General features: G+C 41.6%; 99 protein-coding genes (2 of these 99 cut by a window edge). 37 read left to right on the top strand and 62 right to left on the bottom strand.

What is annotated here, in order from left to right:
* Positions 1–676, bottom strand: the 5' end (the start) of a protein-coding gene (locus MHO82_RS09540) for a DNA internalization-related competence protein ComEC/Rec2 (protein ID WP_239183704.1). 1,619 nt of this gene lie to the left of the window's left edge; the window shows 676 of its 2,295 coding nt (coding positions 1–676); its start codon is at positions 674–676; its stop codon lies off the left edge, out of view.
* Positions 677–680: 4 nt separating this feature from the next.
* Between MHO82_RS09540 and MHO82_RS09535 the strand changes: the two genes are divergently transcribed.
* Complete coding sequence (locus MHO82_RS09535; RefSeq protein WP_239183703.1) at positions 681–1,190, top strand: DUF2062 domain-containing protein; 510 nt, start codon at positions 681–683, stop codon at positions 1,188–1,190.
* Positions 1,191–1,378: 188 nt separating this feature from the next.
* Here the strand turns inward: MHO82_RS09535 and lolE are convergent, their stop codons facing one another.
* Genes lolE through lolC form a run of 3 tightly spaced genes read right to left on the bottom strand, consistent with a single transcriptional unit; the run spans position 1,379 to position 4,540 of the window.
* Positions 1,379–2,623 (bottom strand): lipoprotein-releasing ABC transporter permease subunit LolE, encoded by a 1,245-nt coding sequence (gene lolE / locus MHO82_RS09530; RefSeq protein WP_239183701.1) that lies wholly within the window; start codon positions 2,621–2,623, stop codon positions 1,379–1,381.
* Positions 2,623–3,342, bottom strand: coding sequence for a lipoprotein-releasing ABC transporter ATP-binding protein LolD (gene lolD, locus MHO82_RS09525; RefSeq protein ID WP_239183699.1), 720 nt, complete (start codon positions 3,340–3,342; stop codon positions 2,623–2,625). Before lolD ends, lolE begins: the two co-directional genes overlap by 1 nt.
* On the bottom strand, positions 3,335–4,540 hold the full coding sequence (lolC, locus tag MHO82_RS09520; RefSeq protein ID WP_239183698.1) for a lipoprotein-releasing ABC transporter permease subunit LolC: 1,206 nt from the start codon (positions 4,538–4,540) through the stop codon (positions 3,335–3,337). Before lolC ends, lolD begins: the two co-directional genes overlap by 8 nt.
* A gap of 178 nt (positions 4,541–4,718) precedes the next feature.
* Between lolC and MHO82_RS09515 the strand changes: the two genes are divergently transcribed.
* The 4 genes from MHO82_RS09515 to MHO82_RS09500 all read left to right on the top strand — a co-directional run bounded on the left by MHO82_RS09515 (position 4,719) and on the right by MHO82_RS09500 (position 10,316).
* Positions 4,719–5,288, top strand: coding sequence for a PilZ domain-containing protein (locus MHO82_RS09515; RefSeq protein ID WP_239183697.1), 570 nt, complete (start codon positions 4,719–4,721; stop codon positions 5,286–5,288).
* Positions 5,289–5,306: 18 nt separating this feature from the next.
* Positions 5,307–8,771, top strand: a complete 3,465-nt coding sequence (mfd, locus tag MHO82_RS09510; RefSeq protein WP_239183695.1) for a transcription-repair coupling factor — start codon at positions 5,307–5,309, stop codon at positions 8,769–8,771.
* 61 nt (positions 8,772–8,832) lie between these two features.
* Positions 8,833–9,651 (top strand): peptidoglycan binding protein CsiV, encoded by an 819-nt coding sequence (locus MHO82_RS09505; protein WP_239183694.1) that lies wholly within the window; start codon positions 8,833–8,835, stop codon positions 9,649–9,651.
* 68 nt (positions 9,652–9,719) lie between these two features.
* Entirely contained in the window at positions 9,720–10,316 is a 597-nt protein-coding gene (locus MHO82_RS09500; RefSeq protein ID WP_239183692.1) for a GNAT family protein, read from the top strand.
* A gap of 143 nt (positions 10,317–10,459) precedes the next feature.
* On the opposite strand, the gene MHO82_RS09495 is transcribed toward MHO82_RS09500, so the two are convergent.
* The 8 genes from MHO82_RS09495 to hinT form a co-directional block, all read right to left on the bottom strand.
* Positions 10,460–11,749 (bottom strand): NAD(P)/FAD-dependent oxidoreductase, encoded by a 1,290-nt coding sequence (locus MHO82_RS09495; protein ID WP_239183691.1) that lies wholly within the window; start codon positions 11,747–11,749, stop codon positions 10,460–10,462.
* A gap of 400 nt (positions 11,750–12,149) precedes the next feature.
* Positions 12,150–12,689, bottom strand: coding sequence for an alpha/beta hydrolase YcfP (gene ycfP / locus MHO82_RS09490; RefSeq protein WP_239183690.1), 540 nt, complete (start codon positions 12,687–12,689; stop codon positions 12,150–12,152).
* Between the two features lie 136 nt (positions 12,690–12,825).
* Positions 12,826–13,671, bottom strand: a complete 846-nt coding sequence (locus MHO82_RS09485) for a DUF6279 family lipoprotein (protein WP_239183689.1) — start codon at positions 13,669–13,671, stop codon at positions 12,826–12,828.
* Positions 13,672–13,723: 52 nt separating this feature from the next.
* Positions 13,724–14,575 (bottom strand): phosphotransferase, encoded by an 852-nt coding sequence (locus tag MHO82_RS09480; RefSeq protein WP_239183688.1) that lies wholly within the window; start codon positions 14,573–14,575, stop codon positions 13,724–13,726.
* Positions 14,576–14,585: 10 nt separating this feature from the next.
* Positions 14,586–15,176, bottom strand: a complete 591-nt coding sequence (gene lpoB / locus MHO82_RS09475) for a penicillin-binding protein activator LpoB (protein ID WP_239183687.1) — start codon at positions 15,174–15,176, stop codon at positions 14,586–14,588.
* Between the two features lie 36 nt (positions 15,177–15,212).
* A complete protein-coding gene (locus tag MHO82_RS09470) occupies positions 15,213–15,599 on the bottom strand; it encodes a YcfL family protein (RefSeq protein ID WP_239183686.1) in 387 nt (128 codons plus the stop codon).
* Entirely contained in the window at positions 15,599–17,029 is a 1,431-nt protein-coding gene (locus MHO82_RS09465) for a hypothetical protein (protein WP_239183685.1), read from the bottom strand. Before MHO82_RS09465 ends, MHO82_RS09470 begins: the two co-directional genes overlap by 1 nt.
* A gap of 107 nt (positions 17,030–17,136) precedes the next feature.
* Positions 17,137–17,487 carry a purine nucleoside phosphoramidase gene (gene hinT / locus MHO82_RS09460; protein ID WP_239183683.1) on the bottom strand — a complete coding sequence of 117 codons (351 nt, stop codon included), beginning with the start codon at positions 17,485–17,487 and terminating at the stop codon, positions 17,137–17,139.
* 286 nt (positions 17,488–17,773) lie between these two features.
* Between hinT and MHO82_RS09455 the strand changes: the two genes are divergently transcribed.
* Positions 17,774–19,765, top strand: a complete 1,992-nt coding sequence (locus tag MHO82_RS09455; RefSeq protein WP_239183682.1) for a methyl-accepting chemotaxis protein — start codon at positions 17,774–17,776, stop codon at positions 19,763–19,765.
* Positions 19,766–20,011: 246 nt separating this feature from the next.
* On the opposite strand, the gene MHO82_RS09450 is transcribed toward MHO82_RS09455, so the two are convergent.
* The 4 genes from MHO82_RS09450 to MHO82_RS09435 form a co-directional block, all read right to left on the bottom strand.
* Positions 20,012–23,086, bottom strand: coding sequence for an efflux RND transporter permease subunit (locus MHO82_RS09450; RefSeq protein WP_239183681.1), 3,075 nt, complete (start codon positions 23,084–23,086; stop codon positions 20,012–20,014).
* Positions 23,086–24,165, bottom strand: a complete 1,080-nt coding sequence (locus MHO82_RS09445; RefSeq protein ID WP_239183680.1) for an efflux RND transporter periplasmic adaptor subunit — start codon at positions 24,163–24,165, stop codon at positions 23,086–23,088. The genes MHO82_RS09450 and MHO82_RS09445 overlap by 1 nt, the downstream gene beginning before the upstream one ends.
* 1 nt (position 24,166) lies before the next feature.
* Positions 24,167–25,204, bottom strand: a complete 1,038-nt coding sequence (locus tag MHO82_RS09440) for an efflux RND transporter periplasmic adaptor subunit (RefSeq protein ID WP_239183679.1) — start codon at positions 25,202–25,204, stop codon at positions 24,167–24,169.
* 269 nt (positions 25,205–25,473) lie between these two features.
* Positions 25,474–26,988: a fumarate hydratase gene (locus tag MHO82_RS09435; RefSeq protein ID WP_239183677.1), complete on the bottom strand. Its 1,515-nt coding sequence runs from the start codon at positions 26,986–26,988 to the stop codon at positions 25,474–25,476.
* A gap of 191 nt (positions 26,989–27,179) precedes the next feature.
* Here MHO82_RS09435 and pabB point away from each other — a divergent pair, with 191 nt between their 5' ends.
* The 4 genes from pabB (at position 27,180) to MHO82_RS09415 (ending at position 32,073) form a co-directional block, all read left to right on the top strand.
* Positions 27,180–28,553 (top strand): aminodeoxychorismate synthase component 1, encoded by a 1,374-nt coding sequence (gene pabB, locus MHO82_RS09430; RefSeq protein WP_239183675.1) that lies wholly within the window; start codon positions 27,180–27,182, stop codon positions 28,551–28,553.
* 46 nt (positions 28,554–28,599) lie between these two features.
* Positions 28,600–29,199, top strand: coding sequence for a CoA pyrophosphatase (locus tag MHO82_RS09425; protein WP_239183673.1), 600 nt, complete (start codon positions 28,600–28,602; stop codon positions 29,197–29,199).
* Positions 29,200–29,389: 190 nt separating this feature from the next.
* Positions 29,390–30,643, top strand: a complete 1,254-nt coding sequence (locus MHO82_RS09420; protein ID WP_239183671.1) for an aromatic amino acid transport family protein — start codon at positions 29,390–29,392, stop codon at positions 30,641–30,643.
* A 68-nt stretch (positions 30,644–30,711) separates the two neighbouring features.
* The gene (locus MHO82_RS09415) at positions 30,712–32,073 is read left to right on the top strand and encodes an L-serine ammonia-lyase (RefSeq protein WP_239183669.1); all 1,362 of its coding nucleotides are present in this window, start codon (positions 30,712–30,714) and stop codon (positions 32,071–32,073) included.
* Positions 32,074–32,152: 79 nt separating this feature from the next.
* Here MHO82_RS09415 and queD read toward each other — a convergent pair whose 3' ends face one another.
* Positions 32,153–32,524, bottom strand: a complete 372-nt coding sequence (gene queD, locus MHO82_RS09410; RefSeq protein WP_239183667.1) for a 6-carboxytetrahydropterin synthase QueD — start codon at positions 32,522–32,524, stop codon at positions 32,153–32,155.
* 249 nt (positions 32,525–32,773) lie between these two features.
* Between queD and MHO82_RS09405 the strand changes: the two genes are divergently transcribed.
* The 3 genes from MHO82_RS09405 (at position 32,774) to MHO82_RS09395 (ending at position 37,470) form a co-directional block, all read left to right on the top strand.
* The gene (locus MHO82_RS09405; RefSeq protein WP_239183665.1) at positions 32,774–34,393 is read left to right on the top strand and encodes a methyl-accepting chemotaxis protein; all 1,620 of its coding nucleotides are present in this window, start codon (positions 32,774–32,776) and stop codon (positions 34,391–34,393) included.
* 114 nt (positions 34,394–34,507) lie between these two features.
* The gene (gene asnS, locus MHO82_RS09400) at positions 34,508–35,908 is read left to right on the top strand and encodes an asparagine--tRNA ligase (RefSeq protein WP_239183663.1); all 1,401 of its coding nucleotides are present in this window, start codon (positions 34,508–34,510) and stop codon (positions 35,906–35,908) included.
* Positions 35,909–36,279: 371 nt separating this feature from the next.
* Entirely contained in the window at positions 36,280–37,470 is a 1,191-nt protein-coding gene (locus tag MHO82_RS09395) for an amino acid aminotransferase (RefSeq protein WP_239183661.1), read from the top strand.
* 247 nt (positions 37,471–37,717) lie between these two features.
* Here the strand turns inward: MHO82_RS09395 and MHO82_RS09390 are convergent, their stop codons facing one another.
* Positions 37,718–38,098: a hypothetical protein gene (locus tag MHO82_RS09390; protein WP_239183659.1), complete on the bottom strand. Its 381-nt coding sequence runs from the start codon at positions 38,096–38,098 to the stop codon at positions 37,718–37,720.
* A gap of 296 nt (positions 38,099–38,394) precedes the next feature.
* Here MHO82_RS09390 and MHO82_RS09385 point away from each other — a divergent pair, with 296 nt between their 5' ends.
* Positions 38,395–39,057, top strand: a complete 663-nt coding sequence (locus tag MHO82_RS09385; RefSeq protein WP_239183657.1) for a DUF2982 domain-containing protein — start codon at positions 38,395–38,397, stop codon at positions 39,055–39,057.
* A 46-nt stretch (positions 39,058–39,103) separates the two neighbouring features.
* Here the strand turns inward: MHO82_RS09385 and MHO82_RS09380 are convergent, their stop codons facing one another.
* The gene (locus tag MHO82_RS09380) at positions 39,104–39,757 is read right to left on the bottom strand and encodes an MBL fold metallo-hydrolase (protein ID WP_239183656.1); all 654 of its coding nucleotides are present in this window, start codon (positions 39,755–39,757) and stop codon (positions 39,104–39,106) included.
* A 213-nt stretch (positions 39,758–39,970) separates the two neighbouring features.
* Between MHO82_RS09380 and MHO82_RS09375 the strand changes: the two genes are divergently transcribed.
* Complete coding sequence (locus tag MHO82_RS09375; protein WP_239183654.1) at positions 39,971–41,713, top strand: lysophospholipid acyltransferase family protein; 1,743 nt, start codon at positions 39,971–39,973, stop codon at positions 41,711–41,713.
* Between the two features lie 67 nt (positions 41,714–41,780).
* Here the strand turns inward: MHO82_RS09375 and MHO82_RS09370 are convergent, their stop codons facing one another.
* The 9 genes from MHO82_RS09370 to MHO82_RS09330 all read right to left on the bottom strand — a co-directional run bounded on the left by MHO82_RS09370 (position 41,781) and on the right by MHO82_RS09330 (position 52,059).
* Positions 41,781–42,332 carry a DUF882 domain-containing protein gene (locus MHO82_RS09370; RefSeq protein ID WP_239183652.1) on the bottom strand — a complete coding sequence of 184 codons (552 nt, stop codon included), beginning with the start codon at positions 42,330–42,332 and terminating at the stop codon, positions 41,781–41,783.
* Positions 42,333–42,478: 146 nt separating this feature from the next.
* Positions 42,479–44,101, bottom strand: coding sequence for a L,D-transpeptidase family protein (locus MHO82_RS09365; RefSeq protein WP_239183650.1), 1,623 nt, complete (start codon positions 44,099–44,101; stop codon positions 42,479–42,481).
* Positions 44,102–44,335: 234 nt separating this feature from the next.
* The gene (locus MHO82_RS09360) at positions 44,336–45,418 is read right to left on the bottom strand and encodes a DUF1513 domain-containing protein (protein WP_239183753.1); all 1,083 of its coding nucleotides are present in this window, start codon (positions 45,416–45,418) and stop codon (positions 44,336–44,338) included.
* Complete coding sequence (locus MHO82_RS09355) at positions 45,408–46,433, bottom strand: imelysin family protein (protein ID WP_239183648.1); 1,026 nt, start codon at positions 46,431–46,433, stop codon at positions 45,408–45,410. The genes MHO82_RS09360 and MHO82_RS09355 overlap by 11 nt, the downstream gene beginning before the upstream one ends.
* A gap of 9 nt (positions 46,434–46,442) precedes the next feature.
* A complete protein-coding gene (locus MHO82_RS09350; RefSeq protein ID WP_239183646.1) occupies positions 46,443–47,822 on the bottom strand; it encodes a di-heme oxidoredictase family protein in 1,380 nt (459 codons plus the stop codon).
* A gap of 85 nt (positions 47,823–47,907) precedes the next feature.
* Positions 47,908–49,164, bottom strand: coding sequence for an imelysin family protein (locus MHO82_RS09345; RefSeq protein WP_239183644.1), 1,257 nt, complete (start codon positions 49,162–49,164; stop codon positions 47,908–47,910).
* 272 nt (positions 49,165–49,436) lie between these two features.
* Positions 49,437–50,039: a GTP cyclohydrolase II gene (gene ribA, locus MHO82_RS09340; RefSeq protein ID WP_239183641.1), complete on the bottom strand. Its 603-nt coding sequence runs from the start codon at positions 50,037–50,039 to the stop codon at positions 49,437–49,439.
* Positions 50,040–50,272: 233 nt separating this feature from the next.
* Positions 50,273–50,464 carry a hypothetical protein gene (locus MHO82_RS09335; protein WP_239183639.1) on the bottom strand — a complete coding sequence of 64 codons (192 nt, stop codon included), beginning with the start codon at positions 50,462–50,464 and terminating at the stop codon, positions 50,273–50,275.
* 254 nt (positions 50,465–50,718) lie between these two features.
* The gene (locus MHO82_RS09330) at positions 50,719–52,059 is read right to left on the bottom strand and encodes a DUF945 family protein (protein ID WP_239183637.1); all 1,341 of its coding nucleotides are present in this window, start codon (positions 52,057–52,059) and stop codon (positions 50,719–50,721) included.
* A 169-nt stretch (positions 52,060–52,228) separates the two neighbouring features.
* On the opposite strand from MHO82_RS09330, the gene MHO82_RS09325 reads away from it, so the two are divergent.
* From MHO82_RS09325 to MHO82_RS09315, 3 genes are all read left to right on the top strand, one after another.
* Positions 52,229–54,235, top strand: a complete 2,007-nt coding sequence (locus MHO82_RS09325; RefSeq protein ID WP_239183636.1) for an ATP-binding protein — start codon at positions 52,229–52,231, stop codon at positions 54,233–54,235.
* A gap of 13 nt (positions 54,236–54,248) precedes the next feature.
* Positions 54,249–54,749: a response regulator gene (locus tag MHO82_RS09320; RefSeq protein WP_239183635.1), complete on the top strand. Its 501-nt coding sequence runs from the start codon at positions 54,249–54,251 to the stop codon at positions 54,747–54,749.
* Positions 54,750–54,985: 236 nt separating this feature from the next.
* A complete protein-coding gene (locus tag MHO82_RS09315) occupies positions 54,986–55,537 on the top strand; it encodes a hypothetical protein (RefSeq protein WP_239183634.1) in 552 nt (183 codons plus the stop codon).
* 64 nt (positions 55,538–55,601) lie between these two features.
* Here the strand turns inward: MHO82_RS09315 and MHO82_RS09310 are convergent, their stop codons facing one another.
* Complete coding sequence (locus MHO82_RS09310; protein ID WP_239183633.1) at positions 55,602–56,195, bottom strand: TfoX/Sxy family DNA transformation protein; 594 nt, start codon at positions 56,193–56,195, stop codon at positions 55,602–55,604.
* 403 nt (positions 56,196–56,598) lie between these two features.
* Between MHO82_RS09310 and MHO82_RS09305 the strand changes: the two genes are divergently transcribed.
* The 4 genes from MHO82_RS09305 (at position 56,599) to panP (ending at position 61,115) form a co-directional block, all read left to right on the top strand.
* On the top strand, positions 56,599–57,525 hold the full coding sequence (locus tag MHO82_RS09305) for an HDOD domain-containing protein (protein ID WP_239183632.1): 927 nt from the start codon (positions 56,599–56,601) through the stop codon (positions 57,523–57,525).
* Positions 57,526–57,720: 195 nt separating this feature from the next.
* Positions 57,721–58,620, top strand: coding sequence for a lysine exporter LysO family protein (locus MHO82_RS09300; protein WP_239183631.1), 900 nt, complete (start codon positions 57,721–57,723; stop codon positions 58,618–58,620).
* Positions 58,621–58,721: 101 nt separating this feature from the next.
* Complete coding sequence (locus tag MHO82_RS09295; RefSeq protein ID WP_239183630.1) at positions 58,722–59,234, top strand: hypothetical protein; 513 nt, start codon at positions 58,722–58,724, stop codon at positions 59,232–59,234.
* A 231-nt stretch (positions 59,235–59,465) separates the two neighbouring features.
* A complete protein-coding gene (gene panP / locus MHO82_RS09290) occupies positions 59,466–61,115 on the top strand; it encodes a pyridoxal-dependent aspartate 1-decarboxylase PanP (protein ID WP_239183752.1) in 1,650 nt (549 codons plus the stop codon).
* A 41-nt stretch (positions 61,116–61,156) separates the two neighbouring features.
* Here panP and MHO82_RS09285 read toward each other — a convergent pair whose 3' ends face one another.
* Positions 61,157–61,966 (bottom strand): SDR family NAD(P)-dependent oxidoreductase, encoded by an 810-nt coding sequence (locus tag MHO82_RS09285; protein ID WP_239183629.1) that lies wholly within the window; start codon positions 61,964–61,966, stop codon positions 61,157–61,159.
* 345 nt (positions 61,967–62,311) lie between these two features.
* Here MHO82_RS09285 and MHO82_RS09280 point away from each other — a divergent pair, with 345 nt between their 5' ends.
* Positions 62,312–63,166 (top strand): MurR/RpiR family transcriptional regulator, encoded by an 855-nt coding sequence (locus tag MHO82_RS09280; protein WP_239183628.1) that lies wholly within the window; start codon positions 62,312–62,314, stop codon positions 63,164–63,166.
* An 81-nt stretch (positions 63,167–63,247) separates the two neighbouring features.
* Here MHO82_RS09280 and MHO82_RS09275 read toward each other — a convergent pair whose 3' ends face one another.
* The gene (locus MHO82_RS09275; RefSeq protein ID WP_239183627.1) at positions 63,248–64,231 is read right to left on the bottom strand and encodes an OmpA family protein; all 984 of its coding nucleotides are present in this window, start codon (positions 64,229–64,231) and stop codon (positions 63,248–63,250) included.
* 227 nt (positions 64,232–64,458) lie between these two features.
* Positions 64,459–65,625 carry an iron-containing alcohol dehydrogenase gene (locus MHO82_RS09270; protein WP_239183626.1) on the bottom strand — a complete coding sequence of 389 codons (1,167 nt, stop codon included), beginning with the start codon at positions 65,623–65,625 and terminating at the stop codon, positions 64,459–64,461.
* A gap of 281 nt (positions 65,626–65,906) precedes the next feature.
* Here MHO82_RS09270 and MHO82_RS09265 point away from each other — a divergent pair, with 281 nt between their 5' ends.
* The 4 genes from MHO82_RS09265 (at position 65,907) to MHO82_RS09250 (ending at position 70,218) form a co-directional block, all read left to right on the top strand.
* Complete coding sequence (locus MHO82_RS09265; RefSeq protein ID WP_239183625.1) at positions 65,907–66,170, top strand: GrxA family glutaredoxin; 264 nt, start codon at positions 65,907–65,909, stop codon at positions 66,168–66,170.
* 173 nt (positions 66,171–66,343) lie between these two features.
* Positions 66,344–68,026: an aspartate:alanine antiporter gene (locus tag MHO82_RS09260; RefSeq protein WP_239183624.1), complete on the top strand. Its 1,683-nt coding sequence runs from the start codon at positions 66,344–66,346 to the stop codon at positions 68,024–68,026.
* A gap of 162 nt (positions 68,027–68,188) precedes the next feature.
* Positions 68,189–68,863 carry a response regulator gene (locus MHO82_RS09255; protein WP_239183623.1) on the top strand — a complete coding sequence of 225 codons (675 nt, stop codon included), beginning with the start codon at positions 68,189–68,191 and terminating at the stop codon, positions 68,861–68,863.
* A 14-nt stretch (positions 68,864–68,877) separates the two neighbouring features.
* Positions 68,878–70,218, top strand: a complete 1,341-nt coding sequence (locus MHO82_RS09250; RefSeq protein ID WP_239183622.1) for an ATP-binding protein — start codon at positions 68,878–68,880, stop codon at positions 70,216–70,218.
* A gap of 61 nt (positions 70,219–70,279) precedes the next feature.
* Here MHO82_RS09250 and fabV read toward each other — a convergent pair whose 3' ends face one another.
* The 3 genes from fabV to MHO82_RS09235 all read right to left on the bottom strand — a co-directional run bounded on the left by fabV (position 70,280) and on the right by MHO82_RS09235 (position 74,697).
* Positions 70,280–71,482 (bottom strand): enoyl-ACP reductase FabV, encoded by a 1,203-nt coding sequence (gene fabV, locus MHO82_RS09245; RefSeq protein WP_239183621.1) that lies wholly within the window; start codon positions 71,480–71,482, stop codon positions 70,280–70,282.
* 217 nt (positions 71,483–71,699) lie between these two features.
* On the bottom strand, positions 71,700–73,976 hold the full coding sequence (locus tag MHO82_RS09240) for an acyl-CoA dehydrogenase (RefSeq protein WP_239183620.1): 2,277 nt from the start codon (positions 73,974–73,976) through the stop codon (positions 71,700–71,702).
* A gap of 55 nt (positions 73,977–74,031) precedes the next feature.
* On the bottom strand, positions 74,032–74,697 hold the full coding sequence (locus MHO82_RS09235) for a TetR/AcrR family transcriptional regulator (protein ID WP_239183619.1): 666 nt from the start codon (positions 74,695–74,697) through the stop codon (positions 74,032–74,034).
* Positions 74,698–76,140: 1,443 nt separating this feature from the next.
* Here MHO82_RS09235 and MHO82_RS09230 point away from each other — a divergent pair.
* On the top strand, positions 76,141–77,583 hold the full coding sequence (locus MHO82_RS09230; protein ID WP_239183618.1) for a glyceraldehyde-3-phosphate dehydrogenase: 1,443 nt from the start codon (positions 76,141–76,143) through the stop codon (positions 77,581–77,583).
* A gap of 290 nt (positions 77,584–77,873) precedes the next feature.
* Here the strand turns inward: MHO82_RS09230 and nhaA are convergent, their stop codons facing one another.
* The 18 genes from nhaA to MHO82_RS09140 all read right to left on the bottom strand — a co-directional run bounded on the left by nhaA (position 77,874) and on the right by MHO82_RS09140 (position 95,920).
* Positions 77,874–79,049, bottom strand: a complete 1,176-nt coding sequence (gene nhaA, locus MHO82_RS09225; protein WP_239183617.1) for a Na+/H+ antiporter NhaA — start codon at positions 79,047–79,049, stop codon at positions 77,874–77,876.
* A 253-nt stretch (positions 79,050–79,302) separates the two neighbouring features.
* Positions 79,303–79,938, bottom strand: coding sequence for an OmpA family protein (locus tag MHO82_RS09220; RefSeq protein WP_239183616.1), 636 nt, complete (start codon positions 79,936–79,938; stop codon positions 79,303–79,305).
* A gap of 8 nt (positions 79,939–79,946) precedes the next feature.
* Complete coding sequence (locus MHO82_RS09215) at positions 79,947–80,339, bottom strand: hypothetical protein (RefSeq protein WP_239183615.1); 393 nt, start codon at positions 80,337–80,339, stop codon at positions 79,947–79,949.
* On the bottom strand, positions 80,339–81,586 hold the full coding sequence (locus MHO82_RS09210) for a TadG (protein WP_239183614.1): 1,248 nt from the start codon (positions 81,584–81,586) through the stop codon (positions 80,339–80,341). The genes MHO82_RS09215 and MHO82_RS09210 overlap by 1 nt, the downstream gene beginning before the upstream one ends.
* 3 nt (positions 81,587–81,589) lie before the next feature.
* Positions 81,590–82,150 (bottom strand): tight adherence pilus pseudopilin TadF, encoded by a 561-nt coding sequence (tadF, locus tag MHO82_RS09205; protein ID WP_239183613.1) that lies wholly within the window; start codon positions 82,148–82,150, stop codon positions 81,590–81,592.
* Positions 82,125–82,652 carry a TadE family protein gene (locus MHO82_RS09200; protein ID WP_239183612.1) on the bottom strand — a complete coding sequence of 176 codons (528 nt, stop codon included), beginning with the start codon at positions 82,650–82,652 and terminating at the stop codon, positions 82,125–82,127. The genes tadF and MHO82_RS09200 overlap by 26 nt, the downstream gene beginning before the upstream one ends.
* Positions 82,639–83,541 carry a hypothetical protein gene (locus MHO82_RS09195; RefSeq protein WP_239183611.1) on the bottom strand — a complete coding sequence of 301 codons (903 nt, stop codon included), beginning with the start codon at positions 83,539–83,541 and terminating at the stop codon, positions 82,639–82,641. The genes MHO82_RS09200 and MHO82_RS09195 overlap by 14 nt, the downstream gene beginning before the upstream one ends.
* Positions 83,534–84,460, bottom strand: coding sequence for a type II secretion system F family protein (locus tag MHO82_RS09190; RefSeq protein WP_239183610.1), 927 nt, complete (start codon positions 84,458–84,460; stop codon positions 83,534–83,536). Before MHO82_RS09190 ends, MHO82_RS09195 begins: the two co-directional genes overlap by 8 nt.
* On the bottom strand, positions 84,460–85,377 hold the full coding sequence (locus tag MHO82_RS09185) for a type II secretion system F family protein (RefSeq protein WP_239183609.1): 918 nt from the start codon (positions 85,375–85,377) through the stop codon (positions 84,460–84,462). Before MHO82_RS09185 ends, MHO82_RS09190 begins: the two co-directional genes overlap by 1 nt.
* Before the next feature lies 1 nt (position 85,378).
* Entirely contained in the window at positions 85,379–86,659 is a 1,281-nt protein-coding gene (locus MHO82_RS09180) for a CpaF family protein (RefSeq protein WP_239183608.1), read from the bottom strand.
* Positions 86,656–87,900, bottom strand: coding sequence for a chromosome partitioning protein ParA (locus tag MHO82_RS09175; RefSeq protein ID WP_239183607.1), 1,245 nt, complete (start codon positions 87,898–87,900; stop codon positions 86,656–86,658). The genes MHO82_RS09180 and MHO82_RS09175 overlap by 4 nt, the downstream gene beginning before the upstream one ends.
* Positions 87,901–87,954: 54 nt before the next feature.
* Positions 87,955–88,482 (bottom strand): hypothetical protein, encoded by a 528-nt coding sequence (locus MHO82_RS09170; RefSeq protein ID WP_239183606.1) that lies wholly within the window; start codon positions 88,480–88,482, stop codon positions 87,955–87,957.
* Positions 88,482–89,801 carry a pilus assembly protein N-terminal domain-containing protein gene (locus MHO82_RS09165; protein ID WP_239183751.1) on the bottom strand — a complete coding sequence of 440 codons (1,320 nt, stop codon included), beginning with the start codon at positions 89,799–89,801 and terminating at the stop codon, positions 88,482–88,484. Before MHO82_RS09165 ends, MHO82_RS09170 begins: the two co-directional genes overlap by 1 nt.
* Before the next feature lie 18 nt (positions 89,802–89,819).
* Positions 89,820–90,620 carry a Flp pilus assembly protein CpaB gene (gene cpaB / locus MHO82_RS09160; RefSeq protein WP_239183605.1) on the bottom strand — a complete coding sequence of 267 codons (801 nt, stop codon included), beginning with the start codon at positions 90,618–90,620 and terminating at the stop codon, positions 89,820–89,822.
* A 467-nt stretch (positions 90,621–91,087) separates the two neighbouring features.
* Complete coding sequence (locus MHO82_RS09155) at positions 91,088–91,309, bottom strand: Flp family type IVb pilin (protein ID WP_239183604.1); 222 nt, start codon at positions 91,307–91,309, stop codon at positions 91,088–91,090.
* A gap of 340 nt (positions 91,310–91,649) precedes the next feature.
* Positions 91,650–92,780, bottom strand: coding sequence for a lipocalin-like domain-containing protein (locus tag MHO82_RS09150; RefSeq protein ID WP_239183603.1), 1,131 nt, complete (start codon positions 92,778–92,780; stop codon positions 91,650–91,652).
* A 28-nt stretch (positions 92,781–92,808) separates the two neighbouring features.
* Positions 92,809–95,268 carry an ABC transporter permease gene (locus MHO82_RS09145; RefSeq protein ID WP_239183602.1) on the bottom strand — a complete coding sequence of 820 codons (2,460 nt, stop codon included), beginning with the start codon at positions 95,266–95,268 and terminating at the stop codon, positions 92,809–92,811.
* On the bottom strand, positions 95,249–95,920 hold the full coding sequence (locus MHO82_RS09140; RefSeq protein WP_239183601.1) for an ABC transporter ATP-binding protein: 672 nt from the start codon (positions 95,918–95,920) through the stop codon (positions 95,249–95,251). Before MHO82_RS09140 ends, MHO82_RS09145 begins: the two co-directional genes overlap by 20 nt.
* A 337-nt stretch (positions 95,921–96,257) precedes the next feature.
* Here MHO82_RS09140 and MHO82_RS09135 point away from each other — a divergent pair, with 337 nt between their 5' ends.
* Complete coding sequence (locus tag MHO82_RS09135) at positions 96,258–97,688, top strand: DUF2867 domain-containing protein (protein ID WP_239183600.1); 1,431 nt, start codon at positions 96,258–96,260, stop codon at positions 97,686–97,688.
* 41 nt (positions 97,689–97,729) lie between these two features.
* Here the strand turns inward: MHO82_RS09135 and MHO82_RS09130 are convergent, their stop codons facing one another.
* The 3 genes from MHO82_RS09130 to rsuA all read right to left on the bottom strand — a co-directional run bounded on the left by MHO82_RS09130 (position 97,730) and on the right by rsuA (position 100,529).
* The gene (locus tag MHO82_RS09130) at positions 97,730–98,395 is read right to left on the bottom strand and encodes a DUF2913 family protein (protein ID WP_239183599.1); all 666 of its coding nucleotides are present in this window, start codon (positions 98,393–98,395) and stop codon (positions 97,730–97,732) included.
* Between the two features lie 20 nt (positions 98,396–98,415).
* A complete protein-coding gene (locus MHO82_RS09125; RefSeq protein ID WP_239183598.1) occupies positions 98,416–99,606 on the bottom strand; it encodes a Bcr/CflA family multidrug efflux MFS transporter in 1,191 nt (396 codons plus the stop codon).
* 221 nt (positions 99,607–99,827) lie between these two features.
* A complete protein-coding gene (rsuA, locus tag MHO82_RS09120; protein ID WP_239183597.1) occupies positions 99,828–100,529 on the bottom strand; it encodes a 16S rRNA pseudouridine(516) synthase RsuA in 702 nt (233 codons plus the stop codon).
* Between the two features lie 309 nt (positions 100,530–100,838).
* On the opposite strand from rsuA, the gene MHO82_RS09115 reads away from it, so the two are divergent.
* From MHO82_RS09115 to rplY, 3 genes are all read left to right on the top strand, one after another.
* Positions 100,839–101,324: a GNAT family N-acetyltransferase gene (locus MHO82_RS09115; RefSeq protein ID WP_239183596.1), complete on the top strand. Its 486-nt coding sequence runs from the start codon at positions 100,839–100,841 to the stop codon at positions 101,322–101,324.
* Positions 101,325–101,493: 169 nt separating this feature from the next.
* The gene (locus MHO82_RS09110) at positions 101,494–103,224 is read left to right on the top strand and encodes a DEAD/DEAH box helicase (RefSeq protein ID WP_239183595.1); all 1,731 of its coding nucleotides are present in this window, start codon (positions 101,494–101,496) and stop codon (positions 103,222–103,224) included.
* Positions 103,225–103,418: 194 nt separating this feature from the next.
* Positions 103,419–103,697 carry a 50S ribosomal protein L25 gene (gene rplY, locus MHO82_RS09105; RefSeq protein WP_239183594.1) on the top strand — a complete coding sequence of 93 codons (279 nt, stop codon included), beginning with the start codon at positions 103,419–103,421 and terminating at the stop codon, positions 103,695–103,697.
* 126 nt (positions 103,698–103,823) lie between these two features.
* Here rplY and MHO82_RS09100 read toward each other — a convergent pair whose 3' ends face one another.
* On the bottom strand, positions 103,824–104,072 hold the full coding sequence (locus MHO82_RS09100; RefSeq protein WP_239183593.1) for a DUF1289 domain-containing protein: 249 nt from the start codon (positions 104,070–104,072) through the stop codon (positions 103,824–103,826).
* A gap of 181 nt (positions 104,073–104,253) precedes the next feature.
* On the opposite strand from MHO82_RS09100, the gene MHO82_RS09095 reads away from it, so the two are divergent.
* The gene (locus MHO82_RS09095; RefSeq protein WP_239183592.1) at positions 104,254–104,685 is read left to right on the top strand and encodes an META domain-containing protein; all 432 of its coding nucleotides are present in this window, start codon (positions 104,254–104,256) and stop codon (positions 104,683–104,685) included.
* Between the two features lie 84 nt (positions 104,686–104,769).
* Here MHO82_RS09095 and MHO82_RS09090 read toward each other — a convergent pair whose 3' ends face one another.
* Positions 104,770–106,401: a diguanylate cyclase gene (locus MHO82_RS09090; protein WP_239183591.1), complete on the bottom strand. Its 1,632-nt coding sequence runs from the start codon at positions 106,399–106,401 to the stop codon at positions 104,770–104,772.
* Between the two features lie 120 nt (positions 106,402–106,521).
* The gene (gene metE / locus MHO82_RS09085) at positions 106,522–108,804 is read right to left on the bottom strand and encodes a 5-methyltetrahydropteroyltriglutamate--homocysteine S-methyltransferase (RefSeq protein WP_239183590.1); all 2,283 of its coding nucleotides are present in this window, start codon (positions 108,802–108,804) and stop codon (positions 106,522–106,524) included.
* 217 nt (positions 108,805–109,021) lie between these two features.
* Here metE and metR point away from each other — a divergent pair, with 217 nt between their 5' ends.
* Positions 109,022–109,933, top strand: coding sequence for an HTH-type transcriptional regulator MetR (gene metR, locus MHO82_RS09080; RefSeq protein WP_239183589.1), 912 nt, complete (start codon positions 109,022–109,024; stop codon positions 109,931–109,933).
* A 23-nt stretch (positions 109,934–109,956) separates the two neighbouring features.
* Here metR and MHO82_RS09075 read toward each other — a convergent pair whose 3' ends face one another.
* Positions 109,957–110,157 carry a DUF4250 domain-containing protein gene (locus tag MHO82_RS09075; RefSeq protein WP_239183588.1) on the bottom strand — a complete coding sequence of 67 codons (201 nt, stop codon included), beginning with the start codon at positions 110,155–110,157 and terminating at the stop codon, positions 109,957–109,959.
* A gap of 81 nt (positions 110,158–110,238) precedes the next feature.
* Positions 110,239–110,913 carry a hypothetical protein gene (locus tag MHO82_RS09070; protein WP_239183587.1) on the bottom strand — a complete coding sequence of 225 codons (675 nt, stop codon included), beginning with the start codon at positions 110,911–110,913 and terminating at the stop codon, positions 110,239–110,241.
* 238 nt (positions 110,914–111,151) lie between these two features.
* On the opposite strand from MHO82_RS09070, the gene MHO82_RS09065 reads away from it, so the two are divergent.
* Positions 111,152–112,378, top strand: a complete 1,227-nt coding sequence (locus MHO82_RS09065; protein WP_239183586.1) for a GGDEF domain-containing protein — start codon at positions 111,152–111,154, stop codon at positions 112,376–112,378.
* Positions 112,379–112,393: 15 nt separating this feature from the next.
* Here MHO82_RS09065 and MHO82_RS09060 read toward each other — a convergent pair whose 3' ends face one another.
* Positions 112,394–113,599, bottom strand: coding sequence for an MFS transporter (locus MHO82_RS09060; RefSeq protein WP_239183585.1), 1,206 nt, complete (start codon positions 113,597–113,599; stop codon positions 112,394–112,396).
* A gap of 119 nt (positions 113,600–113,718) precedes the next feature.
* Here MHO82_RS09060 and MHO82_RS09055 point away from each other — a divergent pair, with 119 nt between their 5' ends.
* Both MHO82_RS09055 and dcuC read left to right on the top strand, forming a co-directional pair.
* On the top strand, positions 113,719–114,606 hold the full coding sequence (locus MHO82_RS09055; protein WP_239183584.1) for a LysR family transcriptional regulator: 888 nt from the start codon (positions 113,719–113,721) through the stop codon (positions 114,604–114,606).
* A 279-nt stretch (positions 114,607–114,885) separates the two neighbouring features.
* On the top strand, positions 114,886–115,343 hold the 5' portion of the coding sequence (dcuC, locus tag MHO82_RS09050; protein ID WP_239183583.1) for an anaerobic C4-dicarboxylate transporter DcuC. 901 nt of this gene lie beyond the right edge of the window; only the first 458 of its 1,359 coding nucleotides appear in the window; it begins with the start codon at positions 114,886–114,888; its stop codon lies beyond the right edge, outside the window.

Raw genomic sequence — 115,343 nt, 5'->3', positions numbered from 1 at the left:
GCACCTGCCAATGTGCATCATTTAATTCATCACGGTACCCAAAACTCAACGCTAATAGCAGTGGCTGATGCACCAAATTAGCCGTTGAATGATAAACACGATCAAACCATTTCTGCCGTAATGCCACTGAGTCATCCATGACAACACCGGATATGACATGTCCAACACCATGTAAATGATGAGCAACAAAGTAACGCTCTAAATCAAACCCCACCTCATTCACTCTACCATATGGTAAACGTGCCCTTACCGTAAGCTGCCACTGCTGACCAAGCTTTACATTCTCACCATTTTGCCAGTAGAGTTGCAGACTCAGACGCTGCAAATAAGGGACTGTTTTGCCATTTATTTGACTAACAACAAAGATAAATTCACTGGATTGACTTTTTTTCTTAAAAAGACTATCAATACGGCCATTTATGGTAATATTTTCCGGCCCTTGGATTAGAGTATCACTGCGCTCAATATATAAGCTGCCGTGAACGATGACCGTAACAAGGCCAATTAAGATTCCTTGAAACACAAAAGCGAACGAATAACGTACACAAATTGCTAAAGTTAATAGAGCAGGAGCAATCCACCATAAACTGGGGATCGCAGGCCACCGCTCTAATGACAAAACAGAAATAATAATTCCAACAGCTATCATTGGACGGCTGCGCAAGAGAAACATCATTTATATGCCAAGAAAGTTGATTCGACGTTTTATGCCAGACCATGAACTTATCAAGCGCCAGAAGGCTCTGAAAGTTTTTGGTAATGTTTTGTATAATCCTAACCTTTGGTGCCTAAATCGACGCTCTGCGTCAGGGGCGTTTGCTGTTGGTCTTTTTATGGCTTTTGTTCCTCTTCCCAGTCAGATGATTATGGCAGCAGGGCTTGCCGTTGCTTGCGGAGTCAACCTCCCTCTTTCTGTTGCCCTTGTGTGGATCAGTAACCCAATTACCATGCCTGTCCTTTTTTACGGGGCCTACAAGGTCGGAGCTTGGGTTATGGGAACACCACATCACCCCTTTCACTTCGAGCTGTCTTGGGATTTTATCGCCCAACAAATGAGCCAAATTGGCCCACCCTTTCTTCTAGGTTGTGCAATTTGTGGGGTTACCCTTGCTATCGCAGGTTATTTTGGCATCCGTGGTCTATGGCGTTACTCAGTAGTAAGAAGCTGGAATAAACGCAGAGCAAGATAGTCAATATTTGTACTGTTTATCTCAACCGTTCTCGACTCTTTCTCAGCAGTTTTAGGTGAATATCTAAAACTGCTTTTTTATTTTCGCTTCCGTTACACCAGAAACAAAAAAGCCACCGCATTTCACTGCAATGGCTTTTTCTTATCTTACTAACCTAAGTCACCCTGATCTCAGGACAATAATCTACATTATTTAGCACTTAATACCGTCGCTGGATGCAAACGACTGGCTCTTCTGGCTGGATACCACGTTGCCAATAAGCTCAACACCACAGCGGTTACCGTCACAACCGCGACATCTCCCCACTCCAACTGAGAAGGCAAGAAATCAACAAAATAAATATCACCCGATAAAAATTGATGACCAATCAAAGACTCGATGCCTTTCATAATAGAAGTAAGATTTAACGCAATAAAAGAGCCCAACAATGAACCGGCAATGCTGCCAAATACACCAGATAAGACACCATGCCAGATAAAAATGCGTTTAACTAAACTGTCGGAGGCACCCATTGTTCGTAAAATCGCGATATCTGAAGCGCGATCTTTCACTGCCATCATCAACGTTGAGACAATATTAAAACAGGCAACCCCAATCACCAGTACCATCACAAGGTACATGATGGCCCTAACTAGCTGAATATCACGGTATAAAAAGCCATATTTTTGAGTCCAGCTCTTTAAGTAGACATACACAGGTAAAGTCTGTCCGACTTCTCTTACAATCGCACGAGCATTCAGCACATCGTCCACTTTTAGAGCAACCCCAGAGACACCATTTCCTAATTTCAGATACGTTTGTGCATCTAAAAGCGGAACAATAGCCAACCCATGATCAATCTGGCCACCTAAGCTCAATAACCCAGTCACTTGCATTCGGATTCGCTGAGGCGCTTTTAACTTCAGCTCACTGTTTTCACTAGGAACTAATGCCGTTACCCAATCTCCAGCCTGAACACCAAGAGTATCGGCAACACCTTTACCCAAAATGAGCTGATGTGCGCCAGGCTTAAGTGCTTGCCACGCATTTTCATCAATAAAATTAGGCAAGCTCGATACGTGCTGCTCTAGCTCAGGCTCAATACCTCGTATCTCGACGGCTTTTAATTTTGAACCTCGCTCTAGTAAAGCAGTAAAGCGAACATAAGGTGCAGCACCAAGAACATGGCCATTCTTTGTCGCCAAATCCACCACCGGCTGCCAAGGTTCAATCGGCTCTTTTACCCCTTCCAGCTCAGCGTGTGGAATGATCGAGAGCACTCGATTTTGCAGCTCCCGCTCAAACCCATTCATGGCTGACAAACCAATAATAATGACCGCCACACCAATCATAATGCCAAGCGTGGATGACACTGAAATAAACGAAACAAGCTTATTTCTCTGTTTAGCACGGCTAAAACGGCTACCAATAAATAATGATAATGGCGAAAACATTATTCACCCTTCTCATTAATAGAGTTATGACCACCAGAGACATGAGAAACAAACAAACCATCTTGCATATGCAGCTGCTTATCTAACTTATCTGCCAGCTCATTATCGTGTGTGACTACCAAAAAGGCCGTTCCAGACTCATTATTCAGCTCGCGCATCAAATCATAAATAGCCAGAGCGGTTTTATGATCTAAGTTACCGGTTGGCTCATCTGCCAGTACTAGTGCTGGTTTATTGACAAGCGCTCGGGCAATCGCCACACGCTGCCTTTCACCACCAGACAACTCTGAAGGCCGATGTTCAATACGATGACTTAGCCCGACTTTCACTAGCATCTCTTCTGCACGCTTTTTGGCTTCTGACTTACTTACGCCACCAATCAATAGTGGCATAGCAACATTCTCTAGCGCTGAAAAATCAGCCAACAAATGATGAAACTGATAAACAAAGCCAATATGTTGATTACGTAACTTAGCCTGCTTGTTCCCATTGAGGTTGGTTAAGTCTTGCCCTTGAAATTGCACATTGCCCTGAGTTGGCTCATCTAAGGCGCCTAAAATATGCAATAAAGTACTTTTGCCGGAACCCGAGGCTCCTACTATCGCAATGAGTTCACCCGCTTGAATTTCAAAATCGACCCCTTTTAGAACCTCAGTCTCTAGACTTGCTTCTTGGTAGGTTTTGCGTAACCCCTGACAAACTAATAATGGGTTATTCATATCGTAAAGCCTCTGCTGGACGTACCGCCGATGCACGGTAAGAAGGGAATAAGGTTGCAACTAAACTCAGCCCAATGGCTAAAACAATCACAGATAAGATTTGTAATGGCTCAATCAAAACAGGCAATGAACCACCAACAGAAAATAATGACAGACCCAGTGTTGATAAAACGGCATTGAGGTTTGCCGCTAATAGACTCCCTAGCACACCGCCAACAACGGCACCAATAACACCACTGCTCGCACCTTGAACCATAAAAATGGCCAAAACTTGGTTATTCGTCATTCCTTGGGTTTTTAGAATCGCAACTTCAGCTTGCTTTTCCATCACCACCATGATTAAAGCAGAAATAATATTAAACGCAGCAACGCCAACAATCAGACCTAGCATCAGCCCCATCATGTTCTTTTCCATTTTCACCGCTTGGAATAACTCACCACGCTGCTCACGCCAATCAGACCAAACCATGTCATTCGGCAATGGCTTATTTGCAAGTTCAGTAACCACAAAAGGATCATCAAAAAACAAACGCCAACCCGTGATTTCATTATTTTTGTAACGCATCAACCGACCTGCATCTTTTATGTGCGTGATGGCTAATTGTGCATCAACATCAGATCCCGTATTAAAAAGCCCCGCAACCGTAAAGTTACGCTGGCTCGGAATGCGACCCAATGGCGTGTATTGGCTGGCACTGGTAACCATTAAGCGCACCGTATCACCAACCCTGACCTTTAAGTCTCGTGCCAAGCTTTGGCCTAAAAAGACCGAATAGGTTCCAGCTTGCAGATCATCAATGTAACCTTCCACTAAATGAGACGAAATAGGGTCATACTCTCGAGGTTCAACCCCCAACAACATCCCCGCAGTTAGGGTCATCGGGCTCTGTAAAATGGCTTCTCCACGCACTAAAGGGGCAACTTGAACCACATGTTCCAGCTCCGTAAGAAAAGAAGGGATTTCAGTATATTGAGCTCGGTGGTCACTCTCAGAAATAACGGCTTGTGGTAAAACCCCTAAAATTCGCTGCTTAAGCTGCATTTCAAAGCCGTTCATCACCGATAATACCGTCACCAATGACAATACACCGATAGTAATGCCCGCCGTTGACATATAAGAAACAAACCGACTAAAGCGATCGCCTGAGCGCCCTTTTAAGTAACGTAAGCCGATAAAAACGGATACAGGATGGAACATAACTGTCTAACTTCCTAAACGCTGTAATAAGGCGAGTTAATCAAAAGAGAGAAGCATACCTTCTGTATTTGGCTTTTGCCAATTTATCACAAACAAAACAGAAAGGTATCTGCTCCAAATGCTTGCCCCTTTCCACTCTCTTAGCGATAATCAGATCACTAACAAAAGGAAAATAATCATGAGCCAGGACGAATATTTCTCAGTTAATTATGGTTTAACCATTAATGTTGAGCCGCTGAATAATTCTGAAGCATTACCAACTGATGACCAGTTTGAAAAAGAGATCCCTGCGCCATTTAAAGTTGCTAGCGAATGTAGCTCTTTAGAACACATTGCAGATAACGAACTGTCTCGTTTAAAAAATGATGAAATGAGAGCATTAGTTAACTATTTAAATAACCAAAATGACAAACTCAACTTGCTGCTTTCTTATATGCTTTCTCAGCAAGACAACGAAAAATTTCGACACACTACTCAATATTTTGGTGCAAGTAACTTCTGTTTTTCATCACCAACAGAGCTCGCTGTCGGTACAGCCGCAAGAGTAAAATTATTCTTAGAACATCCACCAGCAGCCATATATTGTTATGCCGAAGTCAAAGACAGTAAACGCGCAGGCGATGGCTATGAGATCGTCATGAGCTATCTAAAACTACGTGAAGATGACCGTGATCTATTGATCCGTGCAGCTCTGTTTCAACAGCAAAAGCTACTGCGTCAACGAGCACAACAGCGCTCTGAAACCTAATAAAACACAGACATAAGAATGCAAAATAAACCAATTTACTCGCTTCCCCTACCCACAAAGGCCGGGGACAAGCGCTCATTTGGCAATTTAAAAGGTGCCTCTTTAGCCCTCACTATTGCAGAGCTTTCCAAACAACATCATGGTCCTGTGCTTGTTGCCGTTTCTGATCCACAAACAGCCTTCAAGCTTCAACCAGAAATTGAGCAATTCTCTCATCATGATGTCAGCATTTTTCCGGATTGGGAAACGCTGCCATACGATAATTTTTCACCGCACCAAGACATTATTTCTGATCGCTTGGCTAGGCTATACCAACTGCCAAACCAAAGTTCAGGTGTTCTGCTAGTCCCTATTAATACCTTGCTACAAAGGCAAACACCGCAAGAGTTTTTATTGCAGCACGCTCTGATTGTGAAAGCCGGGGACCGCTTATCGCTTGAAAAGCTGCGCATGCAATTAGAAAAATCAGGGTATCGTCATGTAGATCAAGTTATTGGCCATGGCGAATACGCAAGCCGTGGTTCTATTATTGACCTTTTCCCAATGGGCAGTAATGAACCTTACCGCATCGACTTTTTTGATGATGAAGTGGATACCATACGCCTGTTTGATCCTGAAAATCAGCGCTCCACAGGTGAAGTAGACAATATCCGCTTATTACCTGCTCATGAGTTTCCAACCCATGACGAGGCCATTGAAGATTTTCGTATTCGCTGGCGTAAGCGTTTTGACGCCCGCCGCGAGCCTGAGTCTATTTACCAACAAATCAGCAAAGGCACTTGGCCTGCGGGTATTGAGTACTGGCAGCCCCTCTTTTTTGAGCACACCGAAACCTTATTCGATTACTTACCGGATAATACGTTGCTGGCCACCTTTGGCGAACTCGAAAAAGCAGCAGATGCCTTCTGGGAAGATGCTAAACACCGCTATGAACAACGTGGCGTAGATCCTCTTCGGCCATTATTACCTCCGGAAGAGCTTTGGCTAGCAACATCAGACATGTTTGCCGAGTTTAAAAAGCTCCCTCAGGTAAAACTGTCCCTCGATGAAACACCCGAAAAAGCGGGCCGTTTCAACCTGCCGTTGCTCGAATTGCCAGAATTAGCTGTTCAGCATCAAGCCAAAGAACCCTTTGCAGCATTGCGACAATTCTACGAGCAATTTGATGGCACCGTTATTTTCTCCGTGGAATCGGAAGGCCGACGAGAATCACTGCTTGAACTGCTCGCCAGAATTAAGCTAAAACCCTCAGAGTACCCAACCCTGTCCGAAGCACTGGATGGCTGTACAGACAAAAGCCGTTTTGGCCTTGTTATTGGCTCCGCTGAACATGGTTTTATGCTATCAGAGCCAAACTTTGCCCTGATTTGTGAAAGCGACCTTTTGGGTGAACGTGTAATTCAACGTCGCCGCCGAGAAGAGAAAAAATCGGTTAATAGTGAAACCATCATTCGCAACCTTGCTGAGCTAAAACCAGGTCAGCCCGTTGTGCATTTGGATCACGGTATTGGACGTTATATTGGCCTGCAAACCCTAGAAGCAGGCGGCATGGCAACTGAGTACGTAACGTTAGAATATCAAGCAGGTGCCAAACTGTATGTGCCTGTCGCCTCTTTAAACTTAATCGGACGTTACTCTGGCGGCTCTGAAGAAACAGCCCCCCTGCATAAGCTTGGTGGAGAGACATGGACGAAAGCTCGCAGAAAAGCGGCAGAAAAAGTCCGCGATGTAGCGGCTGAACTGCTGGATGTGTACGCCAAGCGAGCCATTAAACCGGGCTTTAAGTTCAAGCATGATCGCGAACAGTACTCTAACTTTAAAGCTTCATTCCCATTTGAAGAAACACACGATCAAGCCTTAGCCATCAATTCTGTACTTTCCGATATGTGTCAGCCGAAAGCCATGGACAGGTTAGTGTGTGGTGATGTGGGCTTTGGTAAAACAGAAGTTGCGATGCGAGCAGCCTTTGTGTGTACCGACAACAGCAAACAAGTCGCGGTGCTCGTTCCAACAACCTTACTGGCTCAGCAGCATTACGAAAACTTCCAAGACCGTTTTGCGAATTTGCCGATTCGAGTCGAAGTGTTGTCTCGTTTTAAATCTGCCAAAGAGCAAAAGCAAGTGTTGGCAGACGCTGCTGAAGGCAAAGTCGACATTCTGATCGGCACCCATAAGCTGCTGCAAGATGACATTAAATTTGCCGATTTGGGTTTATTGATTGTCGATGAAGAACATCGATTTGGTGTCCGTCAGAAAGAAAAAATGAAAGCCATGCGAGCGGATGTGGATATTCTGACGCTAACAGCGACGCCAATACCACGAACCCTGAATATGGCCATGAGTGGTATGCGTGATTTATCCATTATCGCCACCCCTCCTGCTCGTCGTTTGGCTATTAAAACCTTTGTTCGTGAACGTGATGACAGTGTTATCCGTGAAGCCGTTTTACGTGAAATCATGCGTGGTGGCCAAGTGTATTTCCTTCATAATGAAGTCGATAGCATTGAAAAAACGGCGCAAGAGTTGGAAAAATTGATCCCAGAGGCACGCGTTACCACCGCTCATGGTCAAATGAGAGAGCGTGAACTAGAGCGTGTAATGAGCGATTTTTATCACCAACGTTTTAATGTTCTGGTTTGTACCACCATTATTGAAACGGGGATTGATGTACCTACCGCCAACACCATTATCATGAACCGTGCTGATAACCTCGGTTTAGCCCAGTTACACCAACTGCGTGGGCGTGTTGGCCGTTCGCATCATCAAGCTTATGCTTACTTGTTGACGCCGCATCCAAAGAGCATGACGAAAGACGCCATTAAGCGCTTAGAAGCCATTGCCTCTTTGGAAGACCTAGGGGCAGGTTTTACCCTAGCAACTCACGATTTAGAGATCCGCGGTGCTGGTGAATTACTTGGTGACGGTCAAAGCGGACAAATTCAGTCGGTTGGTTTTACGCTGTACATGGAAATGTTAGAGCAAGCCGTTGAAGCTCTAAAAGAAGGTAAAGAGCCCTCTTTAGATGAACTTCTTAAAGAGCAGACGGAAGTTGAGTTAAGATTACCAGCCTTACTACCTGAAGATTTCATCCCAGACATCAATACTCGCCTATCACTCTATAAGCGTATCGCCAGTGTCGAGGATGAGTCTGAATTGCGTGAGCTAAAAATTGAAATCATTGACCGTTTTGGTTTATTGCCAGATCCAGCACAAAATCTATTAACGGTTAGTGAAATCAAGCTAAAAGCAGCTAGCCTGAAAATTAAGAAAATTGAAGTGGGTGAAAAAGGGGGGTACATCGACTTTAACCCAACCGCTGAAATTAACCCTGCATTTTTGGTAAGCTTACTACAGTCAGCGCCACGACGTTATGGAATGGACGGACCAACCAAATTTAAATTCACTCTGCCTCTTAGCGACAGAAGTGCTCGTATTAATGCCGTTAGCGATTTATTAAATCAGTTTAACGACAATAAAATTTAACCCAACACGAGGGCAACAGAATTATCTCGGTTGCTCTTGTACACCCCATGTGGAGTGAAATGTGAAAAAACTGATTTACTTTTTACTGCTAATTGTAAGCTGGCCAACATTTGCAGCAAGACAGTTTGATATCGAACTGATCATCTTTAAACGCAACGTCGCACCGGAAACAGTGAGCGAATCATGGCCTGAGATTTTAAGCCCAATTAACCTTGATCGCGCAATCCGTTTAAATCAACCGACAATGATGTCAAAGAAAAGAGCAAGGCTATTACCACGCTCTAGCTTTCATCTAAATCAACAATACAACGCCTTAAAACGACACGCGGGCTTTACACCATTGCTTCATACGGCTTGGAGACAAGGTGACCAAGGTCGTGGTTCTGCCCCTGTCTTCCACTTAACCGCAGGTCAAAATTTTTCAAATGACTATTTACCGGATGGAACTTCACGCAGTGCAATGGCTAAACAAGCTCCGCCAGAGCCAGTAATTCCTGATGAAAATACGCCGATCGCCACGGCCAGTAATCCTGGTTTTGTAGAAAAAGAAATGGCCAAACCTAGCGCACCACTTTACGAACTAGACGGTAAGCTACAAGTTTATGTACAACACTACCTATTTGTAGAAACAGAGCTAGACTTGAAAAAAAGAGGCAAACGCGAAGTTATCCTTAACTCTGTCGTAGAAGAAACAGACAATGGCTCTAATGATGCGGTACAAATAGGCCATCTACAAGAAGTAGCACCGACAGTTGAAGTTGAAGAGTTCCTGAAATCATACCGAATGGATCAGAAACGCCGAATGCGTAGTGGCGAAACTCACTACCTAGACAACCCTTTACTCGGCATTATTATTCAAGTTCGTAAAGTCGCTAGCTAATCAAATAAGGCCTCACAGTGTGGGGCTTTTATTTCCCTAACCAAGCTCGTTTCAACGTAGGAGAAAGCATGTCCCCTGAATTCTCTCTTCAAACTAGGCGGTTATTGCTACGCCCTTTAAACCACCCAGACGTTAATCAGCTCGTACAAGTCGTAAAACATTCTGCACCGTCATTGGGTCAATGGCTCGATTGGTGTTCAAAAGATTTCAACCAAGATGATGCGGAAGAACTGGTTTATTTAACCAAAAGACACTGGATCACCGACAGCGGTTACGATTTTGGTATTTTTGATAAAAAAACAGGTCAACTGTATGGTTCGGTTGGGGTGAACTGCTTACAACCTGTTTTTAATATGGCGAACTTGGGCTATTGGGTCAGCACAGAAGCTCAGGGCAAGGCCATCGCAACGGAAGCGGCTATTGCTGCGGCTAATTTTTGCTTTAGCCAATTAGGGTTTACTCGCTTAGAAATCATCTGCGATCAAGACAACGCTGCCAGCCTTAGAGTGGCCGAAAAGTGTGGGGCTCAAGTCGAGTGTATCGCTCGGAATCGTATTTTTTACCAAGGGAAGCCACGTACTGGCATTGTTTACTCTCTCATTCCTGAAGACATTGAAGCCTTAATCGAACACCCCGATTTAATAACGAGTTCTTTTAACTCATAATTATCAGCCATTAGTCACTCGAAAACATTTCAGCCATACAACATGGTTAGCTGATCCAACTTATTTCCAGCTAAAACAAAAAGAGAGCCACATTTGGCTCCCTTTCTTATTCAAAGTACAGATTACTAGTGATGTTTGCTCTTTTAGTGCAGTTTTAAGTTTGGTCTTAGCACTCGATTAATACGGCCAACCAACATCATCAGACCCGTCTTTAATGGGCCATGAAGTGCAATCTGGTGCATTCGATATAGCGAAATGTACACCACGCGGGCAATACGACCTTCTACCATCATCGACCCTTTTGTTAGGTTACCCATTAGGCTACCCACCGTCGAGAAACGACTTAACGACACCAATGAACCGTGATCTTTATAGATATAATCTTTTAATTCACGGTTATTCAGTTTAGCGACAATGTTGCTAAATGCATGGCTTGCCATTTGGTGAGCAGCTTGAGCACGTGGTGGCACAAAACTACCGTCTGCTTGCGTGCATGATGCCAAATCACCGATAACAAAAATATTATCGTCGCGGGTGGTTTGTAGAGTGGACTTTACAACTAACTGATTAATACGGTTGGTTTCTAGGCCTGCAATGTCTTTAATAAAGTCTGGTGCTTTAATACCCGCAGCCCATACCATGATTTGTGCTGGGATCTGTTCACCATCTTTTGTCGTCAAACCTTGTTCATCAGCTTTTGTTACCATGGTCGCAGTACGAACATTTACACCAAGTTTCGTCAGTTCTTGGTGTGCCGCTGAAGAAATACGAGGGGGTAATGCAGGAAGAATACGCTCACCCGCTTCAATTAAGTTCACATTTAGCTTACTTGAATCTAAATCACCAAACCCGTAAGTACGTAGTTCTTTAACCGCATTATGCAGCTCCGCAGACAGCTCAACACCTGTAGCGCCCGCACCAACAATGGCAATGTCTACCGTGCCTTGACCTGAATTAGCATGCAGCTTTAAGAACTGGTTGTTCATTTCAGTACGGAAACGGTGTGCTTGCTCAGGGCTATCAAGGAAAATACAGTTATCACGAACACCTGGCGTGTTAAAGTCATTAGATGTCGAGCCAATCGCCATAACAAGCACATCGTATTCTAATTCACGACGAGGCATTAATAACTCACCATCTTCGTCTTTTAGCTCTTCTAATACGATCACTTTACGTTCACGATCAATGTCCGTCAGGCTACCCATCTGGAAATCAAAATGATGATTTTTCGCATGCGCTCGATAGCTTAATGCATCAACACCTTCATCCAATGAGCCTGTCGCTACTTCGTGTAATAACGGCTTCCACAAGTGGCTCGCTTTACGATCCACTAAAGTGACTGTTGCTCGCCCTTTTCGGCCTAAAGTGCGGCCAAACTTTGTTGCAAGCTCTAAACCACCAGCTCCACCACCTACAATAATAATACGCGTCACACTGACACTCCTTCAAAAAAGAAAAGACTGCTGTTCGAGCTTAAAAACTCCAACAGAAAAATTGGGGGGATTTGTGCCACATGTGGTGACATAGAGGAAGACGGCTAATTCACTGAGTGATAACCCTTGTTTCACAATTTAATGTTATTGGTATTATTTTGGTGGATTATAATCCACTCTTTATTTTGATTTACGCCCGAGTAATTCTACTCTGGTACGTCCTGTTGCATTATATAGTGCTAAGTAAGGTTAGCAACCTTAGTGATAAAGTTAATTGTGTAATTCTTTTTTACAATAAAGGAAAAAGCCAACACTCTTATGTGAATCGTCATTGAAAACAATCACCTTCACTGTGCTGGCTATTTTTATACTGATTGTCTTATCCCAAAGCAGTAAACAATTACGACTCTTTAAATGTTTTCATCGCTTGTAAATGTTGAGAGATTTTCTTAAATTTATGTGTCTCTTTTTCATCCCAAATAAGTTGGTAATACTTTTCAAGTTCAGAGGCTGTTTCCTGGCTATCTCGCACTTCATCATCCCGAGATAAAATCACTAAACAACGTCCTTCATTCTTTGCTCGAAACTTTTCCACACACTTAGTCGCAATGTCCGCATACTCTTCAGGACGATCAATACGGCCTTCCATATTTTGCTCAGGGTGGAGGTTAGGATTAAAAATAACCTGTTTAATTCCGCATAAAAAACCAATGCGCTCAGACCAATACCCACCAAGACCTACTCCACAGATAATTGGGTTTGGGTCATCCGATTGCTCAATGACTTTATGTACCTCTTTTAGCAAGTGCTGCATATCGTGCTTCGGGTGCAAAGTACTGTAGTTAATAAAACGAACATCATCATCAATAAACTGAAGCTGCAGTACCTTTTCGTGATTACCCGGACTTGTTGAATCAAAGCCGTGTAAATAAATGATCATAATAAACCCCTATCCTGAATAATTAAGCGCAATCGTCTTTGTTATTATCATTCAAATCTACCACGGTTTTTATGGTTTTAAAGGGAAATCATTCACTTTTAAGGTCTTATCCACAAGCTACATCAATAAACAGCGGTTAATTTTGAATGATCCCTTGCAATTCACTTTCTAAAGCGCGCAACTCTTTGTCTAAATGCAACCGCTGCTTATCAGATAAAGAGTGATTCAACCTTAACATGACTTCAAAGCGGCGATTAAGGAGCAATGCGGTATTTAAATCATATTTACTCGCACCAATATCAGCCCAATTGACCAACAGCTCTCCGACTTTATGTCCGAACTGTTCGTCGGTATGGCGCAAGCTAATCAACCTTTGAACATCGCTGATCAACTGACTCCGGATACTGTATAACGAAGGCTCAAATTCAATTTGGTAACTGGCAAGCTCTTTTAAAATTCGACGTTGCTTATCTGATGTTTTGCCAATCCACTCTTCCGTTCTATCAATCAGATGCCCTTGCCTCTGTTTTACCTTTCTACTCGTTGGTAATACAGTACGCTCCACCATTTTTTTTTCACTTTTTTGGATTAAGTTCGTTTCTAGTTGGTTAATTTGTTCTTCATCCAACGAAATCAGCATATTACTGACGACATGACTGGCTTGGCGTATGCTATCAAAGCCCCAGTGATTAAACTTATGATAATAACCCTGAATTTGCTGATAGTTTAAAGGCTCTTTCAAATCTTGGCGTAATTCAGCGACTAAATTAGCCAGTGGTGGCAAGGCATTCTCTCGGTGCCATGTAAAAAACTGTTCTAGATCTTCGTCTAATGCTTTTTCTTGGCTGGAATTTAAATCAACGTAATCGGCTAGGTAATAACCAGCCCAAAAAGGAAGGGTTTTATAAATAAGTTTTAAGGTACACGCAGATAAAAGAAAAACCGAAAATAAAACAATAAGTAACCGAGCTGACCTTTTCATTCTCACGCTCCTTATGCTTAAAATTACCCGAGCAGATTAAACAGCAACCCGCTCACTCTATCAGTTCAGCAAGTAAACCTTCATATTGCTCTGCTCTTTGTAAGTATTCATCTTGCTGCCAAAGTTGATAACCCAAGCGAAACCAGAGTGCCCCAAGATAAATAATCCAAGGCTGCCAATGAGCAACAGCATTTTGCCATGGGGTCATATTGCTAATAGAGCGCTGTTGGCAATACTGCTCTATAACAAGATCTGCTTCTAACTCATTCGCAATAATCGTCATGGCCAAATCTTGAGAAGGGTCCCCAAGGCAGGCATATTCCCAGTCGATAACTTTGTATTTCCCTTTGTTATCAACAATATTGTAGTAGCCTAAATCAAAATGACACAATGTGGGCGGAAAACGAAATTGAGTGTCTAGCTGTTCAAAATAAACGACCAGCCTTTTACCTAACTCAGTCTGATTTTCTGGGTGAAGCTGTAACCAATAATGCTGACACCGTTCTTTTATGGATAACAATGGCAGCTCGGTATGAGGTTGTTCGTGAATTTCAGCTAACAAGGAAGGCAATACGGATAAAGCGTGTTTTGCGGGTAACTCAGTCCCATCAGCCCATTCCACCAATAAACCCGAATCAAGCAAAAGCTCTGGCATTGGCGCTAAATCAAGCTCTCTTAATGAATAAAGAGTTTTGTACTCTTGATGACGATTAATATCAAACGCCATTGATATGCTGCTAACAGGCCGCCACACGAATTGACGGCCTTCAGCAGTAATTTTCCAGCAACGGTTACTTAAACCGCCACTAAGAGGCTCTAACTGTGACACCTCAATATGCTGACACAACTCTTTAATACTAGCGTCTAGCTCACAAGCTTGTGCAACTGTGATTGATGATGTCACATGAGGCTCCTTACCAGCCTAATAGGCTCTTTTCTTGCTGTTTGCGGATTTCCGTTTCATCAGCCCATTCGATTAAGCCGCTTTCTAAATCCATTAGACGCATTGTCATCTTATAGTATACATCTTTGTCACTACCTGCGTTTTTCACGATGCTCGATAGGTTACCGTATAGCATGTACTGTGCACCCACCATTTTACCAAACTTAATCGCATGGCTTTGGTTTACTAACTCATCGTTATTTTGAAAGTTTAGTTGCTTACGAACAGATTCGACACGATCCATATCCACAAAACGGAACTTACCAGAGTTCAACATTTTTGTGCTGATGGAATCTGTGATGGACTCTGTATCAATGTGTTCGCTGGTTTTATTTTTAATACGTTCAACAAAAACAATTGGGCGTTTGTTGTAAGTTAAATGTGCAACGGCACCTGAAGACAGCATGCTGTCTGTCATTTCCATCGCAATTTTCTGTAAGTCAGTTGAACCAAACTCAATTGTTGTGGTTTCTGCTTGTTGAGCATCCCCGTAGCTCACTTTATTTGAACAACCACCTAATAAAACCGCTAAACCAAGCAGCGCAACAATGCCTTTTTTCATAATATGTATAACCTTATTTTAATGTAGATCTTATTCTTAGTTACTTGCTTGACGAATCTGAATTCGATACTGAGTCGCCTCTGGGCTTAGTGCCACTTCTTGTACACTGACCGTATCCATACCATGTACAATCAATTGACGCCAAGGAGAATCGCTTCCGTTGATTTCTAAGCCTTGGCCATCATACCAATAAAAGCGATATTGCAAATTTTGGTCGCCGGCATAACGGCTTGTCATGCTAACGATCCCTTGCATCAAGCCATTAATGTGATGGCTACCTGCTTTATTGATCATTAAACGACCACCAAGAACATTGTCTCCAAACACGACTTTTTGTGTATCACTGTCTACGCTGATCCCCGTAGTATGGGCACTACAACCCATTAGCAACACAGACAGTAATAAAGCAGACAACCATTTCATTAGATTTCTCCTAATTTTATTTGCCACCATGTGGTGGAGATTCCTTGTCTTGATGCCCAAATCAGAGTTGTTTTCCCTTTAGACACATCAAATTCCAATTGTTCACCATTCCAACTTAAATGATGTTTCCCAGCACTTAATGCCTTGCTGTAAAGCTGCACCTGAGCAGGTAAAGATTGCCAGCTCCTTGTGTCTGGCTGCTCACTCAAGGTGTTGTATATGTTAAATAATAAATTACCTAGTTCTTCATTACTGGAACCACGAGTTGTTTTTCGTAATCCATCTTTAGCCACAATACGTAAAGCTTGTCTGACTACCATCGCTGGTAACCGTTCAGTGAGATCACGCTCCGCCATCGCATTCACGTTCACCACCGTGCTTCCCACGATATTTTTCTCATCTAGTCGCAGCGGAGACACATCCCTCACCTTCGTATTAGGGTAATAAGGTAAAGCAAGGTTATAAATAGCAGTATTACCATGACTATCATATAAAGGCAGCGGCTGTTTCCAACCTTGCAAAGCCTTAACCACACTTTGCTCGTCAATCACTATCACTCGACCTTGATGACGAGGTAAAGGCTGATATTGGCCATAACGACGGGTAAGCTTAGCTAAATCTTGTTTCATGCCTAACTTAGTTGCCGTACGAAGCGTTGCCTCAATGACCACGTTATTCTCAGGTGCTACCGCTAAAGCCCGTTTGTAATCAATATAAGCGCTGTTTAAGTTCCCTTCTGTTTCATACAGCAAACCTGAATAGAAAAACAGATAACCATTTTGCACTGCTTGTAATGTTTTCCCAGCATTTGGGTAACGCGATAACACACTCCCTAAGTTTGGGGATATGCCCTGCTCTTTTGCTGATTTTTCTGCGGAGCGAAGTTCTTTTTCTCGTTCTTTTCTTGCTTGCTCTTGCACTAAGTTAGCACGCCGAACTTCAACCAAAGCACCTTCTAAATCCCCTTTTTTTAAATAATTAAGGGACAAATAAAGGTGTAAAAAACCAAGCTCATAATCCGATGGTTGGTAGCTTCGTAGATTATCGTTGGTAATAAACGAACCAACTGTATTAGCCGACTCGGAAATAGAAATACTCGCCTGCTGTTGCCACTCTTTTACTGCCGCATCACTGGCATTCAAAGCCGCTAAGCTACCGGGGTAATTAGCGTTTAAAAACTCTAATCGACCGCGCTCCATATTATCTAAAATGTCTCCCGCTACTCCATCTGGTAGCTGATCTATGGCTTGCGCATATTGGCCCGAACTCAACAACTGATACGTAGCGCTGGTTTGTTGTGAATAATGACTAAATAAGTTACCCGCAGATAGGTTCGAACACGCAACCAGACCTGCACTCACCAGAGCAATAAACCCTTGTCGTATTAATTTTGTCATTTTAGAACGATTGGGGCTCCAACACAGAGTCATCTCACCATTACTCCTACTCCCCATTTGATGAAAAGGCAATTCAATAAAAAAGGCCCAATTAGTTAACCTATACCGAGCCTTACTACGTTGTATGTTATCTCAATGTGTTAGCTCACTAACATTGGCCCTAACGGGCGGCCACCCACTAAATGCATGTGAATATGATAAACTTCTTGTCCACCGTGAGAATTACAATTCATGATCACACGGTAACCGTCTTCGGCAATGCCTTCTGCTTCTGCCAGCTTCTTAGCAACAGTAAACAAACGCCCCATTACAAGCTCGTCATCCGCTTCAATGTCATTCATTGTTGGGATCAACTTGTTAGGAATAATCAAAATGTGACTTGGCGCGCGTGGGTTAATATCGCGAATCGCGGTAACCAAATCATCTTGATATAAAATATCTGCTGGGATTTCCTTACGAATAATTTTGCTGAAGATTGTTTCTTCCGCCATAACTTGCTCCATTACTGATTGTTACTGTAGCAGTGAGTATGCGGCAGAAGAGAACCAAAAACAATAATGAACAGCGTTTTAAACAAGGCGTAGTTTAATAAATTGTTGTTACAAATGTCAAATATGTCGGCATGGTCAAAGTATGTTCTTCCGGTAATTATTATTATCCGTAGCTATATTTTTATGACCTCATATTTTAGAAATCACTTTTAAAATCATTTATTGAGTTCATTTTTGCCTTTGGCGACAGCGTTACCAACATTAAGAACAGAGAAATAGGGACATTATGAACACATCTGTAATCCGCCGAATGTATGCGGCTTTTACGATGATCGTGGTACTTTTTATCACGACCGTTGTAATGATGCTTAATAGTACAGGCACAATCCACACTCAATTAGAGTCGGTAACAACCACTTCCATGCCCCTTGTTACCTTATCAAACCAAACCAGTGTTCAATTACTGGCCGCAGACAAATCCTTCAAAGATTACTTAACAAGCCAAGAACCAGAAAGAATGGCTGAGGTGAAAAAGAATTTTTCCTCTGCTCATCAAGAATTCAAAGCCGCATTAGCTAACCTACAACGCGCTACTGATACCAACCCAACTCTAAGCTCTCAACTCTCTGCGCTACTCAAGCTTGAACAACGTTATTTTTCAGAAGCAGAAACAGCGATGAGCAACTACCAATCTATGCTGTCTGCGCAAGCACTTGGCCAGCAGGCATCTAGACAATTTCAGCAATTGCATACCGAGCTGAGTGTTCGCATGAAAGAATATGTGGATGATCAAAACAGCATCTCGGTCAAAGTCATGGCCAAAAGCTACTTTTTAAAACTAAAAGATGCTGAGGTCGTCACGTCTGATGCATTAGCCAGCAGCGATGAAGAGTTCGTCAAAAAAGCGGTAACCAAAAACAAAAAAGCCGTCACTCACCTAAACTACGCCTATCGAGGCCTAACCACCCAGCTCCCTGCATTAAAGAGTGTCTTTGATAAATCCGTAAACCAATTTAGCCAAGATGTGGGGAAAAAAGGTGGCGTGCTCGACATTCACTTTAACTACATCCAATCGAAAAATAAGCTCTACGCTAATATCGCCACCCTAGCGGCTGAAATTGACAACGCAATCACCTTACTGGATGCGTTTAATGATGAAGCCAACCGCCAAATGACAGCAAGCCTTCAAGAAGCAGAAAAGGCTTATGATCAAGGGTTTTCTCGTGCAATCGCCCTAGGGGTTATCGTTTCTTTACTTTCCGCAGGCATTGGATGGAGTATTGCGCAAAGCGTTCGCGTGCCTTTAAAGCGAACCTTACTCACCTTAGAAGCCCTGACCAATGGCGACATGACCCAGCGTATTGAAATAAAACACAACAACGAATTTGCGCAACTCGGTAAGTTTATCAATACACTTGCTGATAACTTGCAAGGGATCTTAATAAAGCTCAATAAGGCTTCTGATGAACTGACAGCCGTTGCAGCAAAAAACCAAACTATTACCGCCACCGCTCAACAGCAGCTTAATGAACAAAGAGAGCAAACTGGAGGTGTAGCTGCGGCCATGACCCAAATGGAGCACTCCGTTCATGAAGTTGCTCAAAGCTCTCAAAGCTCATTAGAAAAGGTGCACCAAGTGGAAGCCGCATCTGAAACGGGTAGAACCGTCATGAGCAGTAATATTTCAACCGTTCGTCAGCTTTCTAACCGACTGGATGAATCGGTGCAAGCCGTGAGCAATTTACAGCACATGAGCAGCGAAATAGGCTCAATTTTAGATGTTATAAGAAACATTGCCGATCAAACCAACCTACTGGCTCTTAATGCGGCCATTGAAGCAGCACGAGCAGGAGAGCAAGGAAGAGGCTTTGCGGTAGTTGCCGATGAAGTCCGTGTGCTTGCCAAACGAACGACGGATTCAACCTCTGAAATTGAATCAATGATCAGTAACCTACAATCTAGCTCTCACAAGGCAACCCGAGTGATTGAAAGCTGTGTGTCAGACATGGAGCAAAGCGTTTCTCAAGCTTCTGATGCCAATGGTGCAATGGAAGAAATTCAAGCCCTCATTTTAGAGATTAGCCAAATGAGCAGCCATATTTCACAAGCTGCCGCTGAACAAACAGCGACCAGTTCAGAAATTGCCCGCAGTTTGGAGGGAATAAGCAGCATTTCTGATGAAAACTATGCGGCCATGAATCAAGTCTCTCAAGCCAGTCACAAACTGGATGAACTGGCTAGCCAGCAGAATGAGCTTGTTCACCAATTTAAGCTGTAAGATCCCTTCCATATAACTGCGTTTTCCCTGCTCTAACCAACAAAAAAGCGAAGCCACAATCGGGCTTCGCTTTTATTTTTTACAGCGTCTTATCAATTCAAAGACCTAATTACCATCAATCAATATAAATACCTGAACTCGATACTTTACTCCCCCTTTAAGCGGACCTAACGTCGTTAGAATCGCCACAGTAGAGGCAAGATGAAGTAAACAACTAGCACTCTGCGCTAGCTGCTTATTTTCATATTAAGCTGGTACTTTCACTCGATGGAAAATTCGGTAAAGCACAGGAACCACAATCAATGTTAATACTGTTGCGAAACCTAATCCGAACATAATAGTAACGGCCATGGGTTTAAAGAAAATATCAGGTAACAATGGGATCATACCTAAAATGGTCGTAATCGCTGCCATACACACTGGTCGAACACGACTTAATGACGCGTCAACCACCGCTTTATAAGGCTCTTTGCCTGAATGCATTTCGATTTCTATTTGATCCAGTAGAACAATACCATTTTTTAGCAGCATCCCTGTTAAACTCAAGAACCCAAGTAGGGCCATAAAGCCAAATGGTGTATCGAGTAACAACAAGCCACATGACACCCCAATTACCGCCAACGGAACCGTTAACCAAACGATCAATGGCTCTTTAACAGAATTAAACAAGAACACGGTAATCAGGAACATGAACAAGTAACCCATTGGCATTGTTTGGAACAACGATGCTTGAGCTTCCCCAGACGACTCATATTCACCACCCCACTCCAAGCTGTAACCAGAAGGGAACTCAATGGCTTCAATTTGTGGCTGTAAACGCTTTTGTAAACTAGCGGCTGTTTCCTGACCAAGTGGATCAGGGTCCGCCATGATAGTTAACATACGCTTACGGTTTTTACGTACCACTAGTGGGTCTTCCCAACGTAAGTCATAACCAAGGATCACTTGCTGTAAAGGAATATACTGGCCTAGAGCTGGGCTCCAAATTTTCATACCTTCAATAGAGTTTACATCTACACGCTCGGTTTCTGGTAAACGGGCAACAATTGGCATTAGGGTCGTGCCATCACGATAAACACCAACCGATTTGCCTGAGAACGTCATTTCCAGTAGCTCATCAACATCCGCTTTGGTAATACCGTAACGGCGTGCTTGGCTTTCATTAAATTTAGGCTCTAACACTTTGGTACGTTCGCGCCAATCATGACGAATATTATGAGCACCTGCGTCAGCGTGCATCACATCCATAACTTGTGCAGCCAAAGTTCTCAGTACCGTTGGATCAGCACCAACAATGCGAGCTTCAATTTTTGAACCAGAGCCTGGGCCTAATTCAATACGTTTTAATTTGTACTGAATTTCAGGAAATTGTGTTTCCACACGTTCACGGAAACGCGCCATTAGTGGCTCTAACACTTCATAGCTGCTTACACGCGTGACGATCTCACCATAAGCGCCATAGCTTTTTTCAGGAGCATACGTCAGCATAAAACGTTGTAAGCCTTTACCTGCTGTCGTGGTTACGTGTTCCACTTCAGTTTGCTCTGATAACCAACTTTCTAACGCTTTTAACTTAGTATTTGTCGCTCGAATGTCCGTACCTTCTGGCATCCAAACATCAACTAAGAACAGAGGCGTGGTAGAAGATGGGAAGAAGGACTGCTTCACTTTTGTAAAGCCGTATAAGCTAGCGCCTAAAGCCACAATTAAGAAAAACACCGTTAGCCATGCACGGTTCATACAGAATTCAAGGAATTTCTTGTATATCACGAACACCATACCATTGTATGGTTCTGCCTCTACCACTTCCCCTTCCGCATTGCTTTCAGGATCTTTAAAGAACAGTGAGGCAAAGAATGGAGTTAATGAAATAGCAGTAAACCAACTCAGCATTAATGAAATCAGCAGAACAGTAAACAAGGTTCCACAATATTCACCGGTCGCATCTGCTGACAAGCCAATTGGTGCAAAAGCAGTAACGGCAATCACAGTTGCACCAAGTAATGGCCACTTGGTCTGAGTAACAATATCTGTAGCAGCCTGCATTCTGGTTCGGCCTTTTTGCAAGCCAATCAAAATACCTTCTACCACCACAATGGCGTTGTCCACCAGCATACCTAATGCAATCACTAACGCACCAAGTGAAATACGTTGTAAATCAATCTGGTAGTACTTCATAAAGACAAAAGTACCTGACACCGTCAGTAGCAGAATCAAGCCGATAAGAACGCCAGATTTAATACCCATAAAGAACAACAGCACAACGATAACGATCGCAACCGCTTGAGCTAAGCTGATAACGAAACTGCTAACCGATTTATCGACTTCTTTAGGCTGGCTGTACACTTCACCAATATCAATCCCAATCGGTTGTTGATATTTTAATTCAGCAAGGCGCTGATCAACCAACTTGCCAATTTCAACAACATTCACACCGCTGCTGAACGAGATCCCCACATTAAGAGCAAAGTTACCGTTATAATTGATGATGTTCGTCGGTACTTCGATGTAGCCTCGTTTAATTTCAGCTACATCACGAAGATAAAGCGCCCCTTCCGTTCCTCCTTCAGTAATAATTAAATCACCCAGCTGCTCCACATCATTAAACTCGCCCGTTGGATGAATTTGAATGTACTCAGAGCCAACTCGTACTGCACCAGCATTAGAAACGGCATTTTGAGTAGATAGTAAGCTATAGATAGTGTTCGGTGATATACCTAAATTACCTAATCGCTTCATCGAAATTTCAATGAAAACTTGCTCTTGCTGAGCACCCGAGACCGAAACTTTACCCACTCCATCAATTAGCTCTAACTCACGGCGTAAGTAATCAACATAATCTAATAATTCTTTATAGGAATAACCTTTACCCGTCACGGCCAAAAGAATACCGAATACGTCACCAAAATCATCAATCACACTAGGATCATTCACCCCTGGTGGCAGCTGAGCTTTCAAGTCATTGACTTTCCGGCGAAGTTCATCCCAAATTTGTGGCAAGTCATCAGGGCCATAGTTATTTTTCATGGTCACTGTAATTTGAGACATACCACGACTGGAAATAGAATTAACTTCATCCACATAGCTTAATTGCTGGATGGCTTTTTCCAGTGGGTAAGTGACCTCTTCTTCCACTTGAAGCGGGGTAGCGCCTGGATATGAAGTGACAACCATGGCATCTTTAATGGTGAAGGCAGGATCTTCCAATCGACCCAACCCAAAAAAAGCAGAGATACCACCGATTAAAAAAATCAATGCGAGCATCCAACTTATCACGCTGTTTTTAATGAAATAGGCGGCAATGCCCTGTCCCTGATTCATTATTGTGCCTCCTGCTTAGACAGCTGAACTGTCATACCATCACGTAATCGTGAAACTCCTGCAATCACAATACGATCTCCTTGATTGATCCCTTTCACAACTCGGACTCCACCACTGCTTACCTTGTTTGTCACAACAGGCTGCTTAGTCACCACGTTTTGATCGTTAATCACCCAAACGTATTTTTCTAAGCTATTTAATTTGTCACCATCAGCATTAAAAATTGCTTCTATAGGAATGGAAATACCTTCGGGGGTATTAATTCCAACCTCCTTGCTGTCGGTTGTTACTTCCACTGCCATGCCATCTAAAATGAATTTATCTTCTGGCATTGGCATGGTTAGCGTAACCATATACGAACCAGATGCCGGATCGGGCTCAGTGGTAAACTCTTTTATTTTCGCTATGTATTCTGAGCCATTATCGAGACGCACGATCGATTCAATCGTATCAATCACTTTTGCATCAGGCTGATTTGCATAAACTTTGTCTGGGACTTGCAGCATAATGTCTACGTCTGTCGTGCTGTGAATATTCACAACTTGCTGACCAACTTGAACATTCTCAAATTCTTCAACCGACACACGTGAAATAACCCCATCGGCTGGTGCTCGTAATGAGGTAAAGCTTAATCTCAAATTGGCTAAATCTAGTTCAGCTTTCGCAATTTTTCGCTGAGCAGCCAGCTCATCAAATTGAGATTTCGCTAAAAGCCCTTTATCAACTAAAGGTTTTGAACGCTTGTATTGGCTATTCGCAACCGAGTAACGTGCTTTTGCATCATCTACGGCTAAGCGATAATCTGTCGTATCAATACTGGCGATTAACTGGCCTTTAGTAACAAAATCACCCGCTTTTACAACCAGCTTTTGAATCTCACCAGCCACTCGAAAACTCAGATGAGAACGATCGGCTGCGGTAGCCACAGCAGGAAAATACAACTTATCGGCCGTCGCTTGATCATTAACGTTATACGCTGTCACAATCGGCAGTGACATTTCCGTTTGTTGTGCAGGAGGCGTACAGCCAGAAAGCACAAGTGCGCTGGTGATCAGGCTGATTGGAAATAAAAATTTCATGTTATAGCCCTCGCTCCTTAATCCATTCACGTACCTTCATGCCTTCTACCAAGTCCGTTACACCGGAAGAAATAATCTGATCGCCATCTTGTAAGCCATCAATGACTTGTCGTTTCTCATTCAAGGCTACTTTTACTTTTTCGATACGGCCTTGATCATCAACACGCCAAACCCATGTCTCGCCATTCTGTTCAATTAACGCCGCTTTCGGTAAACGGCCACTTTTCCCTTTTGGAATCGTCAACTTAATCTGACCAGACATGCCAGGTAACACCCCTAAATCACTTGGGCGACTCATTACCGTCGTCACTTTATAGCTGTTCGTATTGGGGTTTGCTTCCGTATCAATTTCTTGAAATTCCACCGGAAAACTGCGCTTTGGAAACGCATCAAACGTCACCTGAGCGTCAATGTCCTCTCCATAGCTAAAACGCTGTAAAAGGTGATCAGGTAATTGGAACACAGCATTCAGCACTTGGTTAGTTTGAATATGCATAACATCTTGCTTTGCACCGACATATTCAAAATTTTCAAAAGAAATAATCGAGATAGCCCCGTCATAAGGAGCCTGAAGCTTGGTGTAGCTCAAATTAGCACTGGCTTGATCTAAGGCAGCACGAGCTTCCGTCAAGCTCGCTTTTGCTGAATCAAAATCTTGTTCAGAAACGACTTTATCTTTACGTAACTTGGCTATCCGTTTGAACTGCACTTCGGCCAATTCATAGTTCGCCTGAGCTTGCTTTTTTAATAAAGAGTATTCATCAGAATTCAAAGCGGCGAGCTCTTGGCCTTTTTTCACTAACTCGCCCGCGTGTACAGAAAGACTCGCTAATTGCCCCGGAACACGAAACGCTAATACAGCCTTATCACCAGCCTCAACGATGACAGGAAAGGTACGGTGTGAAGCATGATCCCCCACCGATACAGTAAACATTTTAGCCGGGCGAGATTCGGGTTCAGGGATCACCTGTTCCTTTTTTTCGCACCCAACTAACAAGCTAGCACTAACGAGCGTAGCTAAAACCATCTTGCTATACATAAGGGCTCAATCCTTGACACATATTGATTCAATTTATACTTATAGATCAAAGTAGAAGAATAAATCAGATAGTGCTATCTAACTACTCTAAAATTCAACTATTTACCAACATACCCGCAACCACTGTAAGTTAGAGTATGGTATATAAACATAATGAGTAGAAATCATTCACAATAATTAATAGATTTGTTATTACATAAAAAAAGGAGCTCAAAAGCTCCTTTTTTAATTCAGCTGAATCAATCAACTTGTTTAATTAACCCAAATGGCTAGGCATCCATCTCAGCAATTTTTACTTTCCAAGTATCAGGGCCCATTTGATGTGCATTTTGACCAGAAGAGTCTACCGCAACAGTGACAGGCATGTCTTCCACTTCAAATTCATAAATTGCTTCCATACCCAAATCTTCAAAAGCTACTACACGTGCTTTTTTAATTGCTTTAGCCACCAAATATGCCGCGCCGCCTACTGCCATTAAATAAACCGCGTTATGCTCTTTAATGGATTCAACCGCTTTAGGGCCACGTTCAGCTTTACCAATCATACCGGTTAAGCCACATTCACCCAGCATCATGTCCGTGAATTTATCCATACGCGTTGATGTGGTCGGGCCAGCAGGACCAACGACTTCATTACCCACGGCATCAACAGGGCCAACGTAATAAATAAAGCGATTATTAAAGTCTACGCCTTCAGGTAAACCTTCACCCTTTTCTAACATACCTTGAATGCGTTTATGTGCAGCATCACGGCCCGTTAAAATCTTGCCTGAAAGCAGAACAGTTTCACCAGTTTTCCATTCTTGTACGTCTTCTTTTGTCACTTCATCTAAATTGACACGGCGAACATTTTCACCCACTTCCCAAGTCACTTCTGGCCAATCTTCTAATTTTGGCGCTTCAAGTTCAGCAGGGCCTGTACCGTCTAATGTAAAGTGCACATGACGTGTCGCCGCACAGTTCGGGATCATACATACTGGCTTAGAAGCTGCGTGTGTTGGTGCTGTCTTAATTTTAATATCAACAACCGTGGTTAAACCGCCTAAGCCTTGCGCTCCAATACCTAGCTTATTTACACGGTTAAAAATATCTAAACGTAGCTCTTCTTCGGCATTTTGTGGGCCACGCTCGATCAATTCATGAATATCGATGTGCTCCATTAAAGACTCTTTTGCAAGCACCGCTGCTTTCTCAGCCGTGCCGCCAATACCTATGCCCAGCATACCCGGTGGACACCAGCCTGCGCCCATTGTTGGTAATGTTTTTTCCACCCACTCTGCAATATCATCAGATGGATTTAGCATCACCATTTTAGTTTTGTTTTCAGAACCGCCGCCCTTCGCAGCGATTTGAATTTCAACTTTATTGCCTGGCACCATATCGATATGAACCACCGCTGGCGCATTATCTTTGGTGTTTTTACGCGCACCAGCAGGATCAGCAACAACTGAGGCACGTAACGGGTTATCAGGGTTGTTGTACGCTTGACGCACCCCTTCATCAACCATCTCTTGCACTGTCAGATCGCTTTCCCACTGTACGTTCATGCCGATTTTTACAAAACAAGTTACAATACCAGTATCTTGACAAATTGGACGGTGGCCTTCTGCCGACATTCTTGAGTTAATCAAGATCTGGGCAATGGCGTCTTTTGCTGCCTGACTTTGCTCTTTGTTGTACGCCTTTTCTAGCGCTTGGACAAAATCAAGTGGGTGGTAGTACGAAATATACTGAAGCGCATCAGCAACGCTGCTGATCACATCTTCTTTGCGGATGACAGTCATAAATGCCTCTTTTTTGATTATTATGCTTCCCTGACGCTCTAAGTAAGTTGCTTCCAGGAAACTTATAATGCATTTGGCCACGTGAGCATCACCAAATGTCATCCTAGAGCGTCGTTAGTGCTGCTTTTTATGATACTCTTGCCAGCAATTTAGCGCTATTAGCCAATGTAACGTTTGTCACAAAAAAGAAAATGAATTGCAAATTAAAATCAACTCTCACATTCCAAGAGCTTGAATACAATCACAGGAATATCCTTGATTTTTTTGAGCCTATTTCAAATCTTCCTTGGGCAATGCTGCTACGATCAGCGGCAGAGCAACATCCTGATAACCGTTTTGATATTTTAGTCGCCGATCCTGTGGCGACGTTAGTCACTCATGGCAACAACACGCAAATTTGTGTCAATGGCAAGCAGACTGTAAACAGTGACCAAGATCCTTTCGCCTTACTTGGGCACTATAAAATGCGTTTATTACCTGATTTGCCAGTCAGTGATGATTTACCTTTTCTTGGTGGCGCGTTAGGCTATTTTAGCTATGACTTGGGCCGACGTGTCGAAGCTATGCCCTCTTCCGCTGAACATGATATTCCTACTGCTGATATGGCCATTGGATTGTATGATTGGGCTCTTATTGCTGATCATAAGTTAAAAAAACTGACTTTGGTTCAACCTCACGGTGCCGATCGCCTCCACTGGCTTGAAAGCTTTGCTCAAATACACCAACCGACTACAAGGTTTGCGCTTACTTCTCCTTGGCAAGCCAACATGAGCAAAGAGGTCTACACACAGAAATTTAACCAAGTCCAAGAATACTTGCGATCCGGTGACTGCTACCAAATTAACTTAACACAGCGCTTTAAAGCTCAGTATGAAGGGAGTGAATGGCTCGCCTATAAACAATTAGAACAAGCCAACCAAGCGCCATTTTCTGGTTTTATTCGCACACCAGAAGCAACCATTCTTTCTATTTCCCCAGAGCGTTTTTTACAATTAGAACAACAAGCGATCCAAACTAAGCCAATTAAAGGCACTCGCCCAAGAAGCTCTGATCCTAAGCTAGATACCGAATATGCCAAGGATTTACAGCAAGCGGAAAAAGATCGTTCTGAAAACCTCATGATTGTGGATCTCCTGAGAAATGACATTGGCCGAGTCGCCAAACCGGGCTCGGTATCGGTTCCTCATTTATTTGAGATTGAAAGCTTCCCAGCAGTACATCACCTTGTCAGCACGATCACAGCGACATTAGATGATAAGTATCAAGCAGAAGATTTACTACGAGCCTGCTTCCCTGGAGGCTCTATTACCGGTGCCCCTAAAATTCGTGCCATGGAAATCATTGAAGAGTTAGAACCTCATCGTCGTAATGTCTACTGCGGCAGCATTGGTTATATTAGCCGCTGCGGTAAAGTGGACACCAGCATTACTATAAGAACCTTAATTGCTCATGAACAAAACTTACATGCTTGGGCTGGTGGAGGCATTGTTGCTGACAGTCAAGCTGACGCAGAATATCAAGAAACTCTGGACAAACTGAGTCGAATTCTGCCAGTGTTAGAGTAACCCCTCCGAAATAAGCACTCAGGAGGGAGTAACAAATGGAGTTGTTATGGATAAAGAAACCCTCTTGAGTCGCTTTGTACTTACCCCGTCGTCCCCTTACGACAAACTCAGCCTGCTACGGGCGAAACAGCACAACCTTAATGTCGACAACCTACGTCAAGCGGCTGTTTTGATCCCTTGCGTCGTACGAAAAAGTGGTATTAATGTCATTCTCACCAAACGTGCACTCCATTTACGCCATCACCCAGGGCAAATTAGTTTCCCCGGAGGCAGTTACGAGCAAAGTGATGATAGCCTAATCACAACAGCTATCCGAGAAACAGAAGAAGAGATTGGGATTTCATCTCAGCATATCGAGATCATTGGAAACCTACCTAAACTACCCACCATCAGTGGTTTTATTGTTACTCCATATTTAGGGCTGATTTCTAGCCAATACAAAACTCAAATAGACCACCAAGAAGTGATGGACGTTTTTGAAGTTCCGGGGCAACATTTACTCAATCCTAGCAACCTTGTTCAACAACAATTTTACACAAATGGATCCACTCATAACATCTACTCAATATCTTATAATGAGCATGCCATCTGGGGCGCTACAGCCCAGATAATACGGAGCCTCCAGCAACAAGTCTGGCATGAGTAAATCTAACTTTAATCATTAGTTTTCTTTATCTGTGGCACATAAAATACGTGACTCAGATCACCTTTAATTGTACTATGAATACGAGCTGTTTCATTTATCGATCCAGGTCATAGTATTATCTCCCTAATACAGTGAGAATCCCCACCGTTCCGTAATTCCTGTTCCTGTTTCAAACTAATGAGTATCAAATATGCAAACTGTTTCTAAAACAGCATCAACCCATGTTGCTAAAGCAAAATGGACGTATAAAGATTTTACTTGGGCCCTTTCACTTTTCGGCACCGCTGTAGGTGCAGGTGTTCTTTTCCTTCCAATTAAAGCAGGTGCAGGTGGTTTCTGGCCTCTTGTAATTCTTGCCCTGATTGCAGCACCAATGACTTGGTTTGCACACAAAAGTCTTGCTCGCTTCGTACTTTCGGCGAAAAACCCAGAAGCAGATATCACTGACACTGTAGAAGAACACTTTGGTAAAGCTGGCGCAAACCTAATCACTTTTGCTTACTTTTTTGCGATTTACCCTATCGTTCTCATCTACGGTGTCGGTATCACGAATACCGTTGACTCTTTCATGGTAAATCAACTGGGTATGGAATCTATTCCACGCTGGTTACTGTCAGGTGTGCTAATTACACTTATGACTTGTGGTGTGGTTTTCGGTAAAGAGCTAATGCTTAAAGCAACATCAGCAATGGTATACCCTCTGGTATTCATCCTACTGGCGCTTTCTGTGTACCTAATCCCTGATTGGAACACATCAATGATCTCTGTAAGCCCAGACTGGAGCTCAATGCCTTCTGTTGTATGGCTAGCAATTCCTATCATTGTTTTCTCATTCAACCACAGCCCTGTGATCAGCCAGTTCTCAAAAGAACAACGTCGTGTATACGGTGACAATGCAGTAGCAAAAACTGACATGATCACTGGTGGTGCAGCGATGATGCTAATGAGCTTCGTGATGTTCTTCGTATTCTCTGTAGTACTTTCTCTATCTCCAGAGCAACTGGCGACAGCTCAAGAGCAAAACATCAGCGTGCTTTCTTACCTAGCTAACGTACATGAATCGCCTCTGATTTCTATCCTTGGCCCTATCGTAGCCTTTGCAGCAATCACTTCGAGCTACTTCGGTCACTTCTTAGGTGCTCATGAAGGTCTAGTTGGTTTAGTAAAATCACGTTCTCAAGCGCCAGTGACAACTATTGAAAAAGCATCTCTTGCTTTCATCGTTATCACAACTTGGATCGTGGCAATCATTAACCCAAGTATCCTAGGTATGATTGAAACTATGGGTGCACCAATGATTGCAGCCATCCTATTCCTTATGCCTGTGTTTGCTATGTACACCGTGCCAGCAATGGCTAAGTACAAAACAGCAACACCTGTTCGTATTTTCACAGCACTTTGTGGTGTTGCGGCCATTACTTCTGTAATCTACGGCGCGTTATAAATTATAACGACAATAATGATAATAAAGGGCCTCCATAAATTATGGGGGCTCAATTCGAGGTAATAAACATGATTAGCGTTTTTGACATCTATAAAATTGGCGTCGGCCCTTCTAGTTCTCATACTGTAGGACCTATGAAAGCTGGCAAAGAATTCATTGATGATTTACGCAGCATGGGAAAATTGCGAGACATCACTAAAATAACTGTTGATGTTTACGGCTCGCTCTCTTTGACTGGCAAAGGTCACCACACTGACATTGCTATCATTATGGGTTTGGCAGGGAATAGCCCAGAGCACGTTGATATTGATTCTATTCCGGGCTTCATTGCTCGTGTAGAAGAAACCGAGCGCTTACCTGTCGGTATGCATTGCCACACGGTTGAATTTCCAAAAGATGGTGGAATGAACTTCCACACAACAAACTTGGATCTGCATGAAAACGGCATGCAAATTCACGCGTGGATCGGCGATGAACAAGCTTATTCTAAGACCTATTACTCAATCGGCGGTGGTTTCATCGTTGATGAAGAAAACTTCGGTAAAGAAGACGAAGATAAGATTCAAGTTCCGCACGACTTTAACACTGCCGAAGAGCTGGTTAATAAGTGTAAAGAGTCTGGGTTATCTGTTAGCGCATTAGTCATGGAAAATGAGCGTGCGATCAATGCAGAAGACGAAATTAAAACGTACTTTGCGAATATCTGGAAAACCATGCGTGAATGTATGGACCGTGGTATGAACGAAGAAGGCGTTTTACCTGGTCCACTGCGTGTGCCTCGTCGCGCAGCTGCTCTTCGCCAACAGCTTATCACCTCTGAAAAACTGTCTAACGACCCAATGACAGTAGTGGATTGGGTGAACATGTACGCGTTTGCTGTTAATGAAGAAAACGCCGCTGGTGGCCGTGTAGTTACCGCACCAACAAACGGCGCATGTGGTATTGTTCCTGCTGTTTTGGCTTACTACGACAAATTCATTCAGTCTGTTGGCCCTAAAGAGTACACTCGCTACTTTGCGGCTTCTGGCGCGATTGGTGGTCTGTACAAGCAAAATGCTTCCATCTCAGGCGCGGAAGTAGGCTGTCAAGGTGAAGTGGGTGTAGCTTGTTCTATGGCTGCTGCTGGCCTTGCAGAGCTGATGGGTGGTAGCCCAGAGCAAGTATGTATGGCTGCTGAAATTGGCATGGAGCACAACTTAGGATTAACTTGTGATCCAGTAGCAGGCCAAGTTCAAGTACCTTGTATTGAGCGTAATGGTATTGCTGCAGTAAAAGCAATTAACTCATCTCGTATGGCGCTACGTCGTGCCTCTGATCCACGTGTATCTCTTGATAAAGTTATCGAGACTATGCTGGAAACAGGTAAAGATATGAATGCAAAATACCGTGAGACTTCTCAAGGTGGCCTAGCCATCAAAGTAATGTGTTAATCTCTCGGTTTACTTACTGAAAAATAAAACGCCAGCTTGGTATAAGCTGGCGTTTTTTGTAGGTGGTTATCTTTAATTTTTACGACTCTTTTGGCCCAGTGTAGATACAGCCCGCTGTACAAGTTTCTTTAATTTCTACTTTGCTCAGCTGTGCCAAGCTAGGCTTTAGTTCATTCCAAATCCAAGCTGCTAATACTTCGCTGGTTGGATTTTCTAAGCCAGGAATATCATTTAGGTAATAATGGTCTAAACGATCGTAGATTGGCTTAAATGCCGCTTTAATTTCTGAAAAGTCAATAATCCAACCTGTATGTGGATCCACTTCGCCAGCAACATATAAGCGGACTAAAAAAGAATGACCATGCAAGCGACCACACTTATGACCTTCCGGCACATGAGGAAGTTTGTGGGCAGCTTCAAACATAAATTCTTTATACAGCTCGGTGGTCATACAGTTTCTCTCATTGTAATAAATGGTTCATCATTTTAGGCAGTGGATGCTACTGAAAACCACTCAATAGCTCAAGTAATACAGCAAAAAAGCCATCCAACAGCCCCATAAGCCTCTTCGAAAAACATCACTGTACTCCATAAGTTGCATGTTATATGTCACACTTCATCATCTCAGATATTAAACAGATGTCGCATAATTGTTATTATTTAGCTTACAAATAATAAGGATATTAACGAGTGTTTCTGTATGCAGCTCACCATCACGAATAAGCTACTTTTAACCCTTTTCACTATATTCACTCTTGTTTTAAGCTTTTCCCTCTTTTACCAATACAACCAGCAAAAACAACTGATTGACGACATTCTATCTGAACAGTTGCAGGACAAAGCCAGCAATTACTTCGATAGCCTAAACATGATGATGTTGACTGGTACTATGCTGCAAAAAGAAACATTACGTGAAAAAATCCTCTCTCACTCAGGCATAGAAGAAGCGCGTATTGTTCGTGGTGAAGGGATCACTAATGTTTTTGGTCCAGGCTTAGCGGGACAGCAAGCGCAAGATGACATCGACAGGCGATCTCTGTTGGGAGAAACCATCGTTGAGCCTATCACTGCCGATTGGGGGAAAGGCTTAGTGATAACACTGCCAATGAAAGCAAGCAGCAATTACCGAGGCACCAATTGTTTAAGCTGCCATATGGTTAATGAAGGCGACGTTCTAGGCGTTGTTAGGCTTGAGTATAACCTTACCGACATTAACAAAGTCGTGAACAACAAAACACTCATTGCTGGCCTTATCATGGCAGTCATCGCCTTTCTTGGGTTTATTTTTACCCTTTACATTATTCGCCGCATTATTGTCAGCCCACTTAAAAAGCTTTCACGGACAATGATGCAAACCAGCCTGCATAAAGATTTGACTCATAGGCTCAATAGTAATCGCACTGATGAGATTGGTGAACTCAGCCACAGCTTTGATCGGTTACTGGATAGCTTTTCTCATAGCCTAAGCCAAGTTCAAACCACCTCACATGCGCTTTCTAATGCTGCAACCGAACTCATTCATGTTTCTCATAACACCAATAGTGCCGCAGACAGCCAACGTCATGAAACCAAACAAGTGCTCCAAAGAATAAATGACATGCAGCAGCAGCAGCTCAACGTTGAACACCGCACTACAGAGGCTGCCACTTTAAGTGAACAGGTAACTGCATCTTCTAAAGCAGGTACCACGCTCGCTCACACCGCGAGTACAGACATCAGCAGCTTGGTTGCAGATATTGAACAAGTAAAAGACCAAATAAATAGCCTAAACAGTCAAAGTAGCCAAGTTTCTTCCATTGTAGAGGTCATACAAAGCATCGCAGAGCAAACTAATCTTTTGGCTTTGAATGCGACTATTGAAGCTGCACGAGCAGGTGAACAAGGCAGAGGGTTTTCTGTGGTAGCCGATGAAGTTAGGCACCTTGCAAGCCGTACTCGTGATGCAACCAACGACATCCAAACCATCATAACTCAGTTCCAAACTGACAGTAATGAATCAGTTCTTACCGTTGATAATACCTGTCATACCGCACATCAGCGCTCAGAAATGATCGAAAATCTATCTTTAGCGCTCAATGAAATGGTTCAGCAGACGCAAATCGTTCATCAACATGCCAATGACATTAAAAGCCAATCAAGTATTCAATCTGAACTCAGTGGCGAAGTGAAAACAAAAATAGAATTAATTACCGAACACGCCAACGCCACCTCTGACTACGCCTCGCAAAGTGAAGCGATCAGCGTAAATCTTGAGCAGCTATCAGAGCAATTAGAACAATTACTTAATCAATTTACCCTTTCAGGTCATCACAAGGCTTGAAGCTTGATATAAGACAGGTAATATGGTCTCTTTGGAATGTATTTTAATAAGCATGAATGTTCAGCAAGCAAAATACGCTGAATAGTATGTGCCTCAACGGAGAATAATCTAAGCATGACTTACGCGCCTGTAAAAGACGTACTTGGCGGCAAGCTAGCGGTAGACAGTGAAGTAACTGTTCGCGGCTGGATCCGTTCACGTCGTGATTCCAAAGCTGGAATCTCTTTCCTTGCCATTTATGACGGCTCTTGTTTCGACCCGATTCAGGCCGTGGTCCCAAATGAGTTAAATAATTACCAGGAAGAAGTATTAAAACTGACAACTGGTTGCTCTGTTGAGGTCACTGGTAAAATCGTTGAATCTCCGGCTAAAGGCCAAGATTTTGAACTAGCAGCAACTGACGTTAAAGTTGTTGGTTGGGTTGAAGACGCTGAAACCTACCCAATGGCGAAAACTCGTCACTCTATCGAGTACCTTCGTGAAGTAGCACACCTACGTCCACGTACAAACGTAATCGGTGCAGTTGCACGTGTTCGTAACTGTCTGTCTCAAGCGATTCACCGTTTCTACCACGAGCAAGGCTTCTTCTGGGTATCTGCTCCACTGATCACAGCTTCTGATGCAGAAGGCGCAGGTGAAATGTTCCGCGTTTCTACGCTGGACATGGAAAACCTACCTCGCACAGAGAAAGGCGATGTTGATTACAACGAAGACTTCTTCGGTAAAGAGACATTCCTAACCGTATCTGGCCAGCTAAACGCAGAAGCATACGCTTGTGCACTAAGCAAAGTGTATACGTTCGGCCCGACTTTCCGTGCTGAAAACTCAAACACAAGCCGCCACCTAGCCGAATTCTGGATGGTTGAGCCTGAAGTTGCATTCGCAGACCTAGACGACGTTGCTAAGCTGTCTGAAGACATGCTTAAATTCGTATTCAAAGCAGTACTTGAAGAGTGCCGTGATGACCTTGAGTTCTTCGCTCAACGCATCGACAAAGAAGCGATCACTCGTCTAGAGCAATTCGTATCTTCTGACTTCGCACAAGTAAACTACACTGACGCAATCCAAATTCTTCTAGATTCAGGTCGTGAGTTCGAATTCCCTGTTGAGTGGGGTATCGACATGTCTTCTGAGCACGAGCGTTTCCTAGCGGAAGAGCACTTTAAAGCGCCTGTAATCGTTAAAAACTACCCGAAAGACATCAAAGCATTCTACATGCGTGCGAACGATGACGGTAAGACAGTAGCCGCAATGGACGTACTAGCACCAGGCATCGGTGAAATCATCGGTGGTTCTCAGCGTGAAGAGCGTCTAGACATCCTAGACGAGCGTATGCGTGAAGTGGGTATCGACCCTGAGCACATGAGCTGGTATCGCGACCTACGTAAATACGGCACAGTACCACACGCTGGTTTCGGCCTAGGTTTCGAGCGTCTAGTGTCTTACGTAACAGGTATGGGTAACGTTCGTGACGTGATCCCATTCCCACGTACACCACGCTCTGCTAACTTCTAATAATAGTTCGTTAATTACTTAACAAATGCTATTCAAGCCATGTGTAACCTGTTTATACGTGGCTTTTTTATACCTCAAGTTTATCTCTGTACTCACCTTTTTCACTGAAATAGTTCATTCTTCTTTGTGAGTTTCGCGCTCTCCCTTTCACCAGCAATCGTACTTCATTCCTCTACTTCTTATTGGCACTGACTTTGATACTAATTTTCAAAAAAACAGCCTCAGAGGCTTACTTTGCTCTAGAATCAATAAAAGCCTACCTTTAAATTGAAAAATATAACTTATTCACTCTGAAATTGTTGTAAAAGCACCACGGGTAGAGGTATAAATGACAAAGATATATCATGTTTAAATCACCACGGACGAAGATAATGTTTGAAAAAATTTCCGCAGCTCCAGCAGATCCGATTCTTGGCCTAACTGAAGAGTTCAAAAAAGACTCTCGTGCTGAAAAGATTAATTTAGGTGTTGGTATTTACAAAACTGAAGCAAGTGAAACGCCTGTTCTGAAAACGGTTAAAAAAGCCGAAGCGGTTTTACTGCAAAATGAAAAAACCAAGTCTTACCTAACAATTCAAGGTACTGCTGAATACGGCCTAGCGGTTCAAAAGCTACTTTTTGGTGATGACGCAACAGTGATCAGCGAGAAACGTGCTCAAACAGCACAAGCTCCTGGTGGTACAGGTGCGTTACGTGTAGCAGGTGAATTCATTAAACGCCAACTTGGTGATGTGAAGATCTGGATCAGCAACCCAACGTGGGCAAACCACATTGGCGTATTTACGGCAGCTGGTATTGAAACAGCACAATACAGCTACTACAACGCTGAAACACACGATAAAGACTTCCCAGCAATGCTCGCAGACCTAGAGCAAGCACAAGCTGGTGATGTTGTTCTACTACACGGATGCTGCCATAACCCTACAGGCATCGATCCTACTGCTGCTGAGTGGGAGCAACTGGCTAAGCTGTGCGCTGATAAAGGGCTACTGCCATTATTTGATTTTGCATACCAAGGCTTTGCTAAGGGCGTAGAAGAAGACGCTGCGGGTCTACGTACTTTCGCTAAACACTGTAAAGAACTACTGGTTGCGAGCTCTTTCTCGAAAAACTTCGGCCTATACAACGAACGTGTCGGTGCTTTCACTTTAGTTGGTGAAACAGCTGAAGTTTCGGCAACAGCATTCTCACAAGTTAAAGCGATTATCCGTTCTATTTACTCAAACCCACCAGCGCACGGTGCCGCTGTTGTTACTCAGATTCTAAACAACGCTGAATTACGTGCAGAGTGGGAGCAAGAAGTAAAAGAAATGCGTGATCGTATCCAAGAAATGCGTGAGCTATTTGTTACCACATTAAAAGCAGAAGGCGTTAAAGCAGACTTTAGCTTCATTGAGCGTCAAAATGGCATGTTCTCATTCTCTGGTTTAAGTAAAGAGCAAGTAAACCGCTTAAAAGAAGAGTTTGGTATTTACATTGTTGGTTCTGGTCGTATCAGCGTTGCAGGTATGACAAAAGACAATATGGGTCCATTATGTAAAGGCATTGCTGCGGTTCTTTAAGCAACTCTGATCTCATGACGGGAGTATCTCATGTACTCCCGTATTATCCTCCTCTTCCCGTTAATCTCGCTTATTTCTCTCAGTACATAACTAGCTGCATAATAAGACACCGTTCAATTACAAGCATCTAAGATCGATACTCTAATAGAGAAAATGCATAAGCAAACTAGATAATAGGGGAAGTTAAGAAGAGAGGATGGATAATGACAACTCCCTACTCTGAAAACTCAAAGTAGGGAGATAGTTGTTAAGCTGCTTTATAGATAACCTTGTTACCTGCAAGTTGAACACGTTCAACTAAGCCTTCTTCAACTAATTTTTTCAGTGCACCTGTTGCCCAAGAAGCTGCTTTTGAATCTTCTTGTCCTGCAATAAGGCCGATACCTTTCGGGTTAATACCATCAGTATTGTCGCGAACAATATCAAACACTGTTTGCTGCTTAGGTGTAAGAGAAACATCTTTCGCCGTCTCTTTTACCACTTTTTCAGCTACTGCTTTTTTTTCTACAGGCTTAGCCACAACTTTTGCTGGCTCTGCAACTGCTGGTTTTGCTTGAGTCGCAACTACTTTTGCTTTGATACGCTTATGTAGCTTTGACTGAATCTTACGTTTGTGAGCAATTCTCATTAAGTTTCTAACTCCGTTGCATAGGTTGTTCCTGACGCCATTGGATACAAATACCAATAACTCACCACAAGAAACTCCCTACTTCACTCTCCGCTGAACAGCAGCGGGAAAAAGTAAGCGCGTTTTATACCAGATATTTGATCACTTTTGTAGGAGCCAAATAGCCACACGGCCAAAAGTGAGACAAATCACAGTTTTCTAGCTACTTTTTCTTGCCTTTCTTTTCACAAATCTAACTGATTTTAGTTCATATTTATAGTTGAGGGTAGAAATCTAAACATGGAAAGTACAATCATATGAATAGCGTGCATATAAAAACACAACACCAATTTTCGGCTATCGGCTTATTGTCAGTCGGGGTTGTGTTTGTTTGCGCTGCAATTATTACTTTATTTATCAGTAAAACCACGCCACTTCTTGTGGGCATTCTTTTTCTGTTAGGAGGCACAACGATTTGTCTTAGCATCGCCGCAATCTATAACCCAAAAATTTCCATGACACTCACTGATATGCACTTGCAGCAGCATACCAACAAAGGGGGCTGGGCTGTAAAATGGAAGAATATTGCGGACATCAATCATGTCTATCTTACCAATTTGACCGATTCACTGCCTTGGGTTGGTATTAAACTCCATCATTATGATGCTTTTCTGGATGCCATCTGCCCTAGAATGGCCAGTAAAATAATCGTAGAGCAGCGAATATTATTAGTAATGGCCTTTAAGTACCAGCCAGTTGATAAATATCAGTTAGAAGATATCTTATTTGATGATACTCCCTATATAACAGAAACGGGGAAACGCTATACAGGGCTGCTAGCCGTACTGGCAAATAGAATGACTTATCAACGAGAGCTATTAGGGTTTGATGTTTATATTTCAGCAGAAGAGTTAGATAGGCCTATACCCGACTTTATCGGCCTCGCTCGGCGCTTTCTGGCCGCAGCCGAGCGAAACTAGTATCTAATTACTTAAGCTCTAGGTAATTAATCTGAGCTCAAGATAATTAGTAAATTGGCATTTCATCCGCAACAAATGGATTTGTCTTTCGCTCGTGGCCAAATGTTGATTCAGGACCATGTCCTGGCACAAAACGCACATCATGACCTAATGGCCACAATTTAGTTTTAATGGAGTTCACTAAAGTCTGATGATCGCCTTTTGGAAAATCAGAACGGCCAACACCGCCTTTAAACAATACATCGCCAACAAATGCTATTTGAGCAGACTCACTGTGCAAAATAACGTGTCCAGGTGTATGACCAGGGGTATGGTAAACAGACAGAACCTGATTGCCTACCGTCACCGTATCACCTTCGTTTAACCATTGCTCTGGTTCAAAAGAGTTGGTAAGCGGAAAACCAAACATCTGACTTTGATTTTCTAAAGCTTGTAGCCAAAAACTATCGTCTTCATGCGGGCCAATCACACGAGCGTCTAATGCGTTAGCAAGAGGCTGAGTACCTCCAACATGATCAAGGTGGCCATGAGTAAGTACAAGCTGCTTAATCGTCACACCAAGTGATTCAATAACGCTCAATAATTCTTTTACATCACCTCCAGGATCAACAACCACGCCTTCCATGGTCTCATCACACCACACAATCGAGCAATTTTGTTCAAACGGGGTCACGGGGACAATCTTATATTGCAGGCTCATTATTTCTCTCACTAAATTCATAGGGTAATTGCCCAAAGAATACCATGCTAGGTAGCTCTCTCCAATTTCCCCTTGCGCTCTCACTCATGAGCTCAACTTAAAACAAGAAGAGACACAGAAGTCATACAGACATCATCACGTCGACATATTTCCGTCATTTCATCGTCTTATTTTAAAACTACGTCCATTTTAGAAAATAGGTAATGAACAAGGATGTTAGACATAGATTCCGCTCTTTCTACACAATACCCAGTATTAACCAACAAGCCCTGGCTACATAAACCGCTTGCTTCCACATTAAAACGTTTACTAAATGAAAGTGATTTTCAAAACTTCAGCCAACTCTATCCTCATTTAAAAGGTATTGAGTTTATTGATCAGGTCATTGATCTGTTTAATGTTACCTATAAATTTAGTGCCAAAGAAAAAGAGCGGATCCCTCCTTCAGGCCGAGTTGTGATCATCGCTAATCACCCTATTGGATCATTGGATGGCTTACTTCTTTTCAAGCTCATTAGAGATATACGCCCAGACGTTAAGATAGTCGCGAATCACCTACTGTCACAAATCACACCATTGGACTCATGCCTGTTACCTGTCAATAATATGAGTGGAAGCACCCCAAAAGAAAACCTACAAGCCATTGATAGCTGGCTTCACAATGATGGGGCTATTATTATTTTCCCTGCTGGTGAGGTATCACGCCTTAAGCCTAGTGGTGTCAAAGACGGTAAATGGCATTCTGGTTTTTTAAAAATAGCGACTAAAGCTCACGCCCCTATTCTTCCCATTTATGTACATGCGCGTAATTCAGCACTTTTTTACGGCACATCCATGCTATACAAGCCTTTATCTACATTGCTACTTGTAAAAGAGATGTTCAAACATGAAAACAACCAAATTGAATTTAGAGTTGGTGAGGCCATTTCATACACCACATACAGCGCGTTATCTCACTTACCTAAATCGACCCAAATAAAATTATTCCATAAACACCTGTATCGAATTGGCAAAAAAAAGCCAGGGCTGTTACCCACAGAAGTTGCCATAGCCCATCCGGAACCTCGCCTAGAGTTAAAGGCAGCCTTAACACACTGCGAATCTCTTGGCCAAACCCCCGATGGAAAACACATATACCTTTACCATTATCGTGATGAATCACCAATAATGAGAGAGGTAGGTCGATTAAGAGAAGTGTCTTTTCGATCTGTAGGTGAAGGCTCAGGGCGACGACGAGACGTAGATCGCTATGATCGCCATTACTATCACTTAGTCCTTTGGGATCCTAACGATCTGGAGATAGTCGGCGCATATCGATTTTGTGATACTAAAAAGCTAATTGCTCAATATGGACAGAGCGAGCTATATAGCCATTCACTCTTTGACTATGGCGACAAAATGGAGCCTTATCTACAAAATGGGCTTGAATTAGGCCGCAGCTTTATTCAACCCAAGTACTGGGGCAAACGAAGTCTAGACTACTTGTGGCTGGGCATTGGGGCTTTTTTAGCTAAAAACCCACAATTTCGCTATCTATTTGGGCCCGTATCCATCAGTAATTCAATACCAGCCCCTGCTAAAGATCTCTTAATTTACTTCTATCGCTTATATTTTGGTTCAACAAGTAATATTGCCTGTTCTAAACAACCATACCAACTTGAAGATTCAATATTAAGCGAGTTAAAAGAAAAGTTTGAAGGGAACAACTACCACCGGGATCTTAAACAGCTAAAGACCCTACTAAGCCACTTTAATGTCGGTATTCCCACTTTGTACAAACAATACAGTGAATTGTGTGAGTATGGCGGTGTGCAGTTTGCCGACTTTAATGTTGACCCTGAATTTGCCAACTGCGTTGATGGATTGGTTATTGTCGACTTGCAATATCTAAAAGAGAAGAAACGGCAGCGATATATTACCCTTCATCAGCACTTCAATGACAATAAGCTAAACTAGGACTAAAAAGGCGAGATAAAATATCTCGCCTTTAATGTTGTTTTTCAATGCTGTTCTATTTAAGTGCTTACCAGCTACGTACTGGTCCAGTATCAATATGAACAAAGTTACTTTTAGGATAATAACCTACACCACCCGCTTTTAAAGAAAGTGCCGCTTTTCTCACTTCAGCAAGAGGAACACCTTCTAAACGCATGTCTAAAGCCTGGCCCAGCATGTGGTAGCTTTTTTTCGCAACCCCGCCTGACTTCTTACGTAACATCTCATTCGTTGCAGGAGAACGATAACCTGAGATAACAGTCACTTCGGCATTACAACCAATCAGTTGCTGGATAGCACTGACTTGATCGAATAACCTTTTATCCATGTTGGCGATTTCATTTCGCCTAAAATCACGACAAATGTGGTTAATTTTAGTTAGCTCTTTACGAACATAATCTTGCCCGTTGAAATACTCAGTGTCGAGCTTTTCACCAGTATGAAGATTGTTTAATGCTAATGAACGAGGTTCTTCCTTGAGTAAACTGGCAAATGCCATTTTTGGGGTTAAAGCCCCGAGCGCAAAAAAGGAACCACCAGCCAATAACAGGTTCCTGCGTTGAATGTTAACGTGAGACATATAGAGCCAATTAATCAATAAACCAAACAAAAAATATTAGAATCGGCAAGATAACGGCATAAAACTTGAGCGTCAAATACCGTTTTATTGATTAATATTACAGCGAAGCACGAAAAATACGGTTACTCTTTGAGCTATAAAGAAAATTAATGAACATAAGCAGACATTAATTTTTTTCTAGATTTTGAGTGATTGCGCATTTTGTCGTAATTATAGACATCCTTTCTAAAATTGACCTTCCCATCTTCATCAACCCACGCGGTTTGATAGATCGTATAAACTTGAATTCTATTTTTCAGTGATACCGATTTTGTTTTCACGTTAGAACGATACTTCGCTACACGAGAGAGGTTAATATTCGAGTTTTTCATTAACACATCAGCCAAGACACTGGCTTGTTCAACACGAATGCAACCTGAGCTATATGCTCTCGACTCTTTATTGAAAAGCGATTTAGACGGAGTGTCATGCAAATAGATGGCATTACGGTTTGGCGTGTTAAATTTATACCGCCCTAACGCATTGCCATTCCCCGGCCTTTGTTGCAGCCGATACGTAAAGTTATTTGGTGTTACCTGAGACCAATCAATCGTATCAAGAGGAATCACCTCTCGGTTACTCCAGCTGCGTAATACTGAGTAGTTATGGCGTGCAAGATATTCACTGTCACTTTTTATCTTAGGTAGAATGTCTTTACGCATAATTTTAATCGGTACATTCCAACTAGGGTTAAAAACGACTGAATCTAATCGCGCATCAAACAACGGTGTTTTTCGAGAGGGGCGGCCAACGACAACTCGACTGTCGAGTACAAGCTCATCTTCAAGCCAGAACTCCAATTTATAATCTGGAATATTCACTAAAATGGTGCTCTGCTTACTTTCTGGCCATATCCGTAACCTTTGGATATTCAACGCCATAATGCGCACACGTTCTTCTAGTCCTAGCTGCAACCAGTACAGAGTATTTTTACCGATAATACCATCCTGTTTAAGTCCGTGGATTTCTTGAAAACGCTTCACTCCCATCTGCAACTCTGCACTGTAGCTCTCATTATCTTCAAGGCGAATATTTAGAGCTTGCTCTGGAGTCAGGGCACCTAATCGCTCTAAGATGGTCACTAGAGTTGCTTTGTCGCTTAAAATGGCGTTTTTCTTAGCCATGCGCACTTGATGGTAAACAGGCCAGCCTTGCTTCTGAAGCTGCAATAAATGTGCTAATGAATCTGTCATGTAAGTATATTGATCAGACTGAGGAGAAAGCGCCTGCAAGTACTGGTATAACGTTTTACTGTCCACCGCTTCAATAAACGCTTGAAGCATTGGCTCTGAAGGCTCAGGTAAAAAATTAGACACATCCCCACCAAAAAACCAGCTTTTACCAAATTTTGGAGCTTGATCTACATAGCTAATGTAAGCAAGCAATGTGTCCGTCGCTAGAACATCATAGTGACGCCAGTTTCGGCTAAGCTTTGCATCTAATAAATCGTAATAGCGAATAGAGAAGTTATCTGCAATATCAGAAAGAGCCAGCTCTTTTAATTGAGATTCAAAAACTCGACGTGAACGATAGTCACGCCAGAATGGGCGATATGAATTAGCATAATACAACTGCGCAAGCTTCTGTGGGTACTGCGTAGCGGCATTGTCTGGTGTTGCCTTAATGACCCACTTTATTGCCTCTTTTTGCGGCCAAATTTCTTCAGCCCAAGAAGTCAAAGGACTAAAAAGTCCCATTAATAATAGAAAAATCGATACCGTTCGCGCCATTATCCATCTCCATACAGATTCATATAAGATTATGGCAAACCACAGAAAATATAACAGTGTATTTATTGTGATCATTGATCTGTCTTACTATCGGTACGACCTATTCATTGCATATTTGACTAGGCCGTCACCATAAACCACTTCTTAAATTTTTATCCATTAAAAAGTGGTTTATATACAATCACACGAGCAATACACAACCATTATCGTATAATTTCTGCTATAAATAGCTCATTAACTAATAATAGACCAATGGTTATCCCACATAACATCTGTTTGATGAGAACTTGCCACTAAATTCGGCTCTATTTGAAGGACCTTTCCCGTTCCAGAACCAACCAGCCAGTGGTGATTTTTCACGCCAACACCGGAAGCATCAGATAATGAGTTAATTTCTAATAATGTATTGGTGTTTAAATCCCAAATACCATAGCAATTTCCTCGCGGAGAAGTGGCAAGCACTAAATCGTCAAGCACTGAAATACTGGCGATATAATGATTAAATCGTAACCACTGTTCTGGCTCTGCATTTAATACCTGTAGTTCTCCACCTCGCTGATGAATGGCTACCAATGGCGCACCATACTCAGGCTCCCCACGGTACTGCTGCCCGCAGAGTACTCTGCCATCAGAAGTGGAAGATAAATGGCGAATACTGAGCTTTTTATCCTCCATTGTCACCGATTCTAAAACTTCACCAGTTTCTGTTGATAAATACACCAAGGCAGGCTGCATCGAGTCAAGATTCAAAGCTGTTCGACCATTAGTATGCACTCCTCCAACTCCAACGGCTAACGTTGTATCATCAACAAGAATAACTTCATGTGGACCAATACCAAAACCCGAAAACTCCGTGACTTTAGGCAAACTAGGCTCTACACGATAAACGCCAATAACCCCTTCACTGGTTCCAGAAATCCCTTCAGTGGCATATAAGAGTGTGCCATCTGAGGAGAACACACCATGGCCATAATAATGTCGATTCGGATCAGCTGCGCGAATGCCCCACTCTTCGCCCGTGGTATGATTAAAGGCTTGCATATACCGCCCAGGTCGACGGGCAAATGCGACGGCAAGATCTCCCTTTGGCTGGATCGCAATACCATGGCCACGCTCAGGTAATGCAACCCGATAGATAGATTGGCCTTGCTCTGTTGCCGCAACAACACCAAAAGTGCCTTGATGAGAGCGACTACAGCCAACAATCGTAGTCTTTTTAGATGCCGATAAGTTTGAACACCCGCTTAGCAATAGGCTGGCAGGAGCGACACCAACTGCCGCTTTCAGTAATGCTCTGCGCTTAGAGTTAATCGCCATCGGTTGCATTAAACCCTACTACTACGTTTAAATTCAGTGCAATTTCTTCATGAATTAAGTATTTGAGATACTCAAAATCATTGTATAGGCCAAGCGCTTTTTGATAACCCTCACGCGTTTTAATTAGAGTAAAGAGCGACTCGTCTTTTGGCCACGTACTGATACTCGTTTCAAAATGATCAGTAATACGATCGGCCAACTCATCTAACCCTTTTTCTCTAAGAATTTTATCTAAACCATTACCGTTAGCTAAATACGTTTGCTGTAGTGCTTCTAGGTTTGCTTTTAGCAAAATCAGTGAAGATTTTGAACGCCACGCTTCAGAATGATATGGACGAGGTTTACCAATTTCCCCTAGTGGTCGGCTTAGTTTTTTCATGCTGTAATCAAGCTGATTAGCGAGTAAACCCACATATTCAGACAACCACATTGAATCCGATAAATCTTCCCAAGGGTTGGTACGCCAAGCAGTTGCTATTTTGGCGCTATTATTCATTAAGTTCTGACTTATCGCACTTCCAATTGAACAGCCATTGGCCGATTTCAATTGGTAAGTTTGTTCAAAGAGCAACCATTCCATTGCACCAAAGCCACGAACGGCAACGCTCTGGCTGTCAATTTCAGAACTATTCCAAGCTTTATTCTGTTTAAGTAGCTCTTTCATTTTTCGGCCTGTGGTATTTTTTTTGTCAGGCCAAAATTGCATGCTCCAGCTTAATGACAATGCTTGCTCAGGACCTTTTTCCTGTCCTTGTAATGCCATCCATGTTTCCATTCCTTCAGTCCAAGCTGACTGCACAGATTCAAGCGAAGCATTTTTGGCACAATAAGCAGACATAGCGTTGTGCAGTATTGCCGTATGTTCGACCAATTCATTGGCTCTATCGAACTGAAGTTGATGCAACTGCTCTTGAGGCGTCATGGGGCCGTTGTACAACTTATTACTGTCTTCATGAGTAGTTTGACAAGCAGCTAAAGCAAACGGAATGAGTGATATGGCTAATTTTTTTTTCATAGTATCGCCTTATAATGAGTTTAAGAATGCAATAAGAGCATCTCGCTCATTTTTCTTCAAAGACAAGACTTTATCACGAGCAGCCTGAGCTTCTCCACCATGCCACAATACCGCTTCCATTAAATTTCTAGCTCGGCCATCATGTAAAAAGAAAGTATGGTTATTCACTTCTTGGGTATAGCCGATACCCCATAGGGCAGGAGTACGCCATTCACGACCATTCGCTAAAAACTCAGGTCGGTGATCGGCAAGACCTTCTCCCATATCATGCAACAACAAATCTGTATATGGGTGAATCACTTGATTAGAAAGTGAAGGTAATCCCTCTACTTTTGCTGTTTTTATCGATGTTTTATGACAACTTTCACAGCCAACCTCAGCAAACAATTGTTGGCCTAATTTGACTTCTGGATCATTCATATTTCTTCTTGATGGTACCGCTAAATGTTGAGTGTAAAATTCAACAAAATTCATAATTTTGTCGCTAACTTCTGGATTACCACCATTTTCAAGATCAGAACAAATACTCTGTTCTGAGGTACAGTTTTCTTGCTGGAAAAGAGACGTTGTTAACCCCAAGTCACCATTAAATGCCGCTGCATTTTGTTGCATTAAGTTAGGCTGCCCTGCTTTCCAACCAAAACGGCCAATAGCAAAGTCTTCTTTTTGTACATCCCAGACTCGGTTTACCTTGCCTGAAATACCATCTTGGTTTTCATCATGTTCATCAGCAAACGCAAGTAAAGTCTCATCGGAAATAGACTCAAGTAAGCCAAGGCCAATCATAATAGGGGCAACACGCGCTGACATCTGTACCTGTGGATGCATATCGCCATAGCTCAGTTCAGTTATCGTTAAGTGAGGTTTACGCAACGTTACAACCTCACCATCAGCAAAAGTCACAGGCACATCTGAATAGGTAATATTGATTTTACCTTCTGGATCGTGGCCCGGCAGTGAGAAATCTTGCAGCTGCCCACCATAAATAGGCTCCGGAATAACACCACTGGTAATAATTTGTTTCTTTTGCTCAGCGGTTAATGCCGGAATACTCAACCGAACCAACATAGAAACGGCGTTATCGGCTCCCTCTTCTGGTGGATGGCCACGGCCGTCTTTAATATGGCAGTTTTGACAACCATTGGTATTAAAAAGAGGACCAAGACCATCTCGGGCGTCCGTTGATGCTGGAGCCATGACCCAAGGATTACGAAAAAAGCTGTTACCTACACTGAAATCTAGGCGTTGACTCATTGGTAAGTTGGCGGCTGGTAAAGAATATGCGTTTTGCCCTTCTTTTTTGACGGTAGTATCTCCACCTGATTTATTATCGTAGGCTAAAACGTTAGGACTCATTGCTAATAAGGAAGCTAAAACTAAATACTTCATAAGGCTCACATGTATGCTTAGGTATAGAATTGCTCAATTAAAAAAGGGCTCAAAAACGAGCCCTTAAAACGGTTATTCAGTATTTTTAGAATTCGTGATCAGCTGTGTCTGGGTTCAAGCTAGTCACACCAATAATGTTAGCGGCACGCTCAATCGAAGCGGTTTGTTTCACTAACGCAGTGATTGATTGGTTAACAAGTTCATGACCAACTTTGTTATCAGCCGCGATTAGCTGATCAAAGTATTGATTTTGCTCTTCTGCAGCAGACACTAATGTGTAAACTTGCGCACGAGCTAGATCAAATTGCTTTTGAATTTCTTTTGCCGCTTTTGCATCTTTCTTTTGCACTAGGTCATGAATGCTTGGGCCTGAAACTAAAGTACCGTCTGTACGCTTGTACAAACCAGTAAAGACATTGTAAATGCCCTGCTCATTGTAGTAGTGAGAGTTGTGAGTGTTATCAGAGAAACAATCATGCTCATCTTCCGTAGAGTTTGCTTCTAGCGCAACCTTCATACGTTCACCAGCAAGCTCACCCAGAGAAAGAGAACCCATACCAAACAGCATCTTACGAAGGCCTGTTTCTGCTGGCTCAGATAATAACTCCGCACGGTAATTTGATTTGTTACCCGCAGCCCATTGCTTTTCCATCCAGCTTAGATCTTGAATCAATAGTTCAGATGCAGCTCTTAAGTACTCACTACGACGCTCACAGTTGCCGTTAGTACACGCACTACCAATAACGAAATCAGTGTATGCACGATTACCAGCACCTAGGTTAGTACCATTTAAGTCTTGGCCCCATAGTAAAAATTCAATCGCATGATAGCCAGTTGCTACGTTTGCTTCTGAACCACCAAGTTCGTTTAGATCAGCCAGTAACTGAGGGGTAATTTTATCTGCTTTGATAACGTCGTTACCAAACTTAATGCTGCTATTAGCAACAATATTCGCATTTGCGCCTTCGTTACCCAGCTCATACTGATAATCTGAAGCAACGTAATCAATTAAGCCTTCATCAAGTGGCCATGCGTTTAGCTGACCTTCCCAGTCATCAACAATCGCATTACCAAAGCGGAACACTTCTGATTGCTGATATGGTACACGAGATGCTTTCCAAGCAGCCTTAACATCTTCTAGGCCAGATTCAGACGGCGCTGATAAAAATTTATCAATGGCCTTATCTAGATCTTTCGCTGTTGTTAGCGCATCACTATAAACGGCATGTGCTAAATCAGCATAATGTTCTACCACTTGTTCTTTGGTCGCAGCCTGAGACAGAGTTGGGATCATCAAAAGTGAAGCCGTGATCAAATTAAGTGCAAGCTTTGTGGTTTTCATTTTTCTTCCTTGTTGAGCGGTTTAAACTCTACTAATAATAAATATGTTAGTGAGAATTATTTTTATTCGCGCAATATAAACGAATAATCGTAAAAATCAACAAAGGATATTGGAAAAAGTGATATTTAACCCTATTTAAATCAGTGTTATTAATAGAGAAAAATAATTTATATACAAGAAACTTACAAAATAAGCCAAAGAGAAAAGGAGAAGAAATGGAAATAAGAGCAATAAAAAAGGGAGGCAACTGCCCCCCTACACTGTATTGAAGATCAAGACTTAAGATCCAGCTTGTGTTTACCGTGAGTCATTTTCGTTTTCAAATACCCTTCATTACCCTGCTTTATATGAGCATGAGTATTAACGACATCTGAAATAGTAATACCATGATTCTGGATATCTTTAATTTTCTTAGGGTTATTTGTCACTAAACGGATAGTATCAACATTTAATGCTTCTAGCATTTGCGCCGCTTCTGAAAAGTCACGTAAGTCGTCACCAAAACCCAAATGATTATTTGCTTCATAAGTATTCATGCCCTCACTCTGGAGTTTATAAGCATCTAACTTATTATAAAGACCGATTCCACGTCCTTCTTGGCGAAGATACAATAAAATACCACCTTCTTTCGCCATCTTCTGGATCGTTTCATCAAGCTGCTCTCCGCAATCACAACGTGAAGAGTGAAATACATCTCCCGTAAGACATTCTGAATGCATACGAACTAATGGGGTTGCGTCTCGCTGATCAGCCTGATTAAAGACAATTGCAACATGCTCTTTGTCTGTCGATAGCCCTTCAAAAGACAACATTTCGGCGGGAATATTACTTTTAGGGCCAACATTAAGCTCAATTCGAGCTCTCACTTTTACCATCTTTCTCTATTCCTTAAGTGAAAACTGAACAAACTTTCACTACAACTTATTCATTCAAAATGAACATTATCTCCAGAGATAAAATCTTTACCTTTTATATGGATAATTAATGGCTCTAGAACAATAGAGATAGAATACCTAGCCGAGGAAAAACAATCAAAGAGAAAAAGAGAGTTCGCTCTCAGATATATGGAATATGTTACACAGTGGATGCAATTAACTTACGCTTTGATTTAACCTACTCGGTTTGCCTTCCACACCTTTAAATCAACCCACGCATTTTCTAGTTCTAGAATTTCATCCGCTGTTAAAAAGGTACAAGAGCTATTTTCAGATCTCTGTAGAGAAATCTGAGCTCGAAATGCTTTTTTTAATCCATCTTCAATAGTGGAGGTTACTTCTTGGGTCATTTCTGTACTTTTCATCGCTTACTCAAACAGTTACTTAAAAAATCACTACATTAGCATCCGTTGATATTCATTCTGTTTATATCAAGGCAAGCTCTTAATAAGAGTGGGGCTAGGTTAGCACCAAAATTATAAAAACAATTGAGTTAATAACTCTCCTTGTATAAAGATCACAAAAAAGCCACTCATCACACTTTCAACATATTTACCGATATAAAAAAGGAGCCATTAAGGCCCCCTTTTTATGTAATGTGGCGTGTGTTAGAAACAACTTATTGCATGATAGGCGCAATTAGCATAAATAGTGGGACTTCTTGTCCATTTGATAATGTCGCAATACCTTTATCAATCGTGACCATTAATCGATAACCTTCTTCAGTTTCTTCAGCCATTCCCATCGCGATTAAATCATCGATTTGAGGCTCTAATAATGGATTCCCATTAACAAGCTCTGGAGTCAGTAGCACATCCCCTTTACCACGCAGTTTTTCAAGTAATTGAGATGCATCCTGAGAGGCTCTTGCTACACCCGGTTCAATTTCTAACCCGAGTTGACTGGTAAACGATCCATTCATTACAGAAGCGCTTAACTCATTCAAAGATAAAGCCATCCCTTTAGCAAAAAGCAAGTCTATCGCCAACTGCAATTTCTTAACTCCATCCTCATCGACCATTTCATCAGGCGTATCGATAATTTGAAAAATTTGGCTTAACGACTCATAATCTAGCCCGCTAAATGAAACATCAAACTTCCCTTTATCAACCGTAACATCCTCAATAATCAGCTCTTCAAAACTAAAGACGTTATTGGTCGTCAATGTAGCCGACTCCTCTGTACTCGCCCCTTCAGTTTCTGCTGTCATTTTATTCAATGAGTTCGTTACGCTATAGCGAAAGTCATTCATATCAAACATAGTCTGATCTGCACTGCTAATTTTTATTTCACCTAATGTCAGTTGATGCTGACCGATCCAAAATAACCCATTCATTTGGCCATTTCCTTGACCAGATAAACCATTAACAGTCAGTTTCTCATCCGCAGCACTGGTAAATGAAAGCGTAGGCATACTATAAACAAAGTCGCTTTCACCCGTTGGCTCTATATCCCCCGTTAGGGTAAAAGGCGACGTTGAAAAGAGGCCAACACCCCCCTCATCAACATCCGGGACTTCGGCATTGACCGCTGCAAGAGTCAAGTTAATATGTGTTTTACCACTCAACCGACTTTCCGTTGTTAGTGTCATTGGAATATCACCATCCGCCCATATTTGAGCCAATGCTTGTTGTGTTTCTTCTGTTATTTCAGGCACAGACACAGAACTTAAACTCATGAAGCCGTGGCTAATATCATGTTTAAAAATCAGCTCTGTTGGTAAACCATCAGCAATCAACTGCTCCTGTAGCATCGGATCTTTAATCGATAACCTTGATTTAGCATTCGATGATAAATACCCACGATCGTATTCAATGAGCTCTAGCTCTAATACCGGGTTGTCATAAGCCAATATGGCGTCAGTATAAATCGCTTCACCAATTTTTCCTGTCGCAAACGGCCAACATGCCGCAATTACAATTGCACCGCCAACAGCACCGATTTTTCTTAACGTTTTCATTTTTTCGTCATCATCTGTAATGGAATAGAGCCAGTGTAACTAACTTTCTGCGTTCTTACATAAAATATCCACAAAATCTGAGGATTAGATAGAGAATCAAACGTACTTCTCATCTAAACAAGGTAATTTTCGATAGACTAAAAATCACCCAATTGAATCTGGAGCTCATGTGAATAAATTTGCAATTCTATGCCTAGATCATGACTCCGTCATTGTTGAACGACTTCGGCATGACTTAAGTCAGTACGCCACTTTATTCGATATTTTCTGTACCGACAGTTTGCATGAAGCTGAAGAGGCTGTGGCCTACTTAGAGCAAACCCAACAACAAGTGGCTTTAGTCATTTGCGGCAACAACCACATGCAATTTAAAGGCGTTGAATTTTTAATAAAGTTAGATAGATCAGAGCATACTCGTGACGCTAGGAAAATCTTATTAAATGATAACTTAGCCATTGAAACCATCATGTCTGCGGTTAATGAAGGCCGATTGGATCACTGTTTGGCGAAACCATGGCGTACTAAAGAGCTATTAAAGGTAACCACTAAAGAGTTAACAACTTACCTACTCAATGATCCAAATTCAGATTGGCTCTCTTACAGCTCTATTTTGGATCAAAACCGAATTTTAAAGGCGCATATTGATCGGAAAATGAGCCATTACCGTGCTGGTTTTATTAATGATTACCACAATGTCGATGACAAGGCGTTAGCCAACCAAGTCATTGAAGCTTTATACGAATTCTTTTCTGATAATGATGAAACCCGAGCGTGTCGAACCTACAGTACTAACCACTTATTAACAAAAGAAGGTCAACCAAATCGTTTTTTATGGTTCATCGCAGAGGGTGAAGTTGCTTTATACAAAACATCTGAAGATAACCAGCAACATGAAGTCATACGATATCACTCAGGACACATTGTCGGAGGGATGTCATTTGTAACGGGTGAAAACTCTTTCTCCACCGCCATTACGTTATCAAAGACTAAAGTGATCAAGCTTGATCGAGCGCTGTTTGCTAAAGTGATGCACACCAAAAGCGACTTATTGCCCCTTTTTACTAACCTTCTTTTACGACACTTTAACCGCCGATTACAAGGCAGTATAAAAACAAAATTACAACTCCAACAAACATTAGTTTCGCTGGAAAGCGCCCATCAGCAGCTCATCGAACGTGAAAAAATGGCAGTTCTTGGTCAGCTCGTAGCTGGCGTTGCACATGAGTTGAACAACCCAGTGGCCGCCATACTGCGTGGTAGCGACACATTAAAAAAATCAGTACCTCATGTCCTACGATCATCTTTGCGACCAGAGCAATACCAGCAAGGCATAAAGATAATGGATCAAGCGATGCTCAATACACCAATATCAACAGCTAATGCTCGTAAAGCCGCAAAACAAATAGAATATAAAGTAACAGACCGTAATTTAGCGAAAAAACTGGTTCAATTAGGCCTAAATGACCCCAACGAACTAGACAGTTATATTTCATCGTTAGGCAGCGATTTAAAAAAGACCGTTCAAGAGTGGGAGCATTTTTACCAAACAGGCAATATTCTCCGTTCCATCAATGTTTGCGCGCTTCGAATTGCTGATATGGTAAAAAGTTTAAAAAGCTATGCTCGGCAAGACGAAGAAGCCACTTTTTCTGTCGATATACATGAAGGCATAGAAGACACTTTGGTTATATTTGAAAACCGTTTGAAACGACATTCTGTTATCAAGCAATACGCAAAGATTCCAAACATTACTTGTCAACCTATTGCTCTGCAGCAAGTATGGACAAATTTAGTCTCCAATGCTTTAGACGCCCTACCGGATGACAACAGTGGTGAACTCATCATTACAACAGAGTTCAAACCTAAAGAGTTCCCTTCGTCTATTGTGGTCACTTTTCATGATAATGGGCACGGAATTCCAGATGAAATCCAAAACAAGATATTTGAGCTTAACTACACCACAAAGAGTGAAGGTAACTTTGGCTTAGGAATAGGTTTATCTGTATGCCAACAGATAATTAAGCAGCACGGAGGTGATATCCATGTTAAATCAGAGCTTGGAAAGTACAGCAAAATGCTGGTTGTTCTACCCATTAATACCGAGCAACACATACAAAATACGAACAGATTTAACGAAAAGATAAGTAATCATTTCATAAATGGAAATGGCCAATAGACTAGGAGGTAACATGAACAAGTACCTTATATTATGCGTCGATGACGAACGGGATATTCTAGACAGCGTACTCAATGATCTTGCCCCTTTAGAAGAGTATTTTGTCATTGAAGCCGCAGAATCGGTCGCTGAAGCAAGAGATGTAATTGCCGATGCCATGGCCGATCACCTACCTCTAGCTCTCGTACTATGCGATCATATTATGCCAGAGGAAACAGGTATTGATTTTCTTATCGCCTTAAAACAGCACTCAATCACAACCGATGCTAAAAAATTACTACTAACCGGACAAGCTGGGTTAGAAGACACCATTCAAGCCGTTAATACCGCAAGCTTAGACTATTACATTGCAAAACCTTGGAATGGGGAGCAGCTTCTTTCCGTAATTAAGGCGCAATTAACCGACTTTGTGATTGATCATGAAAAAGAATTAATGCCTTGGGCAAGGATCTTAGACACCGAAAAAATTTTTGAATATATCAGTGCAAACCGCATTCAAATGTCCACTGAATAAATCTGGTGTAATTCTTGCTTTAAATTATGATATCGACCGTGATTGACAAAATTTTGACATGATGCGGCTGTCGCCCAGCATAATTTTGATAATTTAGGTAAAGTGGCCGTATAACCAATTGAGGTTTCGCCATTTTCATATCGATATTTTGGGATTTATTGGTACTATTAGTGCCATAGTTACTAACAAGGCGAAACAGGACACTTTCGTCACGTATTTACAGGTTTCTGGAAATCATGCGCAAAACACTTTTAGCCACAGGATTAATCCTGGCATCATGCTCTGCTGTAGCTGAAACAGCAGCTCAAGACCCATCGGTAATGAGCAACTTTAGCTACGACTACTACGAAGCACGTATTGGAGCTAGTCCTGTCACTTTCGGCGGAGGCTTCAGTAAATCCATCCATCCAAATGCTCACGCTATTGTGACCGTGGATTCAGAACTTGAAGGCGATTACGATCTTGCAGGCGGTGTGGGCTTCCACGCTCCAGTAAATAACTGGGCCGACATTACTGGTGAAATGCTAATTCGCTCAGTGAAGCACGACAAGCACTACAAAAATGGCGAAGTAGGTATGGAAATTAACATTGGTGTTCGCCAATGGTTAGGCCCACAACTAGAAGTCGGTGGCAAAATTGGCCACGTATCTATTGATGATAATGATGATACTGTAGGTACTGTTTATGGTCGCTTCCATTCAACAGAGCTATTCTCTATTGGTGTAGAAGGTCGATTCAACGGCATCTATGATGATCACTTCATGCTTTCAACACGCTTCAAGTTCTAAAATTGAGCTATTGATGCATAAAAAAACCTCGCAATTGCGAGGTTTTTTATTGAATGTATTTCACTTAATCTGATTTGACGCTTTCTAATAACGCTTTTTTCGCAGGGTCTTGCAATAAAGTCCAATGACATCCTGACACTGCACCAGCAAATTTCCACAGCAGCTTCACATCAACTTCGCCGCCATAGGTTACTTGTACTTTCTTAAACACATCCACAGCCCCTAAACTCAGGAATGTGTTTACATCAGGTATGCCCGATTTTTTCACCATTCTTTCTAACGTTAACTGCATATTTGGTAAGTCACGTAGTCTACGGCTATTTTCAGACTTCTTAAAACTGCGTTCTTTTAAGGAATGTTGAATTGACTCTTTTACCAACTCATCCAAACACTTTGCAGACTCGATAAATAAGTCTGTAATATCAAAATAATTAACTACTGCTGTAGTATTACGTTTTACGTGTTTAAAACGCTTACAGTTTAACTCAATTAATTTCGAATCAAGTTCGCTTCCGCCACGAAGGAACAAAATGTTGTTTGTAATAAGTGCATACATCGCATCTTGATGAAAAATTCCAACTCCACCGAACATGGAGCGCTTCTCGTATTTTCCAAATTTTTGCAGGTATAGGTAAAAATTTTCTTCAACATTATTCATATCAACCTCCTAGATGAGTATCCCTATTCCCCCGAATAAAAGACGTCAAATATTTGACCAAAATCCAATCTTCTTCCTTAAAGCGTCAATATATCTAGTTTTTTGTTGATGATTTATTCTAATTCTAATGTGTCATAACTCTAGTGCTGGAACTAATGTTACTTTATGCAACAAAGCAAGTAAGTTAACTGGCGCACATCAAAGTGCATTTCAATGGCATTTATTCCGACTCCGATCACAAAATAACAATCTTATTTATTTGTGCTTATTAAGTTAATTATCACAAATAAATAAGATGACATTCAGTAAAGTTCTAGAATGGTGATCTAATATAAGATTTATTAATTCACTCACGGTCTAACTAACGGTAAAATGAATATATGGCTTTTAAGTATTTAGCACTATGAATCATCTATCTTTCTATTGGCTACCCTATAATAAAGAAAACATCCTGAAAGGACTTGAAAGTGAGTTCTGTAAGCTAGTTGAGAAATCAATACGCTCAAACAACATTGCTTTGCCACCTATTCCGGATGTCGTCTTAGAAATACAGCAACTATGTAGTAATGAAAGTACAACCATTAAAGATATTGCCGATCTCCTCCTTCAGGATCCAAGTCTTGCCGCTTCTGTAATACGAGTTGCCAACTCCGCCGTTTTCAATCGCCGTAATATCACCTGCCTAGATTTAATCACTGCAGTATCACGCTTAGGCATTTGCCGTGTGAGAGATATTGTGACCGCTCAAGCCATTGAACAGCTCAAGCATTCTGCGAATTTAAATAAAGAATGTAATGAGCAACTAAAAAAAAGCTCCGCAGCCTCACGTGAATTTGCGGCAGTCATGGTTATGGTGTGTCAATCCATACAAAAACACAGCGCCCCCAATGAGAATCAGCACTTAGAACTTGATAAAGCCCTATTGGTAGGATTACTTGCTGATATAGGATTATTTTGCTTAGTTAATGAATATTACAACTACGGAGACAAAGGCAACTACCTTGATATTGAGATAGCAAAATACATATTTTCAAAGCGCTGCTCTGCCACCAGCCGTTTAGTCTTGCATCGTTGGCATTTTGATAATGATTTCCTAGAGGTCGCAAGCAATCGCTCTTTGCAATCGAAGCCTGATAATATGGTTAGCTATTTAGACATTGCACGCATGGCAAGCCATCTATTAATGTTTAGAAATCAAGACGAAGCAATTGAAGAACATGAGGTTGAAGTTACTGCCGTTGGCGCAGAAGCCTTATACGAATTGAGCAATTTAACCAAAACACAATTTACCCACAATATAAAAGAAATCATCAGTTTTAGTGGCTTATAACTGTCGCTAACAACAATAATAAGCAGGTAAAGTCCCCTGAATACTGCTTGCTTATTATTACTCTCAAAATTTTACATTGACCATCACACGATCCGATTGATAACCTGTGATGCGGCTCTAAAGCTTTCCAATCATTTGAAAGTTATCATTTTTAACCCATTGTGCAGGCAGCACATTACTAATACTGGGGAAGTTATGTTTTCAGGGATGTTGTATATTTTTCTTCCTTTAGTTATCGGATATTTAATACCAATTAAAAATGAAACCATACTCCATCAGGTTAATGCTCAAACCAGTCGATTAGTACTCGTCATTTTGGGCTTGATGGGGCTAAGCTTGGCAGGGTTAGATAATCTAAGTCAAAACCTTAATCAAATCCTAGTGTATACCGCCACTTTTTTTCTATCTATTAGTGCATGTAACCTTGCTGTTTTACCGCTCATTGATCGATTAATGCCTTTAAAATCCCAGGGTAATAAAAACAAGCTTCCCTTATCTAGCATGGCACTTGAATCCGTCAAACTCATTGTTGTTGTCGGTTTAGGGTTAGGTATTGGTTTAACTTTTACGATGGATCTGTCGTGGGTTGATACTGCCAGTGAACTTATTCTTCTTTTACTGCTATTTCTGATTGGAATACAACTTAGAAACAGCGGTATGACACTCAAACAAATTCTCTTGAATAAGCACGGTATGACCATTGCTGCCTTAGTTTTAGCCTCATCCCTGCCTGGGGGGCTTATTGCAGCTTTTATCCTAGATATCCCTTTTAACCACGGGCTGGCCATGGCCTCAGGATTTGGTTGGTATTCTCTTGCCGGTATTCTAATGGGGGATGCTCTAGGTCCGGTTTATGGCGGTGCCGCATTTTTAAATGAACTACTACGAGAACTCATTGCACTTGTGTTGATTCCCGTTGCCATCAACCGCGTTCCATCTACTTCTATTGGTTATGCTGGTGCAACGGCCATGGACTTCACATTACCTGTGATCCAAAGCACAGGTGGCATACATTGTGTTCCCGTTGCGATTGTGAGTGGCTTTATACTTAGTTTAGCTGTTCCATTTTTAATGCTATTTTTTGTATCGTTATAAATATACAGTACGCCCAAGTAATGTTGCTTTTATCATTAAACATAATGAGATAGCGACAACTCAGCCTAAAAATTACAATAAACAAAATAAAAGGATCTGCAATGAAATTATCCGCTGTTATTCTTCCTCTTCTGCTGTTAACTGGAACAGCAAACGCTGCAGATAACACATGCCTGAGCAATAAATACCATGGCTATATTGATGCATCGCTTTCTTGGTATGAATCTCTAATTGAACTAACGGTTGAAAAGAACCCATCACTCGATGATGTTAGCCAGTGGTTTTTAAAAGGTCGCCAGCACCACTTCGAGTTGAGCCGCAAAGCGGTTGATTATTACTTAGAACACGATCCATCACTCGTTTCTACCGACAAAGCAGTTGAGTCTTGGTTGAACTTAGAGCAGCAAGACATCAAACGTCTAGCCACTCGTAGTGATGAGCTTGGAGAGTATGCACAAAGAACATTCTCTGATCGTCAATCAAAACCCCATGAGAAAAACTATGAACTTCGCTCTGCTTTTGCCGATCTATTAAGTCACCCACAAGCTATTGATGTTCCATTACAAGCGTACAATAACGCGATGGAAAAAATTTCAGCCATCAAATGCAACTAAATAGTGTAATATTCATCCTGTATCACATGAAGTACTAACGTGGTACGTGGTATCTACCCCATTAAATTGGGTTGCATGAAACAAAAGAGCACGTATCATTCTCGTGCTCTTTTCTGTATAGCTTAGAATAAAGCAAGACTTTACGATGTGTTTCAATTAAATTGAGCACACTTTTACGACTTAATGCCGCATAAGCATTCGTTTATGGAACAAAAAAATAAAGAAATTATCATGGTATCGGATAACAAAACGCCTGATGCAAGTTTAGAAAACCTACTTCGCATCTTCACAGTGCCAGAAGCGCCTGATTCTACTTTAGGTCAAATTGAGCAAGAACTGTCTCAAAACCTAAACCAATTCTTGCGTGAACACATTGTCGCTGAAGAAAAGCCTTTGTCAGATATAGAAAAAGACTTTTCTGATCCATTAATACCTGAAACTCCGACTTTTGTTTCAGAGCACACTCAGCATCTACTTAATACGTTAGTGGCTCAGTCTGTTCATACCTCTGCTCCAAGCTTCATTGGTCACATGACCTCTGCTCTGCCCTATTTTTTGATGCCGCTTTCCAAAATAATGATCGCACTGAATCAAAATCTGGTGAAAATTGAAACCTCTAAAGCATTCACACCGTTAGAGCGACAAGTGCTTGGTATGCTTCATGGGCTCATTTACAAGCAAGAAGATAGCTTTTATCAAAAATGGATGCACAGTGCTAATCATTCTCTTGGTGCTTTTTGTTCTGGTGGAACCATTGCCAACATAACGGCACTGTGGGTTGCACGTAATAACTTACTAAAAGCAGATGGCACATTTAAAGGCATTGCGCGAGAAGGCCTATTTCAAGCCCTGAAACACTACAATTACGACGGCATCGCGATTTTAGTCTCTGAACGTGGTCATTATTCACTCAAAAAAGCCGCTGATGTGTTAGGCATTGGCCGTGATAATGTAATTGCGATAAAAACGGATGACAATAACCGCATCTGCCCTATCGCTTTAAAACAAAAATTAGTGGAATTAAAAGAGAAAAATATCAAACCACTAGCTATTGTGGGTGTTGCTGGCACCACAGAAACAGGCAGCATTGACCCTCTCAACGAGCTCGCTGATATTGCAGAAGCAGAACAATGCCACTTTCATGTAGATGCCGCTTGGGGTGGTGCAACATTAATGTCAAATACCTATCGCGTATTACTTGCAGGTATTGAACGTGCCGACTCAGTCACCATTGATGCCCACAAGCAGCTCTACGTCCCAATGGGTGCAGGCATGGTTATCTTTAAAAACCCAGCCTCAATGTCTGCAATAGAGCATCATGCTGAATATATTTTAAGAAAAGGCTCTAAAGATCTGGGTAGTCATACCCTAGAAGGTTCCCGTAGTGGTATGGCTATGCTGCTATATGCAAGTTTTAATATTATCAGCCGACCGGGCTACGAACTGCTGATTGATCAAAGCATCCAAAAAGCGAAATACTTTGCCAAACTGATCCATGCACAAACAGACTTTGAGCTTATATCTGAGCCAGAGCTGTGCCTTCTAACTTACCGTTTTACCCCTGAAATAGTCCAACGAGCACTGCAATACGCTACGGTAGAAGAAACTGAAACACTTCATGAACTGCTTAATGATCTCACAAAGTTCATTCAAAAGCGTCAGCGTGAATCAGGGAAATCCTTTGTCTCTCGAACAAGGCTAACCCCAAAGAAATGGGACAACAGAGCGACAACGGTTTTCCGTGTTGTTCTAGCTAACCCATTAACTAGCTATGATATTTTACAATCAGTGCTTGAAGAACAACGTGATATTGCAGAACAAAGCACTATTAGCCTACCTAAGATGTTGCAATTATCTGAAGCAATATTATCGAAAAAGTAACAAATCAGGCGCGATTATCTCAGTGATCATTGCGCCACCTCTTATATCGACTTCAGATTACATAACATATCAAAAGGAGATGGGTATTGAAGCTTCAGGCCTAATTCCTCCTTTGTTTTGGTTGCATCAACCCATTTATTCGAAGTAGTACTATCAAGACTAAACTGGGGTTGAGGCAACGAAAGCGTCTTAGCTGCCCACGTATAATACTCATCACGAGTTGGGTGCTCGTCTGCACATAAGTGAAAAACTTTCCCCCACTTTGATAACGTTAAAATGCGCCTTATCGCGGCAATAACATCTGTTTGATGAATTAAATTCACCCGATTAAGTCCCCCTTTTATTTCTGTTCGGCCAGATAAACTATAAATTGGGTGTCGGTCATCCCCCACTAATCCTGCTAACCTTAGAATACTCACCTGCTCAGGGTATTGAGTTAATAGGTATTGCTCGATACGGCGGTGTACTTTTCCAGATTTAGTCAGTGGTGTTGAGTCATTACTTTCAATAATCTGCCCTTGACTACCATAAACAGACGTCGTGCTAATAAATAAAACGTGCTTTACCCCTGCTTTAAAACCACTGCCAATAAGGCTTTTCATCAACTTTTCATACAAAGATAAATCATTTTTCAACGGAGGGATATTAAGCACAACTGTTTCTACATTTAAATGTTGCCACAGTCGCCCATATTTTTGCTCATCATAAAGATTAAAAGGGTGAACAGGTATACCATTGATTTTCGAATCATTAACCGCAGTTTTTGTTCCTGCAACGGCTATCCCCTGTTTTTTTAACTCGCACGCCAAAGGTAAGCCTAACCAACCTAAACCAAGAACAGCAATTTCCACTTAACTACCTCTCTATTTACATTAAATATATTCATATTACGTAAAATATTACGACAATATATTCGTATACCTTTATTTCACAGTGTAAATTAATTCCCAACTTATGAAAAAAAACAACATTAATTTCCATGAAGCACGTATAAACACCCTATTTAAGGCTCAAAAACTTCCAGAACTGAAAGTAATAATTAGATCTTTGTCAAATTCTCACTATAAAGGGCATAGGAATAAGCTATTTCAATAGAGAGGTTTTAAACAAAAGTAGTATACTTTCTAAATAAGCTAGTCTTCGTGCTAATACGAATGCTGGTTATACAAAATTCAGCAACGAAGCCCTGCAATATCATGAATACATTAGAAAAAATACAGAAAAACTTAGAAAACTTCAGCAAGTCTGAACGTAAGGTTGCCGAAGTCATAATGACTTCCCCTCAAACGGCCATCCATTCTAGCATTGCGACCTTAGCAAAAATGGCTGACGTGAGTGAACCAACCGTTAACCGCTTTTGCCGCCGCCTAGACACTAAAGGATTTCCTGATTTTAAATTACATTTAGCTCAAAGCTTAGCTAATGGGACTCCTTACGTTAACCGTAACGTAGAAGAAGATGATGGCCCAGACGCCTATACTCATAAAATATTCGAATCAACAATGGCTTGCTTAGATGTTGCTAAGAATAGCCTAGATCCAATGCAAGTAAACAGAGCGGTTGACCTGCTAACACAAGCAAAGAAAATTTCTTTCTTTGGTTTGGGGGCTTCGGCATCTGTTGCGCATGATGCTCAAAATAAATTCTTCCGCTTCAATATCCCCATTGTTTGTTTTGATGACATTGTGATGCAACGCATGAGCTGCATGAATTGCACAGATAACGATGTTGTGGTTGTGATTTCACATACTGGCCGAACAAAAAGTTTAGTGGATATTGCACGATTGGCTCGTGAAAATGGTGCAACAGTTATTGGTATCACAGCAAAAGAATCGCCACTGGAAAAAGCATGTTCACTTTCTATTTCTTTAGATGTGCCTGAAGATACAGATGTGTACATGCCAATGGCGAGCCGCGTCGTTCAAATGACCGTTATTGATGTACTAGCAACTGGCTTTACATTACGAAGAGGGGCTGGTTTTAGAGATAACTTAAAGCGTGTAAAAGACGCTCTTCGTGATTCTCGTTACGATAAAACAGACACCCTCTAAGTTTTACAAATACCATATAAAAGGGAGTCAATATTATCTGACTCCCTTTTTACATTTAACAACTTATTTTAAGCTCGGCGCTTATTCTGTGTACGTGAAAGTTGGAACATTAACTTCAACACGGCGGTTAGATTGACGACCTTCTAACGTATCATTTGAAGCAACAGGACGAGTCTCACCTTCACCAACAGCAGTAATACGCGCTGGCTCCACACCTTTTTCAATTAAGTAGTTAGCAACAGAATTTGCGCGCTGCTCAGATAGCTTTTGGTTAAAACTACTAGAGCCAGTACTGTCTGTGTGACCAGAGATATTTACTGTCGCTTGAGGGTAAGTCACTAGTAACGTAACTAGTTCATCTAAGCGAGATAGACTAGATTGAGCTAATGTCGCTTTACCTGTTTGGAAGAGACCTACACCGTTTTTCTCAGTGAACGAGAATGTTTTTGCTGCCACGACAGTTTCAACAGGTTTCTCTTCAACCACAGGCTCAGGCATAACAACAGGCACAGGTTCAGTCACAACAGCTGGCTTTGAACGGCCAAAATTATAGTTGAAACCAAAACCAAGGAATGAGCTATCTACGCCATTAAAGACAGAATCAGACATATCTTCAATATGCTGGTATTCCATTCGTAAATCTAAAGATGGGCTAATCGCCATGCTCATACCAACAGCAGCCAGCATGCTTACATCACTGAATGACGAATAATCCCACTGAGCAGCACCTAACTTGCCGTATAAGTCCATACCTTCATTTAAAGCAAATGAAAGCTTAGGCGCTAAGGTCAGTGAAGTTAATGTATCTTGAAATGTTTGCGAACCAAAATTCGTGTCCATGTTACCGAAGTAATCATAACCAGCTTCTAGTGCTAACCAATTGGTAAAATCGTAACCTGCAATTAGACCAACACCACCATTTGTGTCATCACACGTGGTCTGTGAATCACAAGCGTTATTCACAGCAGTACTACCAAATTTACCACCTAGGTATGCACCTGATTCTGCGAATACTGGTAGTGCGGTTACCGCTGAAATACCAACCACTGCTATTATTTTTTTCATATATGATCCTTGATGATAATCAGGTTTATTTTTACTGACACTTCTCTATATAAACAAACATTCAATTAACGAATAAATTGAACTATTTCTACACCTTGTAAACAAAACGTAATTCTGGGGCACTGTCAAAAAATTGTCAACATTTTCACAGCCCTTGATTTTATAAAACACACCATAGTTAGCCATACAAAATCATTAATGATAAACGAGAGAACCAATGGCTAAGCTCAGGAATAGCATTCCGCGCATGCATACACATGGTTTAAAATTCGAATAAGCCGAACCTGATTCAATGGTAATGGATTTCCCTGTATTGCCGTCGAACGCAGCGCATCTTCCGCGATTTCATCAAAAAGTGAATCACACAACCCATAACGAGAGAGTGGTGGCAACGTTAAACGCCGTAAAGTACGCTGCACCCATAACACACCATCTTCGGCTGTTGCACTGTGCCGCCCCGTTATAATGGAAGCAAGGTGACGATAACGATTCAATATATCGCTTCTCCCCGACTCCTTTGCAGCTTCGATGTTTTCTTGCATCACATAAGGAGCGAGTTCCGCGGTAATCACACTGTGCGGAACATCTAACTTGCCACCTAATGCCGATGCTAAACCATGTGCTGCACCCAATTTTGCATTCATCACAGCCATCCCACCAAGCATGGCGGCAAACGATAGATCCGATCTTGCTCTTCGGTCATCATTTTCACACGCAGGGAAAATAGCCCCAGCGAGCCTACGTAGCCCCTCTTCACAAATCATGTCAGTGATTGGATTGGGTTGACCACATACATACGCCTCCATCAAATGGCAGAATGCATCCATCGCACCTTGGCCAGATAACGTCTTATCAAGCCCGTAAGTCAACATAGGATCAACAATCGCAACGTCAGGTAACATATCTGGGCTACGCATGCTGATTTTTACTCTTTCCTGTGCTGAACGTAATACCGCATTGCTCGTTACCTCAGCTCCTGTTCCTGCCGTTGTGGGAATAGCAATAAATGGTAAAGGCTTAACTTGAAGTGGCACATTCCTTCCAACCACTTCCGCGTAATCGTAAACACTGCCTTGATTTGGAATCAAAGCGGCTAATGCTTTACCAACATCAAGAACACTTCCGCCGCCCATGGCTATCACCATATCTGGACGAAACAGACGCGCGCTCGCGGCAAGCTCTTCAACCATGGCTATATAAGGCTCTCCCTGAATAGACACTTGCTGATATCTCATATTCTGCAAAGACAGATACTTCAAAATCGGCGTTATTCGCTCTGTATTACTGCCACAAATCAATAATGCACTGTAGCCAAATTTATTAATGAGAGACAATGAATTGCTCAACGCACCATCTCCAAAAACAATCCGAGTCGAGGTCATAAACTGGAACATCGCGTACGTCCTTATCTTCCCACAATATGAAACTAGAGTCTGCCTTTTTTATCTAGATTAAAGGTTGATTCATGGCACAATTCCCTAAAACTTAACAAATAAAAGAGAGAAAGATCGGTAGTTATCACACTGAATTAATAAATAAACCCACAATGAATTACCTATTTTTCACCATGATTACAGCTTGATAGGTAATACCTATCAGATTAAAAGCTAAAACCGACTTTATTAATCAACGAAGCTCAGGCATAGTTAGCTCAAATCACTGAGGAGTTGTTATTATGTTCGTTGTTATTTTTGGTCGCCCTGGTTGCCCTTTCTGTGTTCGTGCTAAAGATCTTGCTGAAACATTAAAAGAAAAACGTGATGACTTTAACTACCGATACGTAGATATTCATGCAGAAGGCATCAGCAAAGCAGACCTAGAAAAAACAGTAGGCAAGCCCGTTGAAACCGTACCACAAATCTTCATTGATCAAGAGCATGTGGGTGGCTGTACTGAGTTTGAAGCTTACGCAAAAGAAAACTTAGAGCTATTTAGCTAATCGATTCAACGATTAAATTAAGGCCAGTCATCTGGCCTTTTTATTGCCTGAAATTCATCCTTTCACAGCATCAATTTTTTGTTCTCTTTTCCTGCAATTTCCGCTATACATCAGATTCATATCAGTTAGACTAAAACCTCTTTTAGCCAGTCACTCTACCCGGACAAAAATAAGTGAACATCGACGTTGTCGCCCTTCTTTCTGAAAATAATATTCTACTGCTCTTCGTTGTTTTGGCTGTTGGCCTAAGCGTTGGAAAAATCAAAATTGCAGGCTTACAAGTAGGTAGCTCTATCGGCGTGCTTATCTCAGCCTTATTTATGGGAAACCTAGGTTTTACCTTTGATACAGAAGCTCTCAATATCGGCTTTATGCTCTTTATCTTCTGTGTTGGCATTGAAGCGGGACCTAACTTTTTCGGTATCTTCTTTCGAGATGGTAAACACTACCTTCTACTCGCTTTAATTGTTCTTATCTCCGCTATTTGTTTAACCTTAATCGCCACCCACCACTTCGGTTTAGACTTTGGTTTATCTACCGGTATGATGGCAGGCGCGTTAACCGCTACGCCTGTATTAGTAGGCGCACAAGACGCATTAAACTCGGGCCTAGCTACTGTGCCTCGCAACATGACTTATGCGCAAGTCATCAATAACTTAAGTGTCGGTTATGCCATCGCCTATTTGGTCGGCCTGACCAGCATGATTTTGTTTGCCAAACTGCTCCCTAAACTGCAAAAACAAAACCTTGAAGACTCAGCGCTGCAAATCGCTCAAGAGCGTGGCATTGGTAATGCTGCACAACGAAAAGTATATTTACCTATTATTCGAGCTTACCGCGTTGGCCAAGAGCTCATTGACTGGATGGACGGAAAAAACCTTCGTGAATTAGGCATTTACCGCCAAACAGGGTGCTACATTGAACGTATTCGCCGTAATGGTATTTTAGCTAATCCAGATGGAGATGCGATTTTACAAGATGGCGATGAAATTGCTCTTGTAGGCTACCCAGACAGCCATGCTCGTTTAGAACCTAGCTTTAGAAATGGTAAAGAAGTATTTGATCGCAACTTACTTGATTTACGGATTATTGAAGAAGAAATCGTAGTAAAAAGTGACAGTATCGCAGGTAAAAAACTCTCCGATCTAAATCTGTCTGAATATGGGTGTTTTTTAAATCGTGTGGTTCGAGCCCAAATTGAAATGCCAATGGATCACAATATTGTGTTGGCAAAAGGAGATGTTCTGCAAGTCAGTGGCGAAAAAAGCCGTGTACATGGTCTAGCGGAACGAATTGGTTTCATCTCTATTCATAGCCAAATGGCTGATTTACTCGCCTTCTGTAGTTTCTTCATCTTAGGTATTTTGTTTGGTTTAATTACCATGACATTTGGTCAGGTTACTTTCGGCCTAGGTAATGCGGTTGGTCTATTAATTGCGGGCATCACTCTTGGCTTTTTAAGAGCTAATCACCCTACTTTTGGTTATGTACCACAAGGGGCGCTCAACATGGCAAAAGACTTAGGCTTAATGGTGTTCATGGTGGGTATCGGCCTTAGCGCTGGCGGAGACATGCTCAGTTATTTATCCCAAGTGGGCTTTAAAATCATTGCCGCCAGTTTTGTTATCAGTGTCGTTCCTGTTGTGTTGGCCTATTTATTTGGTGCTCACATTCTAAAAATGAACCGCGCCCTTCTCTTTGGTGCCATTATTGGCGCGCGAACTTGTGCTCCTGCCATGGACATTGTGAATGAATATGCGCGCAGTACCATTCCAGCATTGGGCTATGCTGGTACGTATGCCATCGCCAATATACTGCTTACTGTCGCTGGCACCATATTAATTATCCTAACCTAGCACATCTAAACATCACTCTGACTGATTTATGATTCCTTTTAAATCAGTCAGAGTCTATTCAGTCACAAAGTCTATAATAGCCACTGTCTTCCCCCTTATTTTGTCGCTATGCTTCTGATAAATAAGAACTAGAATTAACTTTCATCGCACAACGGACTTTATATGCAAATTTTAATTGTTGAAGATGACCCTATTTTAAGTCATCACCTAAAATCTCAGCTTAGTGAGCTTGATCATCATGTTTTATGTGCCTCTACAGCTGAAGAAGGATTATTCTTCGCCCAAGATTACCCAAATGATGTCGCTATTATTGATTTAGGGTTACCAGATCGAGACGGTGTCAGTTTAATTAAAGACATCAGGGCTAAAGGGCTACGACTTCCAATACTCATTTTAACAGCCCGTGCAGGCTGGCAAGATAAAGTAACAGGGCTAGATGCTGGTGCCGATGACTATATTGTGAAGCCTTTTCAAACAGAAGAAGTTGTGGCGCGGTTAAATGCCTTAGTTCGCCGTAGTGCAGGCTTTATAAAACCTGAGATGACCGCAGGCGCAATTAAAACCGATTTACTCGCCAAACAGGTAAGTGTCAACGGTAACAATTTGGATCTCACGGCGTTTGAGTACGATCTTTTAGAATATTTAATGCGTCATAGCAAGCAAGTCGTTTCAAAACAACGTTTGCTTGATGTGTTATACGAAGATCAAGAAGGGGATCCAAACACCATCGAAGTGATGATCAGTCGCTTACGAAAAAAACTGACCAAAGCAGGCCAAGAAAACCCTATCTCAACCATTCGTGGCCAAGGGTATATTTTCGAGCTTCAAGCCAGTTAGATTAAGGAAAGAAGATGGTGAAACCTCGCTTACGTCGCCGAGTCATTGCCACATCTGTCGCAATTATAGTGGTTGTTACTACAGCTTTAGCAGCCATGATAAATAAGCTGTATACCCAGAGCTATATGACCAACTATTCATCAGAATTGGTTGCCCAGATCCCTATGGTGGTCGCACAATTAAAAGAAGCGGGAGTCGTTAACGATCTCAATTCATGGATAAACACCATCGACAGTTCAAACACAGATTACCTTTCTGTCGTGTGTGATCGCAATGATGCAACCGCATGGCGCTCTGATAAAGCCATTGATGCTGGTGTAAGAGACATTTGCCAGTTTATGCCAGCACATATCCCGATCCCAACTCTGGTTACCTCTCCAGATGGAAAAAGCTATATCGCCTATAACTTAGCAGAACCTTCTCAAAGCTCCCCAAACGCTCTTCAAGTCACGGTGCTGCGCAGTGCAGATGATTATATTTCATCGCTGAATTCCCTTCATCACCGCACCGTTATCTACTTAGGCTTATTTGTACTGGTTGCGATTGGTCTATTACTAGCTGCTTTCCACTGGAGCTTTCAGCCTCTACGACGTTTAGCCCTAGAGTTAAATGAGATCAGTGAATCAAAAAGAGAACAACTCGGTAATGGCTACCCTACCGAACTGGTAGAGACAACGGAAGCACTCAACTTATTAATCCACCAGTCAAGCGACAAGAAACAGCGATACCGTCATGCGATGGACGATCTTGCCCACAGTTTAAAAACTCGCTTAGCAGCAACCAATGCTATTTTGGATGATCCTGATTTAACTCGGCCAGAGCTTAATTTCCGTATTGTTGAACAGATAAGTCAAATGGATGAACTGGTTCAGTATCAATTAAAACGAGCGATGATGGGCCAACAGGGATTAAGTCATGACAAGACACCATTAAAACCGATTGTCGATACTCTGTCTCGTATGATGAGTAAAGTATACAGTGATAAAGACATCCGCTTTATTCAAGAATTTGATCACCAGCAAACCGTCCCTATTCATAAAGATGACTTGATGGAATTATTAGGTAATTTACTGGAAAATGCCGCTCGCTTTAGTATTGAAACGGTAAAAGTGTCTTTCGAAACAACAGATAAACACTATATTCTTCGAATTGAAGACGATGGCCCAGGCGTCACTCCTAAGCTACGCGATGCGATCTTTAACCGTGGTGTACGAGCAGATCAACGCCACCCAGGCACAGGGATTGGCCTTGCAGTGTGCCATGAAATAGTAACTAGCTACCGTGGTAATATTCACGTAACAGACTCTTCATTACAAGGTGCGTCTTTTATCATTACTCTGCCTATCACCCACTGATTTTCAGATACAAAAAAGCGCGCTAACAGTAGCGCGCTTTTAAACTGAATATAATTACCGATTAGATATCAGCAACATCAAATTCAATCGCAGGGTTGATATCTGCGTCGTAATCTACAGACTCAATACCAAAACCAAACAGCTTCAAGAACTCTTCTTTATACTCAACATAGTCTGTTAACTCTTTTAAGTTTTCAGACGTGATTTGAGGCCAAAGGTTACGACAATGCTCTTGAATGTCGTCACGTAGTTCCCAATCATCCAAACGTAGGCGGTTTTTCTCATCCACTTCTGCAGCAGAACCATCTTCTTTATAAAGACGTTGGCTGAACATGCGGTGAATTTGCTCCATACAACCTTCGTGTACACCTTCTTCACGCATTTTCTTAAATACCATTGCGATATAAAGAGGCATTACTGGAATCGCAGAGCTCGCTTGAGTAACCACACTCTTAAGCACAGCAACATTCGCTGTACCACCGTGAGCTGATAGCTTCTCATTCAATGCTGTAGCTGCACGATCTAGATCCATTTTCGCTTTACCAAGTGCACCGTCCCAGTAAATTGGCCAAGTTAGCTCAGTACCAATGTAGCTGTAAGCAACGGTTTTACAACCATCCGCCAATACACCCGCTTCAGATAATGCATTAATCCAAAGTTCCCAGTCTTCACCGCCCATTACAGTAACAGTATCTTTGATCTCCTGCTCTGTTGCTGGCTCAACACTGGCTTCAATGATCACATCTTTATTGGTATCAACTGCTGTTGAGGTATACGTATCACCAATAGGCTTTAACGAGGAACGAATCACCTCACCTGTTTCTGGCATTTTACGTACTGGAGAAGCCAGTGAGTAAACAACCATATCGATTTGACCTAGATCTTCTTTGATCAAATCAATTGTTTTTTGCTTGGCTTCGTTAGAAAACGCATCGCCATTTAAGCTTTTTGAATACAGGCCTTCTTCTTTCGCTAATTTGTCAAAAGCGGCAGAGTTATACCAACCAGCGGTACCAGGCTTTCTTTCTGTACCTGCTTTTTCAAAAAAGACACCAATGGTTGATGCACCACCACCAAATGCAGCAGCGATACGAGAAGATAAGCCATAGCCGCTTGATGAACCAACAACAAGAACACGTTTTGGTGCATTAGCGATAGGACCTTGAGCTTTAGTGTAAGCAATTTGCTCTTTTACGTTTTCTTCACAACCAACAGGATGGGTTGTGGTGCAGATAAATCCGCGAATCTTAGGTTTGATGATCATCTTCAACTTCCCTTCATAAATTGCGGTTAGGATAAAAGGTTATCGTCTATTTCGCACCTAGTTTATGAATAATTCGGCTAAAAATCAGAGTGGTTGGAGGTGTTATGACGTTTTTTCATACAAAGACTGCTCTCCGGTTTACCCATAAAAAATACGCTGCTTAAAATAAAAGCAGCGTATTTTGTAATTACAACTTAGCTAAATAGAAAGAGAAGCTTTAAGCGGCTTGATGTTGTTGCACGTGCCCTGATTGAAAGTATTCAGGTTTAAAATCATCAACCTGAATGGCAATCTGGCGCAGTTTATCCGCTTCTTGAATTTGCTCAACTTCTGCTTGTGTAAGCACATTTTGCTGATGAGCTAACTCTAAACGCTCAGACAACAAACCTTTACGTGGGATCTTCCCTTCTTTGGCTGCGATAACCATTTTCTGCTCAAGACCACGTACGTTATACATTGCGATAAAGGCACGCTCCATAATCGCAACAGGATCATTTTCTTTTTCACCGACGTAGCATAATGACGTTAAACGATCGCGGTGAGCGCCTGGAGTCATGATCAAATCCGCAATTTGTGTGCTTAACTCATCACTTGGTGCTTTGTATGAAATACCAAATGGGAAATTAATTGCTCGTAATAAAGCCCCCATGCCTTTACGCGGGAAGTTGTTGAAAGCTTCATTAAAGGCGACACCAGCTTGATGCAGACAATGCTGAACACCATAGTGAACCAAAGGCAGATCGGTTTGCTGACGACCTTCGTCTTCGTAACGCTTCAACACTGCAGAAGCCAGATACAAATAACTTAACACATCACCTAATCGCGCCGAGACCATTTCACGACGTTTCAGCTCACCACCTAAGCTCAGCATCGCAAAATCAGCAGTAACCGCTAAAGCACGACTCACACGAGACAGCTGGCGATAATAATCTTTTGTTGCACCACTGTATGGTGAGCTGTTAAAACGAGCACCTGTTACTGAATTTGACAGTGATTTAAAGACGTTCTTTGTCGCAAAGCCAATATGTTTGAAGAGTAACTTATCGAAGTCTTTTGCACCCTGCTCTTGATCTGGGTTTGCAGCTGACTCCATTTCATCAAACACATATGGGTGACAGCGTGTCGCACCTTGACCGAATATCATCAGGTTTCGTGTCAAGATATTCGCACCTTCTACGGTGATCGCTACAGGTACACCAAAATACATGTGACCTAAGTAGTTCATTGGCCCCATCTGAATCGCTCGGCCTGCATGAATGTCCATCGAGTCATTCAAAATGGTTCGACCCATTTCCGTCATGTGGTATTTAGCAATTGCCGTAACAATGCCTGGCTTTTCTTTTAGATCCAGAGACGTCGTTGTTAGTGTACGCGCTGCTTCCAACATATAAGTGTAACCACCGATACGACCCAGTGCTTGACCTACCCCTTCAAAACGACCAATAGACATACCAAACTGCTTACGAACATAAGAATATGCCCCAGTCGTACGAGCCGTTAAATGACCGATTGATGTACCTAATGCGGGCAATGAAATACCGCGACCAGCTGACAGACATTCAACCAACATACGCCATCCACGACCAGCATACTCTTGTCCGCCAATAATCCAATCCATAGGAATAAAGACATCATTACCACGGGTTGGACCATTCATGAAAGCTAAGTTCATTGGGTCATGGCGATCACCAATTTCAACACCCGGGTGATCAGATGGGATCAACGCACAGGTAATGCCGATATCTTTTTTATCACCAATTAAACCATTTGGATCATGAAGCTTAAACGCAAGGCCAAGTACGGTAGCAACAGGGGCTAACGTGATATAACGCTTATTCCACGATAATCGAATGCCTAGCACTTCTTTGCCTTGATATTCGCCATAACATACTTCGCCAATATCAGGGATACCACCAGCATCAGATCCCGCCTCTGGGCCTGTTAAAGCAAAACACGGAACATCAGTGCCATCTGCTAAACGAGGAAGCCAATAGTTCTTCTGCTCTTCAGTACCGTAGTGACTCAGTAACTCACCTGGACCCAACGAGTTTGGAACCATGACACAAACCGCGGCGCTGATACTGCGAGTGGCAATTTTCGTCACAATGGTTGAGTTCGCTAAAGCGGAAAATTCACGACCGCCATATTTTTTCGATATGATCAGAGAGAAGAAACGCTCCTTTCTTAAATACTGCCAAACTTGCGGAGGGAGATCTCTATCTTGCTGAACAATCTGATAATCATTCAACATATCAAGGAGCGTTTCTAACTCATTATCTACGAAGTGCTGTTCTTCTTCAGATAGTTTTGGCTTTGGGTATTGGTGTAATGTATTCCAATCGGGCTTACCAGCAAATAATTCACCGTCCCACCAAACACTACCGGCTTCCATTGCTTCACGTTCTGTCGCAGAAAGCGGTGGCAGCACTTTTTTAAACATCTTAAAAGCTGGATCGCTGATATATCGTTTACGTAGATTTCCTAGAGAGCTCATTTTTCAGGTCCTTTTATTTCTATTATTTTAATTAGAGGGTACTGTTTTATAAAAATCAGTTATTGGTGCCTGTTACTAGAGATAACGTTGTTTCTGTTGGTGCAGCGACGCCAGCTGCCAGATAAGGTACTAAGTAATTAATTAAAGATTCTGTATTAACATTCTTGCCAAAATCACTTTCAGCAATGTCTTTTAACGCCACACTTGAAGCCATGGTGAAAACACATGTGCCAAGAGTAAAGTGCAAACGCCAAAATAACGTTTCGACATCTAAATCAGGGTTCGCACGACATACTGCGGTGGTAAAATCGGAGAGCACCTCGTCATAACGAGTGGTTATAAACCAACGCAAATGACCTTGAACATCGGTATAGCCACGCCCAATCAACTGCATGAAAATTGTCGCGCCATGGGGGCGAAATTCATTCAGCTCTAGCAATGGTCTTTTCATACATGCAAAGACATCTTCCATGGTGAAAGAAGGCTGAGTTAGCAATTGTTCTAGCTCGCCTTTCAGCCTAGGCATAAATTCTTCAAGGTAGCGAGAGAGCACCGCGCGAACTAATGTTTTTTTATCGCCATAATGGTAATTCACCGACGCTAAATTCACCCCTGCTTTACCAGTAATAGTACGAAGCGATGTGTCATTAAATCCATATTCAGCAAATAGTTGCTCGGCAGCATCCAATATTTTTGATTTAGTTTCGCCCTTGCTCGCCATATTTAGTCACTCGTATTAAACAGATGTTTAAACTTTACATCTTGTTATCATCTTTAACAAGTGAGTAAAGTCACATTTCAAACGCACGTATGAAATACATATGAACAAAGTAGAATTTCACGAAATAATTTATAAAAGTTGGAACCAATATAAAAAAAAGCAGTCTCATAAAATGCCACTGCTTTTTCTTGATAGAATTCAAGAATACCCGTTGTCTAAATAGATAACGGGTTTTTTTATACTCATAAAAACAGCATGAAAAATTAAAGACAAATAGATTGAACCAACCAGAAAACGGTTAGTCTGATATTAGGTAGATTGAGAGCGCATTAAATCGTTTTGCTGGCCGCCAAACATGTTTCTTCCTGTCAACTACACTCTGCTTTTTTATTAACTCCTTTTATTCCATGTATGCCCAAACTCAGTTGTTTTGGGCTTTTTTTTGAAAAATTGGATGTATACGACTGATAATAAGTACATTTAACGAAATTTAAGAAATGAATCAGCACCTCAAGAGATTCCCCGTTCTTCTAACCCACTGATACAAGTCTCCCTTTCCATGTTGATCAGAAACGATTTTAGCAGTGCTTCGCCCAAAGATTTGTTCAAGCAAGTGCCTTTACCAGTAAAAACAAACTTTACCCGACAATATGACAGTTGTTTCTAGTAACAGCTTTGATCATTATGTGGTTACCTAGTTCAATAACTGTTGTGTCACCGCACGACAAAAGATCTTCCCCAAAATATTTTTATAACTGCACTTTCCTCGAAGGATCATAATACGGACCCTTGCTAGTCAAAAGAAACACACAACAATATTTAACAAATTCGCAACCAATCGTATACTCAATTCATTAAATGCTCTCTCTAAAGCCTCAATAACACAAACCACACTACCCGTAAGCTTAGCGATAGCATTATTCGTCTCACCTTAATAAAACTCGCCATCCCAAAAAAAGCACTAAAGTTAGCAGTAAAGAAAGTTTCTTCCATTGAAAAATAAAAGAAGAATAGTGATCTAGATAGAAAAAATGCACACTTTTATCTCTCTTTAATGACAACTTTTCATCTTTAGTCTATTGAAATTTTGTTAGATTCCTAAAAACAACAATTTGTATAAATTTGAGTCAAAGTTCCCCTGTTTCACTCTGTTTTCTTCAAATCAAGCGGCATAAATAAGCAACAAACCTTCGCATCAAAAATTAAGATGAAAGTAAGCTACAAGCAAATGCAAACGTTTGCTCTTTTAAGACCATCATTTTAGAAACTTACTTTCAGAAAAGCATAAATACATCGAGTTATTTTTACTCGTTGAAAAATTATTCACCCTCTACAATCCACGCCCATAACAATAATACTCAGCTCTTCACTCCGGAATGAGACTGATTCCTCCCCCAATTCGGGCTAATACCCATAAACGTGAAACTAAAGGTTCTATTGAAAATGAGTCCAGAACAATACCTTCTTGATTGGCAAACCAGTCAAACCTGTGCAGAAGCTATGTCTCCAATCCTTGGTACTCTATACCGTCAACATGGAGTTGAAGTCTCACTGTTCGGTCGACAGCTCGTCAATGCATCGACCATCGATATCATTAAAGCTCACCGTGTTGCACGTCGCCATATCGGCCAAAATCTATCTCCAAGCCAAACTTTTACCATGCTTGAAGTACTAGCACAAAAATCACTGTCGCCATGTCGTTTAGATATCGGCCAATTAGCATGGGGCTACTGGAAAGATCATAATGACGATGCAGGTCTCGAAGATTATGTTGAAACAGCACTGCATGACGTATTACAAAGTAAAGAAACGGTAGAGCCAAGAGACGTAGTTCTTTATGGTTTTGGTCGTATTGGCCGCTTACTTGCACGTCTACTTATAGAAAAAAGTGGCCCGGGCTACCCACTTCGTTTACGCGGCATTGTTGTTCGTGGTGGACGTGATGGCGACTTAGAGAAACGTGCAAGCTTACTACGACGTGATTCTATTCATGGACCGTTTAACGGCAGCATTACTGTTGATGAGGAGCGTAAAGCTATTATCGCTAATGGTAACTATATTCAAGTTATCTATGCTAATAACCCTTCCGATATTGACTATACGCAATATGGCATTCATAAGGCTCTCGTGGTTGATAACACAGGTATTTGGCGTGATAGCGATGGCCTAAGTCAGCACCTTGCAGCAAATGGTACAGAAAAAGTGCTTCTCACTGCACCTGGTAAAGGAGACATTAAAAATGTGGTCTTCGGAGTAAACGATAATGTCATCCAAGACTCAGATACCATCATCTCAGCGGCAAGCTGTACTACCAATGCCATAACTCCTGTACTCAAAGCCATTAACGACAAGTTTGGCATCAGCTCTGGTCATATAGAAACAGTCCATTCTTTTACTAATGATCAAAACCTAATCGATAACTACCACAGCGGTGATCGCCGCGGTCGCTCTGCGGCACTGAACATGGTGATCACTGAAACTGGCGCAGCAAAAGCAGTATCAAAAGCACTGCCTGAATTGGAAGGAAAGCTAACAGGCAATGCCATACGTGTTCCAACACCAAATGTCTCGATGGCCATCGCCAATTTAAACCTAAATGACAGTGTTGATCGTGAATCATTAAATAGCTACCTACAAGATACAGCTCTTTATTCGCCACTTTCAGGTCAAATTGATTACACTGAATCCACCGAGCTTGTTTCCAGTGATTTAGTTGGAACTCGTTTTGCTGGTGTCGTTGATAGCCAGGCGACCATTGCCGAAGACAAGCGCTGCGTTCTTTACATTTGGTATGATAATGAATTTGGATATAGCTGCCAGGTTGTTCACTGCATGGAACAAATGCTCGGTGTTCGCTATACACAGTACCCGCAAAACAATACTTAATACCTGAGACTAGTATCTCGTACTAAACGTTAACATTTTATTCAAAGGCCAGTAGTTCTTACTATTGGTCTTTTTTGCTCTGTACCTAGGCGGTATCATCAAATCACTTTTAAGAAACGCTCAAAAGCATCAACTTCCAGAAATTAGCTTACTCCTAAAGCTGACTTACGACCTTTCTTGAAACATTCAAGAAAATTGTAGTAAACAACTATTATCATTCCCCCTCAGTTAACAAACATAAAAAAGGGCCCTGAACATTATTCAGAGCCCTTCAATTCTCTTAGGATTAATTAGTTATTTAATGCTGTATTTGTTTTCACATCCTTAGCTTTTGGTAAAGAGATACTCAATAAGAAGTAACCTACCAGTGCCGATACTGTTGAGCCCATCAAAATACCTAATCGAGCGTATGTATCATACTCAGCACCAACACCTACGAATGCTAATGAAGAGATAAAGATAGACATTGTAAACCCGATACCACACAGAACTGATACTGCAAAGATATGTCTAAAGTCAATTCCTTCCGGTAGCTTCGCTACACCAGATTTAACCGCTAACCAACTGAATGTAAAGATACCTAATGGCTTACCAACAAATAGACCTAAAGCAACACCCATTGGTAACATAGACGTTAAATGACTTAGTGAAATTCCTTCTAAAGAAATACCTGCATTTGCAAAAGCAAAGATTGGCAAGATTACGAAAGCTACCCAAGGATGTAATGCATGCTCCATGTGCTTTAATGGTGAATGCTCGCCTTTTTTACCTTTTAGAGGGATAGCAAAACCAATAACCACACCAGCTAACGTTGCGTGAACACCAGATTTAAGAACACTTACCCACAAGACCGCACCGACAACTAAGTACCAAGTAATCTTAGTCACATTCTTATTATTCATAATGAAGAGTGCAGCTGTTGCAGCAAATGCAATGGCAAGTGCTGTAGCAGATAAATCACTGCTATAGAAGAACGCAATAATTACAACAACACCTAAATCATCAATAATTGCTAACGCTAATAAAAATACCTTCAGGCTAACCGGAACACGGTTACCCAATAAAGCCATGATACCCAGAGCAAAAGCAATATCAGTTGCCGCAGGAATAGCCCAGCCTTGAACCGCTACAGGATCACCAAAATTAAATGCCATGTAGACCAGTGCAGGCGCTAACATTCCACCAACGGCAGCAATAGCAGGGAAGATAGCCGTTTCTTTTGATTTTAGAGCACCTTCAAGTAACTCTCGCTTCACTTCCAAACCAATTAGTAAAAAGAATACAGCCATGAAGCCATCATTAATCCAGTGGGCTACAGACATCCCACCAACATAAGAATGTAAAAATGTATCATACAACGGCTGAAGAGGTGAGTTTGCTACCATCATAGCGATTGCAGCTGCAATAACGAGTAAGATACCGCCAGCAGACTCTAATTTGAAAAAATGACGAATTGCATCACTCATGAATAAACCCTTTCTAACTATCAATAAAATGTACTGATTTAATAAGATATATTGAGTGTAGCGACAAGGACCAGAAAGGAATAATCGCTTCTTTAGACAGTAAACATCGGAAAAACCGAAGTATATACCCTTTATCTATGATTTAGCCTTAGTGTATTAACGATAAAATATATAACTGTCACCTATATAATCAGCAGTTATAAAAAAGCCAAACCGAAGTTCAGCTTTTTCATTCATATTTTATCAATCAATATTACTTAACATCCACTCTACGATTCTCATGGCGCCCCCCAGCTGTATCATTACTACTGATTGGCTGAGCCTCCCCTTTTGAAGTAACTTTCATTGTTTTAGGGTCTACACCATGCTCAATGAGGTACTGCTCAACAGCTTTGGAACGCTTCAAGCCTAGAGAAAAGTTATAGCTCTCTGCCCCACGGCTATCTGTATGCCCTTCCAGAGTCAAAGTACGACTGCTGTGCTGAATAACCTCTACTAAGCTATCTAAAATATACTTAGACTTATCCGTTAATGAGGAACGATCAAAATCAAAGTAGAGCCTCGCTAGTACGTCACTATTATTCATAGTATGTAACAGCCCTTGAGTTAATAAAAACTCAGCACACTCTTCATTAACCCCTACATTCGTAATTTGCTTATTAATGAAAGAGAGCGTCGGTTCGTAATCACTTTCTTGCTCAATTTGGTAAAAAGCACCTTCATTTAGAATAACTTTTGTGCCCCTACCTACTGTTACATTTTGCTCAAATTCAACATCATCGTTACCACAGTAATAGCTTAACGCATTATTATCAAAAGATTTCGCCCATAGAGAAGGGGCAAGTAAGACACTTGCAATAGTGACTGCAATGCGTGATTTATGGCTCATTATGTCTCCTACTTTCCGGTAACTAGTTGAGATACTTTGTCAAAGCCGTGACGATCAAGGTGATACCTATCCATAGGAAAATCATCGATAACTTCAATTACCTCTGGAATAATCTGAGGTAAGAAAAAATTAGTGTAATACCCATAACTATCATGAAGATAGTTAACTTCACCAAGAAAAGGCTTCCCTTCAATAGCAGTATCAATCACAAATATTTTCTGCTTAACGTTATTTTTCGTCATTAACAGAGTATTTAATTCATTCACTTGCTCTTGCTGCTGAACATCATCACTATTAATGAAAATAATAACCTTTTTATCTACTTCAGCAGATATGGCTGAAAATGAGGCTCCCAAAAAGAAAAACACTAGTGTTGACAATATTGCAGGTATCTTCTTCATTACTTCAAGTGACCTATTTCTTCGGTTATTAGCTCAAGGATTTTATTTAAAATATCGTCTCTGTTTTGAGCTTTAAACACATTTTCAGCACCAGCACACTCCATTAAAGCTCTGTTACTGTTAACGTTATAATCAAAACCAACCACAGAGATTTTTCCCGATACTGATGCCCCATCAGGCGTTTTTTGCTGATTTAAGGTGTTGACAATTTTTGTGCACATCCCTGCATTTACCAAGCCTTGCGCCGTATTCTTACTACTATCGCCACCATCTGATAACACAATGATCAAGCGCCTAGGATTAGAACCATGCATAGCCAATTGTGCTCCTCGCATGATTCCTTGATACGAAGCAGTGCTACCGTTAGGCGAAAAACCCCTAACTTTTTGGTTAAAACGACTAAAATCTGTTGTTACATCAATATCATAGAAATCAACGTAATCATAAGAACCACTACAATGCTTATCTGAAAATATCTGCTCAACTGTCCTTATATAGTTCACTTTATTATTCGTATAAACTAACTGGTCTGTAGAGCACTTCTTGTGTGAACTACCATTTTTTAATTGATATGTTTTCTTATCAAAGCCAGTAAAGGCTGCGGTATTATCTGATGAGTTTTCTAAATCATTATATTTTTTTAGCTCATCGGTTACTTTGCTAATAATATCAGTAAGATCTTTATACTTTTTATTTCGCCCCCCTCTCCAGCTTTCCCACATTGAGCCAGAAAAATCAGCGACAAAAACAACATCAACGGCTTCACTTTGGTACTTTCGTGCTGTTGCAGCACCTGCCACATTAAAATTATCACCAAAGCCAACAATGGCATCATTACCCGGAAACCAAGATGTATGGCGAGTAGTCGCGGTTACACTGTATTCAAAAAAACGGGACTCCCCTTTGATCACCCCAGCAGCACACTCAGGAATTTGATCGCACGACAGCTTAACCACTTTCAAGTTCGAGACTTGATCCATGTCCACCATATATTGGCTAATATAGTCAGTCGCAATTTTTACGTTGACAGCACTCCCCTGCCCTGAGCCATTGTCTTTATTATCATCGTTATGAGCAGCCACAGCGAGTGTGGCCACTTCTAATGCATCATCTAAACGGGCTTTTGATTGAAGGGCTCTAGCACCATCCGAAGCCAATGTGAAAATACCGAAAAAGGCCGGTATCATCATGGCAAATAAAAGAGCAGCATGGCCAGACTGTTTTGACATGGACTTTATTAGCTTCATATTTTAACGGCCTATCATGATGGCGTTGGTGGACACTGTTGTGAACTGCTCACCTAACAGTTCACCAACCCAATTATCCGTTTCATAACACAGTGTCACTCTATATAAAGAGGCTTGTCTCCCCCAAGAAGTCACCACGGAAAGATCTGTTAATTGACTTAAAAATTGGCTTACTTGGCAAGTTTGCTGCCCACGACTGAATCTCACCGCCGCATTTGGAGAGTTAATATCTCTAAAAGTTTGTTCTTCAACTAACATGCCCAACCGACTTGCTTCATAAGAGCCTAATGTTCTTGCTAATGAGTTCCGGGTAATATCAAAAATGGCATCAACTTCGGCACTCGTGATTTTATAATCATCATCATAAAGCTCTGTTCGCTCTTTCAAAATGCTCACCATTGAGAAAGCCAAACGGTCCAGCTTCCCTTTAATAGACATTTTTATAATGATGTCGCCACTAAAAACCAATAGCAGAGCGAAAAAAATGCCAACGATGGCAAATTCAACACTAAAAGTGCCGCGTTGTGAGCAAGGTAACTTAGATTTCAAACTGCGAACGTTCATATTCTTGTATCACTATTACTTCACGAGTAAACACAGTGGTTTGATCCATAAAATAGGTAAACATTGAATCAAAATCATAACTAATGCGATAAATAGCAATCGAACTCTTATCTGCGGAACCACATTCAGCCGATGTTTGGTTCTGGCTCGGCTCACAACCATCAACCACTTTCACCAAATCATCGACGTCTTTGACATATTGAACCGTGGTGACAAAGTTGTTGGAATCAACGATATTACTCCAAATACTGTCATCTCGATTAAGCACGGCTTGAAAAGATTCTAAATAGGTATCATTGTCTTTCTTAGCTTCACGAGAGGCCTCAGCAATAGCTAAATCACCAATAGCGGAAACATATGACATGTAACTCATTTCGACCCATGCCATACACATCAACCAAAATCCCATAAAGCCTATAGCAAATTCAATGGCTACAACGCCTTTTTGTCCCTTCTTTTTACGAGAAAGGAAAGAAAGCTTCCGACTGTTATTCATTCTCATCAGCTAACTCCTTAGCCACCGAAGGAATCGGTTCTTGAGTCCCCTCAGAACTCTGCTCTACACCACGTTGTTCCGGACCATTACTTTTCTTAGATTCTAAATTAGACTCATTTTGCTGAAAAATTTTACTCTCTTCTTCTGATGGCAATGCAAAATCAGCTGGGTTACCTAACGTATTAAGAGAATGGAACAATTGAATGATCTCTTCATCCTCATAGTCTTTAGACAATATAGATTTTACGTAGTCATAATTGCCCATCTTTGACATAGCAATTAAAAGATTTGCTTTTACTTGATCATCCGCTTGGCCATTAAGGTATAAGGGTAATAAACGCGAAATTGCTGCACGGTAATCTTTTTCGATAATATCAAGTACCGCGATGTTATTTTTCACTTTCACATCATCAGCTAAACCCAAACGGGCTTGATTAAAGGCAATACGCGCTAGCTCAAATTGATCACTGTCAGCATATAAAATACCCATTAAGTTATGTGCATCAGGGTAATCGGGAGCAATACTTAACGCAGTCTGTACTGACTTCATTGCCTTGTCATTTTGCTGAAAGTCGTATTGAATTTGAGCCTGTAAATAAAATATTTCGGCGTCCCGCTCTTTATCAAGTAAGATCGTCGATAAATAGAAAAGCGCAGACTCCGCATCTTCCATTGCTAAATATGTTTTTGCTAATTTAACTCGAGTGTCTTTCGTGTCTTCTTCCTTGAGATCAGATTTATACATTTCGATTAGACGTGAGTAGTTTTTTGTTTTTAGCAACAAACTTTCCGTTGAGTCACGATCTCCCTGAAAAGCACTGCTGCTTTTACTAGAAGAATCAACACAACCAGACAAAAGAAGCAACACAATAAAACCCATTAAAAATTTAGACACCAGACATCATCCTCATTACACCAGGGGCCGCAATCAAAATTACAATAGGTACCATAATAAAGACGATAAGAGGAATGGACATTTTTGCAGCTAATTTACCAATTTTTTCTTCCAATTGAAGCATTTGAACGTCACGGATATCAGACGCTAATGTAGTTAAAACCTGATAAATCGAAGTACCATATTGCAAGCTCTGTGTTAAGGTCATTACAAAGCTTCGCATTTCATTAGAAGGAACCCTCGTATATAACTCTTCCAATGCTTTTTCTAGCCCTACGAGCTTTGCTCTGTCATTGGTTTTATTGAGCATATAACTTAAGTCTTTATCGAAGCCTGCCATTTCTTTGCCTAAATACGTCATCGCAGCTTCCACAGTCATACCGGTCTGAACACAAACAGCCATTAAATCAAGTAAATAAGGCAATTGCCCTGAGATCTTATTTTGTAAATTTTTCGAACGTGCAGCTAAATAGGAATCGGGCACAATAATAACCAGAACCAACCAGCTGGCTCCGATAACAATTAAGCTCATTTGCTGCCATTCAAGCTCAGCGCTTAACAAATAAATAGCAACCCCACCTGCCAGCAACACCCCATACTTTATAGGCATGTATAATGGTGCCAGCTTAGAGTCATAAAAGCCTGCGGCTGTAAATTTATCTTGAATTTCATCTTCGTTACTAGAGAAAAGCTTACTGAAATAAAGAGAGAGTTGAGATAACCAAGGCGTTGTATCTTGTTGATAGCTTTCTACCGAGATATCGTAATCTTTTAGCTGCTTCTTTCTTTTTAAGGCATTAAAAAACTGGACCAATAATAATATTAAGCCCGCAGTGAATAGCAGCAGCATCCCAAACAATTGCGTTCTAGGATCAAGCAACCACAGCTTGACACTCTGAGGAAGGAGATCACTTAACATTATCGAACACTCTTCATCAGCAACCAGATAATGGTGATGCCTATGGCTTCACTGATCAAAACGTAATAAAGAATCGGGCGCCCCGCAGGGTTAAACATCACAAATTCATAGTTTTCTGGGCTTAAATATTGAAGCATGAACAAGAAGAAAAACGGTATAGCCCCTACAATTTTTGCCGACGTACGAGCCTCTGATGTTAGTGCGTATTTCTTTTTTTCTATGGCTCGCGCTTCAAACATCAATCGATTTAATCTGGTCATCACATCTTTTAACTGACCACCACGACTCATATTGGCACGTAACGTAATGACAAAAAACTGAAAGGAAGGATAAGGAAAACGACGGCACGACTTACGAAAAACACTATCAGGAGACTCCCCTAACTGAAGGCGATCCCCCATGACTTTAAACTCTTTTCCGACCTCACCATCTAATGATTTACCCACAAACATGATGGCATGCATAATACTTTCACCAGCAGAAACCGCACTAGTTAACATATTTAACGCATCAGGGAAGGACTCTTCAAACATGGTTCGTTCACGTTTTTGTAACCACAAATAGCCCATGATATAACCAAAGATAACGGTCAGAAATAAAACCAAAGGAAGTGAACCACGAATAAAGCTTTGATTTATTTCAAAGCCAACCACTAATAGAACGAGAGTAAAGAACGATACTTTTACAACGGCTAACTTACCGATTTGATATTGTAAATTACTCCAGCGCTGAGATAGGTCTTGTAAAAAAGTGCGATCTGATAAGGACTGCATATTTACCGCTTGTTGATCAGAAGTCATCGAATCAACAAATACCGTTTTATTATACTCTTCCAGATAATCAGTGTGCTTTTTCTTTTTAAGCAATGGTAATAAGAGAATGGCTAAGCCAAAGCCTAAAACAAACAGGTAAAGCATGTTAAGCCCCAGCTCTAAATGCGGCGTTCAATTGTTCTTCCAAACCAAAAAAGCGCGCTTTTTCAACTAAAACAGAGCGCTGCATTAAACCAGCGGTAACAAAATTCCCTTTAACTTTACCATCTCCCCCAGCTTGATATGCCATAGGCTGGAACCTAAATATCTCTTCCAGGACTACGTTTGAGCCTTCTAAACCGACCACTTCCGTAATGCTCATCACTTTACGGCTACCATCGTGTAATCGGCTGATCTGAATAACTAAATCGACAGCACTAACAATGGTTCTACGGATCGCCTCTAGCGGTAAGTTACTGGTTGCCATCATTACCATGGCTTCCACCCTAGCTAATGCATCACGGGGAGTGTTGGCATGGAGAGTCGACATGGAACCATCATGGCCTGTATTCATCGCCTGTAACATCTCAAACGCTTCACCACCACGACACTCACCGACAACAATCCGATCTGGCCTCATACGCAAAGAGTTAATCACCAGATCACGCTGAGAAACAGCACCTGTATTTTCAATACCAGCGGTACGTGTTTCTAAACGTACAACATGGGGCTGAAGTAATTTTAGTTCAGCGGCATCTTCTATGGTGACAATACGTTCATTTTCGGCAATAAATTGCGAAAGTGCATTCAGCATGGTTGTTTTACCTGAGCCCGTACCTCCTGAAATCAAAATATTCAAACGGCAGCGTGAAGCAATCATTAAAAGCTGTGCCATTTCAGGGCTCATGGCACCAAACTCACACAGCTTAGCAAAATCGATACTGTGCTTTTTAAATTTACGGATAGAAATAGAGGTGCCATCGATAGCAATGGGCGGAATAACAATATTGACACGGCTACCATCAGCCAAACGAGCGTCACAAGTTGGTTGAGACTCATCCACACGACGGCCAACACGAGAAGCGATTCGTTTCGCTATTTCTAATAATTGGTGCTCATCAATAAAATTCACACTGGCTTTTTCAACCAAACCATTGCGCTCGATAAAGACATTTTCATGCCCATTGATCATAATATCCGTAATGGTATCGTCATCCATTAAGCTCTGTAATGGACCAAGACCAATAAGCTCATCAACAAGGCTTTTAACAAAATCACTGCGTACCACCGTAGGGACTGGTAACCGCTCGCGCTCAATAAGCAGTTCTACCGCGCTATTGAGCTGCTGACTAAGTTGCTCACGAGACAAATTCGCAACAGCGTCGGCTTCCAAAGCATCAAAAATTTGATTACGGATACCAACATAAATCTCTTTCGCACCAATCATGATTTAACCTTCTTTGTAAACAGGTTTATCGGCAGTGATTTTTTCTTTTTAATTTCTTCACCAAGTAGGAGTGAGGTTAACTTACGTACCCCCTGAGACATTTTCAGTTTTGTCCCATAAATACGTTTACCTTCAAGGAGTACAGAATCGACTTTGGGCTCATACGGCAAAATAACATCAATTGGCTGCCCCAAAAATTTTTCGACTTCTTTTTCCGTTACCGTCGCTAACCGTGGAGGAATACGATAATTAAGCACCGTTATAATACGCAAAGCTGAATTATTGTTTTCTTTGGCAATTTCACTACGAATTTTTGCCGCATCTCGCAAAGAAGAAACAGAAGGCTCGATAACCAAAACAATGCTATCGCACAAGGTGACTAATGCTTTAGGATCTGGAGTGAAGCCCGCTGATGCAGACAGATCTTCCACAATGAAGTTAGCATCCCCCGCCACCTCTTTTGCCACAGCTCGGGTATAATCTTTCAACTCCTGATCATTTAATTCATCAGAACTCAGTGCCAAAATAGACAACATGGAAGATTGCTTTGTAACAAGGCTTTGTGCAGATGCTTCATCTAAATTAGACGCAAGGGATCCTGGCTGGAGTTTTCGTTTCTCAAACTGTTTTAAGCCCATAACAATATCGAGGTTACCGCCCCCATAGTTATGATCAACCACCAAACAAGAGGCTTTTTTTTCAGTCGCGAGTAAGCATGAGATTTCCGTGGTGAGCAACGTAGCCCCTACACCACCTTTACTGCCAATAATACTCACTTGCTTGGCTTTTCTATTTTGACCTGGCCCTTTATTTCGCTCACGGTTTTCACTTACGCTACGAACAAAATCAATGAGCTCTTGCTTGGTAATTGGCCAAAATAAATAGTAGAAGCCCATTGCTTTTAAGTTACGAATCGTTGAAATAGCATCTTCGCTACCAATAACGATCACCGAAGCATGGTTAGGCAGTAAGTGACTGATACGCTCAGCATCTTGTGTAACATTTGCACTGTTATTCAGCTCAACAAGTACAATTTCAATGCTCGATTCGCGAACAAACTCTTTTATTTTTGCATCCGTGTTTTCTAATACAGCAGGAGCAACAATTCCCTCAAATCGATAAGCTTCAGTCACTAATTGCTGACATACATCAGTTTGATAAAATAATACGGAGGTGATCTTTTCTTGTTTTATATCTTCTTTTGTTTCATTTTTACTAAGAAGATCGACCAAATCAAACATATATCGTAACTCCAGCTAACTGGCTAATTTCAGCAGCTAATTCTATTATAATTTTTAATTTACAGAAGATTCTGTTTGGGCAGGAGGTGACACTGTAAGCATTTTTTCTGGGTTTACCATAGATTGCCAACGAGCACTCTCAGAGAAGCAACCTCGAGCAAGCTCACTGTAATGCCCCACTCTAGGATAATCGCAAATAGGTAGAATGGATTTATGCACTGTCGTTTTCAGTTCTAAATCAAACCGAGCACCAAAACCAGCATCACCCTGTTCTATAGACAGCTTATCTTGGCTCACACCACGAGATAACAGTTGCTTATAATACATATCAGCCACTTCTTTCCCTGATTTAGTTCGCCAAACAATGGTCGCACCTTGTGAGCTAACATACTGCCAGTGCTCATTAATAAACCCATCTAGCTTTGCACGGGCTTTATCTTGCTGATCAGGTTTCACTTTTAAGCTCATAGAATAAGTAACGGGGACGACTTCAATTTGCGCCCCTCGACTTTCACCTACGTAATCAGCACACCCACTTAAAACCAAAAAACATGCCGCAAGTATCAAAGCTAACTTTTTCATCACTTTTTAAACCCCCCGGTCGCGAGAATCTGTTTAGCCCAGCGGTCACCCGCTTTGGTATAATTCACATCTACAGCTAAGAAGCGCTCTAGCGTAGAAGTTTTTTGCATGGTTGGTAATTGAACTTGAGATGCCTTAATAGGCTGCACTAAATTTACCGTTGCAACGATAATCAACTCTGTTTTTGTACGCTCTGTCTTAGTATGTCGAAATAAAGAACCAATCAATGGTACATCACCAATAAAGGGAACTTTTTTAAGAGACTCTCGATCTTCCGTACTTAGTAAGCCACCAAGAACAAAACTTTGCCCATCTCCTAACTCAACCGTTGTACGAGCACGGCGAGTTTTCAAAGATGGAAGATTATAAGTTTCATTGCTGAATTGATTATCAAGTGAGCTAACCTCAGGCATCATCGATAAACGAATTTTGTCATCTCGAAGGACCTTAGCCATCAACTCTAAGCGAACACCAAACTCTTTATAAAGCACATTCGTGCCACCATCAAGAATTGTCACTACAGGCAGTTCACCACCAACGAGAAAACTCGCCGTTTCACCTGAAATAACCGATAAGTTTGGTTCAGCCAAAACTTGACCGACATTATCATCACCAATAGCAGTAATCACCGACACAATATCGCTGGCACTAAAATGTGTTAAATAATCAGTAAATACGCCTGCCGTTTGCCCTGTAGAGCCAAGCTGAATACCAAACTCTTCCATAAAAGAGTGAGAGACTTCCGCCACCGACAGCTTTACATTGACTTGTTTGGTCACATTGACTTCGATGTTGTTAACCAAACCATCAAAATGGCGACGTTTCATAAACTCCATTTCGTAAGTATTTTCACCCAAATCCCACTCGATTTGATAATCTTCTGATTTTTTACCTAACAACACCCCAGCAAGCTCATTGATGCCGTCGCGCTCTTCTTCCGTAGAAACAATCCCGCTCAATACAACTTGATCGCCAACATTATAAATTGACACCTCTGTATGAGGGTATTTGAGCTGAATTTGTTGCTGAATATTAGTTAAACTCTTATTAACAATAAGCTTTCTACTAACCAGTGTTTTACCATCTTCATCAAAAATAAGCAGTGCGCTGTTACCTAACTTTTTACCAAATACGACCACTTTCTTTTGATCTATAACCTGATAATCTGCAACTTCAGGATCAGAAATAAATACAGAGCCAATATCTGTCTGAACATTAATGGTTCTTGCATCCCCTTCCGCTAAATTGATCAAGCGCTGCGCTAAAGCAGGAGTACAAATAGCCAGACTAAAAACCAAGAAGGAAAGTCTTTTTATCAATTTAATCACTTATTTCCCTTACTTAACAATGACTTCTCCAGCTCGATACTCTTTAATCGCTTTAAATTCTGGTAACACATCACCGGCATTCGCACTTAAATCTTTCGCACTATCAATACCCGCCGACTTATGAACTTCTAATTCAGCAATACGTTTAGCAATAGTAAGCGTAGCCACTTGCTTACGAGTTAGTTCTAAAATCAAATTGACATTTTGTAAAATGGACTCATCTAACGCTTCTTCGGAATCTGTTTTTTTCACTTGCAATACTTTGATGTCCATCAAGATTGGAGTTAGTGACACATTTTTACTGCTTGCCACCGTAGTTTCTACCTCCGAACTTAATTCAGAAGTGACTAAGGCTAGAATATCAATGCGTGTTCCATGAGTAATTACCCCTCCAACCACGGAAGTGTTTTCCACCTCAATCGCATAAGGGACGCGATTCTTTTCAATAATGAAGTCAACGTAGCCATCTTGATCTGGTGTGGCAATCATATCAGGGGTAACCACTTCTCCTTTATCAAGAGCTAAACGACTAACAGCGCCAGGGACATAGTCGATAATAACATCATCAACAATGCCTAATGCATTGGCCTCGGATTCAGGGATCATAGTTGTTGATAGAGTTGAGTGAGTAATGGGCTCACCAACCGCAAGAGATTCTTTGGTCGTCCAGATGCGAATTTTATTTTCTGGTGTAGGTGCAGTGGGTTCGGTAATAGTAGTAGGCTCAGACTGCAATAACTGATCAGACAAACCATATAATCCAACAGCAATAGCAAAAAAAGCGATGATAAAAATCAGTTTAGAGCTCATCTCTACCTCTTAAAGAGACGCGGCAATACCCAATAAACTACCCAAGCAAATTGGAATGGCGTAGGGAATCCCTCGTTGTCGAACTTGTTGTAAATCAGTAAAAAAACCATAAATCAGATACATTATAGCGATTAGTCCACCAAGGGCTAGTATCACACACAATGATAGCATCACAAATTCAGGTTTTATGGCCAAAGATAACGCAACCAAGAGCTTAATGTCTCCTGCTGCAATAACCTTTAACAAAAATAGAAAGAAACCGACAATTAAAACCAAAAAAGAAATCAAAAATGATATATAACTGTCATTTTTTATCAAAAAAATAAGGCTAATGACAAATATAAATGAGACTGTTTGATTTGATATTTTTCGATATCGAAAATCAGTGTAACAAACAAAACTACATAAGGTGGCGAACAGTATCAACCACCAAATTTGTATAGTCATTTATTAGACAACTCTACGAATTAACCACTAGGAGCGGCAGTTTTATCTGCGCTACCAATTGCAGTAGTAATCTTTGTCATTGCTCCCTGTAAAGCAGTTTTAAGGTCACTATTGAACATAGCTAAAACAATCGCAGAAATCGCAACACCAATAATTGCGTATTCGATTGCTGTAACACCGCGCTGATCATTTTTAAAATCTTCTAAAGCAAGCTGAGCTTTAACATATAGAGAAGTAATCATTTTGAACTCCGTATTTTACTCTTACTACCAGTATTTTGGCAGAACCCAATTTGCGGGAGATAATAACGTCAATTTTTTGATATATCAAACCCTTTTATAGTTAAAAACCGACAATAAAAATACATGAAAATTTGAATTCAAAAAAAACTTTTCCTTTAATAACAGTTAACTAGAAAGCAGGTTAATAATGATTAATATTAAAATATATAAATTACAGTTAACCTGTAAAAATAGTATAAATATTAAACCAATACAAATTATTGATGGTCATTTTTTTGACCATTAGGATTCATGAAGTAAATATTTTGACCAATTATTCTACTGGGTTGATTGGTCACAATTAATACCCCGTCAACTCCATAAACCCTTTTGCCGTATGGCTACCGACAGCATGAATAGGGCCTTCCCAATATGGAATCAAGAAGGGTAACCATTGTTCCTTCCGCACTGGTTGAGTCGTCAAATTAATGCCATATTTGGGTATATCAATCATCCACTGAAGAGGAATAAGCCTGCCATTACTTAACTTCGTCGTTTGTAAAGGGGTCATTCTAATATCTTGATGTGTGAGCACAGTCACGGAGCCGCTAGGTTCAGAAATGGACCCAAATTTATGTGGTTGTTGAAAGTTATGACGATATTGACTCACCATGAGTGCGCGCCCATCATCTAAATGAAAAGAAAACCAATCCCAACCCTGTTGTTCTTGATCAACCATCCCACTTCCCCATTCTCGATCAAGCCAAGCATCCCCTTTTACTGTCAGATCTTGTCCATCGAGAACCAAAGCTCCCTCAATTTTTAAAAATGGCATACTGAAATAATGCGATGCAATAGGGAGTTGATCGTGTTTTTGGCTATAACCTTTATCACCTTGAAGTACAATTGGACCTGCATTATCCATGTGTAACTGAAAGCTAAAATCATCAGATGCCGCTCGAAGTGTGCTAGGAAATATTTGTATATCTGGTGAAGACCATGACCAATTGTCTATCCAAGCTCGAAATGGGTTAGCTCTAACCCCAGCTTGGCCTATGCCCCCTCTAGCAAATCTCTGTTCAGCCCATTTCTTATCTTCAGAAGTAATAACGACATGAGACATATACATCTGTGGTGACTGCCAACCTGAGTCATTGTTATCAGCCGTTGCAAAACGAAATAATGTCCACTGAATACCAAACTCTTGACCATCAGCACTGTTCACATTGGCATTGATATACCACCATTCATGCTGATAGCTAGGGTGACTAACAAAATCTTTAGGAAAAGATAATAGGGTGCCGGGTAAGACAGGTTCAAATACCTGAGTTGTACTCTTTTGTAAAACAGCATTCACTTCTCGGGAGTGCTGAGTTGAGCCCTGATGAAAAAAAGTGTAATAAGTTGCAACAAATAAGGCGAATAAAATAACCAGACCTATCGCTAACCTATATACATTAAATGAAAGCTTAGAACGGCAAATTTTAATCATATATCAATCCATTGACTCTATTCGTTAGTTAAAGCGCATCTCTTAACGAGCTAATTGCAGGTCTCTTAATCATACGCCACACAGGCCATGCACCTGCGACCATCAAAGCTAACAATGCAAAAGCGAATGTTTTCATATAATTAAGTGGGAACAATGTCATTTCCATGGTCCAGCCAAAGGAGTATTTCATAACAACATCAATTAAGAGCTGAGCTAAAACAAGCCCAAGGGGCAAAGCTACTAACATAGTAATAAAGCCAATCACTAAGAGCTGTAGACCACCAAGCATAACTAACTCTCGACCAGTCATTCCCATACAACGTAATAGTGCAAACTGCCTCTGCCTTGAAATTTCACCCGCTAATGTCGCGAAAAAGAGTCCACAGACAGCAATAAAAAGTGTTAGTCGATCAAGGGTTTCTGTCACGACAAATGTGCGATCAAACACCCGCATTGCTTGATTATGAATATTACTGTTATCTTGCACTCTCTCAGGCGATAGACGATATGCTTGCCCAATCTGGGTAAGCAGCGCTTTCCGATCTGCACCTTCCTTTAATAGCACCCCAAGTCCAACATCACCCTCACCAGTTAATGCATTTGACCACCGATAATGTGAAAGCAGTACTTGGTTGTACGGATTACCATAATCGTAGTACACACCCACAATCTTCCAATCTTGGCCAATAGGCTCTGGCAGAGTTAATGTGTCTCCTGGTTGAAGGTTCAGTTTTAGTGCCATGGACTCACTGATCATCACACCATGGCTATTATGGAAGTAGTACCAGTAATCAGGAATCGCCACTTTGATGGATAGCGCTTGGTTTTCCCCCTTGCTGGTTCCTAAGCTTCTTACTTGCAGCGTGCCATAATCGCTATCTAACTCTTTACGCCATTGCCACCATACTTCTTTTACTTCTGGTTGCTCTTCTAACCAACTGCTCATTCTTGGCGCTGAATTTGCTGTCGGTCGAATATAGATATCAGCAGCAAGACGCTGGCTTAACCAACTATCGGTTGTAGCTCTAAAACTTCCGACCATAGTTTCAATGCCTACGTTCGAGGCTAAAGCCAGCATAAACGCCATGGCAGCAACTCCTCGGTAGCTTAGGCTTGCGGCTGCATCAGCAAAAAACCAACGGCTACGAACTCCGGGCAAAATAACAGATAGGCCTGAAAATACTTTCCAAATAATAAATGGCATGATCAGACCCACACTGATCAGGAGCAATGCAATTAATACAAAACCGGCCATTTGCTCATGAGGCATTTGATAAACGGCCACCGCAACAGCGGCAACACAAAAAATACAAGCAAACATAGCTTGCCAACCAAATTCACGACCAGCAAAACGAATCAACGATAATCTCGCTGATAAGCGAATAGGGCGAGACCGAATTAATCGCACTAATGGCCACCCACAGGCTAACAAACAACCAGCAATCACCATAAGTAAGCTAAGCCCACTCCATTCCCAGCTCCATTGCACAGTTAAATCAACATTCGCCTTATAAAGATCATTCAGACTGGCAGATACCGTCGGCATTAACTTTTGCGCTAAAGCTAAACCAGCCACATTACCACTAGCCCAACTCAGCATTACCCATAAAGAAATCTCGACCAGTAAAGCCATAGTCAATTGCCAGCCAGAGACCCCTATCTGACGCAAGACACCAACCAAAGGTTGCCTTTGCACAAATGAAAGAGACATGGCCTGATAAAAAATGAACAGACCAACAACAAAAGCCAGCATCCCCATGGCGAGCAGATTTAAATGAAAAGCTCGGGTGAGTGGCTCTAATTCGGCCTGTTTATTTTGTTCAATGATCAAGCCGGGTGGAAGGAGTTCTGAAATTTTATCGACCTGAGAAGAGTTAAGTTGGCCACAAGCAACTAAGCTAAACCCAGCATTTTTTCTGATCATACGAATCAAGGCAATGTCAGCAATCACCCGTGAACCAGGAAGAACATTATTACTGACGACCTTAATTGGCCCTAAGCGAGTACCGTCATTTAATGTAATGTACTCACCATGCCTGAACCCCATGTAGTCAGACAAAGATTGCCCCACCATCACCGGATACGGGGGCCTCATTAGATCTAAAGTAGGAATATTGCCGATACTCACATTGGGTAATAAATTAATCATTACCACAGGGTCAATACCGATCAGATTAATATCTATATTGTCGCTGGTTTCTAAGGATAAGTACTCAATAGGAACACATTGCTTAAAGCCTTCTCGCCTAAGCTGGATATAAAAGCCTTGCGGTACTTTTTCACCACGTTGCTCAGCCCGAACACGGTAAGGAAAAGGGTTGGAAAAAAGTTTCTCACCTTGGCTGTAGCTCTGTTTCGCATGGTGGTTCACAGCCAAAACACCCACCAATAAAGCAACACCAAAAGTTAAACCAAGCCAAACCAATAAGATTTGTAAAGGGTGACGACGATAATGGCCTAATAGTGCTTTAACTACGGGCAGTGACATGCAACTGGCCCCCTTGCAGTCGAACCTTTCCTTCTAGATGATCAGCAACGGACTCACTATGAGTGACCAGTAACAAACTGCAATGAAGCTCACGAGATAAGTTCGTTAACAACCGCATGACCGCTTCCGCATTACGTTCATCTAAGCTTCCGGTTGGTTCATCTGCCAGTAGTACCTTCGGCTCCATGTATAATGCTCTGGCAATGGCTGCGCGTTGTTGTTGTCCACCAGACACTTCTTCAGGGTAACGACCAAGCAATGGCATCAAATCAAGAGAGGAGAGGATTTGTCGCCATAAACCGGTATCTTCAGGCATTCCCTTTAACTGGCGGCAAAAACGAATATTGTCGGCAATGGTAAGAGTGGGGAGTAAATTAAACTGCTGGAAAATAAGGCCGATATTGTTGCGTCTGTATGCGGTACGCTCACGCTCAGAGATTGAATGCATGCTCACATCAGAAAACCAAATCTCACCGGAATCAATGCCATCCAAGCCTGCAATTAAGTTGAGTAAAGTGCTTTTGCCAGAGCCACTCTCCCCCATCAAAGCCACCTGACACCCTTGCTCAAGCGTTAATTCAGCCCCTTGAAGCACAGGATGAAATTCATCGCCATCTAAATACCCTTTGTTTAGGTTGACCAGCCGTAACATTGTCCCTCTCTATTCCAGCTTGTCATATCAATCGTATTCAATAAATATTGCTTATCACATACGATTGATATCACAACAAATTAGACTGCGAAATTTACAGCAATATCTCACTTTGAGAAAGTTTTTTAGACCCATTTACCAAATATTAAATGAATCTATTTACATATAGCCATAAAATTACACATTTCCTCTTATAAACATGCATTATCACCATAATGTTTTGACAAAAAGCACACTACAGACAATCCCACGAATCTTCACTACATTCATATTAGGGATAATAAAAACATTCAAATAAATCATGGCATTCAAATCGGCATATGGATGAGCAGGGGCTATGCAACGAATACTAATTATTGGCGCTTCCGGTTATGTTGGCAGCCATCTCACACCCGTTCTAGTACAAAAAGGCTATCAAGTCACCGCCACTGCCCGTAACATCAAGCCATTGCAGCATCGTGGCTGGCATAAATACAAAAATCTTAATTTACACCCTCTAGATTTAAAATCTCCTTCTGCTCTACCCCAACTATTACACCAGCATGATGTGGTGCTTTTTCTGGTTCATGGCATGGCGCATGGCCACGATTTTATTGATTATGAGTTAGATTTAGCGCATAACTTCCGTGACGCTCTTAAAAAAAGCAAAATAAAGCATGTTATTTATTTAAGCGCCATCCAGCCTCAAAAAGGCACCTCGGCGCATTTAGCAACAAGAAAAGCAACAGGAGACATTTTACGCCAAAGCGAAATTCCGATTACAGAATTAAGAGCTGGTATTATTATTGGCTCAGGCTCTGCTGCTTTTGAAGTTATGCGCGATTTTGTGTATCACCTACCTTTACTGATTGCTCCTAAAGGCGTAGCTTCCTTATCAGCCCCTATCGCATTACCAAACCTTATTTATTACTTGCTGAAATTATTAGACTCCGAACCAGAAAGACATCAAGTTTTTGACGTAGCAGGCCCAGAAATAATCAGTTATGAGCAACAGATGCAGGTACTGGCTAATCAAACAGGGAAGAGGCTAAGAATGGTGTCTTTACCTTTTTTTCCACTCAAGCTCTCCACTTATTGGCTCAAAGTAGTCACTTCGGTTCCACATGATATCGCCAGTGCTTTAGTCAGTGGTATAAAACATAACCTACCCGCCGATAATCAAGCTATCTGTAAACGCTATCCACAGCGATTGCTTACATTTGAAGAATCAGTTGATGAAGCACTCAACCATGAAAACGAAGCAATCAGAAACAACCTCTGGGGGTTTGATCCATCAGCCCTAACAAGGTGGCAAACAGGCTATGGTTATTACCCCAAACAAACGGGCTATAAAGTACAAACCACCGCCTCCTCTGAACAATTATGGAGTACCATTAAAACACTAGGTGGAAGCCATGAGTATTTTTATGCCAACTATTTATGGCGAATAAGAGAGTGGATAGATGTACTCTGTGGAGGAAATGCCACCACAAGAAGGCGAGCCTTTCCTGATGAACTCAAGACCGGGGATCATATTGATTCATGGAAAATAATTAAAGTGGAAGAGAATAAATTTGTTTCATTACTGTTTGGAATGAAAGCACCTGGATTAGGAAGGCTTGAATTCACCATTACCGACATGGGCGATAAAAGAGAGCTCGATGTCAGAGCTTGGTGGCATCCTGCTGGTTTTAAAGGATTGCTATATTGGTTTGCTATGATGCCAACGCACCTATTTATATTTAAAGGGATGGCAAAATCAATATCCCACAAAGCTGAGAAAGACTAAGGCTGCCAACACATGAACTAGCAGCCTTGTAATATAACGCTTTATTTAACGCTTGGCATAAAACTCAGAGGTAACTCTGCCAATTCAGAACTTTGGTTCTCTGGCCAAATTTGGTATTCACCATGGTATTTCACAATCGACTTATAGTCTGATTTTTTGTGAACCAATAAACCCGCCTTTGCGGTCATTTCTAAAAACTCATTGTGGTTACCACGAACGTAGCATGTAAGTGGTTTAGCTAAGATCCCATCTGAAAACACACTTTCAAGCTTAGCTTTACACACAACTAATGAATTATCACCATCAGAAAATAATTTTGCCTTGCCAGAGATTTCATGATCAGTCACAACAAACCATGATTCTTCTTCAAACTGTGTTAACAGAGCAGTAATATCATCTTGAGTAATTTTTTTTACATCACTTTCTACTGGCACTACATGCCCATACAGCGCTGATATATGTTCAAATCGAACTTTCAGACCAGCAGAAGTACCTTTACTACGGCCTTCCTGTTGCCAGCCCATAAGATCTTTTACTACACAACGATCAAAGCGATGCGTTTTTATCGCTTTTGTTACCCAACGAACAATAAAGTGGGTTTCACTTACTGGATTTTTCGGTACGCGGCCTTTTGCCTGCTCTTCACTTAGCTCGGCTAAACCTTGATTAACCACATGTTGAATTTCTTGGTAATACACTGTCGACATGAATGACTCTAACTCCAAAATTATGCTTTTCTTGCTAATGTCCAGTAACACAGGGCAGATAATACAGAACACGCAGCCATAGTAAATGCCATTGGCCATGCGCTTGATTCTGGCAAGATGGCAACAATACCGCCAATGACCGTTCCAGTACCAAATCGTAATGTACCAGCCAAAGATGAAGCGGTGCCTGCCATACTAGGGTACTGACTCAACAACAACCCCATTGTATTACTACCTATAATGGAAATCGTACCAACAAACAGCATAACTGGTACCACGATGCCCCATAATCCTAAATCCAGAACCAGACCAACCGCTAAGGACACTCCAGCTAGCAGCTGAATGCTTAAACCAAAGCGTAGCATCCAGTGTGACCCCATTTTTTTCACTAACCGACCATTGAAGCTAGTCATGAACATCAGGCAAACAATATTCAAGCCAAAGAAATATCCAAAGTTTTCAGGGCTTACGCCATATAAGTCAATATAAACAAATGCCCCTGCCGTTAAGAAAGAGAACATGCCTGCAAATGAAAAAGCCCCGCTGAAAATGAACCCCATAGCCACAGGATTTCTAAATAATCTAGCGTAATTACGTAATGTAGTTCCAAGTCTTAATGGTTGGCGGTTTTCTGCGGCTAATGTTTCTGGAATTTTCCATAACACAGAAAGAATCACTAACACCGCAATCAAAGCCAATAACCAAAAAATAGATCGCCACCCAAACCAAACCGCTAAATAGCCACCGATCATTGGCGCGGCCAAAGGCGCAACCGTCATCACTAACGTAATGAATGACATCATCCGGGCAAAATCTTCACGATCAAACATATCACGTACGATTGCTTGAATAACCACAGCAGCAGCAGCGCCAGCAAAACCTTGTGCCGTTCGGACCCAAGTTAATGCTTCAATACCGGTTGTAGTTGCACTGACTATTGCTGCCAAAGCAAAAAAAGCCGCACCAATCAATAAAACAGGTTTACGGCCGTAGCTGTCTGCTAACGGACCATGCAGTAACTGACCAATGGCGAAACCGGCTGTGTATGCGGTTAATGTTGTTTGAACAGCCCCTGAAGTGACGCCTAAATCAGATGCAATGGCTGGCATTGCTGGTAGATACATATCGATTGCCAATGGTGTTAATGCGGCGATGGCACCTAAAATAACAATCAACACAATATCGAGTTTGGGGTTTTCAGACGTATTCATGAAGCTCCTAAATACAAAAAACAAGATGCCTAACTAAATCGAGATTTAGCTTTAAAGCATGCGTTCTAATTGGAAATATGGGGAGGAGAAAACATATTAACACGTTATGTATCATTAATGGTTATTTTCAATACAACACCCTGAAAATAACCCACTAGATAAAATAAAGGACGGCAATCACCGTCCTCACTATAGAGCCAAATATCAAAAACAAGAAAAGGTTATTTTTTAGCCCACACAGACTCAACTTCTTCTGCGGTTAAGTAGCGGTATTCACCTGGTTCTAAATCTTCGTCAAGCTCAATCGCTCCCACTTTTTCGCGGTGCAATTCTTCAACTTTGTTACCAAGCGCAGCAAACATTCGTTTAACTTGATGGTACTTCCCTTCATGAATCGTAAGCAAAACTTCACTTTCAGCACGCACTTCTAATTCCGCCGGGCGAGTTAGATTACGCTCACTACGAAGCTCGATGCCTTCTTTGAATTTTTCAATGTATTCGTCGCCAACAGGATCCGCTAACCAAGCTCGATAGACTTTGGCGCATTCATGCTTTGGTGACGTAATGCGGTGAGACCACTGACCATCGTCCGTGATCAAAACTAAACCTGTAGTATCCACATCTAAACGACCCGCAAAGTGCAATTTGTCCATATTCACTTCATCCAGCAACTCGAATGCTGTTGGATTATTCGAATCTTCATGCGAACACACAAAACCATCTGGCTTGTATAACATGATGTAACGCGGACCTTGCAGCTCTAGCTTACGCTCCTGCCACTCAACATCACAATTGTCACTGACTTTTACTGAGCCGCTCTTTTGCACAACGTCGTTGACGGTAATTTCACCTTTACGAAGTAAAATTGTGGCCTCTTTTCGAGTTACACCTAATGTCTCGCACAAAAATTTATCTAAACGCATGAATACCTCTTTGCTGTTATTGGCAGCCATTATACTCAAGCAACTTCAAGATACTAGGTACGCCTTTCTCTATCTGGCATCACGCCTCATTGGGTATGAAGAATTTGCATAAAAAGTCCTACCCTTCAACGCATTAGTTATCAGTAAATTTATCAGTACAAACTATACTTAAGTAGCCTGCGACACAAAGATGACCATTGCATGTTTCTTCATCTCACACTATAACTACTTGCGAGAGAACCAATCTCAATTTAGGTAGTCACATAACTTTAAGAGAACAAACAACAATAAGCTAACTTTAGGCAGACTATGAATATTTCACTGACAACTCCAACGCTAGATGAACTTTCACCGATACTGACCCTTATTCAAGAGCTCTATGATTTTGAGCTGCTGTCCATTAACGCTAACGACACACTGCCGGCATTAAAAGCAGTGCTAGATCAACCTCAACTCGGCCATGTATTTCAAATAGAAATGACCGAAAATAAACACACGGAGCTGGTTGGCTATATCATTCTCACGTACAGCTTCAGCGTCGAGCATGGTGGCCGTATTGCATTGATCGATCAGTTCTATATCAAGCCAGACTGGCGTAGCAAAGGTATTGGCAGCATTGTTATTCCCAAAATAGAAGAAGTCATTACCGAAGCTGGGGCTCATGCTTTAATGCTGGAAACCAATATTGGTAACAGTGGAGCTCGTACTTTTTATGAAAATCACGACTTTATCCCACGACGTCAAAGCTGCATGATGAGCAAAAAAATTGACGTGCCATTCTCAAAACCACTGTAATTTCAGAAGAGCCATTACTCCCCCCTTACTTAGCAACGTTAATGGCTCTTACCACTCACATCAACCAAATGGTGATGACGGGTTACCAAAATTAAATCTACTGCCATTCAGGTTTCACTCAGTTACACTACCAACTTCTTTTTTGCGCACCACTTTTTGTTCGAGCACTATGTATACACTTCGTCCGTACCAACAAGATTCTGTCAAAGCCGTTATTCATTATTTTAGAAAAAACAATACGCCTTCCGTCATCGTCTTACCTACCGGGGCAGGAAAAAGCCTAGTGATAGCGGAACTTGCGCGATTAGCTAAAGGGCGAGTATTGGTGCTTGCCCATGTGAAAGAACTGGTTGAACAAAACCACGCCAAATACGAAGGCTACGGGTTAGAAGGCAGTATTTTTTCAGCCGGTTTAGGAAGAAAAGAAACACAGCATCAAGTGGTCTTTGCTTCTGTTCAATCCGTGGTTCGTAACTTGTCTGAATTTGAAAACCAATTTTCCTTACTCATCATTGATGAATGCCACCGAGTGCCCGACGATAAAGACAGCAGCTACCGAAAAGTGATTTCTCACCTGCAATCCATTAACTCTGGAATCAAAGTCTTAGGCTTAACCGCAACACCATACCGCCTCGGCATGGGCTGGATTTACCAATACCACACTCGCGGGCAAGTAAAGAGTGAAAGCCCACGTTTTTTCCGTGACTGTATTTTTGAATTACCCATTCAATACCTGTTGGATGAAGAGTTTTTAACCCCCGCGACCTTATTAGATGCACCTGTTTTAAGCTACGATTTTTCACAATTAAAACCCTCTTCAACGGGAAAATACCGCGAAGCAGATCTTGATCTGATCGTAGAAGAGTCTAAAAGGGCAACGCCACAAATTGTGGAACAAATAATCCAACAAGCAAAAGACAGAAAAGGTGTGATGATCTTTGCCGCCACAGTCAGGCACGCTCAGGAAATCCTATCTCTATTGCCTGAGGCTGAATCTGAGCTTGTTATTGGCGATACAAAAGTCACCGAGCGTGATGCCATTATTCAACGCTTTAAAGAGCAGAAGACTAAGTTTCTCGTCAACGTTTCTGTACTGACGACAGGCTTTGATGCGCCACATGTGGATCTGATCGCGATTTTACGCCCTACAGAGTCAGTGAGTTTATATCAGCAAATCGTGGGAAGAGGACTTCGCTTATCTCCAGGTAAAACTGAGTGTATCGTGCTCGATTATGCAGGTAACTGTTACGATCTATATCAACCTGAGGTAGGAGATCCAAAACCGGATAGCGAAAGTGAAATCATCACGATTCCCTGCCCTGCTTGTGGCTTTAATAACAACTTTTGGGGCAAACTCGATCCCGCTGGTTTTTTACTAGAACATTTTGGCCGACGTTGTCAGGGGTATTTTGAAGATGACGAAGGTAATCGAGAAGAGTGTGGCTATCGCTTTAGAGCTAAATACTGTAATGACTGCGGTGCTGACAACGACATTGCCGCTAGGATCTGCCATCAGTGCGATGCAACCTTGGTTGATCCAGACAAAAAGCTTAGGGAAGCACTAAAGCTGAAAGATGCTCGAATCTTAGAGTGTACGGATCTAACTCTCACCGCCGGCAAAAACAAATTTGAGAAACCACAAATCAAAGTTACTTATACAGGCCGAGATGATTCTCAGCTGCACGAAGTGTGGCCGATGGCGACCAAAAAACAAAAACAAGATTTTCTGGATCGATTTGTTCGACCCCATTTAGCCGACAGACATCGACCTTTTGAAGATACAGCACCAACAAAAATAGAAAAAAACCAACATCGCTTTCGCCCTCCAGCCTTCGTTATTGCTCGAAAAAGCGGCCGTTTTTGGAATATCCGAGATCGCATTTTTGAAGATGAAAGTTAGCTAAAAACAGACAAAATGATGCGAATTCGAACAAAAGAAAAAAATCCCATAAGAAAAAAGCAAAGATAACTGTGAATTAGTTGCCTCAGCACAAAGAGAATGCTAGTATCCGCGCTCGTTTTTCGAAACGATTCATATCAAATTAGGTCGCTATATTTGATAGTATTTTAATATTTACTTTAGAGAGTAAAACTATGAAATTTGAAGCAGTAGTACGTACTGAACAAGGTAAAGGTGCGAGCCGCCGCCTTCGTCACGCTGGTAAATTCCCTGCAATCGTTTACGGTGGTGAAGCAGCGCCAGTATCTATCGCTCTTGAGCACGATGAAGTGATCAACCAAATGGATAAGCCTGAGTTCTACGAAGGCATCACTCTAGTGATCGACGGTGCTGAAGTTAAGGTTAAGCCGCAAGACGTTCAACGTCACGCGTTCAAGCCAAAAGTTGAGCACATGGACTTCATCCGCATCTAATTGCGAGTCCAACCTTTTGCATATAGAAAAAGCGCCCTTACCAAGCGCTTTTTCACTTTCTGGCCCTTCATTTTTCTCACTCATTTCTACTTTGTTACCATTTCCATTCAAAAAACTGCACTACGATCAAAATAACGAACCTTGTTGAACCGTACTTTGCTCGTCTTTATCAGCCTTAGTCACCTTTTTCATGAATTTTCGTCGATACCGAAGCCGACATAAATGCAGTACATGCTTTTGCTCTTCTGGTGTCATGACAAGCCAGTTAAAACGCTCTTCTCGCTTTCTCATACAGCCTTTACAGTACCCTTTTTCATCAGCACTACAAACACCAACACAGGGGCTAGGCACAGAAAAAAACTCCAATTGCTCCATTGTCCCCTCGCTTTTATTATCTCTGCTATGTTAATTCAAAGACATTTTTCTAATAAATGCAAAATACAGACAACAAATTTAGTACTATCAATGTGATAAAAATCCTGACAATTGCCTGACATGGTTATGCATCGACTTATTATACTAAGCGCAAATCGCATTTGATTATTGGAGTTAGCTCATGAAAAAACTACTCGCAGCCATCACATTACCTATTGTCATGACCGCCTGTGTATCCACTGCCGACAGCAACTCGGTAACAACTCAAGATTTACAGCATCACCACTGGGTTCTATCTGAAATCGATGGTAAAGCAATCAATGTTATGGAGCACTTTGAAGCACCAGACATTGAAATTGGTGAGCACATGAAAGCTAACGGCAATGCTGGCTGTAACCGCTACTTTGGCCAAGCTGAACTAAAAGACGGGCAATTCAGAATTGAAAAAATGGGTATGACGATGAAAATGTGCCCAGACGCTCCAATGGAACTAGAACGTACAATGACCAGTGTGTTAACCGAATGGAGTGATATCTCTTTAACCAAAGAATCATTAATCCTAAAATCAGAGCAACATGAGCTGACTTTTACGCTACGTGACTGGGTAAACTAAGCTCTGATCAATTAAGCTGCTGATTTATTCTTCCAGCAGTTCTTAAACAATAAAAAGCCACATTCGCTGGCTTTTTATTTCCTTCTATTGACCATTCAAAGAGTCTGGTTCCACATCTTCAACACTTAGATGGGCTTTATTATAAGTAGCGACCACAACACGGTTTCGACCTAATGCTTTCGCTTTAAATAACGCCTTATCTGCTAATTTAATCACATCGTTCACCTTTATACTCTCTTTCGCCTGAACGCTGATCACACCAACACTCACCGTAATGTTGTTCTTCACTAAAGACGAGGCATGAGGAAAATCTTGTAAGTCGACAGCTTGACGGCATCGCTCACCGAGCAAAGACGCGTTATCCGTTTCAGGAAATACTAGCGCAAACTCTTCTCCACTATAGCGAGCAATCACATCCGCAGGTCTACGTAGCGTACGTTTTAACGCACTAGAAATAAACTTAAGGCAACTGTCTCCCATTACATGGCCATAACGGTCGTTATATGCCTTAAAGTGGTCTACATCCACCAGCACAACAGTAATGGATTGTTTATTAGTACACGCTCGTTCCCACTCATTTTTCAGGTATTGCTCAAAATATTTCCGATTTGCCACGCCAGTTAAGCTGTCCGTCCTAGAAGCAAGCTCAAGCTTTTCTTTGGCCTCTTTTAATGCCATAGATTGGCTTCTAAGCTTATCAAGAATAATTTGAGAACGCTTGATCACCATATACAGAATACTGACGATGGCCCCAAACAAAGTAAGAGAAAAAACAAACGCCAGCCACGGTGCCGCAGTACGCCTGCTAGACATATAGTTTTGAGTTGGCATGGCCGTTAATGACCAAATCCTCCCTCCGATATTACCTATTCGCTTCGTGTAAGCATGCTGAGTTAATGCCATTTCCCCAGCCAATAATTCACTGTTGTTGTACAATAACTTTTTGTTCTCTGGGGCATTATCATCAAGCAACCGAAGATACATTTGTGAACTATCAGAACCAGTTAATGCGATAGAAAAAATATCGGCGATCCGAAATACACCAACCACAAACCCCAGCAGATTTTTTCGACGAGACGTTAGCGTACTAGAAACACCATCATAAACAGGAAGGAAGAGTAAAAAACCATTTTGCTCTTGATTGTCTTGCACTAACGTTACACGTTCAGAAGCCAGCATGACGCCGAAGTCTCTTGATTCAATTAACGTACTTAACCGAACCTGCTCTGAGCCAAGATCGTACCCAAGCACTTTTTCATTACCGATATACGGCTCAACATAATGAACAGGAAAATACACTGTCCGCCTTTTTGCAGTGATCAACTGCCCCTGTTCATTTTTTTCTTTAAACTCAAAATCTTGAAAAAACTGCTGATGGATTCTTTCCATATCATCACGCTGCAAAATACTGACTTTAGGCACCCATTCTAACGCCTGAATGTCATTGTGGCGTTCTAATAAGCTTTGTGCAAAACGTGAATACTCAGAGTAAGTGACTTCTTCAGAGCTATTATAAAGACCTTTAATCGCATACAGTACTTCGACATTAACCATCAGCTCTCGCTCTAATGCCACAGCTTTATCATTCACGGCTTTGGTAAACTCTTCATAAATTACTTCTGTCTCCGCTGAGTACAGCAACCAAGTAGAAATACTAGAGCAAGCAATACCAAAAAAGCTCAATAAAAATATAAACCGTGACCATTGCTGATTCATTCAGTGCCCGAAAATTCCATTTACAGTTATATAACATTTAAGACATTTTTTAATAACTTTCCACTAAAAAGAAAAAGAGGCGACTCCGCACCTCTTTAAAATCGAGTACTTAATGACAACTTATACCCATTTTTCTCGTAACGTTTTCGCTGCGACCACCATATTCGATAATGCCGCTTCTGTTTCTGCCCAATTTCGTGTTTTTAACCCACAATCAGGATTAACCCAAAGCCGTTCTACCGGAATTTTATCGGCTGCTTTTTCAAGCAACGCCACGATCCAATCAACATCAGGGATATTAGGAGAATGAATATCGTACACCCCAGGGCCAATCTCATTCGGGTAGTTAAACTGTTCAAACGCTTTTAGCAACTCCATATTTGAGCGAGATGTTTCAATGGTGATCACATCGGCATCCAGTGCAGACACAGACTCAATAATTTCATTAAATTCGCTGTAGCACATATGAGTATGGATCTGAGTTTCAGGTTTAGCGCTACCCGCAGCAATTTTGAAAGCGTCGACTGCCCAATCCAAATACTCTTGTTGCAGAGAAAGCTTCAGTGGCAAGCCCTCTCGAATGGCTGGCTCATCAATTTGAATGATGTTGATGCCCGCTTCTTGTAAATCGCTCACTTCATCTCTCAATGCCAGTGCTAATTGCTGAGCAATTTCTTTACGAGAAATATCTTCACGCGGGAAAGTCCAACCTAAAATGGTAACGGGACCTGTCAGCATTCCTTTCACTCGTTTCGAGGTAAGAGACTGAGCATAAGTAGACCACTCCACCGTAATCGGCTTTTCTCGCTCAATATCAGCCGTCACAATGGCAGGTTTCACACAACGAGAACCATAACTTTGCACCCAACCAAAGCGAGTCACTTCAAACCCCACTAAGTTTTCTGCAAAATACTCCACCATGTCATTACGTTCAGCTTCACCATGCACCAATACATCTAAATCTAACGCTTCTTGGCGATTAATCGCATCCGCAATGTGGCCTTTTAGTGCTGTCTTGTATTCAGTTTCACCTAAATGCCCCGTTTTAAACTCACGGCGCTGCACCCTAATTTCTGAAGTTTGTGGGAAGGACCCAATGGTCGTTGTGGGTAATAGTGGTAAATCTAGTACTTCAGCCTGATGATGTGCTCGCTCTGAATAAGGTGCACTACGCTCTGCTAACCCCGTATCAATACGGCTAAGACGTTCTTGAACGCTGGGCTTATTCACATACGACGACTGCTTACGAGCAACAATCGGCACACTATATCGCTCACATTCAGCAATAGCGTCTTGATCACCATCTAGCGCAGAGCCTAATAAATTCACCTCTCGGCATTTTTGCTTCGCAAATGCAAACCAACTGCGGGACTCCACGCTCAAACTGGTTTCCAAATCAAGATCGATCGGGCTATGCAGTAACGAACAGGAGCTTGCAAGCCATAAGCGATCCCCAAGTTGCTCTTTTAATGGGGTAAGCTGTGATAACCACGTATTTAAATCGGCACGCCAAACATTACGGCCATTAATCACACCCGCCGACAGCACCCACTCTTTTGGTAACTTAGCGACAACGTTATCTAGTTGCTCTGGATTAGCGGCAAGATCAATATGTAAGCCGTTCACCGGCAATTCAATGATTTTATCTAGTTGGTGATCGATAGCATCAAAATAGGTTGTGAGCAGCAGTTTTACCTCACCTTGGATAACCTGATAGGCTAATTTGAACGAAGTAAGCCACTCAGTGGGTAATTCCAAGCTTAAAATTGGCTCGTCAATTTGCACCCACTCAACGCCTAAAGCAGCCAACTTCGACAAAATTTTCTGATATGCAGATAATAATCTAGGCAGCAATGTTAAACGCTCAAAACCTTCTTCGATTTCTTTTCCAAGCCATAAATAACTCAACGGGCCAAGGAGTACTGGCTTAACGTTATGGCCTGCTTTTATCGCTTCCGACACTTCTTCAAACAACTGCGGCCAACCGACGGAGAACTGATCATTTTGACTAAATTCAGGCACAATATAATGGTAATTAGTATTAAACCATTTTGTCATATCTGAAGCGGCAGCAGAGCAACCACACTGAGATTGTGACTGACCACGCCCAACACGAAAAAGAGTATCTAAATCAGGGAAGCCATTGTCATGCCTTTTAGGTACATGTCCCAACAGTAAACTGGTACCAAGCACATGATCATACCAAGCAAAATCACCCGCCGTAACGTAGTCAAGGCCAGTCCCCACTTGATCCTCCCAGTGACGGTGGCGAAGTAAACTGCCTAATTCGAGTAACTCTGATTTTTCAATCTCCCCACGCCAATACTTCTCTAACCCAAATTTTAATTCACGCTGTGCACCGACTCGTGGATAACCCAAGATGTGTGTTGTTGTTTTCGCCATGTGGTAGTCCCTTTCTATAAGATGTCTAGATGGCTAAACAATGACCTACTATTTCAATATGAACAATTTCTATTACTTCATAATTAACATGAAAATAATTCAACTAGATAAATCAACAAACCTAAGCTATAGACGTCTAGATGTTTACACTTCCTATTTATTCGATTATGGTAATTAAGAAATTTAACTCTACTGAACAGGAAGTTGAAGGTAGCTCATGATTGAACTTAAGCATTTACGTACCTTAGCCACATTACGAGACACTGGTTCACTCACCGCGACAGCTACTGCATTACATTTAACGCAATCGGCCTTATCTCATCAGCTCAAAGACCTCGAAGTGCGTATTGGAGGAACTTTATTTCTTCGTAAAACTCGGCCTGTTCGCTTCACTGCTGAAGGCAATATTTTATTACGCTTGGCTGATGATGTTTTACCTAAGCTAACAAAGGCTGAGCATGAATTAGCGGGATTAAAAGAAGATTTAAATGGTCGTTTACACATGGCCATTGAATGTCATTCCTGTTTCCAATGGCTAATGCCAGCATTAAAAGAGTACCAAGTCACTTGGCCGAATGTGAGTTTAGATTTTTCTTCCGGTTTTGGTTTTGAACCTTTACCTGCACTTGTTTCTGGTGAGCTTGATCTTGTGATCACATCAGACATTCAGCCAAGGAATGAAGTGCATTATGAACCTCTGTTTGATTTTGAAATGCGCTTGATCTGCGCGACATCTCACCCGCTGGCAAATAAAAAATTAATCACTCCAGCCGATCTAACCGATCAGACCATGTTGTCTTACCCTGTTCAAAAACAAAGACTTGATGTAATTAAGCATTTTTTACAACCTGCTGGGGTAGAACCAGCCAAATGGAAACAAGCAGATAATACCTTGATGCTAGTACAGATGGTGTCAGCGGGATTAGGAGTGGCAGCGTTACCTAATTGGGCAATAAGCGAATTTTCACGACAAGGCTTAATCGTGAGTAAACCGTTAGGAGAAGGGTTATGGCGTCGATTATTTGCCGCTGTTAGGGGGTCTGAGCATGATCGTCGTTACTTGCAGGCGTTTTTCTCTACCGCCAAACAACAATCAAGTAGCCACCTTGATGGGATCAAGATGGCCTAATACTTAATACAACAATGAAGAACTTAACGTGAATGGGATTTAAATTGATTGGTTAATGGATCATATTGGTAGCCAAGTGAGTCCATTTGCTTCTCAATTTTATCTGCGTCTATCTCATATTGAGAAATCAGTTCTTCAAAACTATTGCATTCTAAACGCAATTTTTCATTCACAATACCCAGTACAATGGCACTGTCCATCTTAGTAATATTACTTAAGTCCATATCCGCCTCCACATCACAACGTTCTGCTAGGATGTCATCAATAAGCGTAGTTGCTCGCGGGCTAAAATGAACTAATAGGCCTTAAAACAACTGCAATTGAAGCATTCCCGACATAACAACCAAACCAGTAGAGAAAACCAATTGCACTTTAGCAACAGTAATCTGACGAATTAAATGCCACGCCCACACAACAAGACCAAGCACTAGCGAGGCAATAATGATCAAAATATCGGTAATAGCCCCTTGCAGCGCATCTTCGCCCACAAGTGACGCTTGCCACAGCACCACCAATAACATAAACATTCCGGAGATGATCCCCACAATAGGAAGAATTTTATGAAACGCTTGCAAACGAGTTCGAGCTTGCGTGAGTAGAAGATGAGCACACGCGGCTCCTGCTAAAGGCAACGCAACCACAGAAAAGAATACCGCTGGCAACGTGTCTTGTTTTATCAACACGAAACCCCACAGTATTGCGGCAATCACATTGGAGGCATACAACAAAGGCAACGGGCCTTTTTCTCGGGTTTTATTGGTTTTCGTTTTAATTGAAAAAAGTGCCAATAATGCGAAAGGCAGTAACATTAACACGTTATTCATTGCCGCCAATGCCCATCCAGCCACTAGAAAATACATGGCTTTATGAACACGCCCTCGTTGTCCTGGGCAAATGTCTCCTTTTACCAGAACCAACGTTAAAATAAGTTGTGCCCCTAACAGCATAGGAGCCAGTAAGTGTACGTAATTGTGCAACATTTTGAATACCTTAGAACAACAAGGCTTCAAGTATAAAACGACAAAGAACGCTTACCAAACTTATTCATACCCATAATATTTATAAGGAATGTGATATAAGCCACTTGTTTAATAGTGATAAAATACTTTTTGAGTACAAGATCACTGTCTTAAGATAAAGAAAAATGAATAATTAAGTCAGTATTGATGCAATATATGACACTTAGTTAATAGAGACATAGAAACTCAGGAAGAGTTCATGAACCTAGCTCAACAAGCAATGTCAGTAACAAACAGAATCAAAAAGCTCTCTTACCTTTACTTGTTTGAGATATGGAGCTCAGAGAAACATACCGCCTCATTTAAAGCGACACGAAGTCAGTATTTAAGTGTGCGTGTCAGTATGCTTAGCATGGTATGGGGCACTTTAGTGCTGCTCTGGATCCCTATTGATTTACTTTTTTTATCTGCTGATATTGGGCCTAGTATTGCTCTCGCTCGGTTTTCTTTAGGCACAATATTAATGGCGATCGCTTATAAAAGCCGCGACACAACCACACTAAAAGGAGCACTCAACTACCTCTATTTACTGATAGTTTGTGTCAATCTTTTCTATGTTTATTCCATGTGGATGCTCGGCTTCCCCGGCCAGATCAATGGCATTCTATATGGCTACCATTTACTGCCTATCATTCATGTCGCCATGCTCACCATTTTTCCCATTACCATCCGGGAATCCTTAACTTTGATGGCAATTACAGCGGTAACACAAGTCAGTGTTGATCACATTTCAGGCATTTTATTCAGCCCAGAAAATTTAGCCAACTACTGGTTACAAAACTTAGTCGCCGCCATGGTAATTTGGTCTCAACTTTCCAAACTAAGAATGATGATGCAAATGTATCGTCAAGCGACCTTAGATCCACTAACAGGCATTTATAACCGACGCCAGATTCTTACGTTAGCACAGCGTACTTTTGAACGATGCCACCGTGAAGGAGCACCCTTTACCGTAATGCTGCTGGATATTGATAAATTTAAACGTGTTAATGATACTTGGGGGCATTCCTCTGGAGACAAAGTATTACAATCCTTTACCGATTTTACGCAAGAAAACTTACGAGTAACGGATCTTTTTGGGCGCTATGGCGGCGAGGAGTTTGTAATTTTTGTGCCCCACACTCCAAAAGAGCACATTCCTATGCTGGCCAAACGCTTACTAACAGGGCTTGAAAAATTAGATATTCACCTCCCCCACACCAATAAAACCATTAATATCACTACGTCTATCGGTATTTCTTATTCTGAACCTGGAGATACACTCTCTTCTCTCATTGAACGAGCAGACAGCGCACTGTACCAATGTAAAAACGGGGGAAGAAACTGCTTTAAAGTGGCTGAACTCTCTGTTGCCGACAATAAAGAGCTCTCTGGGAAAAATGTCCTTCCCTTTCAACTGCCGCTAAACAATGCAAGATTAAGGTAAATTAAGTCGTTCAAGTTAATTAGCACACGGAGAAGATACATCAGCTCTGAGGCGCTGATGTGACAATTGGCGAACACAATAAAGAATGAGCATAACCAAGATTAACGCCCCAATCACCACACCACTCCATTGGTAAGATTGCCAGCATTGCAATAAATAAAAGCCCCCGATGCTACCTCCAATATAATAATGCATTAAATACAAAGCTGTCGCCGATGCCTTTGCCTGTTTGGCGTAGCGGCTAACCCAGCCATAAGCAATGGAATGTGTGAAAAAGGCTCCCGCACTGATCAAGCCTAAGCCAATAATGATGGCGGCATAATTATTACCAATGGCAACAAACATACCTAACGTTAAAATGCATGCCCCTAACACCATGCCAGATTCAGCACTATAACGATTAACCCATTTTCCACTCAAGGTCGATGTATAAGTGCCGCACAAATAACAAAGAAAAATCATCGACGCCAAACTCACAGGCAGTGAAAACGGTGCTTCTGATAACCGAAACCCAACCACGGAATACAAGTTAACAAACAAAGCAAAATTCAATCCACCAATCAGCATCGCTAAAAGCAATGTACGATCACGGCAATGATTTATCGCACTTCGCAAGTGCGTTATTACAGACACTTTCCTCGGTATAAACTGTCTCTGCTTAGGTAACACAGTGATCACATACCATCCACCAGCAGCACTGACCACCGCAAGGGTAATTAAAGCTAAATCCAGCCCTACATATTCTGTTAAAGCGCCTCCTGCTATTCGGCCTGAGATTCCTCCCAATGAGTTTGCACTAATATAAACCCCAACAGCCAAGCTCAACGCCTTCGGTGAAAGTTCTTCTGCCATATAAGCCACTGCAACAGAAGCAAACCCCGCCAATGCAATGCCCATCATGGCCCTTAGCACCACAATCACAATAAAGCTATCTGCCATTAAATAGCCAAGACCGACCACAGGAATCATAACCAAACTGATTTGAATAACCCGAACTCGACCAATGATTTCTGACAAGATAGCCCATGGAACTAAAGACAAAGCAAGCGCAAAAGTTCCTGCAGCTAAAACCCAATTAACCTTCAAAACAGAAACTTGATAGTGCTCTGACAACATTGGAAGCAATGGCTGAAAAAAATATAAATTACAAAACACTAAAAATGAGCCTAGCGCTAACGAAAAGCTAATTTCTTTGTACTCCCGACTACCAGCTTCAATCATTATTGTGCCTTTACCCGTCTTAAATAAGTTACTACCTAATCACAGTAAAAAGGTAACAATAGGCATAGAATAATGAAAATATATTAAAAATATCTTTATAATCAATTTAATTTATGCACATGAATTTACGCCATCTGCACTACTTCGCAACGGTTGCCAAAATAGGCAATATTACTCGTGCCGCCGAGCAACTGCACATCGCTCAACCCGCATTAAGCATGGCGATTAAAAAGTTAGAACAGCACCTTGAGCTCGACTTATTTCAAAGAGTCGATCGCAAAATAATTCTCACCTCTGAAGGTAAAACCTTTCTCGCCCACTGCCATTTAATTCTTCAACAAATCGAAGACGCTGAGTTGGCCATGGCTGAACTACGTGGACTCAAAAAGGGCGAAGTGAGAATTGGCGTGCCGGGTATGCTTGGTTCTTACTTTTTCCCAGATATTCTAATGGGTTTTAAAAGTAAGTATTCGGAATTAAAACTGACCGTCATAGAAGCTGGCACGCAATCTATTCGCGATATGCTGGTAAATGGAGAACTCGATATTGGAGTGATCAACAACGAAAATGTCCCTGAGCAATTAATGGTAGAACCACTGCTCAGCCCACAAATGGTCGCGGCCGTTGGTATTAGCCACCCCTTTGCGACACTAAACAGCATCAGATTCGATCAGTTTTTCTCTCAGAAGCTCATCATGTTCAAAAAGGGCTATTTTCATCGAGAATTCATGGACAGAGTTTCTTTGGAAAATCATTACACTCCAAATATATCTTTTGAAACCAACCTACTACCCATGATTTTAAAAATTGTTCGAAGTGGCAGTGCTATCACCGCTCTACTGGATATTGTTTCGAAAGAAGAAAATAACCTAGTCGCAGTGCCATTTTCTGAACCTATCACCCTTAATATCGTCATTGCTCGACGTAAACATGGCTACCTCTCTATTGCAGAGCAAACCTTCCTTGAATACATCAAGCAAGCTAAAGACTCGACGCACTGTTCATGACTTATGTGTATTTATGAAAACCACATACAAAATCCCCATAACTCAACATACTTTAGCAGCCTTTTATTTTCAGCCTATTTACCAATCCACACCACTTCAGATCCAACTCGTTTCAGTTTTGTAACACAGTGAATTCTAACTTGTTTTAGATCATGACAAGCTCAGGTTGTGATCGTACTTGCCATAGATCTTATGTAAATTCAACCTTATCAATTGTGTAAGAAAATATTAAAAAGTTACACAATTTTTGTTTTTTGAATTTATATAGAGGAATATTCCATGCTGGAGTTAGTTATTGGCTTAGCCATATCAGCAATAGTGGGGCGGTATATCTTTAAAGGCTATACAGCAACTGGAGTGTTATTAACAGGTGGCATTATTTTATTGGCCATCACCGCAGGAATGGGAAAGCAAGTTCTCCCTTCCAGCGTACCTACCACAGGCAATGCGCTAACTGACGTTTTCGAATACATTAAATACCTACTAATGTACCGTGGCGGCGGCTTAGGCATGATGATCATGGTGCTATGTGGTTTTGCTTCGTACATGACTCATGTGGGTGCCAACGACATGGTTGTAAAGGTAGCCTCTAAACCTCTTCAGTTTATTAAATCACCTTATGTATTAATGGTTGCTGCTTACTTCGTTGCTTGCTTAATGTCTCTGGCTGTATCTTCAGCAACTGGCCTTGGTGTGTTATTAATGGCGACCTTATTCCCATTAATGGTAAACATGGG

Origin of the sequence: Vibrio sp. Of7-15, from assembly GCF_022347565.1 — a bacterium.
Lineage (GTDB): Bacteria > Pseudomonadota > Gammaproteobacteria > Enterobacterales > Vibrionaceae > NORP241.
The sequence above is the reverse complement of the archived record's forward strand: the minus strand, read 5'-3'. Positions and strand labels throughout refer to the sequence as shown.

Excerpts from the sequence above, each read along its gene's own strand:
- MHO82_RS09330 (WP_239183637.1), bottom strand. The coding sequence starts at position 52,059 with ATGAAAACGTTAAGAAAAATCGGTGCTGTTGGCGGTGCAATTGTAATT.
- MHO82_RS09090 (WP_239183591.1), bottom strand. The coding sequence starts at position 106,401 with ATGAATCAGCAATGGTCACGGTTTATATTTTTATTGAGCTTTTTTGGT.
- MHO82_RS09415 (WP_239183669.1), top strand. The coding sequence starts at position 30,712 with ATGATTAGCGTTTTTGACATCTATAAAATTGGCGTCGGCCCTTCTAGT.
- MHO82_RS09135 (WP_239183600.1), top strand. The coding sequence starts at position 96,258 with ATGCAACGAATACTAATTATTGGCGCTTCCGGTTATGTTGGCAGCCAT.
- MHO82_RS09235 (WP_239183619.1), bottom strand. The coding sequence starts at position 74,697 with ATGGCGAGCAAGGGCGAAACTAAATCAAAAATATTGGATGCTGCCGAG.
- MHO82_RS09405 (WP_239183665.1), top strand. The coding sequence starts at position 32,774 with ATGCAGCTCACCATCACGAATAAGCTACTTTTAACCCTTTTCACTATA.
- MHO82_RS09470 (WP_239183686.1), bottom strand. The coding sequence starts at position 15,599 with ATGAAATGGTTGTCTGCTTTATTACTGTCTGTGTTGCTAATGGGTTGT.
- metR (WP_239183589.1), top strand. The coding sequence starts at position 109,022 with ATGATTGAACTTAAGCATTTACGTACCTTAGCCACATTACGAGACACT.
- MHO82_RS09215 (WP_239183615.1), bottom strand. The coding sequence starts at position 80,339 with ATGAAGAAGATACCTGCAATATTGTCAACACTAGTGTTTTTCTTTTTG.
- MHO82_RS09420 (WP_239183671.1), top strand. The coding sequence starts at position 29,390 with ATGCAAACTGTTTCTAAAACAGCATCAACCCATGTTGCTAAAGCAAAA.
- MHO82_RS09055 (WP_239183584.1), top strand. The coding sequence starts at position 113,719 with ATGAATTTACGCCATCTGCACTACTTCGCAACGGTTGCCAAAATAGGC.
- MHO82_RS09390 (WP_239183659.1), bottom strand. The coding sequence starts at position 38,098 with ATGAGAATTGCTCACAAACGTAAGATTCAGTCAAAGCTACATAAGCGT.
- MHO82_RS09485 (WP_239183689.1), bottom strand. The coding sequence starts at position 13,671 with ATGAAAAGGTCAGCTCGGTTACTTATTGTTTTATTTTCGGTTTTTCTT.
- MHO82_RS09380 (WP_239183656.1), bottom strand. The coding sequence starts at position 39,757 with ATGAGCCTGCAATATAAGATTGTCCCCGTGACCCCGTTTGAACAAAAT.
- MHO82_RS09065 (WP_239183586.1), top strand. The coding sequence starts at position 111,152 with ATGAACCTAGCTCAACAAGCAATGTCAGTAACAAACAGAATCAAAAAG.
- MHO82_RS09295 (WP_239183630.1), top strand. The coding sequence starts at position 58,722 with ATGAAATTATCCGCTGTTATTCTTCCTCTTCTGCTGTTAACTGGAACA.
- cpaB (WP_239183605.1), bottom strand. The coding sequence starts at position 90,620 with ATGAGCTCTAAACTGATTTTTATCATCGCTTTTTTTGCTATTGCTGTT.
- lolC (WP_239183698.1), bottom strand. The coding sequence starts at position 4,540 with ATGTTCCATCCTGTATCCGTTTTTATCGGCTTACGTTACTTAAAAGGG.
- MHO82_RS09270 (WP_239183626.1), bottom strand. The coding sequence starts at position 65,625 with ATGTTCCAGTTTATGACCTCGACTCGGATTGTTTTTGGAGATGGTGCG.
- MHO82_RS09275 (WP_239183627.1), bottom strand. The coding sequence starts at position 64,231 with ATGAAAAAAATAATAGCAGTGGTTGGTATTTCAGCGGTAACCGCACTA.
- MHO82_RS09465 (WP_239183685.1), bottom strand. The coding sequence starts at position 17,029 with ATGACTCTGTGTTGGAGCCCCAATCGTTCTAAAATGACAAAATTAATA.
- MHO82_RS09180 (WP_239183608.1), bottom strand. The coding sequence starts at position 86,659 with ATGATTGGTGCGAAAGAGATTTATGTTGGTATCCGTAATCAAATTTTT.
- MHO82_RS09140 (WP_239183601.1), bottom strand. The coding sequence starts at position 95,920 with ATGTTACGGCTGGTCAACCTAAACAAAGGGTATTTAGATGGCGATGAA.
- MHO82_RS09305 (WP_239183632.1), top strand. The coding sequence starts at position 56,599 with ATGAATCATCTATCTTTCTATTGGCTACCCTATAATAAAGAAAACATC.
- MHO82_RS09385 (WP_239183657.1), top strand. The coding sequence starts at position 38,395 with ATGAATAGCGTGCATATAAAAACACAACACCAATTTTCGGCTATCGGC.
- MHO82_RS09255 (WP_239183623.1), top strand. The coding sequence starts at position 68,189 with ATGCAAATTTTAATTGTTGAAGATGACCCTATTTTAAGTCATCACCTA.
- MHO82_RS09115 (WP_239183596.1), top strand. The coding sequence starts at position 100,839 with ATGAATATTTCACTGACAACTCCAACGCTAGATGAACTTTCACCGATA.
- MHO82_RS09500 (WP_239183692.1), top strand. The coding sequence starts at position 9,720 with ATGTCCCCTGAATTCTCTCTTCAAACTAGGCGGTTATTGCTACGCCCT.
- MHO82_RS09175 (WP_239183607.1), bottom strand. The coding sequence starts at position 87,900 with ATGTTTGATTTGGTCGATCTTCTTAGTAAAAATGAAACAAAAGAAGAT.
- MHO82_RS09300 (WP_239183631.1), top strand. The coding sequence starts at position 57,721 with ATGTTTTCAGGGATGTTGTATATTTTTCTTCCTTTAGTTATCGGATAT.
- fabV (WP_239183621.1), bottom strand. The coding sequence starts at position 71,482 with ATGATCATCAAACCTAAGATTCGCGGATTTATCTGCACCACAACCCAT.
- rsuA (WP_239183597.1), bottom strand. The coding sequence starts at position 100,529 with ATGCGTTTAGATAAATTTTTGTGCGAGACATTAGGTGTAACTCGAAAA.
- MHO82_RS09170 (WP_239183606.1), bottom strand. The coding sequence starts at position 88,482 with ATGAAAAAGTTAGCTTTGATACTTGCGGCATGTTTTTTGGTTTTAAGT.
- MHO82_RS09075 (WP_239183588.1), bottom strand. The coding sequence starts at position 110,157 with ATGGACTTAAGTAATATTACTAAGATGGACAGTGCCATTGTACTGGGT.
- MHO82_RS09125 (WP_239183598.1), bottom strand. The coding sequence starts at position 99,606 with ATGAATACGTCTGAAAACCCCAAACTCGATATTGTGTTGATTGTTATT.
- tadF (WP_239183613.1), bottom strand. The coding sequence starts at position 82,150 with ATGAACGTTCGCAGTTTGAAATCTAAGTTACCTTGCTCACAACGCGGC.
- ribA (WP_239183641.1), bottom strand. The coding sequence starts at position 50,039 with ATGGTAAAAGTGAGAGCTCGAATTGAGCTTAATGTTGGCCCTAAAAGT.
- MHO82_RS09395 (WP_239183661.1), top strand. The coding sequence starts at position 36,280 with ATGTTTGAAAAAATTTCCGCAGCTCCAGCAGATCCGATTCTTGGCCTA.
- MHO82_RS09070 (WP_239183587.1), bottom strand. The coding sequence starts at position 110,913 with ATGTTGCACAATTACGTACACTTACTGGCTCCTATGCTGTTAGGGGCA.
- ycfP (WP_239183690.1), bottom strand. The coding sequence starts at position 12,689 with ATGATCATTTATTTACACGGCTTTGATTCAACAAGTCCGGGTAATCAC.
- MHO82_RS09130 (WP_239183599.1), bottom strand. The coding sequence starts at position 98,395 with ATGTCGACAGTGTATTACCAAGAAATTCAACATGTGGTTAATCAAGGT.
- metE (WP_239183590.1), bottom strand. The coding sequence starts at position 108,804 with ATGGCGAAAACAACAACACACATCTTGGGTTATCCACGAGTCGGTGCA.
- lpoB (WP_239183687.1), bottom strand. The coding sequence starts at position 15,176 with ATGAAAAAAGGCATTGTTGCGCTGCTTGGTTTAGCGGTTTTATTAGGT.
- MHO82_RS09150 (WP_239183603.1), bottom strand. The coding sequence starts at position 92,780 with ATGATTAAAATTTGCCGTTCTAAGCTTTCATTTAATGTATATAGGTTA.
- rplY (WP_239183594.1), top strand. The coding sequence starts at position 103,419 with ATGAAATTTGAAGCAGTAGTACGTACTGAACAAGGTAAAGGTGCGAGC.
- MHO82_RS09200 (WP_239183612.1), bottom strand. The coding sequence starts at position 82,652 with ATGAGAATGAATAACAGTCGGAAGCTTTCTTTCCTTTCTCGTAAAAAG.
- MHO82_RS09345 (WP_239183644.1), bottom strand. The coding sequence starts at position 49,164 with ATGAAAACCACAAAGCTTGCACTTAATTTGATCACGGCTTCACTTTTG.
- MHO82_RS09060 (WP_239183585.1), bottom strand. The coding sequence starts at position 113,599 with ATGATTGAAGCTGGTAGTCGGGAGTACAAAGAAATTAGCTTTTCGTTA.
- MHO82_RS09240 (WP_239183620.1), bottom strand. The coding sequence starts at position 73,976 with ATGAGCTCTCTAGGAAATCTACGTAAACGATATATCAGCGATCCAGCT.
- MHO82_RS09185 (WP_239183609.1), bottom strand. The coding sequence starts at position 85,377 with ATGCTTTACCTGTTTGTTTTAGGCTTTGGCTTAGCCATTCTCTTATTA.
- MHO82_RS09515 (WP_239183697.1), top strand. The coding sequence starts at position 4,719 with ATGAGCCAGGACGAATATTTCTCAGTTAATTATGGTTTAACCATTAAT.
- MHO82_RS09535 (WP_239183703.1), top strand. The coding sequence starts at position 681 with ATGCCAAGAAAGTTGATTCGACGTTTTATGCCAGACCATGAACTTATC.
- MHO82_RS09210 (WP_239183614.1), bottom strand. The coding sequence starts at position 81,586 with ATGAAGCTAATAAAGTCCATGTCAAAACAGTCTGGCCATGCTGCTCTT.
- MHO82_RS09110 (WP_239183595.1), top strand. The coding sequence starts at position 101,494 with ATGTATACACTTCGTCCGTACCAACAAGATTCTGTCAAAGCCGTTATT.
- mfd (WP_239183695.1), top strand. The coding sequence starts at position 5,307 with ATGCAAAATAAACCAATTTACTCGCTTCCCCTACCCACAAAGGCCGGG.
- queD (WP_239183667.1), bottom strand. The coding sequence starts at position 32,524 with ATGACCACCGAGCTGTATAAAGAATTTATGTTTGAAGCTGCCCACAAA.
- MHO82_RS09435 (WP_239183677.1), bottom strand. The coding sequence starts at position 26,988 with ATGACTGTCATCCGCAAAGAAGATGTGATCAGCAGCGTTGCTGATGCG.
- asnS (WP_239183663.1), top strand. The coding sequence starts at position 34,508 with ATGACTTACGCGCCTGTAAAAGACGTACTTGGCGGCAAGCTAGCGGTA.
- MHO82_RS09095 (WP_239183592.1), top strand. The coding sequence starts at position 104,254 with ATGAAAAAACTACTCGCAGCCATCACATTACCTATTGTCATGACCGCC.
- MHO82_RS09155 (WP_239183604.1), bottom strand. The coding sequence starts at position 91,309 with ATGATTACTTCTCTATATGTTAAAGCTCAGCTTGCTTTAGAAGATTTT.
- MHO82_RS09350 (WP_239183646.1), bottom strand. The coding sequence starts at position 47,822 with ATGAAGTATTTAGTTTTAGCTTCCTTATTAGCAATGAGTCCTAACGTT.
- lolD (WP_239183699.1), bottom strand. The coding sequence starts at position 3,342 with ATGAATAACCCATTATTAGTTTGTCAGGGGTTACGCAAAACCTACCAA.
- nhaA (WP_239183617.1), bottom strand. The coding sequence starts at position 79,049 with ATGAGTGATGCAATTCGTCATTTTTTCAAATTAGAGTCTGCTGGCGGT.
- MHO82_RS09335 (WP_239183639.1), bottom strand. The coding sequence starts at position 50,464 with ATGAAAAGTACAGAAATGACCCAAGAAGTAACCTCCACTATTGAAGAT.
- hinT (WP_239183683.1), bottom strand. The coding sequence starts at position 17,487 with ATGGCGGAAGAAACAATCTTCAGCAAAATTATTCGTAAGGAAATCCCA.
- MHO82_RS09360 (WP_239183753.1), bottom strand. The coding sequence starts at position 45,418 with ATGGCGATTAACTCTAAGCGCAGAGCATTACTGAAAGCGGCAGTTGGT.
- MHO82_RS09145 (WP_239183602.1), bottom strand. The coding sequence starts at position 95,268 with ATGTCACTGCCCGTAGTTAAAGCACTATTAGGCCATTATCGTCGTCAC.
- MHO82_RS09365 (WP_239183650.1), bottom strand. The coding sequence starts at position 44,101 with ATGGCGCGAACGGTATCGATTTTTCTATTATTAATGGGACTTTTTAGT.
- MHO82_RS09310 (WP_239183633.1), bottom strand. The coding sequence starts at position 56,195 with ATGAATAATGTTGAAGAAAATTTTTACCTATACCTGCAAAAATTTGGA.
- MHO82_RS09220 (WP_239183616.1), bottom strand. The coding sequence starts at position 79,938 with ATGAGCCATAAATCACGCATTGCAGTCACTATTGCAAGTGTCTTACTT.
- MHO82_RS09265 (WP_239183625.1), top strand. The coding sequence starts at position 65,907 with ATGTTCGTTGTTATTTTTGGTCGCCCTGGTTGCCCTTTCTGTGTTCGT.
- MHO82_RS09100 (WP_239183593.1), bottom strand. The coding sequence starts at position 104,072 with ATGGAGCAATTGGAGTTTTTTTCTGTGCCTAGCCCCTGTGTTGGTGTT.
- MHO82_RS09440 (WP_239183679.1), bottom strand. The coding sequence starts at position 25,204 with ATGTATAGCAAGATGGTTTTAGCTACGCTCGTTAGTGCTAGCTTGTTA.
- MHO82_RS09455 (WP_239183682.1), top strand. The coding sequence starts at position 17,774 with ATGAACACATCTGTAATCCGCCGAATGTATGCGGCTTTTACGATGATC.
- MHO82_RS09450 (WP_239183681.1), bottom strand. The coding sequence starts at position 23,086 with ATGAATCAGGGACAGGGCATTGCCGCCTATTTCATTAAAAACAGCGTG.
- MHO82_RS09250 (WP_239183622.1), top strand. The coding sequence starts at position 68,878 with ATGGTGAAACCTCGCTTACGTCGCCGAGTCATTGCCACATCTGTCGCA.
- pabB (WP_239183675.1), top strand. The coding sequence starts at position 27,180 with ATGAATTGCAAATTAAAATCAACTCTCACATTCCAAGAGCTTGAATAC.
- MHO82_RS09370 (WP_239183652.1), bottom strand. The coding sequence starts at position 42,332 with ATGTCTCACGTTAACATTCAACGCAGGAACCTGTTATTGGCTGGTGGT.
- MHO82_RS09315 (WP_239183634.1), top strand. The coding sequence starts at position 54,986 with ATGCGCAAAACACTTTTAGCCACAGGATTAATCCTGGCATCATGCTCT.
- panP (WP_239183752.1), top strand. The coding sequence starts at position 59,466 with ATGGTATCGGATAACAAAACGCCTGATGCAAGTTTAGAAAACCTACTT.
- MHO82_RS09190 (WP_239183610.1), bottom strand. The coding sequence starts at position 84,460 with ATGTTAAGTGATCTCCTTCCTCAGAGTGTCAAGCTGTGGTTGCTTGAT.
- MHO82_RS09355 (WP_239183648.1), bottom strand. The coding sequence starts at position 46,433 with ATGAAAAAAAAATTAGCCATATCACTCATTCCGTTTGCTTTAGCTGCT.
- MHO82_RS09425 (WP_239183673.1), top strand. The coding sequence starts at position 28,600 with ATGGATAAAGAAACCCTCTTGAGTCGCTTTGTACTTACCCCGTCGTCC.
- MHO82_RS09230 (WP_239183618.1), top strand. The coding sequence starts at position 76,141 with ATGAGTCCAGAACAATACCTTCTTGATTGGCAAACCAGTCAAACCTGT.
- MHO82_RS09375 (WP_239183654.1), top strand. The coding sequence starts at position 39,971 with ATGTTAGACATAGATTCCGCTCTTTCTACACAATACCCAGTATTAACC.
- MHO82_RS09280 (WP_239183628.1), top strand. The coding sequence starts at position 62,312 with ATGAATACATTAGAAAAAATACAGAAAAACTTAGAAAACTTCAGCAAG.
- MHO82_RS09445 (WP_239183680.1), bottom strand. The coding sequence starts at position 24,165 with ATGAAATTTTTATTTCCAATCAGCCTGATCACCAGCGCACTTGTGCTT.
- lolE (WP_239183701.1), bottom strand. The coding sequence starts at position 2,623 with ATGTTTTCGCCATTATCATTATTTATTGGTAGCCGTTTTAGCCGTGCT.
- MHO82_RS09320 (WP_239183635.1), top strand. The coding sequence starts at position 54,249 with ATGAACAAGTACCTTATATTATGCGTCGATGACGAACGGGATATTCTA.